The 111,360-nt window shown below is 73.0% G+C and carries 110 protein-coding genes and 1 tRNA gene (1 of these 111 only partly in view); 56 read left to right on the forward strand and 55 right to left on the reverse strand.

All coding sequences use genetic code 11. The features are described from left to right. From AB0881_RS16055 to AB0881_RS16065, 3 genes are all read right to left on the reverse strand, one after another. A partial coding sequence (locus AB0881_RS16055) for a hypothetical protein (RefSeq protein WP_366617660.1) occupies positions 1-222 on the reverse strand: 222 nt, incomplete at its 3' end. 163 nt (positions 223-385) lie between these two features. Beyond that, positions 386-1,204, reverse strand: coding sequence for a trehalose-phosphatase (gene otsB, locus AB0881_RS16060; RefSeq protein ID WP_366617661.1), 819 nt, complete (start codon positions 1,202-1,204; stop codon positions 386-388). 19 nt (positions 1,205-1,223) lie between these two features. Beyond that, positions 1,224-1,544 carry a DUF3263 domain-containing protein gene (locus AB0881_RS16065; RefSeq protein ID WP_366617662.1) on the reverse strand — a complete coding sequence of 107 codons (321 nt, stop codon included), beginning with the start codon at positions 1,542-1,544 and terminating at the stop codon, positions 1,224-1,226. 328 nt (positions 1,545-1,872) lie between these two features. On the opposite strand from AB0881_RS16065, the gene AB0881_RS16070 reads away from it, so the two are divergent. Continuing rightward, positions 1,873-2,496 carry a MarR family winged helix-turn-helix transcriptional regulator gene (locus tag AB0881_RS16070; protein WP_366617663.1) on the forward strand — a complete coding sequence of 208 codons (624 nt, stop codon included), beginning with the start codon at positions 1,873-1,875 and terminating at the stop codon, positions 2,494-2,496. Between the two features lie 7 nt (positions 2,497-2,503). Here AB0881_RS16070 and AB0881_RS16075 read toward each other — a convergent pair whose 3' ends face one another. Both AB0881_RS16075 and AB0881_RS16080 read right to left on the reverse strand, forming a co-directional pair. Beyond that, positions 2,504-2,809 (reverse strand): SHOCT domain-containing protein, encoded by a 306-nt coding sequence (locus AB0881_RS16075; protein ID WP_366617664.1) that lies wholly within the window; start codon positions 2,807-2,809, stop codon positions 2,504-2,506. 110 nt (positions 2,810-2,919) lie between these two features. Further along, on the reverse strand, positions 2,920-4,764 hold the full coding sequence (locus tag AB0881_RS16080) for a S8 family serine peptidase (RefSeq protein WP_366617665.1): 1,845 nt from the start codon (positions 4,762-4,764) through the stop codon (positions 2,920-2,922). Between the two features lie 275 nt (positions 4,765-5,039). Here AB0881_RS16080 and AB0881_RS16085 point away from each other — a divergent pair. Both AB0881_RS16085 and AB0881_RS16090 read left to right on the forward strand, forming a co-directional pair. After that, a tRNA-Thr gene (locus AB0881_RS16085) sits at positions 5,040-5,113 on the forward strand. Between the two features lie 241 nt (positions 5,114-5,354). Continuing rightward, a complete protein-coding gene (locus tag AB0881_RS16090) occupies positions 5,355-6,764 on the forward strand; it encodes an MFS transporter (RefSeq protein ID WP_366617666.1) in 1,410 nt (469 codons plus the stop codon). 22 nt (positions 6,765-6,786) lie between these two features. Here the strand turns inward: AB0881_RS16090 and AB0881_RS16095 are convergent, their stop codons facing one another. Beyond that, on the reverse strand, positions 6,787-6,993 hold the full coding sequence (locus AB0881_RS16095; protein ID WP_366617667.1) for a hypothetical protein: 207 nt from the start codon (positions 6,991-6,993) through the stop codon (positions 6,787-6,789). A gap of 71 nt (positions 6,994-7,064) precedes the next feature. Next, positions 7,065-8,687, reverse strand: a complete 1,623-nt coding sequence (locus AB0881_RS16100) for an AMP-binding protein (RefSeq protein ID WP_366617668.1) — start codon at positions 8,685-8,687, stop codon at positions 7,065-7,067. 85 nt (positions 8,688-8,772) lie between these two features. Here AB0881_RS16100 and AB0881_RS16105 point away from each other — a divergent pair, with 85 nt between their 5' ends. Next, positions 8,773-9,807, forward strand: a complete 1,035-nt coding sequence (locus AB0881_RS16105; protein ID WP_366617669.1) for an aldo/keto reductase — start codon at positions 8,773-8,775, stop codon at positions 9,805-9,807. A gap of 48 nt (positions 9,808-9,855) precedes the next feature. Further along, positions 9,856-10,998, forward strand: a complete 1,143-nt coding sequence (locus AB0881_RS16110) for an acyl-CoA dehydrogenase family protein (protein ID WP_366617670.1) — start codon at positions 9,856-9,858, stop codon at positions 10,996-10,998. A 107-nt stretch (positions 10,999-11,105) separates the two neighbouring features. Here AB0881_RS16110 and AB0881_RS16115 read toward each other — a convergent pair whose 3' ends face one another. After that, positions 11,106-11,438, reverse strand: coding sequence for a TraR/DksA C4-type zinc finger protein (locus AB0881_RS16115; RefSeq protein ID WP_366617671.1), 333 nt, complete (start codon positions 11,436-11,438; stop codon positions 11,106-11,108). Positions 11,439-11,753: 315 nt separating this feature from the next. Here AB0881_RS16115 and AB0881_RS16120 point away from each other — a divergent pair, with 315 nt between their 5' ends. Beyond that, positions 11,754-12,707, forward strand: a complete 954-nt coding sequence (locus AB0881_RS16120) for a sensor histidine kinase (protein WP_366617672.1) — start codon at positions 11,754-11,756, stop codon at positions 12,705-12,707. Beyond that, a complete protein-coding gene (locus AB0881_RS16125) occupies positions 12,704-13,354 on the forward strand; it encodes a response regulator transcription factor (protein WP_366617673.1) in 651 nt (216 codons plus the stop codon). The genes AB0881_RS16120 and AB0881_RS16125 overlap by 4 nt, the downstream gene beginning before the upstream one ends. Positions 13,355-13,418: 64 nt before the next feature. Here the strand turns inward: AB0881_RS16125 and rlmB are convergent, their stop codons facing one another. Genes rlmB through AB0881_RS16145 form a run of 4 tightly spaced genes read right to left on the reverse strand, consistent with a single transcriptional unit; the run spans position 13,419 to position 17,115 of the window. Continuing rightward, complete coding sequence (gene rlmB, locus AB0881_RS16130; protein WP_366617674.1) at positions 13,419-14,336, reverse strand: 23S rRNA (guanosine(2251)-2'-O)-methyltransferase RlmB; 918 nt, start codon at positions 14,334-14,336, stop codon at positions 13,419-13,421. A gap of 38 nt (positions 14,337-14,374) precedes the next feature. Then, positions 14,375-14,998: a Clp protease N-terminal domain-containing protein gene (locus AB0881_RS16135; RefSeq protein ID WP_366617675.1), complete on the reverse strand. Its 624-nt coding sequence runs from the start codon at positions 14,996-14,998 to the stop codon at positions 14,375-14,377. 26 nt (positions 14,999-15,024) lie between these two features. Then, entirely contained in the window at positions 15,025-16,419 is a 1,395-nt protein-coding gene (gene cysS, locus AB0881_RS16140; RefSeq protein ID WP_366617676.1) for a cysteine--tRNA ligase, read from the reverse strand. A 21-nt stretch (positions 16,420-16,440) separates the two neighbouring features. Continuing rightward, positions 16,441-17,115: a DUF6585 family protein gene (locus AB0881_RS16145; protein ID WP_366617677.1), complete on the reverse strand. Its 675-nt coding sequence runs from the start codon at positions 17,113-17,115 to the stop codon at positions 16,441-16,443. A gap of 212 nt (positions 17,116-17,327) precedes the next feature. Between AB0881_RS16145 and AB0881_RS16150 the strand changes: the two genes are divergently transcribed. Beyond that, positions 17,328-18,170, forward strand: a complete 843-nt coding sequence (locus AB0881_RS16150) for a hypothetical protein (RefSeq protein ID WP_366617678.1) — start codon at positions 17,328-17,330, stop codon at positions 18,168-18,170. A 58-nt stretch (positions 18,171-18,228) separates the two neighbouring features. On the opposite strand, the gene ispF is transcribed toward AB0881_RS16150, so the two are convergent. Both ispF and AB0881_RS16160 read right to left on the reverse strand, forming a co-directional pair. After that, positions 18,229-18,699 (reverse strand): 2-C-methyl-D-erythritol 2,4-cyclodiphosphate synthase, encoded by a 471-nt coding sequence (ispF, locus tag AB0881_RS16155; RefSeq protein ID WP_366617679.1) that lies wholly within the window; start codon positions 18,697-18,699, stop codon positions 18,229-18,231. 31 nt (positions 18,700-18,730) lie between these two features. Further along, the gene (locus AB0881_RS16160) at positions 18,731-19,213 is read right to left on the reverse strand and encodes a CarD family transcriptional regulator (RefSeq protein WP_366617680.1); all 483 of its coding nucleotides are present in this window, start codon (positions 19,211-19,213) and stop codon (positions 18,731-18,733) included. A gap of 315 nt (positions 19,214-19,528) precedes the next feature. Here AB0881_RS16160 and AB0881_RS16165 point away from each other — a divergent pair, with 315 nt between their 5' ends. Both AB0881_RS16165 and AB0881_RS16170 read left to right on the forward strand, forming a co-directional pair. Continuing rightward, positions 19,529-20,353, forward strand: a complete 825-nt coding sequence (locus AB0881_RS16165; protein WP_366617681.1) for a hypothetical protein — start codon at positions 19,529-19,531, stop codon at positions 20,351-20,353. 142 nt (positions 20,354-20,495) lie between these two features. After that, entirely contained in the window at positions 20,496-21,473 is a 978-nt protein-coding gene (locus AB0881_RS16170; RefSeq protein ID WP_366617682.1) for a hypothetical protein, read from the forward strand. 79 nt (positions 21,474-21,552) lie between these two features. Here AB0881_RS16170 and AB0881_RS16175 read toward each other — a convergent pair whose 3' ends face one another. Continuing rightward, on the reverse strand, positions 21,553-22,233 hold the full coding sequence (locus AB0881_RS16175; RefSeq protein ID WP_366617683.1) for a response regulator transcription factor: 681 nt from the start codon (positions 22,231-22,233) through the stop codon (positions 21,553-21,555). After that, complete coding sequence (locus tag AB0881_RS16180; protein ID WP_366617684.1) at positions 22,230-23,429, reverse strand: ATP-binding protein; 1,200 nt, start codon at positions 23,427-23,429, stop codon at positions 22,230-22,232. Before AB0881_RS16180 ends, AB0881_RS16175 begins: the two co-directional genes overlap by 4 nt. 192 nt (positions 23,430-23,621) lie before the next feature. Between AB0881_RS16180 and phoU the strand changes: the two genes are divergently transcribed. Continuing rightward, positions 23,622-24,284, forward strand: a complete 663-nt coding sequence (gene phoU, locus AB0881_RS16185; RefSeq protein WP_366617685.1) for a phosphate signaling complex protein PhoU — start codon at positions 23,622-23,624, stop codon at positions 24,282-24,284. A gap of 140 nt (positions 24,285-24,424) precedes the next feature. On the opposite strand, the gene AB0881_RS16190 is transcribed toward phoU, so the two are convergent. The 3 genes from AB0881_RS16190 to mshA form a co-directional block, all read right to left on the reverse strand. Next, entirely contained in the window at positions 24,425-25,237 is an 813-nt protein-coding gene (locus tag AB0881_RS16190; protein ID WP_366617686.1) for a phosphoglyceromutase, read from the reverse strand. A gap of 20 nt (positions 25,238-25,257) precedes the next feature. Continuing rightward, positions 25,258-25,755 (reverse strand): YbjN domain-containing protein, encoded by a 498-nt coding sequence (locus tag AB0881_RS16195; protein WP_366617687.1) that lies wholly within the window; start codon positions 25,753-25,755, stop codon positions 25,258-25,260. Between the two features lie 121 nt (positions 25,756-25,876). Beyond that, positions 25,877-27,169: a D-inositol-3-phosphate glycosyltransferase gene (gene mshA / locus AB0881_RS16200; RefSeq protein WP_366617688.1), complete on the reverse strand. Its 1,293-nt coding sequence runs from the start codon at positions 27,167-27,169 to the stop codon at positions 25,877-25,879. A gap of 165 nt (positions 27,170-27,334) precedes the next feature. On the opposite strand from mshA, the gene AB0881_RS16205 reads away from it, so the two are divergent. Together AB0881_RS16205 and AB0881_RS16210 are read left to right on the forward strand one after the other, a co-directional pair. Continuing rightward, positions 27,335-28,099, forward strand: coding sequence for an SDR family NAD(P)-dependent oxidoreductase (locus AB0881_RS16205; RefSeq protein ID WP_366617689.1), 765 nt, complete (start codon positions 27,335-27,337; stop codon positions 28,097-28,099). Positions 28,100-28,165: 66 nt separating this feature from the next. Next, positions 28,166-30,829 (forward strand): PEP/pyruvate-binding domain-containing protein, encoded by a 2,664-nt coding sequence (locus AB0881_RS16210; RefSeq protein ID WP_366617690.1) that lies wholly within the window; start codon positions 28,166-28,168, stop codon positions 30,827-30,829. Here AB0881_RS16210 and AB0881_RS16215 read toward each other — a convergent pair. Then, positions 30,777-31,571: a class I SAM-dependent methyltransferase gene (locus tag AB0881_RS16215; RefSeq protein WP_366617691.1), complete on the reverse strand. Its 795-nt coding sequence runs from the start codon at positions 31,569-31,571 to the stop codon at positions 30,777-30,779. The two genes, AB0881_RS16210 and AB0881_RS16215, sit on opposite strands and share 53 nt — an antisense overlap. Before the next feature lie 162 nt (positions 31,572-31,733). Between AB0881_RS16215 and AB0881_RS16220 the strand changes: the two genes are divergently transcribed. From AB0881_RS16220 to AB0881_RS16240, 5 genes are all read left to right on the forward strand, one after another. Further along, positions 31,734-33,491 carry an alkaline phosphatase D family protein gene (locus AB0881_RS16220; protein ID WP_366617692.1) on the forward strand — a complete coding sequence of 586 codons (1,758 nt, stop codon included), beginning with the start codon at positions 31,734-31,736 and terminating at the stop codon, positions 33,489-33,491. A gap of 84 nt (positions 33,492-33,575) precedes the next feature. After that, the gene (locus AB0881_RS16225) at positions 33,576-35,357 is read left to right on the forward strand and encodes a serine/threonine-protein kinase (RefSeq protein WP_366617693.1); all 1,782 of its coding nucleotides are present in this window, start codon (positions 33,576-33,578) and stop codon (positions 35,355-35,357) included. A gap of 75 nt (positions 35,358-35,432) precedes the next feature. Next, positions 35,433-37,049: an AMP-binding protein gene (locus AB0881_RS16230; RefSeq protein ID WP_366617694.1), complete on the forward strand. Its 1,617-nt coding sequence runs from the start codon at positions 35,433-35,435 to the stop codon at positions 37,047-37,049. A gap of 19 nt (positions 37,050-37,068) precedes the next feature. After that, a complete protein-coding gene (locus tag AB0881_RS16235; RefSeq protein WP_366617695.1) occupies positions 37,069-37,887 on the forward strand; it encodes a TIGR03084 family metal-binding protein in 819 nt (272 codons plus the stop codon). Between the two features lie 55 nt (positions 37,888-37,942). Continuing rightward, positions 37,943-38,434 (forward strand): universal stress protein, encoded by a 492-nt coding sequence (locus AB0881_RS16240; protein WP_366617696.1) that lies wholly within the window; start codon positions 37,943-37,945, stop codon positions 38,432-38,434. Positions 38,435-38,438: 4 nt separating this feature from the next. Here the strand turns inward: AB0881_RS16240 and AB0881_RS16245 are convergent, their stop codons facing one another. Continuing rightward, a complete protein-coding gene (locus AB0881_RS16245; protein WP_366617697.1) occupies positions 38,439-38,960 on the reverse strand; it encodes an O-acetyl-ADP-ribose deacetylase in 522 nt (173 codons plus the stop codon). A gap of 18 nt (positions 38,961-38,978) precedes the next feature. Beyond that, positions 38,979-39,608, reverse strand: a complete 630-nt coding sequence (locus tag AB0881_RS16250; protein WP_366617698.1) for a PepSY domain-containing protein — start codon at positions 39,606-39,608, stop codon at positions 38,979-38,981. Positions 39,609-39,737: 129 nt separating this feature from the next. Here AB0881_RS16250 and AB0881_RS16255 point away from each other — a divergent pair, with 129 nt between their 5' ends. The 3 genes from AB0881_RS16255 (at position 39,738) to AB0881_RS16265 (ending at position 42,854) form a co-directional block, all read left to right on the forward strand. Next, positions 39,738-40,418: a response regulator transcription factor gene (locus tag AB0881_RS16255; RefSeq protein WP_366617699.1), complete on the forward strand. Its 681-nt coding sequence runs from the start codon at positions 39,738-39,740 to the stop codon at positions 40,416-40,418. After that, the gene (locus AB0881_RS16260) at positions 40,419-41,888 is read left to right on the forward strand and encodes a HAMP domain-containing sensor histidine kinase (protein WP_366617700.1); all 1,470 of its coding nucleotides are present in this window, start codon (positions 40,419-40,421) and stop codon (positions 41,886-41,888) included. It begins immediately after the preceding gene. Between the two features lie 129 nt (positions 41,889-42,017). Then, positions 42,018-42,854, forward strand: a complete 837-nt coding sequence (locus AB0881_RS16265) for an NAD(P)-dependent oxidoreductase (RefSeq protein WP_366617701.1) — start codon at positions 42,018-42,020, stop codon at positions 42,852-42,854. A 21-nt stretch (positions 42,855-42,875) separates the two neighbouring features. On the opposite strand, the gene AB0881_RS16270 is transcribed toward AB0881_RS16265, so the two are convergent. Continuing rightward, a complete protein-coding gene (locus tag AB0881_RS16270; protein ID WP_366617702.1) occupies positions 42,876-43,631 on the reverse strand; it encodes a class III extradiol ring-cleavage dioxygenase in 756 nt (251 codons plus the stop codon). Positions 43,632-43,703: 72 nt separating this feature from the next. On the opposite strand from AB0881_RS16270, the gene AB0881_RS16275 reads away from it, so the two are divergent. From AB0881_RS16275 to AB0881_RS16300, 6 genes are all read left to right on the forward strand, one after another. After that, entirely contained in the window at positions 43,704-44,195 is a 492-nt protein-coding gene (locus AB0881_RS16275) for a MarR family transcriptional regulator (RefSeq protein WP_366617703.1), read from the forward strand. Between the two features lie 203 nt (positions 44,196-44,398). Next, on the forward strand, positions 44,399-46,432 hold the full coding sequence (locus tag AB0881_RS16280; protein WP_366617704.1) for a hypothetical protein: 2,034 nt from the start codon (positions 44,399-44,401) through the stop codon (positions 46,430-46,432). A gap of 174 nt (positions 46,433-46,606) precedes the next feature. After that, complete coding sequence (locus tag AB0881_RS16285) at positions 46,607-46,948, forward strand: hypothetical protein (RefSeq protein WP_366617705.1); 342 nt, start codon at positions 46,607-46,609, stop codon at positions 46,946-46,948. Between the two features lie 130 nt (positions 46,949-47,078). Further along, on the forward strand, positions 47,079-47,900 hold the full coding sequence (locus AB0881_RS16290; RefSeq protein ID WP_366617706.1) for a methyltransferase domain-containing protein: 822 nt from the start codon (positions 47,079-47,081) through the stop codon (positions 47,898-47,900). Continuing rightward, positions 47,876-48,841: a saccharopine dehydrogenase NADP-binding domain-containing protein gene (locus AB0881_RS16295; RefSeq protein WP_366617707.1), complete on the forward strand. Its 966-nt coding sequence runs from the start codon at positions 47,876-47,878 to the stop codon at positions 48,839-48,841. Before AB0881_RS16290 ends, AB0881_RS16295 begins: the two co-directional genes overlap by 25 nt. Next, entirely contained in the window at positions 48,841-49,443 is a 603-nt protein-coding gene (locus tag AB0881_RS16300; RefSeq protein ID WP_366617708.1) for a helix-turn-helix domain-containing protein, read from the forward strand. Before AB0881_RS16295 ends, AB0881_RS16300 begins: the two co-directional genes overlap by 1 nt. Here the strand turns inward: AB0881_RS16300 and trpS are convergent. Then, positions 49,433-50,401 carry a tryptophan--tRNA ligase gene (gene trpS / locus AB0881_RS16305; RefSeq protein ID WP_366617709.1) on the reverse strand — a complete coding sequence of 323 codons (969 nt, stop codon included), beginning with the start codon at positions 50,399-50,401 and terminating at the stop codon, positions 49,433-49,435. The two genes, AB0881_RS16300 and trpS, sit on opposite strands and share 11 nt — an antisense overlap. Positions 50,402-50,635: 234 nt before the next feature. On the opposite strand from trpS, the gene AB0881_RS16310 reads away from it, so the two are divergent. From AB0881_RS16310 to AB0881_RS16320, 3 genes are all read left to right on the forward strand, one after another. After that, the gene (locus tag AB0881_RS16310; RefSeq protein WP_366617710.1) at positions 50,636-51,124 is read left to right on the forward strand and encodes a MarR family winged helix-turn-helix transcriptional regulator; all 489 of its coding nucleotides are present in this window, start codon (positions 50,636-50,638) and stop codon (positions 51,122-51,124) included. 83 nt (positions 51,125-51,207) lie between these two features. Continuing rightward, entirely contained in the window at positions 51,208-52,710 is a 1,503-nt protein-coding gene (locus AB0881_RS16315; RefSeq protein ID WP_366617711.1) for an MFS transporter, read from the forward strand. Positions 52,711-52,739: 29 nt separating this feature from the next. Beyond that, entirely contained in the window at positions 52,740-53,210 is a 471-nt protein-coding gene (locus AB0881_RS16320) for a TIGR03618 family F420-dependent PPOX class oxidoreductase (protein WP_366617712.1), read from the forward strand. On the opposite strand, the gene AB0881_RS16325 is transcribed toward AB0881_RS16320, so the two are convergent. The 3 genes from AB0881_RS16325 to AB0881_RS16335 all read right to left on the reverse strand — a co-directional run bounded on the left by AB0881_RS16325 (position 53,143) and on the right by AB0881_RS16335 (position 55,871). Beyond that, positions 53,143-54,405: an MFS transporter gene (locus AB0881_RS16325; RefSeq protein WP_366617713.1), complete on the reverse strand. Its 1,263-nt coding sequence runs from the start codon at positions 54,403-54,405 to the stop codon at positions 53,143-53,145. The genes AB0881_RS16320 and AB0881_RS16325 overlap by 68 nt on opposite strands. Before the next feature lie 159 nt (positions 54,406-54,564). Then, complete coding sequence (locus AB0881_RS16330; protein WP_366617714.1) at positions 54,565-55,488, reverse strand: M56 family metallopeptidase; 924 nt, start codon at positions 55,486-55,488, stop codon at positions 54,565-54,567. Further along, entirely contained in the window at positions 55,485-55,871 is a 387-nt protein-coding gene (locus AB0881_RS16335; protein WP_366617715.1) for a BlaI/MecI/CopY family transcriptional regulator, read from the reverse strand. The genes AB0881_RS16330 and AB0881_RS16335 overlap by 4 nt, the downstream gene beginning before the upstream one ends. 230 nt (positions 55,872-56,101) lie before the next feature. On the opposite strand from AB0881_RS16335, the gene AB0881_RS16340 reads away from it, so the two are divergent. The 3 genes from AB0881_RS16340 to AB0881_RS16350 all read left to right on the forward strand — a co-directional run bounded on the left by AB0881_RS16340 (position 56,102) and on the right by AB0881_RS16350 (position 58,814). After that, positions 56,102-57,448: a cytochrome ubiquinol oxidase subunit I gene (locus tag AB0881_RS16340; protein ID WP_366617716.1), complete on the forward strand. Its 1,347-nt coding sequence runs from the start codon at positions 56,102-56,104 to the stop codon at positions 57,446-57,448. Then, positions 57,445-58,341 (forward strand): cytochrome d ubiquinol oxidase subunit II, encoded by an 897-nt coding sequence (locus AB0881_RS16345; RefSeq protein ID WP_366617717.1) that lies wholly within the window; start codon positions 57,445-57,447, stop codon positions 58,339-58,341. Before AB0881_RS16340 ends, AB0881_RS16345 begins: the two co-directional genes overlap by 4 nt. A 71-nt stretch (positions 58,342-58,412) precedes the next feature. After that, on the forward strand, positions 58,413-58,814 hold the full coding sequence (locus AB0881_RS16350; RefSeq protein ID WP_366617718.1) for a hypothetical protein: 402 nt from the start codon (positions 58,413-58,415) through the stop codon (positions 58,812-58,814). Between the two features lie 58 nt (positions 58,815-58,872). Here the strand turns inward: AB0881_RS16350 and AB0881_RS16355 are convergent, their stop codons facing one another. Next, complete coding sequence (locus tag AB0881_RS16355; RefSeq protein WP_366617719.1) at positions 58,873-60,015, reverse strand: GDSL-type esterase/lipase family protein; 1,143 nt, start codon at positions 60,013-60,015, stop codon at positions 58,873-58,875. Between the two features lie 110 nt (positions 60,016-60,125). On the opposite strand from AB0881_RS16355, the gene AB0881_RS16360 reads away from it, so the two are divergent. Then, on the forward strand, positions 60,126-60,596 hold the full coding sequence (locus AB0881_RS16360; protein ID WP_366617720.1) for a MarR family transcriptional regulator: 471 nt from the start codon (positions 60,126-60,128) through the stop codon (positions 60,594-60,596). A gap of 37 nt (positions 60,597-60,633) precedes the next feature. Here AB0881_RS16360 and AB0881_RS16365 read toward each other — a convergent pair whose 3' ends face one another. Next, positions 60,634-61,038: a MerR family transcriptional regulator gene (locus AB0881_RS16365; RefSeq protein WP_366617721.1), complete on the reverse strand. Its 405-nt coding sequence runs from the start codon at positions 61,036-61,038 to the stop codon at positions 60,634-60,636. A 63-nt stretch (positions 61,039-61,101) separates the two neighbouring features. Here AB0881_RS16365 and AB0881_RS16370 point away from each other — a divergent pair, with 63 nt between their 5' ends. The 3 genes from AB0881_RS16370 (at position 61,102) to AB0881_RS16380 (ending at position 63,211) form a co-directional block, all read left to right on the forward strand. Continuing rightward, complete coding sequence (locus tag AB0881_RS16370) at positions 61,102-61,425, forward strand: putative quinol monooxygenase (protein ID WP_366617722.1); 324 nt, start codon at positions 61,102-61,104, stop codon at positions 61,423-61,425. A gap of 27 nt (positions 61,426-61,452) precedes the next feature. Continuing rightward, entirely contained in the window at positions 61,453-62,013 is a 561-nt protein-coding gene (locus AB0881_RS16375; RefSeq protein ID WP_366617723.1) for a hypothetical protein, read from the forward strand. A 106-nt stretch (positions 62,014-62,119) separates the two neighbouring features. Next, the gene (locus AB0881_RS16380; protein WP_366617724.1) at positions 62,120-63,211 is read left to right on the forward strand and encodes a suppressor of fused domain protein; all 1,092 of its coding nucleotides are present in this window, start codon (positions 62,120-62,122) and stop codon (positions 63,209-63,211) included. Here the strand turns inward: AB0881_RS16380 and AB0881_RS16385 are convergent, their stop codons facing one another. Continuing rightward, positions 63,212-65,554, reverse strand: a complete 2,343-nt coding sequence (locus AB0881_RS16385) for an MMPL family transporter (protein WP_366617725.1) — start codon at positions 65,552-65,554, stop codon at positions 63,212-63,214. 71 nt (positions 65,555-65,625) lie between these two features. On the opposite strand from AB0881_RS16385, the gene AB0881_RS16390 reads away from it, so the two are divergent. Continuing rightward, a complete protein-coding gene (locus AB0881_RS16390; RefSeq protein WP_366617726.1) occupies positions 65,626-66,270 on the forward strand; it encodes a TetR family transcriptional regulator in 645 nt (214 codons plus the stop codon). Positions 66,271-66,324: 54 nt separating this feature from the next. Here AB0881_RS16390 and AB0881_RS16395 read toward each other — a convergent pair whose 3' ends face one another. Continuing rightward, entirely contained in the window at positions 66,325-67,065 is a 741-nt protein-coding gene (locus tag AB0881_RS16395; protein ID WP_366617727.1) for an alanyl-tRNA editing protein, read from the reverse strand. A 71-nt stretch (positions 67,066-67,136) separates the two neighbouring features. Between AB0881_RS16395 and AB0881_RS16400 the strand changes: the two genes are divergently transcribed. Next, positions 67,137-67,964: an SGNH/GDSL hydrolase family protein gene (locus tag AB0881_RS16400; protein ID WP_366617728.1), complete on the forward strand. Its 828-nt coding sequence runs from the start codon at positions 67,137-67,139 to the stop codon at positions 67,962-67,964. Positions 67,965-67,967: 3 nt separating this feature from the next. Here the strand turns inward: AB0881_RS16400 and AB0881_RS16405 are convergent, their stop codons facing one another. The 7 genes from AB0881_RS16405 to AB0881_RS16435 form a co-directional block, all read right to left on the reverse strand. Further along, positions 67,968-68,300: a DUF2516 family protein gene (locus AB0881_RS16405; RefSeq protein ID WP_366617729.1), complete on the reverse strand. Its 333-nt coding sequence runs from the start codon at positions 68,298-68,300 to the stop codon at positions 67,968-67,970. A gap of 125 nt (positions 68,301-68,425) precedes the next feature. Then, on the reverse strand, positions 68,426-68,881 hold the full coding sequence (locus tag AB0881_RS16410; protein WP_366617730.1) for a hypothetical protein: 456 nt from the start codon (positions 68,879-68,881) through the stop codon (positions 68,426-68,428). Then, entirely contained in the window at positions 68,878-69,306 is a 429-nt protein-coding gene (locus AB0881_RS16415) for a helix-turn-helix transcriptional regulator (RefSeq protein ID WP_366617731.1), read from the reverse strand. Before AB0881_RS16415 ends, AB0881_RS16410 begins: the two co-directional genes overlap by 4 nt. A 154-nt stretch (positions 69,307-69,460) precedes the next feature. Further along, a complete protein-coding gene (locus tag AB0881_RS16420) occupies positions 69,461-70,693 on the reverse strand; it encodes a sigma-70 family RNA polymerase sigma factor (protein ID WP_366617784.1) in 1,233 nt (410 codons plus the stop codon). Further along, entirely contained in the window at positions 70,690-71,070 is a 381-nt protein-coding gene (locus AB0881_RS16425) for a YciI family protein (RefSeq protein ID WP_366617732.1), read from the reverse strand. Before AB0881_RS16425 ends, AB0881_RS16420 begins: the two co-directional genes overlap by 4 nt. 27 nt (positions 71,071-71,097) lie before the next feature. After that, positions 71,098-71,472, reverse strand: coding sequence for a VOC family protein (locus tag AB0881_RS16430; RefSeq protein ID WP_366617733.1), 375 nt, complete (start codon positions 71,470-71,472; stop codon positions 71,098-71,100). Positions 71,473-71,559: 87 nt separating this feature from the next. Further along, positions 71,560-72,513 carry a neutral zinc metallopeptidase gene (locus AB0881_RS16435; RefSeq protein WP_366617734.1) on the reverse strand — a complete coding sequence of 318 codons (954 nt, stop codon included), beginning with the start codon at positions 72,511-72,513 and terminating at the stop codon, positions 71,560-71,562. A gap of 121 nt (positions 72,514-72,634) precedes the next feature. On the opposite strand from AB0881_RS16435, the gene AB0881_RS16440 reads away from it, so the two are divergent. The 5 genes from AB0881_RS16440 to AB0881_RS16460 all read left to right on the forward strand — a co-directional run bounded on the left by AB0881_RS16440 (position 72,635) and on the right by AB0881_RS16460 (position 77,231). Continuing rightward, positions 72,635-74,365 carry a DUF2207 domain-containing protein gene (locus tag AB0881_RS16440; RefSeq protein ID WP_366617735.1) on the forward strand — a complete coding sequence of 577 codons (1,731 nt, stop codon included), beginning with the start codon at positions 72,635-72,637 and terminating at the stop codon, positions 74,363-74,365. Positions 74,366-74,428: 63 nt separating this feature from the next. Further along, positions 74,429-74,671, forward strand: a complete 243-nt coding sequence (locus AB0881_RS16445; RefSeq protein ID WP_366617736.1) for a hypothetical protein — start codon at positions 74,429-74,431, stop codon at positions 74,669-74,671. A gap of 89 nt (positions 74,672-74,760) precedes the next feature. Continuing rightward, on the forward strand, positions 74,761-75,465 hold the full coding sequence (locus tag AB0881_RS16450; RefSeq protein WP_366617737.1) for an FCD domain-containing protein: 705 nt from the start codon (positions 74,761-74,763) through the stop codon (positions 75,463-75,465). Further along, positions 75,462-76,724 (forward strand): MFS transporter, encoded by a 1,263-nt coding sequence (locus tag AB0881_RS16455; protein ID WP_366617738.1) that lies wholly within the window; start codon positions 75,462-75,464, stop codon positions 76,722-76,724. Before AB0881_RS16450 ends, AB0881_RS16455 begins: the two co-directional genes overlap by 4 nt. Positions 76,725-76,814: 90 nt before the next feature. After that, a complete protein-coding gene (locus AB0881_RS16460) occupies positions 76,815-77,231 on the forward strand; it encodes a hypothetical protein (protein ID WP_366617739.1) in 417 nt (138 codons plus the stop codon). 14 nt (positions 77,232-77,245) lie between these two features. Here the strand turns inward: AB0881_RS16460 and AB0881_RS16465 are convergent, their stop codons facing one another. Further along, positions 77,246-78,253 (reverse strand): asparaginase, encoded by a 1,008-nt coding sequence (locus AB0881_RS16465; protein ID WP_366617740.1) that lies wholly within the window; start codon positions 78,251-78,253, stop codon positions 77,246-77,248. Between the two features lie 26 nt (positions 78,254-78,279). Next, positions 78,280-79,107: a 3-keto-5-aminohexanoate cleavage protein gene (locus AB0881_RS16470; RefSeq protein ID WP_366617741.1), complete on the reverse strand. Its 828-nt coding sequence runs from the start codon at positions 79,105-79,107 to the stop codon at positions 78,280-78,282. 20 nt (positions 79,108-79,127) lie between these two features. On the opposite strand from AB0881_RS16470, the gene dtd reads away from it, so the two are divergent. Both dtd and AB0881_RS16480 read left to right on the forward strand, forming a co-directional pair. Then, entirely contained in the window at positions 79,128-79,553 is a 426-nt protein-coding gene (dtd, locus tag AB0881_RS16475; RefSeq protein ID WP_366617742.1) for a D-aminoacyl-tRNA deacylase, read from the forward strand. Positions 79,554-79,686: 133 nt separating this feature from the next. Then, a complete protein-coding gene (locus tag AB0881_RS16480) occupies positions 79,687-81,162 on the forward strand; it encodes an FAD-dependent monooxygenase (protein WP_366617743.1) in 1,476 nt (491 codons plus the stop codon). On the opposite strand, the gene AB0881_RS16485 is transcribed toward AB0881_RS16480, so the two are convergent. The 4 genes from AB0881_RS16485 to AB0881_RS16500 all read right to left on the reverse strand — a co-directional run bounded on the left by AB0881_RS16485 (position 81,153) and on the right by AB0881_RS16500 (position 84,066). Next, the gene (locus AB0881_RS16485) at positions 81,153-81,713 is read right to left on the reverse strand and encodes a hypothetical protein (protein ID WP_366617744.1); all 561 of its coding nucleotides are present in this window, start codon (positions 81,711-81,713) and stop codon (positions 81,153-81,155) included. The two genes, AB0881_RS16480 and AB0881_RS16485, sit on opposite strands and share 10 nt — an antisense overlap. Before the next feature lie 75 nt (positions 81,714-81,788). Beyond that, positions 81,789-82,781: a folate-binding protein gene (locus AB0881_RS16490; RefSeq protein WP_366617745.1), complete on the reverse strand. Its 993-nt coding sequence runs from the start codon at positions 82,779-82,781 to the stop codon at positions 81,789-81,791. Between the two features lie 30 nt (positions 82,782-82,811). Then, on the reverse strand, positions 82,812-83,234 hold the full coding sequence (locus AB0881_RS16495; RefSeq protein ID WP_366617746.1) for a Fur family transcriptional regulator: 423 nt from the start codon (positions 83,232-83,234) through the stop codon (positions 82,812-82,814). Between the two features lie 346 nt (positions 83,235-83,580). Next, positions 83,581-84,066, reverse strand: a complete 486-nt coding sequence (locus AB0881_RS16500; RefSeq protein WP_366617785.1) for an FABP family protein — start codon at positions 84,064-84,066, stop codon at positions 83,581-83,583. A 185-nt stretch (positions 84,067-84,251) separates the two neighbouring features. On the opposite strand from AB0881_RS16500, the gene AB0881_RS16505 reads away from it, so the two are divergent. Next, positions 84,252-84,614 (forward strand): DsrE family protein, encoded by a 363-nt coding sequence (locus AB0881_RS16505; protein ID WP_366617747.1) that lies wholly within the window; start codon positions 84,252-84,254, stop codon positions 84,612-84,614. Positions 84,615-84,732: 118 nt separating this feature from the next. After that, positions 84,733-85,749, forward strand: a complete 1,017-nt coding sequence (locus AB0881_RS16510; RefSeq protein WP_366617748.1) for a TerC family protein — start codon at positions 84,733-84,735, stop codon at positions 85,747-85,749. A gap of 6 nt (positions 85,750-85,755) precedes the next feature. Here the strand turns inward: AB0881_RS16510 and AB0881_RS16515 are convergent, their stop codons facing one another. Then, positions 85,756-86,475, reverse strand: a complete 720-nt coding sequence (locus AB0881_RS16515; protein WP_366617749.1) for a glutamine amidotransferase — start codon at positions 86,473-86,475, stop codon at positions 85,756-85,758. A gap of 59 nt (positions 86,476-86,534) precedes the next feature. Then, a complete protein-coding gene (locus AB0881_RS16520; protein ID WP_366617750.1) occupies positions 86,535-87,785 on the reverse strand; it encodes a MurT ligase domain-containing protein in 1,251 nt (416 codons plus the stop codon). A gap of 318 nt (positions 87,786-88,103) precedes the next feature. Here AB0881_RS16520 and AB0881_RS16525 point away from each other — a divergent pair, with 318 nt between their 5' ends. Next, on the forward strand, positions 88,104-89,531 hold the full coding sequence (locus AB0881_RS16525; RefSeq protein ID WP_366617751.1) for a hypothetical protein: 1,428 nt from the start codon (positions 88,104-88,106) through the stop codon (positions 89,529-89,531). Positions 89,532-89,711: 180 nt separating this feature from the next. Continuing rightward, the gene (locus AB0881_RS16530; protein WP_366617752.1) at positions 89,712-90,551 is read left to right on the forward strand and encodes a hypothetical protein; all 840 of its coding nucleotides are present in this window, start codon (positions 89,712-89,714) and stop codon (positions 90,549-90,551) included. A 13-nt stretch (positions 90,552-90,564) separates the two neighbouring features. On the opposite strand, the gene AB0881_RS16535 is transcribed toward AB0881_RS16530, so the two are convergent. Continuing rightward, the gene (locus AB0881_RS16535) at positions 90,565-93,516 is read right to left on the reverse strand and encodes an ATP-binding protein (RefSeq protein WP_366617753.1); all 2,952 of its coding nucleotides are present in this window, start codon (positions 93,514-93,516) and stop codon (positions 90,565-90,567) included. 33 nt (positions 93,517-93,549) lie between these two features. Continuing rightward, positions 93,550-95,637 carry a hypothetical protein gene (locus AB0881_RS16540; protein ID WP_366617786.1) on the reverse strand — a complete coding sequence of 696 codons (2,088 nt, stop codon included), beginning with the start codon at positions 95,635-95,637 and terminating at the stop codon, positions 93,550-93,552. Positions 95,638-95,964: 327 nt separating this feature from the next. Here AB0881_RS16540 and AB0881_RS16545 point away from each other — a divergent pair, with 327 nt between their 5' ends. After that, the gene (locus AB0881_RS16545) at positions 95,965-97,164 is read left to right on the forward strand and encodes an endonuclease/exonuclease/phosphatase family protein (protein ID WP_366617754.1); all 1,200 of its coding nucleotides are present in this window, start codon (positions 95,965-95,967) and stop codon (positions 97,162-97,164) included. A 51-nt stretch (positions 97,165-97,215) separates the two neighbouring features. Here AB0881_RS16545 and AB0881_RS16550 read toward each other — a convergent pair whose 3' ends face one another. The 7 genes from AB0881_RS16550 to AB0881_RS16580 form a co-directional block, all read right to left on the reverse strand. Further along, entirely contained in the window at positions 97,216-97,575 is a 360-nt protein-coding gene (locus tag AB0881_RS16550) for a hypothetical protein (protein WP_366617755.1), read from the reverse strand. 1,454 nt (positions 97,576-99,029) lie between these two features. Continuing rightward, positions 99,030-99,500 (reverse strand): DUF4262 domain-containing protein, encoded by a 471-nt coding sequence (locus tag AB0881_RS16555; RefSeq protein ID WP_366617756.1) that lies wholly within the window; start codon positions 99,498-99,500, stop codon positions 99,030-99,032. A gap of 176 nt (positions 99,501-99,676) precedes the next feature. After that, complete coding sequence (locus tag AB0881_RS16560) at positions 99,677-100,810, reverse strand: acyltransferase (protein ID WP_366617757.1); 1,134 nt, start codon at positions 100,808-100,810, stop codon at positions 99,677-99,679. After that, entirely contained in the window at positions 100,807-101,901 is a 1,095-nt protein-coding gene (locus AB0881_RS16565) for an acyltransferase (RefSeq protein WP_366617758.1), read from the reverse strand. Before AB0881_RS16565 ends, AB0881_RS16560 begins: the two co-directional genes overlap by 4 nt. Further along, positions 101,892-102,812 carry a glycosyltransferase gene (locus AB0881_RS16570; RefSeq protein WP_366617759.1) on the reverse strand — a complete coding sequence of 307 codons (921 nt, stop codon included), beginning with the start codon at positions 102,810-102,812 and terminating at the stop codon, positions 101,892-101,894. Before AB0881_RS16570 ends, AB0881_RS16565 begins: the two co-directional genes overlap by 10 nt. After that, positions 102,805-103,950 carry a hypothetical protein gene (locus AB0881_RS16575; protein WP_366617760.1) on the reverse strand — a complete coding sequence of 382 codons (1,146 nt, stop codon included), beginning with the start codon at positions 103,948-103,950 and terminating at the stop codon, positions 102,805-102,807. The genes AB0881_RS16570 and AB0881_RS16575 overlap by 8 nt, the downstream gene beginning before the upstream one ends. Positions 103,951-103,965: 15 nt before the next feature. Further along, a complete protein-coding gene (locus AB0881_RS16580; RefSeq protein WP_366617761.1) occupies positions 103,966-105,216 on the reverse strand; it encodes a hypothetical protein in 1,251 nt (416 codons plus the stop codon). Between the two features lie 251 nt (positions 105,217-105,467). Between AB0881_RS16580 and glf the strand changes: the two genes are divergently transcribed. The 5 genes in view from glf to AB0881_RS16605 are tightly spaced (at most 1 nt apart) and all read left to right on the forward strand, a layout consistent with a single transcriptional unit that may run on beyond the window. Further along, entirely contained in the window at positions 105,468-106,619 is a 1,152-nt protein-coding gene (glf, locus tag AB0881_RS16585) for a UDP-galactopyranose mutase (RefSeq protein ID WP_366617762.1), read from the forward strand. Continuing rightward, positions 106,616-108,691 carry a glycosyltransferase gene (locus AB0881_RS16590; RefSeq protein WP_366617763.1) on the forward strand — a complete coding sequence of 692 codons (2,076 nt, stop codon included), beginning with the start codon at positions 106,616-106,618 and terminating at the stop codon, positions 108,689-108,691. Before glf ends, AB0881_RS16590 begins: the two co-directional genes overlap by 4 nt. Continuing rightward, a complete protein-coding gene (locus AB0881_RS16595; protein ID WP_366617764.1) occupies positions 108,652-109,569 on the forward strand; it encodes an ABC transporter permease in 918 nt (305 codons plus the stop codon). Before AB0881_RS16590 ends, AB0881_RS16595 begins: the two co-directional genes overlap by 40 nt. A 1-nt stretch (position 109,570) precedes the next feature. Then, positions 109,571-110,368 (forward strand): ABC transporter ATP-binding protein, encoded by a 798-nt coding sequence (locus tag AB0881_RS16600; RefSeq protein WP_366617765.1) that lies wholly within the window; start codon positions 109,571-109,573, stop codon positions 110,366-110,368. Further along, on the forward strand, positions 110,365-111,360 hold the 5' portion of the coding sequence (locus AB0881_RS16605) for a sulfatase (protein ID WP_366617766.1). 495 nt of this gene lie beyond the right edge of the window; 996 of the gene's 1,491 nt are visible here — the first part of the coding sequence; it begins with the start codon at positions 110,365-110,367; its stop codon lies beyond the right edge, outside the window. The genes AB0881_RS16600 and AB0881_RS16605 overlap by 4 nt, the downstream gene beginning before the upstream one ends.

Here is a 111,360-nt window from a genome sequence, read left to right on the forward strand (position 1 = left end):
GGAGACGAGGTTGGCGGCGGCCCACTCGTCCAGCCCGGCGGTGGTGACGCGGTCGCGGGCCCGGTCGGCCGGGAGGCCGGCGAGCTCGCGATGGACCCCGCTGGTCTCGCGGGCGCCGAGGGCCCCGGACTGGCGGGCGTTCTGCGCCGGCGGGACGATCGGGCGGCCGTCCCCCCGGCGCCCGCCCGGCCCGCCGCGCCCGCTTCCCGGATCGGTGTCCATGTCACGCTCCCCCTTCACGTCACCCACCGGATCGTGCACAGTCTCGCGCAGGAGAACTCTTCACCCGCGCGCACCCCGTCGGTAACGCACGATTCGCCAATTGGCCGGGAAGCTCTTGTCCGGATACGACAAATCCCTACACGGTGTTCATCACCCGTGGCCGTCAGGTAGACAGCAGCGTCTCCAGGAAGGCCACCACCCCGGCGGGGCCGTCGACGACGAGGTCGGCACGGCCGGCGAGTTCGGCCACCTCGGCGGAGCCGCTGCACAGCTTGACGCCCGGCACGCCGGCGGCGCGCAGCTCGTCCACGGCGTCGAACGCCGCCAGGTCGCCGAGATCGTCCCCGGCGAACAGCAGCGCCGAGGGGCGGCCGCCGTCCCGTTCCGCGACGAAGCTCCGCAGCGCCATGCCCTTGTCCATGCCGGGCGGGCGCAGTTCGAGGACGAACCGTCCCGGCTCCACCACCAGGCCGGTGCGTTCGGCGAGCGCGCCGAGGATGCCGCGCAGCCGGTCGAGCGCGACCTGCGGCTCGGCGCACCGCCGCGTGTGCACGGCGAGCGCCAGCCCCTTGTCCTCGACGTACGCCTCGGCGGGCGCGCCCGAGACCCGGAGGATCTCCGGCAGCTTCGCGCGCGCCTCGGCCACGCCCGGCGGCGGCTCGGGAACGGTCAGCTCGCCGGAGTCCCAGCGCTCGCGCCCGTACTGGCCGAGGACGACGAGCCCGTCGATGCCGGCGAAGCCGCCGTACTCGACCGCCACGGCGGCGGGCCGGCCGGTGACGATCACCAGCGCGCCCACCCGGGGCGCCAGCCGGGCCAGCACGGGCGCGGCGCCGGGATGGGCCCGGGCCGCCGCGGGGTCGTCGACGATGGGGGCGAGCGTGCCGTCGAAGTCGAAGCCGAGCACGGCGCGGGAGGGGTCGGCGCGGATCGCGTCGAGGCCGGCGGCGCCGCCGGCCGTCAGGGAGGGCAGAGGGTTCACCCCACCAATGGTGGTCCCGTCACGGCCGGATGCCGAGGCGGCGCGCGGCGCGCTGCCGCTGCCGCTGCGTGCGCATCCGGCGCAGCCGCTTGACCAGCATCGGGTCGTGCTCGAGCGCCTCGGGCCGGTCGAGCAGGATGTTGAGCAGCTGGTAGTACCGCGTCGCGGACATGTCGAACATCTCGCGGATCGCCTGCTCCTTGGCTCCGGCGTACTTCCACCACTGCCGCTCGAAGGCGAGGATCTGGCGGTCGCGCTCGGACAGGAGGCCGGCCGGGAAGGCGCCGTCGTCTTCCGGGCCGTCGTCGTTCACCGGTCGCAGGGCTGAGCCATCGTTCATGCTTCCGTCCTGTTGAGGGCCGTCACCGGGGGCGTGTGCCTCGGGCATGAGGGTCCCCTCTGTGGTTACTAGTCCCGGCTCGTCCGGGTTCGGCGTCGCCATGCTACGCGCCCCCGCGGACATCGTCCGGCGGTTCCCGAGGAACGGCTCTGGAGGGACGCCCGGGACGGATACGGCGCGCCCCACGCTCTCGCACGGGCGCCCCGCCCGTCCCCCGCCACGCCGCTGGAACCCCCGGCCGGCGCCGCGCGTTGAAACATGTAGCGTGCATGCGTTCATCCGTCTGTACGCTACCGACACCACCGGCCTCGGACGGGAGACCATCGGAATGAGCAGCGAGAACGACCCGGCGGGAGCGCGGGCGGCGGACTTCCCGGACCCGTCCGGCGGGCTGCCCGACCCGGTGCTGGCCGACGTCTCCCTCGCGCTGTTCCACCTGCGCCGGCTGTGGGCCAAGCCCGACCTGATGAAGCGGATCCGCGCGCAGACCACCGCCGGGCCCGGCGGCCGCCCGCTGCAGATCTCGAACCTCATGGTCGTGCACGCCGTCGCGGGCCTGAGCGCCGCGGCCGGCACCGAGGTCACCGTCGGCGCCGTCGCCGAGCGGCTGGAGATCGACCCGTCCACCGCCAGCCGCCTGGTGGGCCACGCCATCGAGGCCGGCCTGGTCTCGCGGCGCCCGTCCCCGGTCGACGCCCGCCGCGCCAACCTCGGGCTGACCGGCGCCGGCGTCCGGGTCAAGCAGGTCGCCGACCGCTTCCGCCGCGACTACCTGGACGAGCTCATGACCGGCTGGACCGACGCCGAGCGCGCCGACTTCGCCCGCCTCCTCACCCGCTTCGCCGACGCCGCCGCCCGCGCCCCCGTCGACCCGGACGGCGGCATCGACAAGATCTTCGAGGAGGCGGGCGCGCCCGCGCCGGAGCCCCGGCGGAGCGAGGACGCGCCCTGACGGCGGATCAGCCGTCGTAGCGGAGGGCCGCCAGGCGGGCCTGGTACTCGTCCTCGTCGATCTCACCCCGGGCGAAGCGCTCGGCCAGGATCGTCCGGGCCGGCCCCGCCGGGTCGGACGCGGCGGCCGCCGCCGTCGCCGTGTGCGCCGTCCGGCGCCGCAGCAGGTAGAACGCGCCCACCGCCACGGCCACCCAGAACAGCCCGAACGAGATCGGGAACACCGGCCACCACGCGGGGGCGCCGGCGGGACCGTCCTCGTTCCACGGCCCCGGGTGCGCCAGCGCCGTCGCCATCGTCGTCAACATGGTCATCGACCTCCTCTTTCGCGGATGAGTCGATGCTCGGCGACGGGTACGGCCCCCGTCATCGTCCAGCCGGAGACTCCCGCGCTACGCCCGCCGGAGTAGCGGGCGCGGGCCGGTCACCACCAGGGGGGACGGTAGTCGTCGGGCTCCTCCGCCCGCCGCTCGGGCTCGGGCCGCTCCCGGGGCGCAGCGTAGTCGTCGTCCAGCGAGCCCTCCAGGGCGCTGCGGCGGAACCGCTCCCACTCCTCGTCGTCGATGACGGTGTAGTTGGGGTCGCCGGCGGAGTACGCACCGCCGTTCACCTGCGGCGGCGGGGGCGGCGGGCCGCCGTTGAGGTCGCCGAACGAGTGCCCGGCGGCGGGCGCCGGCGGCACGGGCGCGGGCGGCGCCGGGGGCGCGGGCTCCGCGGCGGGCGCGGGCGGCGGGGCGGGCGCGGGGTCGGCGGCGGGCTGCGGCCACGGCGGCGCCTGCGGCCGGGACGGCGCCTGCGGCGGCGGGCCGGAGTAGACGTCGTTGCTCTGCCACAGCGGCGCGTTCACCGGCGCCACCGGCGGTACGGGCGGCAGGGGCGGCTCGGCACGGGCCGCCGCCGCGGCGGGCGCGCGCGGCGCGCCGAGGCCGTAGTCGGAGACGGCCCCGTACTCCTCCCGCTCCCGGCCTTCCCCGAACGCGCCGTACTCCTCGTGCTCGCCGTACTCGCCGTACTCGTCTTCGGGCCTGCGGCGCTGCCGCCAGCCCATGAGGACCCCGACGACGACCAGGAACCCGCCGCCGCCGAGCACGGCCGTCAGCAGGAACCCGCCGTCGTCCTCCTCGGCCGCCGCGTACGGGGCGGGCGGCTGGCTCGTCCGGGTGGCCTGCGCGGCCGGCGCGGCGGCCGACCGGTTGATCTTGGCGGCGGCGGCCAGCGCCCGTACCGCGTCCAGCGGACCCGTGCAGGTCGTCGACCCGGTCGGGCGGCGCGGCGCCGCGCCCTGGACCAGCGCCTGCCGCACCTCGTCCGGACGCAGCTTCGGGTAGCGGGACCGGATCAGCGCGGCCACCCCGGCGACGATCGCCGAGGACGGGCTGGTGCCGGTGCCGACGACGTACCCGTTGCTGGAGTCGGCGCTGACGATCTCCACGCCGGGCGCGCACACGGCCACGTACTGCCGCCGGTTGCTGTCCTTCCAGAGCTTCAGCCGCCGGTCCAGCGCGCCGACCGCGATCACGCCCCGGTACGCGGCGGGGTAGTTGTTGCGGTTGGGCCCGGCCCCGTCGTTGCCGGCCGAGGCGATCAGCACCACGCCCTTGCTCAGGGCGTACCGGATCGCGCTCTCCTCGGTGGAGTTGCCGTCGTAGAACAGCCGGCCGCCGCCCAGCGACATGTTGATGATCTGGGCGCCGTGGTCGACCGCGTACCGGATGCCCTGCGCCACCGCGTCCCGATTGCGCGTCACGCCGTTCGTGCTCTGCCGCTGCGGGTCGTCGTTCTCCCACGTCACCCGGATCGACAGGATGCGGCTCTCGGGCGCCACGCCGATCACGCCGCGCTGCCCGCCGGGCCCGTTGCCGTGCCCGGCGATGATGCTGGCCATCGACGTGCCGTGCAGCCCCCAGAACCGGCTGCCGGGCTCGCGCGTCCCGCCGGTGAGGTCGGGTCCCTCGGTCACCCGCCCGGCCAGGTCGGGATGGCGCTGGTCGACGCCGGTGTCGAGGACGGCGACCGTGACGTTCTCGCCCTTGGACCACTTCCACGCCCGGGGCACGCGCATCGCGTTCAGGTGCCACTCGCGGGCCCGGATCTGGTCGAACGGCGCCGCCGGCTCGGCCACCGGGGTCCCGGCCGCCTGGCGTCCGGCGGCGGCGGTCCCGTCCGGCAGCAGCGCGGCCGGGACGGCGAGGGCGGCGACGAGGGTCAGCGCGGTCGCCGCGGCGGCGAACCTGGTGGGCGGAAAGCGGCGGCGACCGTCATGCGACACGCCACCGCACCTCCTCCCGGACGCCCGACCACGACGCGGATCCACCCCGGCTCAGCCCCTACACACGGGAGGCAACATTGTGCCATGGGCCCCTTCCCCGGCCCGGTCACTCGGCACATTAGGGCACGCTCGGGACGGTACGCCCGGGCGCGCGCGGCGGAACGCCCCCAGCATGCCGTACCGGCCGGTAACTCGACCAGTCCCGCCACCCGGATAACGGGCCGCGCGCCCCGCCCCTCGGACGGTATTGTGACCCCGTCGGCGCACGCCGGCATGCCCCTGTAGCTCAGCTGGCCAGAGCAGCCGCCTTGTAAGCGGCAGGTCGCCGGTTCGAACCCGGCCGGGGGCTCCTCGCAGACCGGCGCGGGCGCCGCGGGACCGGTCCGGCCGCGGGCTCCGGTACGATCGCGTTCGTGTCCGGTGCCTCCTCCGCGGCCGCTGCCGCCGCCGCAACCGCTGTGACCAGGACGCTCCGCTAGCGGCGGAGCGTTCCTCTCACTCGCGCTGAACGTTCCGCCGCTCCGTGGTCCGATCCGGAGCGGCCTTCCCGTGCTGCCCGGAATCTCCCTTCCGAGCAACGGAGCTTTCTGGTGCCCTCAGGCATTCTCTCTTCGCGCGCGGACTCCCCGTCCCCCGCGCGCGCGTGGCTGGTGCTGTGCTGCATGGCCATGCTGCAGTTCCTCATCGCGGTCGACGTGACCGTGGTCAACGTCGCGCTGCCGTCGATCGGCGCCGACTTCGGTGCCGACGGCCGACGGCTGACCTGGGTGATCGTCGGCTACACCATCACCGGCGGCGGGCTGCTGATGTTCGGCGGCCGGCTCGGCGACGTGGCCGGCCGGCGCCGCGTCCTGCTGGTCGGCACGTTCCTCTTCGGGGCCGCGTCCCTGCTGGCCGGGCTCGCGCCGTCGTTCCCGCTGCTGGTCGCGGCCAGGCTCCTGCAGGGGGCCGGCGAGGCGCTGGCGCTGCCGGCGGCGATGGCCGTGATCGTGCTGATGTTCCCCGAGGGGCCGCGCCGGACCCGGGCGCTGAGCGTCTGGGCGGCGGTGGCCAGCTGCGGCCTGGTCCTGGGCTTCGTGCTGTCCGGCGTCATCACCGAGCTGCTGGGATGGCGGTGGGTCTTCCTGGTGGCGGTCCCGTTCATCCTGGTCGTGCTCGGCGCGGTGGTCTCGCTGGTCCCGGCCGATCCGCCGGCGGTGCGCACCCCGCTGGACCTGCCCGGGGCGCTGCTGCTGACCGCGGCGCCGCTGCTGTTCACCTTCGGGATCGTCCAGGCGGGCGAGGACGGCGGGTCGCCGGCGTGGCTCCCGCCCGCGGCGCTGGCGGGCGCGGTGCTCGCCGCGGCCGGGTTCGTCGCGGTGGAGCGCCGCGCGGCCGACCCGCTGGTGCCGCTGCGGCTCCTGCGCAGCCGGCCGCGGGTCCTGGCCAACCTGGCCACCGCCCTGCTGAGCGCGGCCCTGTCCACCTCGTTCCTGCTGTTCACGTACTACTTGCAGGACCGGCTGGAGCTGAGCCCGCTGCGTGCGGGCCTGACGCTGGTGCCGTTGGCCGTGGCGCTCATCGCGGCCTCGGTGTTCGTCCCGCGGCTGCTGGGCCGCTGGGGCGCCCGGGCCTGCGCCCTGACCGGTATCGGTTTCACGGCGCTGGCCATGGCGGCCATCGCCCTGACCGCGCACCTGGAGGCCGGTGCCCTCGCGATGATCCCGGCGATGCTGCTCATCGCCGCCGGCATGGGGTTCGGGATCGTCGGCCTGCAGTACGCGGCGGTGTCCGCGGTCACCGAGTCCGACGCGGGCATCGCGTCCGGCGTCCAGCGGGCCGCCGACCAGCTCGGCGGCTCGACCGGAGTCACCCTCTACGTCGGGATCGGGTTCGCCCCCGCCCTGGCCGGCACCGGACCGTTCCAGGCCAGCAGCCTCCTGGCCCTGGCGGGACTGGCCGCCGCCGCCCTGGTCGCCTGGCGCATCTCCCTTCCCATCGCGGACCCCGCCCGGGACTGAACCCCTCGGCCCCGGCGCCCCCTCAGACGAAGGCCGCGTCGCCCAGCATGGCGGCGCGTACGGTCCCGTAGAGGGCGGCGTCGGGGCCGAGCCCGGCGGCCATGAGCGGGGTACCCGCGACCGCCGGGGAGGCGAACTCCCCGAACGCGCGCTCTCGACGATCTCGTACGGCGTCATGGGCGGATCGCAGGACCGGCCGATCTCCTCCAGTGCGCGTCCGGAGGCGCATAGCTCCAGGTTCCGTGGTCGGTGTCGCGCCTCGCCATCCCGGTGGAGGGCCCTGGAGCATGGTGCCGCTCTTCAGCGGAGGGAGCGGCGGAGGATCTTGCCGGTGGCGGTCTTGGGGAGGGCGTCGAGGAACTCGACGGAGCGGGGGTACTTGTACGCCGCCATCCGGGCGCGGCAGTGCTCGATGAGGTCCCGCTCGGTGGCCGCGGCGCCGGGGCGGAGGACGGCGTACGCCTTGACGGTCTCGCCGCGGTAGTCGTCCGGTACGCCGACGACGGCGGCCTCGTGGACGGCGGGATACTGGAGGAGGACGTCCTCGACCTCGCGCGGCCAGACCTTGTACCCGGCCGCGTTGATCATGTCCTTCTTGCGGTCGACGATGTAGAACCAGCCCTCGTGGTCCATGAAGCCGACGTCGCCGGTGCGCAGCTCGCCGCCGGGGAGGGACTCGCGGTTCCAGTAGCCGGGGACGACCTGGGGCCCGGCGACGACGAGTTCGCCGATGGTGCCGGAACGGACCTCGTCGCCCGCGTCGTCGACGACGCGGGCGGTGGTGTCGAAGACGGGGACGCCGATGGAGAGGGCGCCGGTCTCCGGGTCGACGGGCGCGCGGCGGCCCAGCGGCACGGCGTGGGTCGGCGAGTTCGTCTCGGTGAGGCCGTAGATGTTGTGGACGTCGACGCCGGTGCCGTCCAGGATCCGCTCGTGGACGGCCGGGGCGATCGGCGCGCCGCCGGAGTAGACGGCCCGGAACGAGGCGAAGTCCTCCTTCGAGGCCGAGCCGGCGAGGGCGACGAGCGCGGTGATCGCGCCGACCGTGAACGTGGGCCGGTGCTCGCGGACGGCGTCCAGCATGACGGCGGGCTCGAAGCGGTGGGCGAGGATCAGCGGGCAGCCGGTGAGGAGGGCGGCGCCGACATGCCCGATCAGGCCGGTGATGTGGAAGACGGGCGCCAGGGCGAGGATGCGGTCGGTCTCGGTCAGCGCCATCCACTCGCGGTAGGTCTGGCAGTTGAACGCCATGGACGCGTGGGTGTTCATGGCGCCCTTGGGGTTCCCGGTCGTCCCCGAGGTGTACGAGAGGACCGCCACGTCGTCGCCGGAAGGCGCGGCGGGCGCGGGTTTCCTTCCCCGGTACGCGGCGATGAGATCTTCCAGATCGAGGGCGCCGGCCGGGACGGCACGTTCCAGGCCGGCGAAGAGGCGGGGGTCGTCGCGGGTCTGGCCGTCCAGGGCCGAGTAGGTGACCGTCGTGGTCACCGACGTCTCCGCGAGGACCTCGCGGGCGACCTCGTGCAGGGTGTCCAGGCAGAGCAGGGCGGTCGCGCCGGAGTCTGCGAGCAGGTACGCGAGTTCGCGCGCCTTGTTCATCGGGTTGACCATGACGGCCTTGCCGCCGGCCTTCCAGGCGGCGAGGAGGCCGACGACGAACGCGGGGTCGTTCTGGGTGTAGAGCGCGAGGGCGTCCCCGCGGGCGAAGCCGCGCTCGGCGAGGGCGGCCGCGAGGGCGTCGGAGCGCTCGTCCAGGTCGGCGTACGTCAGCGCGCCGTCGAAGTAGTGGATCGCCGTGCGCCAGGGGGCCGCGTCGGCGGTGGCGCGGAAAAGGTCCGGCATCGTCCGGTGCTCCTGGACGAGGGAGGCGGGACGGCCGGGGTTGTAGTGCCGGAGCCAGGGACGGGAGGTCGAGTCGGGCAAGGAGGTCCCCTCGTGAGCGTTCGCCTAGGGTCGTTTCAGGCTGTTTCGCCGTCCAAGCGTAGGTCCAGAGGCAAGAGGAGCACGGATGCGGTATCGCAAGCTCGCCCGTACGGGTGTCGAGGTCAGCACGCAGTGCCTGGGCTCGATGATGTTCGGCCGGCTCGGCAATCCCGACCACGACGAGTGCGCGCGGATCATCAACCGGGCGCTGGACGGCGGGATCAACTTCATCGACACGGCCGACATCTACTCGCGCGGCGAGAGCGAGGAGATCGTCGGCAAGGCGATCCGGGAGCGCCGGGACGAGGTGGTGCTGGCGACCAAGTTCTTCAACCCGATGCGCGAGGACCGCAACGCCAGGGGCGGGTCGCGGCGCTGGATCGTCCAGGCGGTCGAGGACAGCCTGCGCCGGCTGGGCACCGACCGCATCGACCTCTTCCAGATCCACCGGCACGACTGGGGCACCGACCTGGAGGAGACCCTCGGCGCGCTGACCGACCTCGTCCGGCAGGGCAAGGTGCTGTACCTGGGGTCGTCCAGCTACCCGGCCGACTGGATCGTGGAGGCGCAGTGGGCGGCGCGGCGGCGCGGGAGCGAGCGGTTCGTCTGCGAGCAGCCGCAGTACTCGATCTTCGCCCGGTCGATCGAGGAGTCGGTGCTGCCGGCCTGCGAGCGGCACGGGATGGGCGTGATCCCGTGGAGCCCGCTGGCGGGCGGCTGGCTCACCGGCAAGTACCGGCGCGACCAGGACGTTCCGGGCGGGTCGCGGTACAGCCGGGACGGCGTCTACGGCCGGCGCGGCGGGAGCCTGGCGGAGGACCCGAGCACCCCGGCCCGGTACGACGCCGTGGAGAAGCTGGTGAAGATCGCTGACGAGGCGGGGCTCTCGATGACCGAGCTGGCGCTGGGCTTCGTCGACGCGCACCCGGCGATCACCTCGACGATCATCGGGCCGAAGACGATGGAGCAGCTGGACGGCCTGCTCGCCGCCGCGGACGTCACGCTCGGCACGGCCGCGCTGGACGCGATCGACGAGGTCGTCCCGCCCGGCACCGACCTGCCCGGGATCGACCACATCAGCGGCAACCCGTTCCGCCGCCCGGAGAACCGCCGCCGCTGAGCGACCGGGTGGCGCGGCTATCCTGCGAGGCGGCGAAAGGAGTCCCGCATGCCCGCCACCCGGCACCTGCCCACGCCCGAGTCCGCGGACCTCGTGGCGCTCACCCGCGAGATCGCGGGCAAGGAGCTGGCGCCGCGCGTCGACGACGCCGAGCGCACCGGAACGTTCCCGCGCGAGGTCTTCACGACGCTCGGCCGGGCCGGCCTGCTGTCGCTGCCGTACCCGGAGGAGTACGGCGGCGGCGCCCAGCCGTACGAGGTCTACCTCCAGGCCCTGGAGGAGATCGGGACGGCGTGGGCGAGCGTCGGCGTGGGCGTCAGCGTGCACGCGCTGTCGTGCTTCCCGCTGTTCCGGTACGGCACGGACGGGCAGCGCGCCGAGTGGCTGCCGGACATGCTGTCGGGCGAGCGGCTCGGCGCGTACTGCCTGTCGGAGGCGCACGCCGGCTCCGACCCGGCGGCGATGCGCGCCAAGGCCGTGAAGGACGGCGACTCCTACGTCCTGAACGGCGCCAAGGCGTGGACGACGCACGGCGGCAAGGCCGACTTCTACACGGTGATGGCCCGCACGTCCGACGACGGCGCCCGCGGCATATCGTGCTTCCACGTGCCCGCCGGGACCCCCGGGCTGGAGTTCGACAAGCCCGAGGACAAGATGGGCCTGATGGGTTCGACGACCGCGACCGTGCGGCTGGAGGGCGTCCGGATCCCGGCCGGGAACCTGATCGGCCAGGAGGGGCAGGGCCTGTCGATCGCGCTGGCGGGGCTGGACGCGGGCCGGCTGGGCATCGCTGCGGTCGCGACCGGACTCGCGCAGCAGGCGCTCGACACGGCCGTGGCGTACGCGAAGGAGCGCGAGGCGTTCGGCAAGGCGATCATCGACCATCAGGGGCTGGCGTTCGTCCTGGCCGACATGGCCGCGGCCGTGGAGTCGGCCCGCGCGACGTACCTGGCCGCCGCGCGCCTCAAGGACGCGGGCCGCCCGTACGGCCGGGAGGCGTCGATCGCCAAGCTGGTCGCGACCGACAACGCCATGAAGGTCACCACGGACGGCGTCCAGGTGCTCGGCGGCGCCGGCTACACCCGCGACTTCCCGGCCGAGCGGTACATGCGCGAGGCCAAGGTCATGCAGATCTTCGAGGGCACCAACCAGATCCAGCGCCTGGTCATCTCCCGCCATCTCGCCCGCTGAGGCGGGAGGTGCCGCCGGGCCCGAGGGTTCGGCCGGGCCCGGCGGCTCAGGATCCCCGCACGGGCAGGAAGGGGATCCCGGTCAGGGGGGTCGGGGCGGACGGCGGCTCAGCGCGCGTTCCGCTGCTGGCACGCGACGCAGAACCGCGCGTGCGGGAGGATCTCCAGCCGGCCCGGCGGGATGTCCTTCGCGCAGCGCTCGCAGCGCCCGTAGGTGCCGTCCTGGACCCGCTGGAGCGCCCCGTCGATCTCCTTCAGGATCTCCCGCAGGTTGTCCATGCGGGTGTGGGCGGACTCCTCGACCTCGGCCGGCGGCAGGTGCTCCACCGACCGCTCCAGGTCGGCCAGCTGCTCGGCGCGGGTCCCCCGGTCCTCCCGCAGCCGCTGCCCGGCCTGCCGGATGATCTCGTTCGGAACGGCGTGCTCGGCTTCGGCGGTCATGTGACACACCCCTTTCTCGGGCATGACTAAAAGAGCCCCGGCCCCCCAGGGCGTAGGGGCCGGGGCCCGTCGCGCCGCTCCCCGTTCCCCGCGAGGCGGGAACGTCGCTTGAGGCACGGCGCGAAGGGAGAGCCGCCGGATGGACGGCTCCCAACCTCAACCATCGGCCATGGCGCCCGGCTCCACCATTGGTGGCGGCACCCATTTCCGGTGGGGGGCGCCATGTAGCACGCCTGGTCAGGGCGCCGCGTCGCCTACGGTGAAGCCGCGGGGCGCGAACGAACCCGCGAAGGGACGAGGAGCGCGGGCGGGGCGATGAGACTGTTCTGGCGGGTGTTCTGGCTGAACGCCCTGATGGGGGTGGTGGCGACCGTCCTGCTGATGATCGGCCCGTGGACGGTCTCGGCGCCGGTGCGGCTGACCGAGGCGGTGGTGCTGGTCGCCGGGACGGGCACGATGCTGGCGGCGAACGCGGCGCTGCTGCGCTGGGGGCTGGCGCCGCTCGGCCGGCTGACCCAGCTGATGGGCACGATCGACCTGCTGCGGCCCGGCCAGCGGCTGCCGGTGACCGGCAGCGGCGAGATCGCCGCGCTGATCGCCACGTTCAACCAGATGCTGGCGCGGCTGGAGGCCGAGCGCGGCCTCAGCAGCGCCCGCGCGCTGTCGGCGCAGGAGGACGAGCGCCGCCGCATCGCGCAGGAGCTGCACGACGAGATCGGGCAGAGCCTGACCGCGGTGCTGCTGGGCCTGAAGCGGGTGACCGACCGGGCGCCCGAGTCCCTGCGCGCGGACCTGCGCGAGGTCCAGGAGGTCACCAGGGACAGCCTGGACGAGGTCCGCATGATCGCGCACCGGCTCCGTCCGGGGGTGCTGGAGGACCTCGGGCTGATGAGCGCACTGGCGTCGCTGACCCACCAGTTCGACGGGCTCGCGGTCCGCCGCGAGCTGGATCCCGATCTCCCCCCGCTGAGCCCGCAGGCCGAGCTGGTGATCTACCGGATCGCCCAGGAGGGCCTGACGAACGTCGCGCGGCATGCCGGCGCCACCGAGGCCGTGCTGGAACTGGCCGCGGACCGGGACGGTGGCGGCGTGACGCTGCGCGTACGCGACAACGGGCGGGGTAAGGGCGGCGAGGACGAGGGCGCCGGGATCCGGGGCATGCGCGAGCGGGCGCTGCTGATCGGCGCCGGCCTCACGATCCGTTCCGGGCCGGGGCAGGGCACCGAGGTGACGCTGCGCGTCCGGACGACAGAGCAGGGAGACGAATGACCGAGCCGATCCGGATCCTGCTGGCCGACGACCACGCGCTGGTACGGCGCGGCGTCCGGCTGATCCTCGACAGCGAGCCCGATCTCCGGGTGGTGGCGGAGGCCGGGGACGGCGCGGAGGCGGTGGAGCTGGCCCGCGAGATCCGTCCCGACCTGGCGGTGCTGGACGTGGCCATGCCGCGGCTGACCGGCCTCCAGGCGGCCCGCGAGCTGGCCAGGACGCTGCCGGAGCTGCGCATCCTGATCCTGACGATGCACGACAACGAGCAGTACTTCTTCGAGGCGCTCAAGGCGGGCGCGGCCGGGTACGTGCTCAAGTCGCTCGCCGACCGGGACCTGATCGACGCCTGCCGGGCGGCGATGCGCGGCGAGCCGTTCCTGTACCCGGGGGCGGTGACCGCGCTGATCCGCTCGTACCTGGACCAGGCCAGGCAGGGCGGTGCGCCGGAGACCGTGCTCACGCCGCGCGAGGAGGAGGTGCTCAAGCTGGTCGCGGAGGGGAACACCTCGCGCGAGATCGGCGACACGCTCTTCATCAGCGTCAAGACGGTCGAACGGCACCGCGCGAACATCCTGACCAAGCTCGGCCTGAAGGACCGGCTCGAACTCACCCGGTACGCCATCCGCACCGGCCTGATCGAGCCCTGACCATGGCGCCGCACGGCCGCCGGCGGCGTCGCGTCGCGCGACACCGCCGGCGGGACGGGACGGGTCAGGAGCGCAGGCGGGAGATCTCGTACAGCGCGATCCCCGCGGCCACCCCGGCGTTGAGCGACTCGGCCTTGCCCGGCATCGGGATCGTGACGAGCATGTCGCAGGTGTCGGCGACCAGCCGGCCGAGCCCCTTGCCCTCCGAGCCCACGACCAGCACGAACGGCCCGGACGCGACCTCCAGATCGCCGACCGTGACACCGCCGCGCGCGTCGAGCCCGGCGACGAAGCAGCCGGCCTTCTGGTACGCCTTGAGCTGCCGGACGAGGTTGGTCGCCTGGGCCACCGGCAGCGAGGCCAGCGTCCCGGCCGACGCCTTCCAGGCCCCGGCGGTCACCCCGGCCGCGCGCCGCTCCGGCACCACGACGCCGCTCGCGCCGAACGCGGCGGCCGACCGCACGATCGCGCCGAGGTTGCGCGGGTCGGTGATCCCGTCCACCGCGACGATCAGCGGCGACGTGCCCTTGAGCAGGTCGTCCGGGTGGGCGTAGCGGTACGGCCGGACCTGGAGCGCGATGCCCTGGTGGACGGCGCCGTCGGTGAGCCGGTCGAGCTCGTTCTTGCCGGTCTCCAGCAGCGGGATGTTGCGGTCGGCGGCGAGCTGGATGGACTCGCGGACGCGCTCGTCGGTGCCGGACGTCACGTACAGCGCGGTGCCCGGCACCCCCGCCCGCAGCGCCTCGACGACCGGGTTGCGGCCGGTGACCAGCTCGGGCGTCTCGCCGGTGGCGCGGCGCGCGCCCGCCGGGCGGCTCTGCCGCGCCGGCTCGCCCCCGGGCTGCTTGGGACGGCCCCCGGGACCCAGGGTCGGGGTCCCGGTCCGCTTGGCGCTCTTGACGGCGCGGGCGCGCTGCCGCTTGCCGTGCCAGTGGCGGTCCTCGGCTTTGGGAGTGGGACCCTTCCCCTTACGCTTGGGCATCCTCCGATTTTAGGCGCCGCCCAGGAGTGGAACGCCCCTCAGGCACCGCCGGACGGCGGGTCGAGCCGATCCGCCAGCCGGGCGATCGCGCGCTCGATGCGGTCCAGCCGCTCCTCGATCGCCTCCAGCCGCCCCGCGAAGGCATCCAGGCCGGGCCCGGGGCCCCGGCCCGGCGGCGGCATGTACCGGAACTCCGGTGGGAGCGCGGACCCCTGCCCGCCGAGCGCGCGCACCACCGCCCGCGCCAGCTCGTCCAGGTCCGCGCCGAGATCCATCAGGACCCGGGCCGCCAGCCCCTTGCCCTCGCGCAGCAGGCCCAGCAGGAGGTGCCCGGCGTCGATGCCCTCGTGGCCGAAGCGCTGCGCCTCCCGCAGGCCCAGCTCCAGCACCACCTTGGCGCGCGGCGTGAACGGGACGTGCTCGCCCTCGCCGCCGCCGGCGCCCTCCCCGACGACCTCCTCGATCTTGGCGCGGACCGCGGCGAGGCCGATGCCCCGCGGCGCCAGCGCCGCGGTGACCTCCCCCGCCTCCTGGTCGGCGTCCTCGCGGATCAGGCCGAGCAGCAGGTGCTCGGTCCCGATGTAGTCGTGGCCGAGCAGCCGGGACTCCTCCTGGGCGAGGACGATGACGTGCCGGGACCGGTCGGTGAACCGTTCGAACATCGCGTGATCACCTCACGGAGGTCGGGTCAGCCGCGCTTGAGCTCCCAGCGCGGGCCGTGCGGGGTGTCCTCGACCAGGATCCCGGCCTCGGCCAGCCCGTCCCGGATCGCGTCGGCGGCGGCGTAGTCCTTGCGGCCGCGCGCGGCCTGCCGCTGCTCCAGCGCCACCGCGACGAGCGCGTCCACGACCGGGCGCAGGTCGTCCTCGCCGGCCCGCGACCACTGCTCCGACAGCGGGTCCAGGCCCAGCGCGCCCGTCATCGCCCGGACGGACGCCAGCCGCTCGCGGACCGCGTCGTGGTCGCCGGACGCCAGGGCGTTGTTGCCCTCCCGTACGGCCTCGTGCACGACCGCGAGGGCCTGCGGCACGCCGAGATCGTCGTTCATGGCCGCGGTGAACGCCTCGGGCAGCTCCGCCGCCTCCGTCCCGGCCCCGACGATCTCGGCGGCGCGGGTCGCGAAGCCCTCGATCCGCTGGTACGCCGACACCGCCTCGCCCAGGGCCGCGTCGGTGTAGTCCATCAGCGACCGGTAGTGCGCGGCGGCCAGGTAGTAGCGGACCTCGGCGGGACGGGCCTTGCCGAGCAGATCGGGCAGCAGCACGACGTTGCCGACCGACTTGCTCATCTTCTCGCCGTCGACCGTCAGCAGCCCGTTGTGCAGCCAGTAGCGGGCGAAGCCGTCGCCGGCCGCGCGGGACTGGGCGATCTCGTTCTCGTGGTGCGGGAAGATCAGGTCCACCCCGCCACCGTGGATGTCGAACGTGGCGCCGAGGTACTTGGTCGCCATCGCCGAGCACTCCAGGTGCCAGCCGGGCCGCCCGTCGCCCCACGGCGTCTCCCAGGTCGGCTCGCCGGGCTTGGCGCCCTTCCAGAGCGCGAAGTCGAGCGGGTCGCGCTTGCGGGCCTCCGGCGGCTCGCCCTGCGAGCGCATGTTCTCCAGCCGCTGGTTGGACAGCGAGCCGTACTCCTCCGCCCACGACCGGACGTCGAAGTACACGTCGCCGTCGGACGCGTACGCGTGCCCCCGCTCGATCAGCCGCCGCATCAGCACGATCATCTCCGGGACGTGCCCGGTGGCGCGCGGCTCGATCGTCGGCGGCAGGCAGCCGAGCAGGTCGTACCCGGAGGTGAAGACCCGCTGGTTGCCCTCCGCCACCGCGAACCACGGCACGCCGTCGTCCTGCGCCACCGCGAGGATCTTGTCGTCGATGTCGGTCACGTTGCGGGCGAAGGTCACCTCGTACCCGGACCGGCGCAGCCACCGCAGCAGCACGTCGTAGATGACGCCCGAGCGGAGGTGGCCGATATGGGGCGCGGCCTGCGGCGTCGCACCACACACGTACATCCCCACGCGGCCCTCTTCCAGGGGCTCGAACGTGCGGATCGTACGGGTACCGGTGTCGTAAAGGCGCAGGCTCACGGGTTCAGGTTATTGGATCCGCTACCGCGGAGGGGCGCCATTGCCGCCCGCGAGGTTCCGGCACAGCGTCACCAGCGCCACCGCGTTGGGCACCTGGGACGCGATCGCGGTGAGCGCCCGCACGCCGTCGCGGGACCGGACGGTCACCATCCCGTTGTCGATGTCGACCTCGTCCACGGCGGGCCACGGGACCATCTCGTCCTCCCTGCGGACGCCGTCCCGCCCCACCTCGAACGGCCCGATCCGCACCGGCTCCCCCGCCGCGACGCGTTCCAGGTAGCCCTGGAGGACCCGCTGGGCGACCTCCGCCGTCACGGCCTCGCCGAGCTCCCGCACGTCCGCCAGCTCGTCGCCCAGCACGATCCGGCCCCCGTCCGCGGCCGTGACCGTGAACCGGTAGACGGTGCGGTCGCGCCCGGCGTGCCGGACGCCCGAGGCGGTCACGGCCACCAGGTCGTCCCAGCGGTGGGCGGCTCCGCGCCCGCCGCCCTCGTCGACCACGAGCCCGCCCGTGAACAGGTAGGCGGCCCGGCACCCGCCGCCGCGCCGCCTGGCGAGCAGGCCCGCCAAGGCGCGCTGGACGCCGCCGCGCGACTCGAACGCCCGGACCGGCTCGCCGAGCTTGCGGTCGGACGCCCGTTCCAGGACCGGCGTGGGGAACGAGGGATGGGAGGGAAGGGAGGGGAGGAAGGACATGGAAATACGACGACCCGCCTCTTTGGTAGACGAAATTCGTATGACGCTAGCGCGTCCGGCGCCCTGATCGCGGCCGGTTCGCGTGCGGATCGCGGACCCGATCCGGCGCCACCCCGCGAAGGTAGAGGAAACCGACCTTCCGGCTGGCTAATCTCCCCCGTGGAACCCTCACCGGAACCCCCGTCCCGCTCTTGCGCGCCCCCGGAGAACGCATGCCTGCCGAGTCCCCTGCCCCGCGCGAGAAGCGCCTGTCCCGTACGTTGCCGGCGGCGGCCGCCGGGCTGGCGGTGATCGTACTGGCGGGCGCGGCGTTCGCGCTGACGTTCGACGTGCTGCGCGACTTCGCGGTGGCGGGCCGGGCGAGCGAGCGGTGGGCGCCCGCGTACCCGGTCATGGCGGACGCGCTCGTGGTCATCACGGTGCTGTCGCTGATCGTCGCCCGCCGCGCCCGCTGGTGGTCCCGCTGGCTGCGCGGCGCGCTGCTGCTCCTGCTGGTCGCCGGGGCGGCCGCGATTTCCGTCCAGCACGCGCTGTGGGGGTTCGGGGCGCTGCCCCGCGATCCGGTCCGGGCCGGGGTCGCGGTGGCGCCGCACGTCATGCTGATCATCGCGGTGTGGCTCTGGCTGCGCATGATCGCCCAGCTCCGGCGGCCCCGTACCGCCGCTCCCGCCGTCCGGCGGCCCGCCGAGGCCGGTGCCGCGGAGAGCGTCGCGGCCGCGCCCGCGGCCGGTGAGACGGTCACCGTGATCCCGGCCGGCCAGGGCCGGCCCGCGCCGCCGCCGCTCGCGCTGGGGCCGTCCGACGTCGAGGTGGCGCGCGCGGCGAGGACCACCCAGCCCGACATGATCATGCCGGCCGTGCCGGCGCCGTCCGGGGCACCGGACGACGACGCGGAGGACCAGGCCGCCGACCGCGCCGAGGACCCCGACGCGGGCGACACCCTGGACACCGATCCCGAAGGCATCGACACCTCGGACGACCTGCCGATCTGGGACTGGGACAAGGACCCGCCGTCCGGTTCGCTGCGCAGCTCGCCCACCCCGCCGGCCGACTGACCGGGACGGCGGACGGCCCGCGACGGGCGGGCGTGCCGCGATCTGCAATCAGCTGGAATCAGAAGGTGGGGACGACGAGCGCGTTGGCGATGGCGGCGAGGCCCTCGCCGCGGCCGGTGAGGCCCAGCCCGTCGGTGGTGGTGGCGGAGACGCTGACGGCGGCGCCGCCGAGGGCCTCGCTCAGCACCTTCTCGGCCTCGGCCCGGCGCTTGCCGATCTTGGGCCGGTTGCCGATCACCTGGATCGCCACGTTCCCGATCGCGTGGCCGGACCCGGCGACCAGCCGGGCCGTCTCGATGAGCAGGGCGGTGCCGGACGCGCCGGACCAGCGCGGGTCGGCCGTGCCGAAGACCGCGCCGAGATCGCCCAGGCCGCACGCCGACAGGAGGGCGTCGCAGGCCGCGTGGGCGGCGACGTCGCCGTCGGAGTGGCCGGCCAGCCCCGGGCCCTCACCGGGCCAGTGCAGGCCGGCGACCCACAGCGGACGATCCTCGCCACCGAAAGGGTGGACGTCGGTTCCGACGCCCACCCGTGGAAGCCGCTCGCTCAATTCTGCCCGGTCAGCCGGTCAGGATCTCGTCGAGGAGAGCCTCGGCCTTGTCCTCGTTGGTCTTCTCCGCCAGCGCGAGCTCGCTGACGAGGATCTGGCGCGCCTTGGCCAGCATGCGCTTCTCGCCGGCGGACAGGCCGCGCTCCTTGTCCCGCCGCCACAGGTCGCGGACGACCTCGGCGACCTTGTTCACGTCACCGGAGGCGAGCTTCTCGAGATTCGCCTTGTAGCGCCGCGACCAGTTGGTCGGCTCTTCGGTGTAGGGTGCGCGCAGCACCTCGAACACCTTCTCCAAGCCCTCCTGGCCGACGACGTCGCGAACGCCCACGTCCTCGACGTTCTCCACTGGAACCTGCACCGTCAGGTCGCCCTTGTCGACCTTCAGGACCAGGTAGGTCCGTTCCTCACCCTTGATGGTGCGAGTCTCGATGGCCTCGATCCGAGCAGCCCCATGGTGGGGGTAGACGACGGTGTCGCCGACCTGGAAAGTCATGTGACAAGTACCCCTTCCGCTACTACCAGGGTACCACGCGCCCGGCGGTGACCGCACCGGCGTTAAGGACATTTGCGCAGGTCAACCCCCTAATTGGGGTCTTGACAAAGCCAATGAAGGGTGCATTTCGGACTTGTTCGGGGCCTCGCGAGCGATCGCCGGCACCTTCCGCGGACCCCCTTCCAGAGCGGCCGAAGCGGCTCATACTGGAAGGTGAGCAAGCCGGGCCGCGCGGGTACGAAGCGCCCGGAAGGGGATGAACCGGAGCCCCTGCGCGCGGAGGGGGAACGGCACGGAGCCGGAGGGAGGTGCGGCGTGAGGCCGGACGGCGGCGACCCCGAGCCCGATGACTACGGGCTGCCCCGGGTCGACGTCGTGGTGCCCGACGACGCCCGCGAGCTCGACCGCGACGTCGTCGCCTACCACCGGGAGGAGCGGCGCCGGCGGCGCCGCGACCGCACCCGCCGGATCCTGCGCCCGTTCGGCCGGTACGGGGTGGCCGTCCCCATCATCGCGGGCGCGCTGCTGATCGCGCTGATCAGCGGCGGCCTGATGACCGTGTTCGGACCGCGCCCCGCGCCCCGTCCCACCGCCGCGCTGCTCGCCCCGCACCCCTCGGCCGGCCCCGGCCGCGTCGGCGGCTACCTCCCCGAGGGCACCGTCACCCGGCTCGGCAAGGAGGACACCCCGATGCCGCTGCGCGAGATGCGGCCCGCGGTGATCGGGATCGTGCCGGCCGGCTGCCGCTGCGAGGCCGTCGTCGACGAGCTGGCGGGCAACGCCAAGGCGAACCAGCTGAACTTCTGGCTGGCCGCCGACCGCCGCGGCACCTCCACCGCGTCCCCTTCATCCCCTTCCTCCCCTTCCTCTTCCTCCCCTTCCTCTTCCTCCCCTTCCTCTTCCTCTCCCTCCTCCCCTGCCCCCGCCGAGCAGGCGCTGCGCGACCTGCGGACCCTGGCCGGCACGGTGCACGCCGGCACGCCGCTGGTCGTCGACGACGCCAAGGGGATCCTCGCGAGCACGTACGGCACCGGCGCGCTGACCGCCGTCCTCGTCCAGCCGGACGGGGTGGTGGCGCACGTGGTGCCCTCCCCGCGGCCGGGCCGCGAGCTGACCGACAAGATCAGGTCGCTCCGCTAGACGCGGCCCGGGAAATCCGGTGCCGCGCCACACCGATCCCACCCCCGGGGCGGGGTCACCGGTCGGGCCTCGCTAGGCTTCCCCTGGCGTATCTCGCCAACCCTGACAGCCACCACAGCCCTTTCGCGAGGAGATCGACGCCGTGATCCGAAACAGCCGTCGAGTGGTCGCACTCGCCATCGCGGGTGCAGTCGCCATCGCGCCGGTGATCTCCGGCTGCGGCGCCGGCGCCAACCCTCAGACCGCCGCGCCCACCCAGCTGACCGAAGGCGTGAACGCCTCGGTCCCCAAGGGCGCCGCGACTTCGCAGGTCGACATCCGCAACATGTTCCTGCTCGGCCCGCAGCCGGACAAGATGCTGCCCGCGGGCGCCTCCGTCCCGCTGTACGCCACGGTCATCAACCAGGTCAAGGGGCGCGGGGACCGCCTCGTCGGCGTGAGCTCGGCGGACTTCGCCCAGGTCAAGATCACCGGTGGCGCCGTGACGCTGCCGGCCGCCCAGCCGTCCGGCGAGGGCACCGCCGTCACCCTGACCGGCCAGGCCGCCGCGGCCACGCCGAGCCCGACGGCAGGCGCCACCAAGACCAAGAAGCCGGACGCGACCGAGTCCGGGCAGCCCGGCGCCACCGAGTCCGGACGTCCCGAGGCCACGGAGTCGGGGCAGCCGGGCGCGGCCGAGACCGACCGGCCGGCCACCGGCGAGACCTCGCCCCCGGCGAGCGAGTCCCCGACCGCGACCCCGCCGCCCGGCGCCGCCACCACGCGGCCGACCGCGGCCACCGACACCGACCCCAAGGGCAACGCCCCCACGGTCGTGCTGACCGGCCTCAAGCGCCAGCTGCTCGGCGGCGAGACGCTCCGCCTCCGGCTCCAGTTCGAGAAGGCCGGCTCGATCGAGCTCTCGGTGCCGGTCGTCCCGCAGCAGAACGAGTACGCCGAGTACGTCGCGGTCTCGCAGGGCGTCCCGGCGCCCGGCGCGACCGTCACCCCGAGCACCCCGGCCCCGGCCGGCGGCGAGGGCGGCCACGGCTCGACGCCGGAAGGCGGCCACGGCGGCTCGCAGACCCCGTCGCCGGCGACCTCCGCGTCCGAGACGCCCGCCGAGGGCGGCGGTCACTGATCCGCTGAACGGCGCACATAGGACGCGGCCCGTACGGAATCCTCCGTACGGGCCGCGTCTTTTATGTGCGCCGTCCCGATCAGGGCTCGAACTTGTAGCCCAGCCCGCGGACGGTGACGATGTAGCGCGGCGCGGAGGGGGTCGCCTCGATCTTGGCGCGCAGCCGCTTGATGTGGACGTCCAGCGTCTTGGTGTCGCCCACGTAGTCGGCGCCCCACACGCGGTCGATCAGCTGCATCCGGGTCAGCACCCGGCCGGCGTTGCGCAGCAGCACCTCCAGCAGCTCGAACTCCTTGAGGGGCAGCTGCACGGCGTCGCCCGACACGCTCACCACGTGCCGCTCGACGTCCATCCGCACCGGCCCGGCCTCCAGGATCGCCGGGGCCAGCTCCTCCACCTCGCCCTGGCGGCGCAGCACCGCGCGCATCCGGGCGATCAGCTCGCGGGTGGAGAACGGCTTGGTGACGTAGTCGTCGGCGCCGAGCTCCAGGCCCACCACCTTGTCGACCTCGCTGTCCTTGGCGGTGAGCATGATGACCGGAACGCTGGAGCGCGAGCGCAGCTCGCGGCACACCTCGGTGCCCGGCAGGCCGGGCAGCATGAGGTCCAGGAGCACCAGGTCGGCACCGTTCCGCTCGAAGATGTCCAGCGCGTCGGGTCCGGTGGCCGCCACCGCGACCTCGAAACCCTCCTTGCGCAGGTTGTACGACAGTGCGTCGCTGAACGACTCCTCGTCTTCCACGACGAGCACTCGGGTCACGGTTTCGCCTCCCGGCCGTTATCTCTGTTTTCTCGTACGGCGGCGGGCACGGGCGGGCGCACCGGATCGAGGAGGGGGAGCCTGATCGTGAACGTGGATCCCGATCCCTCCTTGCTCCAGACGGTCACCTCGCCGCCGTGTTTGGTCGTCACGTGCTTGACGATCGCCAGCCCGAGCCCGGTGCCGCCGGTCTGGCGGGACCTGGCCGGGTCGACGCGGTAGAAGCGCTCGAAGATCCGTTCCAGTTCGCTCTCGGGGATGCCGATGCCCTGGTCGGTCACGGTGATCTCGACGTGCTGGTCCTCGCAGCGCCGGGTGGCCACGACCACCCGGGTGTTCTCGGGGCTGTAGGCGACGGCGTTGTCGATGAGGTTGCGGATGGCGTTGACGAGCAGCTCGTCGTCGGCGCGCACCTTCAGGCCGTGCTGCCCGCCGGCGGTGATCTCGATGTCCTTGGCGGACGCCTTGGTCTGGGAGCGGTCGATGGCCTCGACGATCAGTTCGTCCAGTGCCACCGGGTGCAGCTCGGGGAGCGGTTCGTCGCCCTGGATCCGGGACAGCGTCATCAGGTCCTGGACGAGGTTGGTCAGCCGGACGGCCTCGTTCTGCATCCGGCCGGAGAAGCGGCGTACGGCCTCGGGGTCGTCGGCGGCGCCCTCCACGGTCTCGGCCAGCAGCGACAGCGCGCCGACCGGGGTCTTGAGCTCGTGGCTCACGTTGGCCACGAAGTCGCGCCGGATCGCCTCGACCCGGCGCATGTCGGTGAGGTCCTCGGCGAGCACCAGCACCAGGCCGTGCGAGCCGAGCGGCGCCACCCGCACCTGGAACCAGCGGCCGTCGGCGCGGCGGCCGCGGGACGGGCCGACCTGGATCTCGGTCTCCCGGATCTCGCCGTCGCGGCGGACCAGCCGGGCCATCGCGACCAGCTCGTCCACGACCAGCCGGTCGCCGCTGACCATGCCGAACGCGCGGGCGGCGGAGCTGGAGCGCAGCACGCGGTCCTCGCCGTCCACGACGACGGCGGACGAGCGCAGCACGCTGAGCACCGACGCCACGCCCGGCGGCAGCGCGTGCTGCGGCGGCGCCGGGGCCTGTACCCGCTGGGCTCGCTCGCTCACGCGCACCGCCAATCCCGTCGCGAGCCCGATCGCGAGCCCGGCAAGGCCCGTCAGGGCCGCGACCAACTCGACCTCCACAGCTGCGATCGTAAGCGGCGACCGGCGCGTTCCTGCACCATGGGACGGGGGAACGCGGGCGCGTTCGCCCAAAGTTCACCTCTTTATCCAGGTTGGTTCATGGCCTTGCGGCAGGCTGTGGCGTGGGCGAGTGCGCCGTCATGCCCGCCTGCCACACCCGTCTGCCAAGACGACGACCCCTGGGGATCCGAATTGCGTGACGCTTACCACGAGGAGCTCGACGCCCTCTCCGACGACCTTGTGGAGATGACGCGGCTGGTCAGGTCCGCGATGGCGCGCGCGGTGACCGCACTCCTGGACGCCGACCTGCGGCTGTCGGAAGAGGTCATCAGCGCCGACGAGAACGTCAACAAGATCGACGCGCGGATCGAGCAGACCGTGTTCGACCTGATGGCGCGGCAGCAGCCGGTGGCCGGCGACCTGCGCACCCTGATCACCTCGCTGCGGATGAGCGGCGACCTGGAGCGGATGGGCGACCTGGCGGTGCACATCGCCAAGACCGCGCGGCGCCGGCACCCCGAGTCGGCCGTGCCGCCGGAGCTGCAGGCCACGGTGCTGGAGATGGGCCAGATCGCGGAACGCATGATCGCCAAGACCGGCAGCGTGATCGCGTCCCAGGACGTCGAGATGGGCCTGGAGCTGGACGCCGACGACGACGCGATGGACCGGCTGCACCGCAAGCTGTTCGACATCCTGCTGTCGCCGAAGTGGAAGCACGGCGTCGAGCCGGCGGTGGACATCACGCTGGCCGGGCGCTACTTCGAGCGCTTCGCCGACCACGCGGTGCACGTGGCCGAGGACGTGGTCTACCTGGTGACCGGGCAGCGGCCGGAGGAGATCGTCGACCTCTCCTAGTCGGCTCCAGGCCGGCTTCCGGTCGGCTTCAGGCCGGTCCCCGGCGGCGCGGAAGCGCTGCTGTACGCTCGGTCAACGCAAACACCTGCAGGCACGGAGCGGTCTTTCGCAGGAGCCGCTCCGTGCCTCAGGCAGGTGCGCTACTTCTTGCGGCGGCCCCGAGCGGGCTTGTCCCCGCCCTTGCCGTCCTTGCCCTTCGCCGGGGCCGCACCGCCGCCCTGGTTCTTGACGGCCTCGATCGCGGCCTTGGCGGCGGCCGGGTCGAGGTACTCGCCGCCGCGCTTGAGCGGGGCGAAGTCGTCGTCCAGCTCGTACACCAGCGGGATCCCGGTGGGGATGTTGAGCCCGACGATGTCCTCGTCGGAGACGTCGTCCAGGTGCTTGACCATGGCGCGCAGCGAGTTGCCGTGCGCGGCGACCAGCACGGTACGGCCGGCGGCCAGGTCGGGGACGACCGAGTCGTACCAGTACGGCAGCATCCGGTCGATCACGTCGGCCAGGCACTCGGTGCGCGGGATCAGCTCGGACGGCAGGCTCGCGTAGCGCAGGTCGTTGACCTGGGACAGCGGGTCGTCGTCCTTGATCGGCGGGGGCGGGGTGTCGTACGAGCGGCGCCACGTCATGAACTGCTCTTCGCCGTACTTCTCGCGCGTCTGGGCCTTGTTCTTGCCCTGGAGGGCGCCGTAGTGGCGCTCGTTGAGCCGCCAGGAGCGGCGCACCGGGATCCACAGCAGGTCGGCCACGTCCAGCGCGATGTTGGCGGTGCGGATGGCCCGCTTCAGCAGCGAGGTGTGCACGACGTCGGGGGTGATGTCGGCGTCCAGCAGCAGATCGCCGCCGCGCGTCGCCTCGCCCTCGCCCTTCGTCGACAGGTCGACGTCGACCCAGCCGGTGAACAGCCCTTCGGCGTTCCACACACTTTCGCCATGCCGCAGCAGTACCAAGGTCGCCATGCCGCAGAGCTTATCGGGCGTCAGCTTTCGGAACGATTCGCCGGGTCGGCGAAGGACGCGAACGCCTGGAGGTTGGCCAGGCTCTCGCCCCGCTTGACCCGCCAGTCCCACTCGCGCTGGATGGACGACTTGAAGCCGCGCTCCAGGGCCTTGTCGAAGTTCTCGTCGGAGTAGGTGAGGACGCAGCCGAGCAGCCGGTCGATCTCCGCCGGGCTGATCGACTCCAGCGGGACCCGGCCGACCAGGTAGACGTCGCCGACGTCGTCGAGCGCGAAGGACACCCCGTACATCCGGCCGTTGCGCTCCAGCAGGAAGCGGTAGAACTCGGCGTGGTTCTCGTCCGGGCGGCGGCAGAAGAACGCCTCGACGTGCAGGCTGTGGTCGCCGACGATCAGCCAGGTCATGGTGGCGAGCTTGTGCTGGCCGGGCAGCTTGACGAAGAACGCCCCGGGCCGCGGCTGCTCGTACTCCAACTCGGCACCCTTGAGCGTCTCCTCGATCACGCCTGCCGGACTCATGCTGTATCCCCCGCTCGCCTCCGGGGCGCCTTCAGGCACCGCCTTCCCTCCTCACTCGTACCTCGCTCGTCAGTCCAGGCGGCGCCGCGCCCCTGCGGCTCGCTCATGCGGTGTCCCCCGCTCATGCGGTCACCTCTGCGGGAATCGGGGCCAGGGTGGACTGGGCACCGGTATACACCTCCAGGAGGCGGTCCACGGTGGCGTCCCAGCCGAAGCCGGTGGCGTGTCGGACGGCGCGGCCGGCGAGCCGGTCGCGGAGGCCGGGCGCGGCGTCCAGCCGGCGCAGCACGGCGGCGTAGTCGGCCGGGTCGTGCCCGTCGATGAGGATGCCGGACTCGCCGTCCTTCACGGCCGTGCACAGCCCGCCGACGGCGGCCGCGACGACGGGGGTGCCGCAGGCCTGCGACTCCACGGCGACCAGCCCGAACGACTCGCTGTGCGAGGGGACGACGGTGACGTCGGCGGCGCGGTACCAGTCGGCCAGCTCGCCCTGGGGGGCGGGCGGCTCGAACCGTACGACGTCGCTGATGCCCAGCTCGGCGGCCAGCGACTGGAGCCCCTCAGGGCGGCAGCGTGCGCTGCCGCTGGGGCCGCCGACGACGGCGACGACGAGCCGGCGGCGCAGCGCGGGGTCGTCGGCCAGCATCCGGGCGGCGGCGCGCAGCAGCACGTCGGGGGCCTTGAGCGGCTGGATGCGGCCGACGAAGAGCAGCACGTACGCGTCGCGCGGCAGGCGGAGGCGGTCGCGGGCCGTACCGGTGGCGGCGGACGCCGGCCCGGGTTCGGGCCGGAAGAGGTCGAGATCGACGCCGGGGTACACGGTCGCGACACGGGACGGGTCGGCGCCGTAGAGGTCGATCAGCTCCCGGTACTCCTTGGCGGTGTTGGCCACGAGCTGGTCGGACGAGGCGACGACCTGCTCCTCGCCGACGACGCGCTCGTGCGGCTCGGGGGTGTCCCCGTCGGCGAGGGCGGCGTTCTTGACCTTGGCCATGGTGTGCATGGAGTGCACCAGCGGCACGCCCCAGCGCTGCTTGGCGGCCCAGCCGGCCTGCCCGGACAGCCAGTAGTGGGTGTGGATGACGTCGTAGTGGCCGGGGTCGTAGGACGCCTCGGCGCGCAGCACGCCCGAGGTGAAGCCGCACATGTGGCGGGGCAGCGCCGTCTTCTCCAGCTCCTCGAACGGCCCGGACACGATGTTACGGACCAGGACGCCCGGGGCGAGCTCGGTGACGGGCGGCAGCGCCCGCGAGGTGGCCCTGGTGAAGATGTCGACCTCGATGCCGCGTTCCGCCAATCGCCTGGCCACCTCGACGATGTAGACGTTCATCCCGCCCGCGTCGCCGGTTCCCGGCTGGTCCAGGGGGGACGTGTGAACGCTGATCGTCGCGACCCGGTTGATACGACGCGGCACCGGACACCACCTCCGCTGGTGCAACCTATCCATTGCTCTCGGTGTTCCCCCTTTACGGGTATGTACCGGGCATTTACCTTCCCGTGCCCCGGGAGCCGGCCGTGCACCGGCCCCCGGTGAGCGAGATCACCGCGGTCCGGCCGCGCGTCCTGGGAGACTTCTCCCATGCGTAAGACGGCCGTAGTTACAGGAGCCAGCAGCGGGATCGGGGCGGCGACGGCCCGGCGGCTGGCCGCCGAGGGGTTCAACGTCGTCCTGGCCGCCCGGCGGCGGGACCGGCTGGAGGCCCTCGCCAAGGAGATCGCCGAGGAGGTCCCGGGCGCCGGCAGGATCGCCGCGCTGACCCTGGACGTGACGGACCAGGCGTCGGTGGACGCGCTGGCGGCGGCGGTGCCCGGCTGCAACGTGCTGGTCAACAACGCCGGCGGCGCGCTCGGCCTGGAGCCGGTGGCCGCCGCGGACCCGGCCGACTGGCAGGCGATGTACGACAGCAACGTGCTGGGCCTGCTGCGGGTGACCAAGGCGCTGCTGCCCAAGATGATCGAGAGCGGCGACGGGCACATCGTCAACATCACCTCGCTGGCCGGGCACGTCCCGTACGAGGGCGGCGCCGGCTACAACGCCGCCAAGCACGCCGCGTACGCGGTGAACGAGGTCATGCGGCTGGAGCTGGTGGCCGAGCCGGTCCGGATCACCGAGATCGCGCCGGGGCTGGTGAAGACCGAGGAGTTCTCGCTGGTGCGGTTCCGCGGCGACGAGGAGAAGGCCGCCAAGCCGTACGAGGGCGTGCCGGAGCCGCTGGTGGCCGAGGACGTCGCCGACTGCGTGGCCTGGGCGGTCACCCGTCCCGCGCACGTCAACATCGACCGCATCGACGTCCAGCCGCGGGTGCAGGCCGCGCCCCACAAGCTGCACCGCACGGCGGGGTAGGCCGCACGGATCATCGCTCCGTTCCCGGGTATGCGACCTGGGAGGACACGGGGGACGGAGCACGAGATGACCCAGCGGACCTTCGTACTGCCGCTCGACGACGCGGCGGCCGAGCCGCCGGTGGTGGGCGCCAAGGGCGCGGCGCTGGCGCGCCTGGGAGCGGCGGGGCTGCCGGTCCCGGCGGGCTTCCACGTGACGGCGGAGGCGTACCGGGACTTCGTGGAGCGGGCGGGGCTGCGCGGAGCGATCCTGTCGCTGACGGCCCGGGTGGATCCCGACCTGCCGGTGACGGCGGAGGCGGCGGCGCGGCGGATCGCGGAGCTGTTCGAGCGGGAGGACCTCCCGACGGAGATCGCCGGGCCGGTGCGCTGGTCGTACGCCGGGCTGGGCGACCGCGACCATCCGGTGGCGGTGCGGCCCTCACCGGTGGCCGGGGAGCCGCCGGGGACGGCCGGCCCGCCGTTCGCGGGGCGGCACGACACCGCGCTGGGCGTGCGCGGGGAGGCGGCGCTGCTGGCGGCGATACGGCGCTGCTGGGCGTCGCTGTGGAGCGCGCGGGCGATCGAGTACCGGGTCCGCAACGGCGTCGACCAGGGCGAGGTGGCGCTGGGCGTGGTCGTGCAGACGATGGTGCCGGCCGACGCGGCCGGGACGATGTCGACCGCCGCGCCGGTCAGCGGCGGTCCGGGCCGGATCCTGCTGAACGCGACGTGGGGGCTCGGCGAGCCGGTCGCGGCGGGCCGGGTCACGCCGGACACGATGGTCGTGGAGAAGGGCACCGGCCGGGTGGTGGGGCGCCGCGTGGCCGACAAGCCGGTCATGACGGTCGCCTCCGACGATCCCCGCGACCACGGCACCCGGGAGCTGGACGTGCCGCGGCGGTGGCGCGAGGTGCCCGTGCTGGACGACGACCAGGCGGCGGAGCTGGGCCGGCTGGGCGAGCGGATCGAGGCCCTGTGCGGGCTGCCGATGGACATCGAGTGGGCGCTGCACGAGGGGAGCCCGTACATCCTCCAGGCGTGCCCGGCCGTGGAGAGCGCCGAACAGGAGGGCTCAGAGGACGCTGAGGGCACGGAGGGCGCTGCGGGCGCGGGCGCGGACGGCCGTATAGAGGTCTGGAACGACACCCTCGACGTCGATCACCTGTGGACGCGGGGCGGCCTGGGCGAGGCCGTCCCGGACGTGATGACGCCCTGCACGTGGTCGCTCGTCCAGCTGTTCGCGCGCGCGTCGCGGTCGGCGTCGGCGCTGCCGGGGCAGCGCGCGTACGGCAACATCGGCGGCCACTTCTACACCGACCTCAGCCTGATCGCGGCGCTCGGCGCGGGCGAGGAGGCGATCGAGGAGGAGTACGGCCGGCTCCCGGCGGGCGTGCGGATCCCGCGGGCCTCGCTCGGCGCGGCCGGGACCGTCCGGAAGATGCTGCCGGAGCCGGCGCGGGCGTCCCGCCTGGCGCGGGGCGGCCGCGTCCGGCCGGCGGACTTCCTGGCGGCGGCGCCGGCCCGCTGCGAGGCGCTGCGCCAGCGGATCCTGGAGGAGAACGACGCGGACGGGCTGCTGCACCTGTGGGGGCACGACCTGCTGCCGTTCTTCCTGGACGCCTGCCACGTCCTGGAGTCGGCCGGGCGGGAGGGCGAGACGTCGTTCGCCGCGCTCCGCACCGACCTGGAACGGCTCGCCGGCGGCCCCGACGCGAACGCGATGATGACCGGGCTGAGCAGGCCGGGCACGCCCGCGCTGGCGGTGCTCGGGCCGGTGGTGGGCCTGTCGAGGGTGGCGCGCGGGGAGCTGTCGCTGGACGGCTACCTGCGGCAGTGGGGGCATCGCGGGCCGCACGAGTTCGAGATCGCGGTGCCGCGCCCGGCCGAGGACCCGGCCTGGATCGAGGAGCAGCTGCCCGCGCCGGGCTCCGGCTGGGACGCGGTCGAGCTGATGGCGGCGCAGCGCGAGGTGAGCCGCGCGGCGTGGAAGCGGTTCCGCCGCTACCACCCGCACCGGGTGGCGTGGGCGCGGCGGCGGATCGGCCGGTGGGCGCAGGCGGTGCACGACCAGGAGTCGGCGCGCTCGGAGGTCATGCGGATCTTCGGGGCGCTGCGCGCGTTCGTGGTGCGGGCCGGGGAGCTGACCGGGCGCGGCGACGACCTCTTCTACCTGACGATCGACGAGGTCCTCGCGCTGCTGGACGGCGACGCCCGCCCCCTGGGCAAGGTCCTGGCGCGGCGCCGCACGTACGAGCGCTACCGGGCGCTGGCGCCGTACCCGGCGGTGATCCGCGGCCGGTTCGACCCGGTGACGTGGGCCGGGGGCCGCGGCCGCCGGATGGACTACCACGACGCCGAGGAGCCGCTGGCCGGGCTCAGCGAGGAGCCGCTGAACGGCACCGGCGCGACCGCCGGGATCGTGGAGGGGACGGTGCGGGTCGTGGAGCGGCCCGAGCAGGCCTGGACGCTGGCCGCCGGCGAGATCCTGGTGGCGCCCGCGGCCGGCGTCGGCTGGACGCCGCTGTTCCCGCGCGCCGCCGCGCTGGTGACCGATGTCGGCGCGCCGCTGTCGCCGGGCGTGATCGTGGCCCGCGAGCTGGGCCTGCCGGCGGTCGTGGGCTGCGGGAACGCCACCACGCGGCTGCGCACCGGGGACCGGATCCGGGTGGACGGCGGGCGCGGCGAGGTGGAGCTGCTCAGCCCGGCGGCGGAGGGCTCGCGGGAGCCACAGCTGACCACGGAAGGGTGACCTCGCCGAGCCGCCACCGGGCCCGTCCCCCGTACGGCGGCCGCGTGATCACCGGCTGGGTGCGGGACAGCAGCGCGACCGCCTCGATCCAGCGCGCCCGGGGCCCGAACACCGACTGCGGCGCCGCGGTCGCCCAGCAGCGGTCGAAGTCGGCGAGCAGCGCGTGCACCCGCTCGCCGGGGACGTTGCGGTGGATGAGCGTCTTCGGGAGCCGTTCGGCCAGGTCGGAGGGCTTGCCGAGGGACGCGAGCCGGGCCGCGAACGTGATCGTCCGCGGTGCGCCGTCCCGCAGCGCGACCCAGACGGCGCGGCGGCCGATCTCGTCGCAGGTGCCCTCGACCAGGACACCGCCGGGGGCGAGCCGCCCGCACAGGCCGTCCCACGCCCGCCACGCGGCGGCCTCGTCGTACTGGCGCAGCACGTTGAACGCCCGCACCAGCACCGGCGGCCGGTCCACCGGCAGCTCGAAGCCGCCGCGCCGGAACGACAGCCCCTCGTGCCCGGCCATGAGCGCCTGCCCGGCGGCGACGCGGTCCGGCTCGATCTCGATGCCGACGACCTCCAGGCGCGGCGCGACCGCGCGCAGCCGCGTGTAGAACTCGACCGTCGTCACCGGGGACGCCCCGTACCCGAGGTCGACCGCCAGCGGCCTGGCCCGCGAGCGCAGCGGGCCCGCCTGCGTGGCGGCGATCCAGCGGTCCACCCTGCGGAGCCGGTTGGGGGCGGTCGTGCCCCGGGTCACCTCTCCCTGGGGCTTCTGCGTTCGGACCACTCCCCGATTGTCCCGTGGTTGCCGCTTCCGGTCATCGTCGAGGGGCGGACACCTGTTGCTAACCGGCTGATCGTCCTTCACCGTCAGGGTTGCGCCGGACATGATCCCCCCGCCACTCCCCCGGAGGTCGCCGTGCCGCAGGTGTCCCGCCGCTCGTTCCTCGGCCTGTCGTTCGCCGCCGCCGCGACGTGGTCGGTCGGCGAGGCGGTGCCGGCCTCGGCCGGGACGCCGCGCGAGGTCGCCCGGCTGTTCGAGCTGCGCGGCGCGCGGACGGCGCCCCAGGTCTTCCCGCAGAGCGTGGCGTCCGGCGACCCGTCGCCCGACGGGGCGGTGCTGTGGACGCGGGTCGCGCCGGACGCGGCGGCCGCGTCCGGCGGGCGCGTCGCGTACGAGATCGCGGCGGACGCGTCGTTCGGGACCCCGCTGGTGCGCGGCGTGACGACCGCCGCGGCCGGGCGCGACCACACCGTGAAGGTGCGGGTCGCGGCGCGGGCGCTGAAGCCGTGGACGACGTACCACTACCGCTTCATCGTCGACGGCACGGCCAGCCGCACGGGCCGCTTCCGCACGCTGCCCGCGCCGGGCGCCGCACTGTCGGGGCTGCGGTTCGGCTACATCTCGTGCCAGGACTACACCAACGGCCACTACACGGCGCTGCGGCACCTGGCGGACGAGGACCTCGACTTCGTCGTCCACCTCGGCGACTACATCTACGAGACGACGGCCGACTCCGGCTTCCAGGGCGCGCAGGTCCGCGAGATCACGCTGCCGGGCGGCGCCACCCGCGCCGAGACGCTGGAGCACTACCGGGCGCTCTACAAGACGTACCGCACCGACCCGGACCTGCAGCGGCTGCACGAGCGGTTCGCGATGATCCAGATCTGGGACGACCACGAGTTCGCGAACGACTCGTACGGCGCGTACGACACCGACTCCGACGACGAGGCCGCCAACCACGCGCCCGACCGCAAGCTGGCCTCCGTGCGGGCCTGGTCGGAGTACTCGACGGCCGGTGCCCGGTTCGACCCGTCCGGCGGCCCGACCGGCGCGATCACCATCTACCGGACGCTGAACTTCGGCGGCCTGATGGACCTGGTGCTGACCGACGAGCGCACCTACCGCAGCAGGCCCCCGTGCGGCCTCGGCCTGCTCGACAAGTACGCCACCGGCGGCTGCCCCGAGCGGCTGAGCCCGTCCCGGACGATGCTCGGCGCGCGGCAGCGCGAGTGGTTCACCGACCAGGTCACCTCCTCCACCGCCACCTGGAAGGTCTGGGGGAACGAGGTGATGCTGATGCAGTTCAAGCTGCTGGACATCTACCTCGGCAGCCTGTTCCCGCAGATGGACGCCGCCAGGAAGCGGGCCGCCTCGGACGGGCGCTTCTCCGTCTTCATGAACCTCGACCAGTGGGACGGCTTCCCCGCCGAGCGGACCCGGCTGCTGAGCGCGTTCCGGGACGTGGACAACCTCGTCACGATCACCGGCGACCTGCACTCGTTCGGCGCCGGATACCTGCGGCCCGACTTCGACGACCCGTCCCAGGACCCGGTCGGGGTGGCGCTGCTGGGGGGCTCGGTGACCTCGTCCAACTTCGTCGAGATGGCGACGCTCGGGCAGGGCGGGCTGATCGTTCCGCCGGAGACCGAGCTGACGTGGGCGCTGCGCGGCAGCAACCCGCACCTGGCCTACTTCAACTCGGCGGCGCACGGCTACGTGGTCATGGACGTCGCGCCGTCCGGGATCACGGCGACGATGAAGGCGGTCCGCTCGATCCGCACGCCGGAGACGCCGGAACTGCTCACGCTGCGCACGTTCCGGATCGGCGAGGGCCGCCCGAGCCTGTCCACGGTCGACCGCGGGACGCGGAGGCTGCACAACGCCGGGCGTTGAATTCTTCACTGTCCTTCCGCCCCGCGCTGTGAAAAGGTTCGACCTTGATCATGGATGTGGCGCGGGCGCGGGAGGGCGTGCGGGGTGTCCACTGAGGAACTGAAGCCGCTCCGGCCGGGGGATCCCGAACGGGTCGGCGGGTACCGGCTGCTGGCGCGGCTGGGCGCGGGCGGGATGGGCCGGGTCTACCTGGGCCGTTCCAAGGGCGGGCGGCCGGTCGCGGTCAAGGTGATCCATCCGCATCTCGCCGAGGACCCGCGGTTCGCGCGGCGGTTCGAGAAGGAGGTCGCGGCGGCGCGGCGCGTCGGCGGCTTCCACACCGCCCAGGTCGTGGACGCCGACACCGCCGCCGATCCGCCGTGGCTCGTGACGGAGTACATCGCCGGGCCCTCGCTGCAGCAGGCCGTCGACGCGCACGGCGCGCTGCCCGAACGGCCGGTGGCCGCGCTCGGCGCGGGCCTGGCCGAGGGGCTCGCGGCGATCCACGAGCGCGGCGTCGTCCACCGCGACCTCAAGCCCGGCAACGTGCTGCTCGCGCAGGACGGGCCGCGCATCATCGACTTCGGTATCGCCCGCGCGCTGGACGGCACCTCGCAGACCACCCGTACCGCCGTGGCGGGCACGCCCGGGTTCATGTCGCCCGAGCAGTTCCGGGGCCGCGAGGTCGGCCCGGCCGCCGACGTGTTCTGCCTGGCCGCCGTGCTGGCCTACGCCGTCACCGGCCGCGGCCCGTTCGGCGAGGGGCCGATGGACGCGCTCGGCTACCGCGTCGTCAACGAGGAGCCGGACCTGACCGGCGTACCGGCGTCGCTGCTCCCGCTGGTCGCGGCGGGCCTGGCGAAGGACCCGGGCGAGCGGCCCGGCGTCGGCGAGTTCCTCGACCGCTGCTCCGCGCTGGCCGAGGCCGGCGGGGCCGAGGAGCCGAAGCTGCCGCCGGACGTGGACACGATGATCAAGACCCGGGTGCTGGAGACCGAGGCGTACACCGCCGCGGCGAAGACCACCCGGGAGAAGCCTCCCAAGCCGAAGCCCCCGAAACCTCCAAAGCCTCCGAAGTCCTCGAAGCCACCGGGGTCCTCGAAACCACCGGGGTCCTCGAAATCCTCGGGACCCCCGAAATCCTCGAAGCCGAAGGCGAAGAAGGCGCCCCCGCCGCCCCCGCCCAGGCCGCCCGCCGCCGCACCGGCGGACCCGTACTCGAAGGTCGGCGCGGCCGCGGTGGTCGGCGTCCTGCTGCTCCTCGCCGCGATCTGGTTCATGAACGAGCGGGACCAGGCGAACACGTCCGGCTCCGTCAGCCCCCGCACGGCCTCGTCCCGGACGTCCGGGACTAGCGACGGGGACGGCGACGGCGATTCGGGCAGCCGCCTCACGCGGCGGACGCCGACGCCGGACCCCACGCGCGAGGCGTTCGAGGACATCTCGGCGGGCGACTGCCTGAACGCCTACAAGGACCCGTACGACGCCACCGAATGGAGCAGGAGCCTGCCGAACGCGGTCGACTGCGACCGGTCGGACGCGTACCTGCGGGTCACCAGGGTCGGGGACTCGCTCAGCGACTGCGATTCCGAGCCCCTGGACGCGGAGTCGCGGTGGAGCCACATCGGCGGCGGGGAGAGGATCTACCTGTGCGTGGAGCGGCGGCTCCGCGTCGGGGAGTGCTTCCTGGCCATGAAGAGCGAGAACGAGGGCCGCATCTCCGTCAACAACCACGGCCTGATGACCTCGTGGGGGTGCGGCAAGAGCACCGTGCCGAGGAAGTTCGACTACATCATGCGGGTCACCGCGATCACGAGCGGCGACTGCCCGTCCGGCTCCCGCTCGTGGGACTTCCGCGGGGGCAACCTCTGCGCCCGGGTGGTCTGAACGACCCCACTGAACGAGATTCGGTCAGTGTTCGGTTACCTTGATCCTCAGGTGCCCCCACACCTGGAGGAGAGCATGCCCCAGCTCGACCTGGCGACCCTGCACGAGGCCGTCGCGGCGGCCGTTCCGGACCGCGAGTGCCTCATCTGGCGCGACCGCAGGCTCACCTGGCGGGACGTCACCGAGCGCACCCGCCGGCTGGCGCGCGTCCTGCACGAGCACGGCCTCGGCGTGCGGGGCGAGGCGGCCGAGCCGTGGCGGTCGCCGCACGACCACATGGCGCTCTACCTGCACAACTGCCCCGAGTACCTGGAGGGACTGCTCGGCGCGCACAAGGCGCGGGTGGCGCCGTTCAACGTCAACTACCGGTACGTGGACGACGAGCTGGCGCAGATCTTCGGCGACGCCCGGCCGCGCGCGATCCTCTTCCACGCGACGTTCGCCGAGACGATCGGGCGCGTCGCCGCCCGGCTCGACCCGGAACCGCTGCTGCTCCAGGTCGCGGACGACTCCGGCAACGGGCTGCTGCCCGGCGCGCTCGACTACGAGAAGGCGCTGGCCGCCGCCTCCCCCGAACCGCTGGACGGCGTCGTCCCCGACGCGGGCGATCTGCACATCCTCTACACCGGCGGCACGACCGGCCTGCCCAAGGGCGTGCTGTGGCGGATCGGCGACCTGATGCTCGGCCCGCTCGGCCTCCGCGACCGCGCGCACCGGCCGATCACCGATCTGGAGACGGCGGTCGCGCGGGCGGTGCGGTCGGACGCGCGGGTGCTGGTCGGCCCGCCGATGATGCACGGCGCGGGCACCTGGTCGGCGCTCGGCGGCTGGCTCGGCGGCGCCTGCGTGATCCTCCCGGCGCGCGGGGACGGGCTGGACGCCGACGATCTGCTGGCCACCGCCGCCCGCGAGCGCGCCACCCGGATGCCGCTGGTCGGGGACGCGTTCGCCCGCCCGCTCGCGGACGCCGTCGAGCGCGGCGAGTACGACCTGTCCGCGATGCGCTCGATGGTCAACTCGGCCGCGGCCATCGACCCCGGCGTCGCGGCCCGGCTGCTGGCCGGGATGCCGAACGCGCGCGGCATCGTGGACGTGCTCGGCTCCTCCGAGTCCGGGTTCTCGGTCACCCGGCGGGGGAACGGCACCGGCTCCTTCGTTCCGCAGCCCGACTCGGCCGTCCTCAGCGCGGACCGCACCCGGCGGCTGGAGCCGGGCGAGGACGAGATGGGCTGGCTGGCCAAGGGCGGCTCCATCCCGCTCGGCTACCTGAACGACCGGGAGCGGACGACCGCGACGTTCATCACCCTGGACGGCGTGCGGATGGTCGTTCCCGGCGACCGCGCCAGGCTGCTGGCGGACGGCACCGTCGAGGTGCACGGCCGCGAGTCGACCACCATCAACACCGGCGGCGAGAAGGTGTTCGCCGAGGAGGTCGAGGCCGTCCTGCGGGCGATCCCCGGGGTGACGGACGCGCTGGTCCTCGGCCGTCCCAGCGAGCGCTGGGGCACCGAGATCGTGGCGGTGCTGGGCCCGGCCGCGGCGCCGTCCGACGCCGAGCTGCGCACCGCGTGCGCCGGGCGGCTGGCCCGCTACAAGATCCCCAAGGCGTTCGTGCGCACCGACGGCTCGCTGCGGCTGCCCAACGGCAAGGCCGACTACGCCGCCGCCCGCGCGCTGGTCACCACCGCCTGATCTGGGGGATAGTGACCGGATGCCGGACTCCGCCCAGCCGCCCGCGCTGACCGCCGCCCTGCTCGCCGACCTGGCCGCCGAGGGCGACGCGCTCGACGCCCTCGTCGCCCCGCTCGCCGACTGGACCGTTCCGACGCCCGCCGCGGGCTGGACGGTCGCGCACCAGATCGCCCACCTCGCCTGGACCGACCGGCAGGCCGTCGTGGCCGCCACCGACCCGGACGCGTTCGGGCGGGTCCTCGCGCTGGCCCTGGAGAAGGGCGACCGGCTGGTGGACGAGGGCGCGGCGGAGGGCGCCCGGGAGGCGCCCGCCGACCTGCTGGAACGCTGGCGCGCGAGCCGCCGCGAGATGGTCGCGGCGCTGGCGGCGGTGCCCGCGGGCACCCGCCTTCCCTGGTTCGGCCCGCCGATGAGCGTGGCGTCGATGGCCACCGCCCGGCTGATGGAGACGTGGGCCCACGGCCAGGACGTCGCCGACGCGCTCGGCGCCGTCCGCGAGCCGACCGCCCGGCTCCGCCATGTCGCGCACATCGGCGTGCGGGCCCGCGACTTCGCGTACCGCAACCGCGGCCTGGAGCCGCCGAAGACCGAGTTCCGGGTCGTGCTCACCGGCCCGGCCGGCGAGGAGTGGGCGTGGGGACCCGAGGACGCGGAACAGTCGGTCTCCGGTCCCGCGCTGGACTTCTGCCTGCTGGCCACCCAGCGCCGCAACCGCGCCGACCTGGCCGTCGTCGCGGAGGGGCCGGACGCCGACCGCTGGCTGGACGTCGCCCAGGCGTTCGCCGGCCCCTCCGGCCCCGGCCGGGCCCCCGCCGGCCGACCGGCCGGGAGAGGTTGACCACTGTTTGCCGGGGTGGGCGTTCGGAACGGATCATCCCGGACATGCCAGGGGGATGACCTACCTCATCGCGTTCGACGGGTCCGACGACGCGCGGGCCGCCATCGCCTACACCGGCGCCCGGCTGCGGCCCGAGCCCACGGTCGTCCTCACGGTCTGGGAGCCGCTCCTCAGCCACCTGGCCTGGGCGCCGCTCTCCGCCGGCGGCCCCGTCCCGGCCCAGCAGCAGGACGAGCAGTGGGAGGAGGAGCGGCAGGCCGAGCGCGTCGCCAGGGAGGGCGCCGACCTCGCCACCGCCGCCGGGCTGCCCGAAGCGCGTCCCGTCGCGGGCCGCGGCACCGGCCCGGTCTGGGCCACGATCGTGGACCACGCCGCCGAACTCGACGCGAGCCTGATCGTGGTCGGCTCGCGCGGCCTGTCCCGGGTGAAGTCGGTCCTGCTCGGCAGCGTGTCCGACCGCGTCCTGCACCACGCCGGGCGGCCGACGCTGATCGTCCCGCCGGCGGACCGGACCTCCCGGCCCGGCCCGCCCGGCCAGGCGGATTAGGAGATCAGGCCGGTCCTGCCGAGGCCACGGCCCGCTCGAACGCCGCGTACACGTCCGCGGTGAAGAGCACGAAGCGCGCGTCGGCCACGTTCGTGGGCGTGGCCCGTACCGTCCCGACCGCGATCCGCGCCGCGTCGTCCACCGGCCACCCGTAGATCCCGGCCGACACCGCCGGGAACGCGACCGACACCGCCCCCAGCTCGTCGGCGACCCGCAGCGCCTCCCGGTAGCAGGACGCCAGCTGGCCGGACCGGTCCTCGGAGGCCGAGTAGACCGGCCCGACCGTGTGGATGACCCACCGCGCCGGCATCCGTCCCGCCGTCGTCGCGACCGCCTGCCCGGTCGGCAGCCCGCCGCCGTAGTGGGACGCGCGCAGCTTGCGGCACTCGTCCAGGATCTCGGGCCCGCCCGCCCGGTGGATCGCGCCGTCCACCCCTCCCCCGCCGAGGAGGGAGGAGTTGGCCGCGTTCACGACCGCGTCGACGCGCTGCCGCGTGATGTCACCCTGGACGAGGCTGATTCGCATGAAGCCGAGCCTAGGGCCTCAGTCGTCGTCGCCCTCGTCGTCGTCGCCGTCGCCGGCGCCGTCGTTCCGGTCGTCGCCGTCCTGGTCGTCGTTCTGGTCGTCGTCGGCGGCGTTGGCGGTGACCTTGCCGGTGGCGGTGTCGATCCTGAGCTCGCGCTCGGTGCCGTCGGCGCCGGTCAGCTCGACCTCCCAGGACTTGCCGTCGTCGTCGAGGTCGACCGAGGTGACGGTGCCCTTGGCGGTCTGGAGGGCGGTGCGGGCGGCCTGCACGGCGTCGATCTTGGCCGCGTTCAGGCGGCGGGCGTCGTCCCGGTCGTCGCCCTCGTTCCGGTCGTCGTCCTTCTCGTTGGTCGTCACGGTGCCGGTGTTGGCGTCCACGACCTCGTCGCGGAAGGTGTTGCCGGAGAGGATGTCGACGTCCCAGGCCCGCTTGCCGGCGGCGTCGTCGTCCAGCTCGATCGACTCGATCCGGCCGCCGGGGACGGCCTTGAGCGCGGCGGCGGCCGCCTGCTCGGCGGTGACCTTGACGTCGGTGACGCGGCGCTCGCCGCGCGCGCCGTCGCCGTCGTCCTCGGCGGCGAAGGCCGTGGCGGCGCCCCCGGCGGCCAGCACGCCCGCGGCCGCGACGGTGACAAGGATCTTCTTCATCGTTTCCTCCCGTGGTGCGGCGGTGTCTCGGTGTCTCCCGCCGACGGACACCACAGTGCCGGAGGATCCTGAGGCGGACCTGAAGTCACCTGAAGTCTTCTTCAGGTGCGGTTTGGCAGGCTGGGGGCCATGCGCCTGCTGATCGTCGAGGACGAGAGACGCCTGGCCGCGTCGCTGGCCGGCGGCCTGGCCGCCGAGGGGTTCGCGGTCGAGGTCGCGCACGACGGCCTCACCGGGCTGCGGCGCGCGCTGGACCACCCGTTCGACCTCGTCGTGCTGGACATCATGCTGCCCGGGATGAACGGCTACCGGGTGTGCGCCGAGCTGCGCGCGGCCGGGGTGGAGACGCCGATCCTGATGCTGACCGCCAAGGACGGCGAGTACGACGAGGCCGAGGGCCTCGACACCGGCGCGGACGACTACCTGACCAAGCCGTTCTCGTACGTGGTGCTGCTGGCCAGGATCCGGGCGCTGCTGCGGCGGCGGGAGCGGGCCGGCGGCGCGCCGGCGATCACGGTGGGCGATCTGACCGTCGACCCGGCGTCCCGGCGGGCGCTGCGCGGGGACGTGGAGGTCGAGCTGACCGCCAAGGAGTTCGCGGTGCTGGAGCATCTGGCGCTGAACGCGGGGCAGGTGGTGTCCAAGACGCAGATCATGGAGCACGTCTGGGACTTCGCGTACGACGGCGACCCCAACATCGTCGAGGTGTACGTGAGCGCGCTGCGCCGCAAGCTGGACGCCCCGTTCGGGCGGCGCTCCATTCAGACGGTGCGGGGCGCCGGCTACCGGCTGGACGCGGGAGGGGGCTGAGTGCGCTCCGTACGGGCCAGGACGACCCTCGGCGCGACGGCGGTCGTCGCGGGCGCGCTCGTCGCGATCGGGCTGGCCGTGGTGCTGCTGCTGCGCTCCAACCTGGCCGGGCAGACCGACCTCCAGGCCGAGGTGACGGCGCGCGAGATCGCGGCACAGATCGCGGGCGGCACCCCGCCCGCGCGGCTGGACCTGCCGGACGCCGACGAGCATCCGGTGCGGGTCGTGGACGCGGCGGGCCGCGTCCGGGCGGCCGACGAGGACCTGCGGTCGGTCGGCGGCTTCACCCAGCGGCCCGCCCCGCGAGGCGCGGCCCCCGGGGACGAGGAGTCCGAGGGCGACGACGATGACGACGACGGCGTGCCGCCGCCGAGCGGGCAGGTGTCCACGGACGCGGAGTTCGTGACGGGGACGGCGACGGTCGAGGAGCGGCGCGGCGACTACCGGTTCGCGATCGTGCGGGCGTCCACGCCGGACGGCGAGACGTTCGACGTGTACGCGGGCACGAGCCTGGCCACGACGCGGCAGGCCGTCGGGACCGTGGTGCGGGCGATGCTGGTCGGCCTGCCGGTGCTGCTGGTCGTCGTCGCGGGCGTGACGTGGCTGGTCACTCGGCGGGCGCTGCGGCCGGTGGAGGCGATCCGGGCGGAGCTTGAGGCGATCACCTCGTCCGGGGACCTGACGCGGCGCGTGCCGGTGCCCGGCTCGCGGGACGAGGTCGCCGGCCTCGCGGCGACGACGAACGCGACGCTGGCGGCGCTGGAGGAGTCGGTGGCGCGGCAGCGCGGGTTCGTCGCCGACGCCTCGCACGAGCTGCGCAGCCCGATCGCCTCGCTGCGCACGCAGCTGGAGGTCGCGGCCGCGCATCCCGAGCTGCTGGACCTGGACGGGGCCGTGGACGACGTCGTGCGGCTGCAGCATCTGGCCGCCGATCTGCTGCTGCTGGCCAGGCTGGACGCGGGCGACCGGCCGTCCGGGGCGGCCCCGGTCGAGCTGGCCGATCTCGTCCGGGACGAGACGGCGCGGCGCGAGGCGGCGGCGGGCGGCGACGGCGCCGGCAATGTGACGTTCCGTACAAATGTGGACGCGTCACCACTTGTCGCCGGGCCGCGCGGGCGGATCGAACGCGTGCTGGGCAACCTTCTGGACAATGCGCGGCGGCATGCAGACACTGTTGTTCTCGTCACACTCCGCGAACGCGGCGGTGAAGCGGTCCTGACCGTGGCGGACGACGGTCCGGGGGTCCCGGCCGCCGAACGGGAGCGGATCTTCGAGCGTTTCGTCCGGCTCGACGACGCCCGCGCGCGCGACGAGGGCGGTGCCGGCCTGGGCCTGGCCATCGCCCGTGACCTGGTGAAGGCGCAAGGCGGTACGCTCGCGGTGGGTGAGGCCCCTCTAGGGGGAGCGCTGTTCGAGGTACGGCTGCCCGTCCGCGGGGCCCCGAATTCCCGGCGGACCGAAAATACGTGACCGTCCGTGCTCCATTGGAATCCACGGGTGGATGGCGGAACACTGGTCCCGGTGTGACCTGGGGCGGGAGTCTGCCTAAGCTGCCACCGGGACGACCACAATGGTGCGGAAATCGTGGAGGTACCCCCCTTGAAGATTCTCGTCGCCGGCGCGACCGGTGTCGTGGGACGCCGGCTGGTCCCGATGCTCGTCCAGGCGGGCCACGAGGTCGCCGGCACCACCCGCCGCGCGGAGCGCGCCGGGTCGCTGGCCGATCTGGGCGCCGCGCCCGTCGTCGTCGACGTCCTGGACGCCGAGGCGGTGCGCGAGGCGGTGCTGGCCGAGCGCCCCGACGCGATCATCCACCAGCTCACCGACCTCGCCGACGAGGACTTCGACGCCAACTCGCACCTGCGGATCGTCGGCACCCGCAACCTGGTGAAGGCGGCCCGCGAGGCGGGCGTCGAGCGGATGATCGCGCAGAGCATCGCCTGGCTGTACGTGCCCGGCGAGAGCCCCGCGGTGGAGAACGACCCGCTCGACCCGGCGCTGCCGCCGTCCAAGGGCGTGCTCGCGCTGGAGGAGTCGGTCGCGACGATGCCGCACGGCGTCGTGCTGCGCTATGGAGCGCTCTACGGCCCGGACACCTGGTACGCCCCGGACGGCGCGATCGCGCAGCGGGTGCGCGCCGGGAACCTGCGGCCCTCGCCCGCGTGGACGTCGTTCGTGCACGCCGACGACGCGGCGGCCGCGGCGCTGGCGGCGCTGGAGTGGCCGGCCGGCGCGGTCAACATCGTCGACGACGAGCCCGCGACCACCGCCGACTGGCTGCCGGTCTACAGCGCGGCGCTGGGCGCGCCCCTGCCGGGCACGGCGCGGCACGCCGCCGCGACCGGCCGCCCGGTCTCCAACGCCAAGGCCCTCAGCCTCGGCTGGAAGCCGACCGTGCCGTCGTGGCGGACCGGCTTCGCCGACATGGAATCCTGAACGGCCTCCCGAGCGGGATGTTCAGGAGAACTGGAACGACCGCTTCGACAGGCCGTACCAGTAGCCGTCGATGACCGAGCGGCGCTCGCCCTCCCCGGCGGCGCCCAGCGCCACGAACAGCGGCGCGAAGTGCTCGGTGCGCGGGTGCGCGATGCGCGCGGCGGGCGCCTTGGCGCGGAAGTCCAGCAGCGCGTCGGTGTCCCTGGAGCGGACGGCGCGGTCGGTCCAGTCGTCGAACTCCGCGGACCAGGCCGGCGGCGGCGCGTCCGGTCCCGGCCGCATCTCGCGCAGGTTGTGGGTGGTGAAGCCGCTGCCGACGACGAGCACGCCCTGGTCGCGCAGCGGGGCCAGCCGGCGTCCCAGCTCGTACAGCCGGGCGGGGTCCAGGGTGGGCATCGACATCTGCAGGACCGGGACGTCGGCGTCCGGGTACATCTCCACGAGCGGCACGTACGCGCCGTGGTCGAGGCCGCGCTCCGCGTCCTGGTGCAGTCCCGGGACGAGCCCGCGCAGGTCGGCGGCCAGTTCGGGCGCGCCGGGCGCCTCGTACCGGATCTCGTAGTAGCGCCGGTCGAAGCCCCAGAAGTCGTAGACGAGCGGCACGGTGCGGGTCGCGCCGATGCTGACCGGCGCCTCCTCCCAGTGCGCCGACACCATCAGGACGGCCTCCGGCCTGGGAAGTTCCGCCGACCAGCGGGCCAGCTCCGCGGTCCACTCGGCGTCGTCGGCCAGCGGCGGGGCGCCGTGGCTGAGGTAGAGCACGGGCATCCGGCTCATCGGGGCCTCCAATAGTTGAACTCTCAACTGACAATCATACTTGAGCATTCAAATATTGACTAGACTGGCTCCATGAGCGAGCCCCGCTGGCTGGACGAGGACGAGCAGCAGACCTGGCGCGCGTTCCTGTGGACCTCCAGGCTGCTGAACGAGGCCCTGGACCGGCAGCTCCAGCGCGACTCGGGCATGCCACACACGTACTACGTGATCCTGGCGATGCTGTCGGAGGCCCCCGGCCGCGCGATGACGATGACCGCGCTGGCCGCCGAGGTCCGCTCGTCCCCCAGCCGCCTCTCGCACGCGGTCGCCCGGCTGGAGGAGTTCGGCTGGGTCCGCCGGATCAAGCCGCCCGAGGACCGCCGCACCACGATCGCGGAGCTGACCGACAAGGGCTTCGACGTGCTGGCCGAGGCCGCCCCCGGGCACGTCGAGGAGGTCCGCCGCCACCTGTTCGACCCGCTCACCCGCGAGCAGGCGCTCCAGCTCCGCGAGACCCTCCGCACCCTGCTCGGCAACCTCGACCCCGACGGCCGCACGCCCGACATCTTCGGGCCGTCCTCCTGACCGGACGGCGGCCTCGCGCGGCGCCTCCGGACAGGCGGCCGCCGGCTTCCCGGCCGCTCTAGGATTGCCTTCCCCCGAAGCCAGGAGAACCGGAAGGTCCCGCACCCTGTCCCGCTTCCGGCTCCTGGCCGTCATCGCCGCCGTCACGCTCATCGACCTGGTCATGATCGCTCCGGCGCGCCGCCTGAACACGAAGGGACGACATGAGCGCCGTGGACTTCGGCCTGTTCGCAGAACGGCTCGCCGCCGCCCGGGACACCGCGTCCAGGTGGCGGCTGCTGCGCGAGTTCCAGCGCGAGTGGGGGTACCGGGAGCCGTCCGGCGCGCCCGTCCGGCGGCGCGATCAGGAGGACCCCCACCGGGCCGCCATGCGTGAGCTGTTCGAGGAGGACGAACGGCGGGACGCGCCGCCGCCCGTCCCGCGCGCGCTCGCCGAATGGTGGGAGCTGCCGTTCAACTCGTTCACGCACACGCCGACGCTCTACTACACCCACCCGGTCTGGCCGCCCGAGGCGTGGCCCGATCCGTCCGGCGGGAACGACGGGCTCCCCGAGGGCCATCCGCTCGTGCCGCCCGGCGGCGACCGGCGGGTGTGCGTGTTCAAGGGCGAGTACCAGTGGTGCAACGCCTGGGGCTACCTCGCCGCCGAGGCCGGGCTGGACGATCCGCGCGTCCTGGGCCACACGGAGGACGGCTGGATCGAGCAGAGCCGCTCGATCTCGGAGTTCTTCCTGCACCTGGCCGTCGAGCGGCTGCCCCTCGTCCTCGGCTGGACGCTCTACTGCACCGTGGACGACCCCGGGCTCGGGGAGCGGGTCGCCGCCGCGTACCCGGAGATGGGCCTGCTCCCCTGGCACGAGCTGGAGACCGAGCGGGTCGCGTACGGGGCGCCCGACGCGATCGTCTACCGCGACCGGGTGGAGATGCCGGAGTTCGACGTGATCGTCGCGGGCCGTACCCGGGAGGCGGTCGCGGCCGTCGCCCGCACGCTGGGCCTGGACGGATCCGGGATCCGGCCGCCGTCCGCCGACTACGAGCAGTGGGGCGAGCCGCCGGCCGCGTCGTTCCGCGCGGGCGACGGCGATCCCGGGGGCCGCTGGCGGGTCCGCGAGGTACGGCCCCCGGCGGCCGCGGAGCCGTCGCCCTACGAACCGGCCGAGCACAGCGCCCCCGTGACCGCCGTCGCCCACGTCGAACGCGAGGACGGCGGCGCGGTCGTGGTGAGCGGCGACGCGGACGGCGGCGTCCTCCTGTACGCGCCGGGGCATCCCGCGCCGCCGCCGGACGAGCCGTTCCGCATCGGCCGCGGCGGCGTCACCGCCCTCGCCATCGCCGTCCTGGACGGCGGCCCGGCGGTGGCGATCGCCGGCTCGGGCGGCCAGACGATCCTCTGGGACCTGCGCTCGCAGATCACCACCGATCTCAAGCTGGGCGCGGGCATCACCGGGCTGGCGCTGGAGGGCACCGACCTGCTGGTGACCACCGCCGACGCCGTCGCCGTCCTCGAACTCGACCCGTCCCGCGTGTGGCCGCGCCGCGAACTCATGGGGCGCATCCTGGACGCCGACTGGAGCGACGCGCCGTCCCTCGGATCCGCCCTGGAGGGGGCCGCGAGCGCCGAGGACGGCGTCGCCCGGAACGAGACCAACGGCCTGTTCAACACGCTCACCCTCAGCGGCGCGCCGGGCGAGGGCCCCACGGCCGCCGCCGTCCCGTTCGTCGTCGAGCTGGCCCGCGACACCACCCATCCGCACCGGGCGCGCCTGGTCGAGCTGCTGGGCCGCGTCGCCCGCGGGCCGCACGCCGCGGCCCGTACCGCCGTGGCCGCCGACGTCCCCGCCGAGCTGCTGGACGACGCGGACGCCGCCGTGCGGGCCATGACCGCGTACCTGCTGGCCGCGTTCCCCGACCGCGAGGACCTGGGCCGCACCCTCGCGGCCAGGGCCGCCGCCGAGACCGACCCCCGCGCGGCCGCCTCGGCGGCCCTGGCCCTCGCCGAGTTCGCCGCCACCGAACCGCTCGCCCGGCTGGCCCGCGCCGAGGCCCGCGAGGTCCGGGTCGCCGCGATGATCGGCCTCCTCCGCACCGGCGGCCCGCGGCCCGCCGGCGACGCCCTCCGCGAGATCGAGGACGAGATCGAGGCGGACGAGTCCGCCCTCGACGGCCTGCCCTGGTGGTCGCACCTCGGACGCGCGAGGGCCCTAGCCCGCGAGCTGGACGAGCCAGGGAGCCGCTGACCGTCCTCGGCCCTGGACCCGCCACGTCAACGTCCTAGCGCACGAGTAATCCGTCCTCCGCCAGGAGTACGGAACCTCCACCCCCAGGCGGTTACGCAACGCATGCACACAACCTCAGAATGTGACTTACCCCTGGCGGCACGGGCCGCCGGGAACACCACGAAGGGGACCACCATGCGACGCTCATCCACCATCCGCCGCCTCGCCGCAGTCGCGGCGGCGACCGCCCTCACGGCCGGCGCCGCCACCACGGCCGCGCAGGCCACGACGGACCCGCCGCCCGGCCAGGGCGGCCACGACTTCGCCTACGCGGGCGTCATCATCTGGGCCGAGCCGCGCGCCGGCTCCACCCAGACCGGCCGCGGCTACCCCGGCCAGGGCTGGCGGACCGACCGCGTCGAGCAGCACGCCGAGTACCAGTGCCAGACCCACTCCACCGACTGGTGGCACTACGGCCGCAACCTCAGGACCGGCGTCGTCGGCTGGGTCCCCGGCTGCAACCTCATCCAACTCTGACCCCTCACGGACCGGGGCCCGCAACCCGGTCCACCCCGCGCCTCCGGGTACTTGACGGACGGCCCTCGCAACCCCCACCATGAACATACGTTCATGAACACGTGTTCATGGTGAATGGAAGGGGTCGGGTGTGGGAGTCGATCAGGGGCAGGCGGAGGCGTGGAACGGGTATGAGGGGCGGCACTGGGCCGAGCACTACGAGCGGTACGACGCCGTCAACGGCGGGTTCAACGGGTACGTGCTCGATGGGGCGGGCATCGGGGAACGGGACCGGGTGCTCGACATCGGGTGCGGGAACGGGCAGCTGACGCGGCTCGCGGCGGGGCGCGGGCAGGAGGCGGTGGGGGTCGACCTCTCGGGGCCGATGCTGGCGCGGGCGCGGGAGCGGGCCGGGGCGGAGAACGTCTCCAACGTGGCCTTCGAGCAGGGGGACGTGCAGGTCCACCCGTTCCGGGAGGGCGAGTTCGATGTGGCGATCAGCCGGTTCGGGGTGATGTTCTTCGCGGATCCGGTGGAGGCGTTCGGCAACGTCCACAGGGCGCTCGGGCCGGGCGGGCGGCTGAGCTTCGTCTGCATGACCCGGCTCGACGGCACGGATCTGGGTTCGGTCTTCGAGGCGATGGCGGAGTTCCTGCCGATGCCCACCGGGCCCGACGGGACCGGGCCCACCTCGCTCGCCGATCCGGACCGCACCGCGCGGATACTCGGCGAGGCGGGATTCCGCGACGTCGAGTGCGCTCACGTCGAGGCCGACCAGGTGTGGGGACGGGATCTCGACGACGCGGCGGCGTTCCTCGCCGACTGGGGGCCGGTCCACTACCACCTCGGGCTCGTCGGCCCGGAGCAGGCGGCCAAGGCGCGGGCGGCGCTGGTGGACGGGCTGCGGCCGTTCGCCGGGGAGCGCGGCGTGCGGGCGAGGGGGACGGCGTGGCTGGTCACCGCACGGCGCTGAAGCGGGTCGTGATCTTCGGGGGGTACGGGGCGGTCGGCCGGGAGGCCGCCGGGGTGCTCCGGCGACGCGTTCCGGAGGTGGTCGTGGCCGGGCGGGATCTCGCGAAGGCGCGGGGCGTGCCGGGGGCCGTCCCGATGCGGGTCGATCTGCGCGGCGATCTGGACGAGGCCCTCGCGGGCGCGGACGCCGTGGTGATGTGCGTCGACCAGGGGAACGCGCGGGTGGCGCGGGCGTGCTTCGAGCGCGGCGTCCACTACGTCGACGTCACGGCGTCGTACGGGATCGTCCGCGAGATCGAGGCGCTGGACGCCGGGGACGCGACCGGCGTGCTGAGCGTGGGGCTGGCGCCCGGCGTGACGAACCTGCTGGCGCGGCTGTGCGGCGGGAGCGGGGTCGACATCGGGGTGCTGCTCGGTTCCGGGGAGCGGCACGGGGCCGCGGCGGTCGAGTGGACGCTGGACGCGCTGGCCGAGGTCGGGCCGGCGTGGACGATGCTTTTCCCGGAGCCGTGCGGGCGGCGGGTCGTGCGCGGGTTCCCGTTCCCCGACCAGCACACGCTGCCGCGCACGGCGGGCTTCGAGCGGGTGCGGACGGGGCTGTGCCTCGATTCGCGGGCGCTGACCGGGCTGCTCGCCGGGCCCGTGTCGCGGCTGGTACGGCGGCCCCGCGGGCGCGCGCTCGTGCTGGGTGCGCTGACCAGGGTGCATGTCGGGGGCGAGGGGTTCGCGGTGGCGGCCGCGTCGGAGCGGGGGTGGGCCTCGTTCTCGGGGCGGCGGCAGAGCCGGGCGTCGGGGCTGGCGGCGGCGCTGGCCGTGCGGGAGCTGGAGGGGATGCCGCCGGGCGTCCACCATCTCGACCAGGTGGTGGAGCCGGAGCGGTTCCTGCGCGAGATGGCCTCGTACGGGTTCGGGTTCGCGTCCGGCGAATACGATGCGGGGTGATGTCACCGAGACGAGCCGCGGTGCTGCGGGACGGCGGGGAACGCAGCCTGCGCGAGCACCTGATCGCCACCGCCGAACGCATGATCTCCGAGCGCGGGACGGCGGGCCTGACCGTACGCGCGATCGCGCGGGAGGCCGGGGTCGCCGACGGGGTGCTGTACAACCACTTCGCCGACAAGGAGGAGCTGCTGGGCCACGCGCTGCGGGCGCACGTGCGCACGGTGGAACGGGGCCTGAGCACGCTGCCCGACCCGGGCGCCGGCAGCCTGGCGGGCAATCTGGCGGCGTACATCCGGTACGGGCTGGCGATGCACCGGGCGATCCTGCCGGCGATGGCGGGGCTCATCGGCAGCCCGGAAGTCCTCGCCCGGTTCGCGGAGGCGCACGAGCCGGGCGAGAACTGGCGGGACCGGCTCCTGCGCTACCTGGAGGCGGAGCGGGAGCTGGGCCGGATCGCGGCGGGGGCGAGGGTGGAGGCCGCCGCCTCGATGATCGTCGGGGTGTGCCACGAGGCCGTCCTCGCGCTGCTGTTCGGCGAGCCGGTTCCCGAGCCCGACGTGGACGGCCTCGTCGCCACCCTGCTGGACGGCCTCAACCCATAGCCATCGCGGCGCGGACCTCCGCGAGCGTACGGTCGGCGACCTCGTTGGCGCGCTCGTTGCCGCGTTCCAGGACGCGGCGCAGCTCGCCCCGGTCGAGTTCGGCGCGGCGGGCGCGGATGGGGCGCAGGAACTCGTTCACCGACTCGGTGACGACCTTCTTGAGCGCGGCGGCGCCGCCGGAGCCGACGTCGGCGGCCACCGCGTGCGGGTCGCGGCCCTGGCAGAGCGCCGCGATCCGCACCAGGTTGGACACCTCGGGACGGGTCTCGGGCTCGTAGGTGATGTGCCGGTCGGCGTCCGTCCTGGCGCGCTTGATCAGCCGGGCGACCTCGTCCGGGCCGGCGGAGAGGGGGATGGCGTTGCCGCGGCTCTTGCTCATCTTCCGGCCGTCGGTGCCGAGGACGAGCGGCGCGTCCGAGAGCAGGGCGTCCGGTACGGGGAAGACGGGCCCGTACCGCTCGTTGAAGCGGCGCGCGATCAGCCGGGTGATCTCCTGGTGCGGCAGCTGGTCGCGGCCGACGGGGACGAGGTCGGCCTTGCAGAAGAGGATGTCGGCCGCCTGGTGGACGGGGTAGGTGAACATCAGCCCGCTGACCGTCGCCTGCCCGGAGGCGCTGATCTCGTCCTTCACGGTGGGGTTGCGGCGCAGCTCGCCGACCGAGACGAGCGACAGGAACGGCAGCATGAGCTGGTTGAGGGCGGGCACCGCGGAGTGCCGGAAGATCGTCGCGCCGGCGGGGTCGATGCCAACCGACAGGTGGTCGGCGACGAGGCCCTCGACGTGCTCGGGGAGGCGGTCGGCGACGTCCCGGTCGGTGAGGACCTGGTAGTCGGCGACCAGGACGAACAGGTCGGCGCCCTCTTCCTGGAGTCGGACGCGGTTGGCGAGCGTGCCGAAGTAGTGCCCCAGGTGCAGGGGTCCGGTGGGCCGGTCGCCGGTGAGGATCGTGCTGGGCATGGTGCTCTCCTGGTCGGTGCGGAGGGCGCCCGTCCAGGCGATGCCGTGCAACGAGAAAGGCCGCCCGGATGGACGGCCCTGGTGGTCCGCGGGATGGATGGCCGTCCTAGGACGGCCACCAGCCGAGGCACGCGTGTCGCTGCATGCCGTTCAGGATACCGAACGGCGCGGGGCGGCCGAGAAAGGGAAAGCGATAGATAATCCGCTAACTGACGAAAGTTGTAGGCTGGCGGCATGGCCACCGAGACCCCCACCCGCACCGAGCCGGACCTGTCCTTCCTGCTCGACCACACCAGCCGCGTCCTGCGCACCCGGATGAGCGCGGCGCTCGCCGAGATCGGGCTGACCGCGCGCATGCACTGCGTGCTGGAGCACGCACTGGAAGAGGAGCGCACCCAGATCCAGCTCGCCGAGATCGGCGACATGGACAAGACGACCATGGTGGTGACCGTGGACGCGCTGGAGGAGGCCGGGTACGCCGAGCGCCGCCCGTCCAGCAGGGACCGCCGCGCGCGGATCATCGCGGTGACCGAGTCCGGTGCCGAGATCGCGGCACGGAGCACGCGGATCGTCGACCGGGTGCACGAGGAGGTGCTCGGGGCGCTGCCGGAGGACGAGCGCGCGGTGTTCGTGCGGGCGCTGAACCGGCTGGCCGGCGGGCTGCTGGCGGAGCCGGTGGAGTCCCCGACGCCCGTCCGGCGGGCCCGCCAGCGCAGCCGCTGAATAACTGAATCCGCGATAGATAGTCTGCAACAAAACTATCTGCTACTGTCTCTCCCGTTGCCACTGAACGCACGGGAGCGACCATGTCTTCGCCTGCACCCACCCCTTCCACCCCTTCCACCTCACCCACCCCGTCCGCCCCACCCGCACGCTCGCGCTGGCTCGCGCTGGGCGTCCTCGCCACCGGGACCCTGATGGTCATCCTGGACGGCAGCATCGTCACCGTGGCGATGCCCGCCATCCAGCAGGACCTGGGGTTCTCCCCCGCCGGCCTCACCTGGGTCGTCAACGCCTACCTGATCGCGTTCGGCAGCCTGCTGCTGCTCGCCGGCCGGCTCGGCGACCTGCTCGGCCGCAAGCGGATGTTCGTCGCCGGGACGGCGGTCTTCACGCTGGCCTCGCTGCTGGCGGGGGCCGCCGCGAACCCCGCCATGCTGATCGCCGCCCGGTTCCTCCAGGGGATCGGCAGCGCGATGTCGTCCGCGGTCGCCCTCGGCATCCTGGTCACCCTGTTCACCGACCCGCGCGAGCGGGCCCGGGCCATCGCGATCTTCGCGTTCACCGGATCCGCCGGGGCCTCGATCGGCCAGGTGCTCGGCGGCGTCCTCACCGACCTGCTGAGCTGGAACTGGATCTTCATCATCAACCTGCCGATCGGGCTGGTGTCGGTGGCGGTCGCGCTGCCCGTGCTGCCGTCCGCGAAGGGGCTCGGCCTCCGGGCCGGGGCGGACGTCGCCGGCGCGCTGCTGGTCACCGCCGGCCTGATGCTCGGCATCTACACGGTCGTCAAGGTCGAGGAGCACGGCTGGACGTCCGCGCACACGCTCGGCCTGGGCGCGGTCGCGATCGCGCTGCTCGCCGGGTTCTTCGCCCGCCAGGCCACCGCCCGCACCCCGCTGATGCCGCTGCGGGTGCTGCGGTCGCGCAGCGTCGCGGGCGCCAACCTGGTGCAGATGCTCATGGTCGCCGCGCTGTTCTCGTTCCAGATCATCGTGGCCCTCTACATGCAGAAGGTGCTCGGGTACGGCGCGCTCCAGACCGGCCTGGCGATGCTCCCGGCCGCGGTCGTCATCGGGACGGTGTCGCTCGGCGTCTCCGCCCGGCTCATCGGACGCTTCGGCGAGCGCGCCGTGCTGCTGACCGGGCTGACGCTGCTCACCGCCCTGCTCCTGCTCCTCACCCGCGTCCCGGAGAACGCGGGCTACGCCACCGACGTGCTGCCGCTGATGTTCCTGGCCGCCGGCTTCGGCCTCGCGCTGCCCGCCCTGACCGCGCTGGGCATGTCGGGCGCCCGCGAGGACGACGCCGGGCTCGCCTCCGGGCTCTTCAACACCACCCAGCAGGTCGGGATGGCGCTGGGCGTCGCGCTGCTGTCCACGCTGGCGGCGTCCCGTACGCAGGGCCTGCTGGGCGACGGCCGTACCGAGGCCGCGGCACTGACCGGCGGCTACCACCTGGCGTTCGCAGTCGGCGCCGGGCTGCTGGCGGCGGCGTTCGCCATCGCGCTCCTCGTCCTGCGCCGCCCGGCCCGGCCCGCAACCGCCGCTCCCGCCGAGCGGACCCCCGCCCCGACCGTTTCCGCCTGAATCCGACCTGAACCCGTAGGAGAACGACGATGCCGAACGACCGGCCCGGCCCCGAGATCCTGACCGACGAGGAGGTGTCCGCCTTCCTGGACGAGAACCTCTTCGCGGCGCTCGCCACGGTCAAGCGCAGCGGCCACCCGCACCTGTCCACGGTCATCTACAAGTGGGACCCCGCCGAGCGGATCGTGCGCGTCTCGTCCACCAAGGACCGGCTCAAGGTGCGCCAGCTGCGCAACGACCCGCACGCCGCGCTCTACGTGACCTCCCGCGACCACACGAGGTACGCGGTGGTCGAGGGCACCGTCGAGCTGCTGGAGACCACCGAGCCCGGGGACGCGGCCGGGCGCGAGCTGCTGGCCATGGGCCTGGGGCTACCCGAGGCCGAGCAGGAGGAGGCGTTCCGCAAGCAGGTCGAGGAGGGCCGCGTCGTGATCAGGCTCCGGGCGGAACGCCTGTACGGGATGGGCCTGGATCTGCCTCCGGAGATGAGGGAGCTGTAGCGGGCCCCGCCCCGCCTCGCGCCGCGGCACCGGTGTCCACCGGCCGCGGCGCGAAGCCGTTCGCGAGCGCGATGACGACCACGACCAGCACCGCCGGGACGAGGAAGACCGGCCGCATACCGGCCGGCGCGAGCACCCCGGCGATCGCCGCGCCCAGCACGAAGCCCACGTAGTTGAAGACGTTCAGCCGCGCCACCGCGACGCCCAGCCCGGTCGGGTCGACCCGGCCGGCCGCCGAGAACGCCACCGGCGCGACGACGCTGAGGCCGAGCCCGGCGACCGCGAACGCGGCGATCGCGGCGGCGGCGTTCGGCGCGGCCACCACGCCGATCATGCCGGCCAGGCCGACGATCCCGCCGAGCCGGACGACGAGCGCGCCGCCGTACCGGCGGACGCCCAGGTCGGCCGCGGCCCGGCTGACGACCATGGCGATCTGGTACGCCACGTACCCGAGCGGCGCCGCGAAGTCGCTCGCGTGCAGCTCGTCCTCCAGGAGCTTGGCGCTGTAGCTGGAGACGACGGAGTCGGCGAGGTAGAAGACGCCCATCGCGGTGCCGACGATCAGCACCGGCCGCCAGGGGACGCGCTTGGCGGCGGCCTTGAGCTCCTCGGCGCTGGGGCCCGTTCCCTCCTCGTCCTTGCGGAAGAGCCGCGGGCCGGTGGCCAGCGAGACGATCACGCCGAGCGCGGCGGGCGCCGCGAAGCCGGGGAGCAGGCCGAGGTCGAGCCTGTTCGCGAGGGCCACCCACAGGCCGCCGAGGATCCCGGCGACGCTCCACACCGCGTAGAAGCCGGTCAGCAGGCTCATCCCGTAGCGGCGCTCGGCGGCGACGGCCTGCGCGTTCATCCCGGCGTCCACGGCCCCGACGGACACCCCGAAGAGCGCGACCGCGACGTACAGGGGGACGAGGTTCCCGCCGGTCAGGCCGACGAGCGTCATCGCGGCGCACACGCCGGGCTGCGCGACCCGCAGGACGGGCCCGCTGCCGAAGCGGGCGAACAGCGACCCGGCCACCACGCTGCCGACCCCGGCGATCACCGGGACGATCAGCAGCACCAGCGCGAGCGCGCCGTCGCTGAGGCGGTGGGCGTCCTGCACCTGCGGTACGCGCGTCACGAGCGAGGCGAAGCACAGCCCCTGGACCGCGAACGCGGCGTACACCGAGAACCGTGCCCTGCGGTTCCGTACGGTCATCGGCACAGCGCCCTCCTCAGGTGGCCGGCGTGGAGGGCACTCTACGGCAGAACGCAAAACTTATTCACGTTCGGCCGGGACAAATTCCCCCGGAAACACGAAACGCCTGGGCCCGTCAGGCGGCCCAGGCGTCGACTCCGTACAAGAGCGGCGGTACGGCTAGTGCGGCAGCGCGTACAGCAGCAGCGGCACCCCGGCGATGACGGGGACCGCGACCATGGCGGCGAACCGGGCGGACCGCCCGACCGGCTCCGGCTCCAGCAGCCGGTTGACCCGGGCCATGATCGGGATGTGGCCGGCGTTCGGGCCCGCGTTGGCGACGCCGAGCGTGCCGGACGGCGCGGCGGCCGGGCGGGCGGCGGCGAACCGCAGCAGCGCGGTGGCCAGCTCGCGCGGCGGCCGGTGCCGGCGGGCGCGGTCGTCGGCGGCCATCTCGATCAGCAGCTCGACCGCGTCCAGGCAGCGCCCCACCAGCCGGATCTGCGGGAACACCTGGCGCAGCGAGGCGAACGGCAGCAGCACCAGGTCGTGCCGCTCGCGCGCGTGCGCCCGCTCGTGCGCCAGCACCGCGGCCAGCTCGGCGGGGTCGAGCAGCGCGAGCGTCCCGGCGCTCACGACCACCTTGGACGAGCGGACCCCGGGGACGCAGTAGGCGGCGGCCCCGGGGTGATCGAGTACGAGCGTGCCTCTGGGCACGGCCGAGTCGCTGCGCGACACCAGCGCGAGCAGCGCGCGGTGGCGGCGCCGCGCCCGTACGACGCGGACGACCGCGTACCCGAGCATGGTCAGCAGCACGGCGGCCAGGCTGATCGCGGCCAGCAGCGCGGCGACGTGCGCGGTGCCGAGCCGGCCCGCCTGGTCGCCGAACAGGCCGGGCATGCCGCCCACGATGCCCTTCTGGTACGGCAGCAGCGCCAGCCCCAGCAGCGCCCCGATGGTGGCCACGCCCCAGCTGAGCCCGAGCGCCTGCCACAGGGCGATGCCGATCCGCGGCGCCCGCCACGTCCAGCGCGCCTTGGACAGCAGGTGGGCCCCGCCGATGGTCCCGATCGAGAGCAGCGCGAGCAGGGCGGTGCCGGTCATGCGGGTCGCTCCTTCACGGAGGTCAACTCACCGAGGGCTCTTGCGATGACGGCCGCCTCGTCTTCGGAGACCGACCGGACGAAGTGCACCAGGGCGGCGCCGCGGTCGCCGGTCTCGTCGAGCGCGCCCAGCATCAGCTCGGTGACGTACCGCTCGCGGCTGGCCACCGGGCGGTAGCGCCAGGCGCGGCCGTCGCGCTCGCGCTGGAGGAAGTCCTTCTTGGCGAGGCGGTCGAGGACGGTCATCACGGTGGTGTGCGCGAGGTCGCGGTCACCGGCCAGGGCGCGGCTGACGTCGCGCGCGGTCGCGGCGCCGCCACCGGCGTCCTCCCTTGCCCAGAGGACCTCCATGACCGTGCGTTCAAGCTCTCCCAGACCCTTCACGACGACCAGGATATGCGACTGAGAGGGACATCACCACGCCGGGTAGTACTACAACATCAAGTACTACAAGCCGTAGTACTACAGTCGGTCGTATGAGCACCGTCGCGCTCCTCGCCGACGCGGCCAATGGCGCCGCGTCTCCAGCCGACATCGTGAGCGCAGCGAACGATGTTCGGCTTGCACTTGCCGGGGGGTCTGGGGGGTCGTCCCCCCAGACCCCACAAGACTTCATGGCCGCACGCCAGCAGATGGCGTTCACCCTCGGTTTCCACATCATCCTGGCCTCGATCGGGATCGGGCTCCCGGCGATCACGCTGCTCGCCGAGTGGCGCTCGCTGCGCACCGGCGACGCCGTGTACGCCGAGCTGGCCCGCCGCTGGATGAAGGCCGCCGGCGTGCTGTTCGCCGTCGGCGCGGTGTCCGGCACCGTGCTCTCGTTCGAGATGGGCACGCTGTGGCCCGGCTTCATGGACAAGTACGGGCAGGTCTTCGGCGCCGCGTTCGCCCTGGAGGGCATCGCCTTCTTCATCGAGGCGATCTTCATGGGCGTCTACCTGTACGGCTGGGACCGGCTGTCGCCCCGCGCCCACTTCATCACCGGCATCCCGGTCGTGATCGCGGGCCTGCTGTCCGCCTCGTTCGTCGTCACCGTCAACTCCTGGATGAACCAGCCGCGCGGCTTCCGGCTGGAGAACGGCCAGGTCGTGGACGTCGACCCGCTGGCGGCGATGTTCAACCCGGCGACGCCCGTCCAGGCCGTCCACCTGATCCTGGCCTCGCTGATGGTCTGCGGCTTCACCGTCGCGTCCGTGTACGCCGTCGCCCTCCTGCGCGACCGCAAGGCGGGCCGCGTCGACCGCTACAACCGGCTCGGCTTCGCGATCCCGTTCTCCCTCGGCGCCGTCTGCGCCCCGCTCCAGGTCCTCGTCGGCGACTGGGCCGTCCGGTTCGTGCACGGCAACCAGCCGATCAAGTTCGCCGCGATGGAGGGGATCGAGCACACCGAGGCGGGCGTCCCGTTCCGCTTCGCGATCTTCGAGATCCCGAACGCGCTGTCGCTCATGACGAAGTACGACGCGCACGCCACGTTGCGCGGCCTGGACTCGTTCCCCGAGGACCTGCACCCGCCGGCCGAGGTCGTGAAGTTCTCGTTCGAGATCATGATCGCGCTCGGCATGGCGCTGCTGGCCCTGGCCGCCTGGTGGGCGCTCGCCTGGTGGCTGCGGCGCCGCGCCGCCGCCCGCACCGGCGAACTCGCGGGCCGCCGGCTCGACCTGCCGTGGAAGCCGTGGTTCCTGCGGCTGGCCGCGCTCGCCGGGATCGCCGCCGGGATCGCGATGGAGGCCGGCTGGACCACCACCGAGGTCGGCCGCCAGCCCTGGATCGTGTACGGCGTCATGCGCACCGAGGAGGCCGTCAACCCCAACCCCGGGCTGCGTTTCGGCCTCTACATCGTCCTGGTCGTGTACGCCGTCCTCGCCGTCGCCACCATCAGCGTCCTGCGCCGCATGCGCCGCCGCCCCGCCCCCGAGACGACCCCCGAATCCGCCCCCGAGCCCGCTGGAGCCCCCCGATGACCTACGGCGACGTCGCCCTCGGCCTCATCCTCCTCGGCCTGTCGGCCTACCTGCTGTTCGGCGGCGCCGACTTCGGCGCCGGCCTCTGGCACCTGATCTCCCGCAAGCGCTCCGAGAAGGAGATCATCGAGCACGCCATGGGGCCGCTCTGGGAGGCCAACCACGTCTGGCTGATCTTCGTGATGGTGATGACGTGGACCGCGTTCCCGCCGGTCTTCGCCGGCATCATGAGCGCCCACTGGGTCCCGCTCTCGCTCGCCGCGCTGGGCATCGTGGCGCGCGGCAGCACGTTCGTGTTCAGCAAGGCCGTCCCCGATCAGGGCTGGTACGCCTGGACGTTCGGCGTCTCCTCGGTCGTCACCCCGTACTGCCTCGGCGCCGTCGCCACCACGATCGCCACAGGCGAGGCGTCCTGGCTGAGCGCGCCCGGCGTGTACGGCGGCGTCCTGACCACCGTCCTCTGCGCGTACCTCGCCGCCGTCTACCTGATCTGGGACGCCCGGCGCCTCGGCGACGAGCTCCACTCGCTGCGCTTCCGCGGCTACGCCCTCGTCTCCGGCACCGCCGCCGGGCTGCTCGCCCTCCCCGGCGCCGCCACGCTGGGCGTCCACTCCCCGCTCATGCTGCTGTCGGCGGTCGCCGGGCTGGCGTCGCTCGCCCTCCTCGTCCGCCGCTCGTACCTGGCCGTACGCGCCACGGCGGCGCTCGCCGTGGTCGCCGTCCTCTGGGGCGCCGCGGGCCTGGCCGGGCTCGACCTGGACTCCACGGTCGCCCACGACGCCGTACTGGAGCTGGTCTTCATCGCCCTCGGCGCCGGAGCCCTGATCCTGGTGCCCTCGATGACCTGGCTCTACGTCCTCTTCCAGCGCGGCACCGCCCCGGAACCCGAATGAGGAGGCCGCGCGGGGCTTTGTCCCCTGGTCAGCGGGGTAGCAGCAGAAAATAGGACAAACGGGGGGCCGGCATGAACGACCGACACAGCACCACGGACGCCGAGACCGACGCCCGGCAGCGCATCGCCCGCGTCGGCACCGGCGCGAGCAGCAGCCGCGGGACGCTCGACGCCACCGAGGGGCCCGGCGTCCGGGAGGCTCAGCACGACACCGACCGGCGCGTACGGCACCTGGGGACGGGCGGGCACGACGACACCGGGGACGTCCCGCCGGACGCCCGTTCCGGCACCGAGGACGCCCGATCCGACTCCCGGCACCGCGTCCGGTACGTCGGGACGGGCTCGGAGCACGACGCCGGGCATCTCGAAACGCGCGAGGGCCCCGGCACGCGCGACGCCGAGAAGGACGTCGAGCAGCGGATCCGCCGGGTCGGCACGGGCGCGGCCGCCGGCGCCGGGGACCCGTCGCGATGACCGGAGCCGCGCGGGGCCGCGGACCATCGCCCGCCGCGGCCCCGCGCGGATCCTCTCCTCAGAGGACGAGATCCCGGAGGTCCACCGACTCCGCCATGGCGCGGGCGCCGGCGTCGTTCAGATGCATGCCGTCGCCGCCGTCGAACTCCGGCCGGATGCGATCGGGATCCGCCGGGTCCCCGACCGCCCGCGCCACGTCGAAGACCGCGTCGAAGGCCCCGCCCGCGCGGATCCACTCGTTCACCCGCCGCCTGGCGGCCAGCCCCTCCGGGGTGCTGATCCCCGGGTAGATCGCCCCGGCGAACGGGCCGATCGTGGCGGCGAGGACCGCCAGCCCCGCCGCCCGCGCGCGCCGGGCCAGCTCCTCGAAGCCCTCGATGAGCCGTTCCGCCGTCGCCGGAGGCCGTCCCACCATCCCGGGCAGCCCCAGATCGTTGATGCCGAAGTGCAGCAGCACGTGCGTGACGCCCGGCACCGCCACCACGTCCCGGTCGAAACGCGCCAGCGCGTGCTCGCCGACCTCGTCGTCCAGGAGCCGGTTCCCGGCGATCCCCTGGTTGACGGCCCAGCCCTTGCCGAGCCGCTCGTTGAGGACGTCCACCGACCGGCGGTCGGCGTCCATCGTCGTCCCCACGCCCTCGAACCAGGAGTCCCCGAACGCGACGGCGACCGCGGTCCCCTCGGGCGCGAGCACGTCCACCCCGGTCACGTAGAACCGGGCGGGCACCCGCTCCGCCCGGGGCAGCGCCACCGCCGAGGCGAGGTTCCCGTCCGCGACGAAGGACGTCGCCATCGGCTGGTGCGAGTACGTCGCCAGGCCGGTCTCGCCCGGCAGGTAGAGGCTCAGCGCCAACTCGGTCCCGGCGGCGACGGCCATGTCCACGGGGTCGCTGACCACCTCCTCGCCCACCGGGACGACCACCTCGTCCGCTCCTGAGAACCGCAGCCCGGCGTCGGTCTCGGCGACGACCTCGTCTCCGGCCTTGCGCATCGCGACCCGCGCGGCCCCGATCCGGAGCGCCTCCCGCCCGTACCGGTTGCTCAGCCGCACCCGCAGCCGTTCCCCGCCGCCCGCCAGCCGCAGCACCTGCCGCACGGTCTGACCCGCGAAGCCGCGCGACTCGCTCAGCTTGATCTCCTCGTACGGGCTGATCACCGCGGTCCGGAACCCGGCCACCCACGAGCCGTTCGAAACGTCCACGACATGCCTCCAGAAAGTTGCTGTGAGGAATATTGATGACGCAAGCATGAGCCCAAGTATTCCTCGTGTCAACTATCCCGGCGGCAATTACTGCCGGTAGGCTTCCCACCATGGACGATCTCTTCGCCGACCACCGCCTCACCGTGGCCGGCCTGCTCTGGGAGGCCGGCAACGGGCTGTCGATCAAGGTGGCGCCGGTCCTGAAGGAGCACGGGATCTCGGCGCTCGACCTCAATGCCCTGATGCGGCTGAGCCGCTCGCCCGGCCGCCGGCTCCGGATGACGGACCTCGCCGCCCAGACCGGCCTCTCCACCAGCGGCGTCACCCGCCTGATGGACCGGCTCGCCCGGTCCGGCCTGGCCGACCGCGAAGCCTCACCCGACGACCGGCGCACCACCTTCGCCGTCCTCACGCCGAGCGGCGCCGAATGCCTGGAGCAGGTGCTGCCCGACTACCTCGCCGTGGTCGAACGCTGGATCACCGGCCTCCTGACCCCCGACCAGCTCGACTCGCTGGTCACCGGCCTGCGCGTCATCCGCGACGCCGCCAACCCCGAGGCCGTCGCCCGGACCCCCGACTGACCGCCCGCGCCGCGAAGGCCCTCGCGCTGTTCCCCTTCTACGTGGAAGGCCGATCTCCACGGTCGCCCGGCGCCGTCCCGGCGCCGGCGGCGGCCAGGGTCCGGGTCGAGGCCCGGTGGATCTCGCCCAGGGCGGTGCGGGCCCGGGTGAGGTCGGCGATGCGGGAGTCCAGGTCCGCCATCTGGGTCTCGATGTGGTCGAGGACGCACGCCTGGAGTTCGGTGCCGTCGCCGGCGAAGCAGGGCATGAGCTCGCGGATGACCCTGGTGGGCAGTCCGGCGGCGAGCAGGGCGCGGATGCGCGCGACGGCCGCCGGCGCCTCGGGGCCGTAGTGGCGGTGGCCGCCCGGGCTGCGCCGGGAGGCGAGCAGGCCCTGCTCCTCGTAGTAGCGGAGCAGGCGAACGGGCACGTCCGTCTCGCGGGACAGCTCCCCGATCTTCACGTGACCCACCCCACAGGAAAGCGCCTTGAACCTCACACCAATGTCACATCCTACGTTGATCGCATGACGACGACATCGGCGGTACCGACGCCCGTTTCCCTCTACGGATTCCTGACCCCCAAGCCCGGCCACGAGGACCGGCTCCGGAAGCTCCTGCTCGACCTGGTGGAGCCGTCCCGGAAGGACAAGGGGAACCTCCAGTACCACCTGCACGAGCAGGAGGACGGGCGGTTCTTCCTCTACGAGGTCTGGCGCACGCGGGACGACCTGGACGAGCACAACGCGACGCCGCTGCTGCGCGCGTTCATGGCGGAGCTGCCCGAGCACGCGGACGGCCCGCCCGAGGGCTACTTCGGCGCGATGGTGAGCCCGTATCCCGCGGGCTGACGGCGGCGCACCGCGTATGTTGCCGGTATGGCCACGGACGGAGTGATCCGCCGGGCGGCGCGGGACCGCCTGGCGGCGGCCGTCGAGGATCTGCGGGCGGCCGGGGACCGGGTCGGCGAGCCCCGCCTCGCCGACCGGCTGGCGCGCGCCTTGGCCGGCGGGGCGGCCGAGCTGGACGCCCTCCCGCGCGAGGACCCGTTCTGGCAGGGCTGGGCGAACGACCTCGCCACCCTGGCCAAGCTCGGCGCGTACGCCCGCCGGCGCCTCGACCGCGACCGGCGCGACCACGCGGCACGGTGGACGCTGATCGCGCTCGACCTCGCGCGGGGCGCCGACGACGCGGGCCTCCCGCTGATCGCTCCGGAACTGGCCGCGGACGTGCGCCGGGTGGCGGACGCCGTGGCCCTGGCCCGCTGGGTGTGGGAGGAGATCGGCATCGACACCTGCCCCGCCCTCCGCCGGGCGCTCGGCCGCGCCGACCGTCCGGCGCTGGAACGGCTGGCGCGGCGGCCGCCCGGGGACCGGGCCGGGGACGCGGCCCGTACCGCGCTGCTGGTGCTGGCCGGCGAGGGCCCTGACGTCCTGTAGGCGTCAAGGGCGGTCCTCCTGGTCGAACGAGGCGCGTTTTCGGAACGCCGGGCGCGGGCCTCCGCTACCATCGCCGGTTTCGTCTACTCGAACGGGGATGTCGCGAATGGCCACCAATGCCGAGCTGGTCCGGGTGTTCGGGGAGCGCGAGGTCGTCAGGCTCGACCGCGAGGACGCCGAGTCCGGCGGGCTGAGCCCCGCCGACGTCGAGGCGCTGTGCGAGGTGGGGCTTCCGGCGGCGGTGGGGTTCTACTTCTCGATGCGCGTGGACGGGCCGGAGACGTTCACCGTCCTCCCGGTCCAGGCGGAGGGCGAGGAGGTGCCGCTGCTGGTGCTGGGCGGGGCGCCCGACGGGGAGCCGATCCGGTTCTGCCTGGACATGCAGCGGGGGTACGTGCTGCTGCTCGCCCTGGCGGAGGGCGAGCAGTCGACCGCCGAGGTCGTCAACCGCACGCTCGAAGACTTCGTGGAGTTCCTCTACCGGATCGAGCTCCGGGAGCAGGAGCTCGCGGGGGCCTCGGACGAGGAGGCGCGCGCGTACACCGCGAGGCTCGCCGCCATGCTGGAGGCGCGCGATCCGGAGGCGTTCGGGGAGGATCGCCTGTGGGGCGGCGTGCTCGGCGCGCTGGCCGAGGCGGGCGCGCCGGTCGTGGGGACGCGCAGGTCGATCCGGCGGGCGCTGGAGGAGCTGCTGCCCGGGGTCGTTCCGCTGGCCTGGGGCACCGGCGCCGAGTTCCTCACCGGGGTGAGGGAGCTGAGCGCGCATCCCGCCGACGGGCACTGGCTCCTGACCACGCACGGCTTCAGCGACCTGGACGGCGAGGCCGACGGCGTCGGGCTGGGCTTCGAGCTGACGCTGCGGGTGCCGCGCGGGGCCGAGGAGCAGCCGCCGGGGTGGTCGCTGAAGCTGCTGATGGAGCTGGGCGAGTACGTCTTCTCCGACAAGCGCTCGTTCGCCGACGGGCACCGGATGGACATCATCAACCCGATCGGCGGCGAGGGGCGGCTCACCGCGCTGGCGTTCGTCGAGGACCCGCGCCTCGGCGCGGTCGAGACCCCGCACGGCCGGCTCACCTTCCTGGCCGCGGTCGGCATCAGCGCCGAGGAGCTGGCGGAGGCGAAGGCGTCCGGTACGCACGGCGTCGTCGCCTCGGTCAGCGACCCGGACGGCCTCCCCGTCACCGACATCTCCCGCTGATCAGCGGGCGGGTTCGAGCTCGCGCTTCGCGGCGTCCTCGGGCGTCCGGACCGCCGGGCGCCCGCGGCCCGGGAACCACCAGTTCGCGTGGCCGAGCAGGCTCATCAGGGCCGGGACGAGCACGAGCCGGACGATCGTCGCGTCCACCGCGACGGCGACCGCCAGGCCCAGCGCCATCATCTTGATCGTCGGGTCCGGCTGCGGGACGAAGCTGGCGAAGACGAAGATCATGATGAGCGCGGCCGAGGTGATGAGGCGGGCGGTGGCGGCGATGCCGGTGACGACGCTCTCGTGCGGGTCGCCGGTGCGCTCGTACTCCTCGCGGATCCGGGAGAGCAGGAAGACCTCGTAGTCCATCGACAGCCCGAAGATCAGGGCGAACATGAACAGCGGCACGAACGACATGATCGGGATGGCCTGGTCCACGCCCAGCAGCTGGATGCCCCAGCCCCACTGGAAGACGGCCGTGACCACGCCGAACGACGCGCCGATCGACAGCAGGTTCATGAGCGCGGCCTTGACCGGGACGAGGATCGACCGGAACGCGATGACGAGCAGGAGCAGCGCGACGCCGACCACGGCGACCACCACGGTGAGCATCCGGTCGCCGACCGTGTCGGCCAGGTCGATGATCGCCGGGTTCTCGCCGCCGAGGTAGATCGTCGTACCGGGATGGGCCGCCTTGACGGCCGGCAGCTCGGCGCCGCGCAGCCGGTGCACCAGGTCGGTCGTCGCCTCGTCGTGCGGGGCGCCCGCCGGGATGACCTGCAGGGTCACGGTCGTCCCGGTGACGACCGGCTCGGCGGCGAACGCGACGCCCGGCACCTCGGCGAGGCGGCGCCTCAGCTCCTGCGCCAGCAGGACGGCGTCCTTGTCCGGCTTCTTGGTGAGGTCGGGGGCGCCCTTGACGGGCGTCGCGCCGTCCCGTTCCGGTTCCGGGGACGGGGACGGGTTCCCGCCGGACGGGCCGGTGAGGCCGGTCAGCCCCGACAGCCCCGACGACGCGTCCTCCTTCTCGTCCTTCTCCTTGGTCTCCCACTTGGGCGCCTTGCGGCGCTCCGCCTCGCCCGGCACCTTCCCGACGACGACGAACGGGCTGTAGTGCCCGGCGCCGAACTCCTTCGCGACGACGTCGTACGCCTGCCGCGACGACATCTGCGGCGAGGCGATGCTGTCGGCCATCACGCCGAAGCGCAGGCTGAGGGTCGGGATCGACAGCGCCAGCAGGACCAGCGTCGCGACGATCGCGTACGGCCAGGCGCGCCGGTCCACGTGCCGGCCCCAGCGCGTCCACCGCTCGGAGGCGCGGTCGGGACGGACCCGCGGCAGCTTGTAGCGGTCGATGTTCGTGCCGAGGGCGCCGAGGACGGCGGGCAGCAGCGTCAGCGCGGCGACCACCATCAGCCCCACGGCGAGCGCGGTCGCGAGCCCGATCCGGCCGATGAACTCGATCCCGGACAGGAACAGCCCGCAGATCGCGAACACGACCGTCCCGCCGGCGAACACGACCGCGTGCCCGGAGTGCGCCATCGCGCGTCCCACGGCGGTCTCCACGTCGTCGCCCGCGGCGAGCTGCTGGCGGTGCCGGGTGACGATGAACAGGGCGTAGTCGATTCCCGCGCCGAGGCCGAGCATCGCGGCGCACATCGGGGCGGTCGGGTGCACCTCGAAGGACGCGGCGGCGAGGTGGATCAGGGAGTACGCGACCGCGAGCCCGCACAGCGACACCAGGATCGGGATGCCGGCGGCCAGGAACGAGCCGAACGCCAGCAGCAGCACGAGCATCGCCAGCATGATCCCGGCGCCCTCCTGCGGGCCGCCCTTGGGCTGGTTGAGGAGCATCGCGGTGATGCCGCCGAACTTCACGTCCAGGCCGGCCATCCGGGCGGGCTCCACCGCCTCGTCGAGCGCGTCCAGGTCGGCCTGGCCGACATCGCTCATGTCGCCGGTGAAGTTGAGCCTGATCGCGACCGCGTCGTGCGACTTCATCCCGCCCATGCCCTGGGCGTACGGGTTCTCGGTGAACGCGACGCGGTCGAGCTCGGAGATGTTGCGGATCGACTCGCCGACCGTGAGCGCGATGCGCCAGTCGCCCGGACTCGCCCGCGGGGTGGAGTGGAACACCACGGTCGCGGTGGGCCCGGACATGGCGGGGAAGTCCTCGCGCAGCGTGTCGATGGCGCGCTGGGTCTCGGTGCCCGGCAGCGTGCTCTGCTGGACGAAGATGCCGCCGCGGGCGAGCCCGAGAACGCCCGTGGCCAGGATCAGGACGGCCCACGCCGCGAAGACCGCGCGGCGCCGCCGCACGCAGAGCCGGCCCAGCCGGTCCAGAAATCGCGCCATGCTTCCAGCGCAGCACGTTCCGTAGATTTCTGCAATAGATGCAAAAATGCAGTCGTGGTAAAATGCGTGACATGCATCACGCCGAGGAGCCCGGGCTGCGCGAACGCAAGAAGCGCCGCACCCGCTCGGCGCTGGCGACGGCCGCCCTCCGGCTGTTCGCCGAGCGCGGCTACGAGGAGACGACGATCGCCGACATCGCGGCGGCGGCCGACGTGTCGCCCCGCACGTTCTTCAGCTACTTCCCCAGCAAGGAGGACGTCGTCTTCGCCGAGGTCGACGACCGGCTCGACGAGGTCGCCGAGCGGCTCGCCCGCCGCGTGCCCGGCGAGACCCCGCTGGAGACCGTCCGGCAGAGCGTCGTCGACGTCCTGGAGACGCTGGTCGCCGAGCACGGCGCGTACGGCACCGTCCAGGTCCGGCTGATCCTGGAGCGCCCCGGGCTCCGGGCGCGGGCCATGCAGCGGCTCACCGAGATCCAGGACGAGATCAGGGCGCGGCTGCACGAGCTGTGCCCCGACATCGGGGAGATCGAGGCGGTCGCGGCCGCCGGCATCGCGGTCGGCGGCATGCAGGCGGTCATCGTCCACTGCCGCGAGCAGGGCTACGACCCGCTGTCCACCCGCACGGCCCTCGACCGCGCGCTGGCGATCGTCGAGAACGGCCTCGGCTCGATCGCCGCCCTGACCGCCCCCGCGCCGCCCGCCGGGGGCCGCTGACCCCGGGTGCCGGTCCGCGGAGGCGCCCGCGGCCCGGCACCCGGCCCGCCCGCCTCAGTCGGAGATCTTGATGCGCAGCCGCCGGAACCCGCGGCCCTTGTTCTCCACCTTCGCCACCGTGATCCGCCCGACCTGCCGGGTCGAGGCGACATGCGTACCGCCGTCGGCCTGCGTGTCCAGCCCGACGATGTCCACGATCCGCACGTCCTCGACCTCGGGCGGGACCAGGTTCGTCGCCGTGCGGATGATGTCGGGGATCTCGAACGCCTCCGCGCGCGGCAGCGTCCGCACGTCGATCCGCCGGTCCGCCTCGATCTCCGCGTTGCAGGCGTCCTCGACGGCCTGCTTGAACCCGGGCGGCACCTCGCGCAGATCGAAGTCCATCCGCGCCGTGAACTCGTCCATGTTCCCGCCCGTGACCAGGCATCCGTAGTCGCGGAACACGACGCCGCACAGCAGGTGCAGGCCCGAATGGGTCCGCATCAGCGCCGTGCGGCGGCCGTCCTCCACAGCGCCGCGCACGCTCGTCCCCACCGGGGGCACCGGGTCGCCCTCCGCCGGGATCAGCTCAAGATCGTCCGTTTTGCGTACTCCGACGACACGCGTCTGCACTCCCTGCCACAGAAGAACGCCGTGATCCGGCGGCTGGCCGCCGCCGCCGGGATAAAATGCGGACCTGTCGAGGACGATGCCCTCGGGCCCCGCGTCCAGGACGACCGCGTCCCATTCGCGGAGCGACTGGTCATCGAGCTCCAGCCGGCCGGTCCGCCCGTGTTGGTGGGTGCCGCTGCTCATCCTCGACACGATATGGGTCGCGCGGGGGGCGCGCCGCCCGTTCCGGACTCGCTTCTTGGAGGGCGTACGGCGTGCCCCGACTGCTCTGGGCCGCGTTGGCGGTGGTGCTGGTGGTGTGCGTCGGCGTGGGCGCCGCCCTCCAGCTCGACAGGATCGGCAAAGGGACGCCCGGGGCCGCGGCCCCCACCGTCGAGCCGGAGAAGCGGGCGCCGGTCGTCTTCGCGCTCGGCGACAGCTACACGGTCGGCATCCGCGGGATCAAGCCGGAGGGCGCGTACGCCGCCGAGACCGCCCGCACCCTCGGCTGGCAGATCGTCGTCGCCGGGCAGGCCCGGACCGGGTTCGCCAACGACGGCGGCACCGGCGAGACGTTCTCCTCGCTGTTCGGGCAGCAGCTCGCCTGGCGGCCCGCGCCCGACATGATGCTGGTCTCCGGCGGCCACAACGACGTCCGGATGCGGCCCGAGGCGATCACGCAGCGGGCCCGCGCGCTGCTGGAGGGCGTCCGGAAACGCTGGCCGCGCACCCAGCTCGTCCTGATGGGCCCGATGTGGGGCGGCGACCCCGGCCCGAAGGCCCTCATGGTCCGGGACGCGCTGCGCGACGTGGCCGCGATCCTGCGGATCCCGTTCATCGACCCGCTCTCCGGAAAGTGGATCACCGGTGACGTCCGGCGCGGCACCGGCAACGCCGCCCGGCTGATCCGCCGTGACGGCACCCACCCCAACCAGGCCGGGAACCGGCACATCGCCCGCCGGCTGGCCGACGACCTGCGGGCCCTCAAGCTCGCCGAGCCCGTGCTCGGCAAGACCAACGTCGGCTACAACCAGCCCGACCCGTCGGTGGAGGCGCTGCCGACCGACTCGTCCACGCGGCGCGCCGCCCGCGAGCGCCCCTGAGCCTTACCAGGGACCGTACGGCCCGGAGCCGCCCTGCCCGCCCTGGCCGCCCTTCTTCTTGTACGGACGCACCGCCGGCTTCACGTCGGCGAGGTAGATCGCGGCCACGATGAACGCGGCGATCGGCAGGAACGACAGCAGCGGCAGGAACCCGACCGCGCCACCGAGGCCCACCACGTTGGCGACCACCAGCAGGATCAGCCACAGCTTCTTGGTCTGCTTGTCGGTCGCCGGGAAGGCGCCCTCCGGGACGCCGAGGATGTCGATGAGGGCGATGACCTCGAAGACGAACGCGACGATCGCCAGGAACCAGAAGAAGTAGGAGAGGGCCTCCATCGGTAGTGCTCACCACTCTCGTCGCCGTGACAGTGCTTCCCCACCCTAATCAACGAAGGAGCCCGGCCGGTCTATCCCGGCCGGGCTCCTTTTCCGCGATCGGCGCTCCGCCGCGGCGGGGCGGCTCAGCTGCCGCTCTTCTTCGCGGCGGGCTTCGCCTGGCCCTGGGCGGGCCTGCTCCGCGGCGCGGCCTTCTTCGGCGCCGGGCCCTCGGTGATCTCGGCGATCTCCTCGGCCTCGCGGTGCACGACCTTCTTGCCGCGCTCGGCCAGCTCGTCGATGAACTCGACGGTCCGGGTGCCGAAGTGCGTCATGTACGCCACCGCGGCGCCGGGCAGGTCCTTGACCTCGATCCGGCCGACGTTCTCGCGGACCTCGCCGCGGTACCGGTCGACGGTCTCGCGGACCTGCTCGCGGTACTTGTCCAGGTTCCCGCGGAAGTCCTCCTGGTACTTGCCCGCGTTCTCGCGCGCCTTGCCGACCTGCTCGGGGACCTCGCGGAGCTTCTCCACCGCGAGGTCGCCGGCGCCGGCGACCGTGTAGACGGCCTTGTTCTCGCGGAGGGTGTTCGCCAACGTCATCCGACCTCTTCCCTTCGTTCTCCCGGCTCCGGGGCTCGGTCCTCCGGAACCTCCTCCGTGGCGCTCTCGGCGTTCACGCCGTTGGCCTCGTTCTCCTTCAGGAACGACGTGTAGATGTCGAGCAGCACCTGCTTCTGCCGTTCCGTGAGGATCAGGTCGGCCCGGATCGCGGCCTGCGCGTCGGTGTCGGCCTCGCGCTCCTCCAGGATCCCGGCCTGCACGTACAGCGCCTCGGCGGAGATCCGCAGCCCCTTGGCGATCTGCTGCAGGATCTCGGCGCTCGGCTTGCGCAGCCCGCGCTCGATCTGGCTCAGGTACGGGTTGGAGATCCCCGAGACATCGGCGAGCTGGCGCAGCGAGATCTTCGCCCGCGTGCGCTGCTCCCGGATGTACTCCCCGATCGAGCCGACCTTCGAACTTGCCATATCCCCACCCTGCGTCATGGTGCTTGCAATTGCAAGCACCCCAGCTAGCACCCGTCCGTGAGTGTCCTCACACCCATTTTCACAATGGAACGCACTAACCCGGCATCCACCCCCACTCCCGCCCCGCCAGGTCAGGGACGGGGCGGTCGCCGTGTCACGGGAGGTGCTCGGGAACGTCCGGTTCGAGTAGGCGGGCGGCACGGTCGCGGAGGTACGCCTGTTCGGGGAGGCTCGTGGTGAGGCGGGCGGCCTCGCGGTACTCGGACCGGGCCCGGCGGAGGTCGCCGGACATCTCCAGGAGGTGGGCGCGTACGGCGTGCGGGCGGTGGTGGCCGGAGAGGCGGGCGGCCAGGGGTTCCAGGAGGGCGAGGCCGGCCTGGGGGCCGGTGGCCATGGCGACCGCGACGGCGTGGTTGAGGGTGACCATCGGGTTCGGGGCCAGGTCCGCCAGGAGTTCGTAGAGGGCGACGATCTGGGGCCAGTCGGTGTCCTCGTGGCGTGGGGCCTCGGCATGGACGGCGGCGATGGCGGCCTGGAGCTGGTACGGGCCGAGCCGGGCGCGGGTGAGCGCTCCGGTGATCAGGGCGGTGCCCTCGGCGATGGCGGCGCGGTTCCAGCGGGTGCGGTCCTGCTCGGCCAGGGGGACGAGGGCGCCGTTCGGGGTCGTGCGCGCGGGGCGGCGGGCGTCGGTGAGGAGCATGAGGGCCAGGAGGCCGGCCACCTCGCCGTCGCCGGGGCGCAGCGCGTGCACGGCCCGGGTGAGGCGGATCGCCTCGGCGGTGAGGTCGGGGCGGTGCAGGGCCGGGCCCGAGGTGGCGGTGTAGCCCTCGTTGAAGATCAGGTAGAGGACCTGGAGGACGGAGTCCAGGCGGTCCGGGCCGGGCGGGGCGTCGAAGCGGCCGCCCGCCGCCTTGATCCGCGCCTTGGCCCGGGAGACGCGCTGCGCCATGGTGGGCTCGGGGACGAGGAACGCCTGCGCGATCTCCGCCGTGGTGAGGCCGCCGACGGCGCGCAGGGTGAGGGCGACCTGGGACGGCGGGGTGAGGCTCGGGTGGCAGCAGAGCAGCAGGAGGGTCAGGGTGTCGTCGCGCGCGGGCTCGGCGTCGGCGGCGGGGGCGAGGAGCTCGTCCGGCGGGGTCCGCGCCGCGAGGTCGCGCTCGCGGGCGCGGCTCGCGCTCTCGCTGCGCAGCCGGTCGATCATCTTGCGGGACGCGACCCTGATCAGCCAGGCGCGGGGGTCGGCGGGCACGCCGTCGTCCGGCCACCGGGTCGCGGCGGCCAGCAGGGCCTCCTGGACGGCGTCCTCGGCGGTCTCGAAGTCGCCGTGGTGGCGGACGACGGCGGCCAGCACCCGCGGTGCGAGCCCGCGCAGCAGGGTCTCGATCAGTCCTCCATGATCGGGCGGATCTCCACGGCGCCGAACCGGGCGTCGGGGAAGCGCGCGGCGATCTCGGCGGCCCGCTCGGGGCCGGCGACGTCGATCACGAAGTAGTCGGCCAGCTGCTCCTTGGCCTCCAGGAACGGCCCGTCCGTGGGCACCGGGACGCCGTCGCGGCCCCGTACGGTGCGGGTCGCCGAGGGCGGGCCGAGGGGCGTGCCGCTGATCAGCTCCCCGGACTCGGTGATCTCCCTGTGCAGTTCCCCGGCCCGGGCGGCCAGCGCCTCCCGTTCCGCCTCGGGGAGGGCCAGGAACCTCGGGTCGCGCAGGTAGATCGGGTGTTCCCAGTTCTCGGCGTTGCTGTAGATCATGAGCAGGTACTTCATCGGGACTCCCTCCCGCTCAGGGTACGGTCACGCCGGGCCCGCGACGCCGATCAGGTGCCCTTCGGGGTCGGTGAACCAGCCGACCGCGAAGTCGCCGTCCGGCGCCAGGGCGGGGCCCATGCGGCGCGTGCCGCCCAGCTTCTCGGCCTGCCGGAGTGCCTCCTCCACGCTGGGCACGTCGACGTAGAACAGGACGCGGTGCTCGTGCCCCGCGCCGCCGCCGACACCGCCGTTGATGCCCGCCTCGTCCGCGCCGACGAAGCCGTACTCGCCCGGCGCCGAGACCTCCTCGGTGACCGCGTCCCCCACGCCGAAGCCCCAGCCGAACAGCTCGCCGTAGAAGCCGCGGAGCCGCGCGGTGTCGGTGCCGATGATCTCGAAGTGCACCACTGGACGTCCCATGCCGTTCCTCCTCGTCCTCGTCAGGGTCCTTCCGAACACAGAGGACGGAGCGGGGCGCCGGGATTCGACATCGGCCGGCCTCTTCGTTCAGTCGACCTCGGAGGCGGGGACGGTCCAGGTGTCGCAGGTGGCGAGGTCGCCGCTCTCGTAGCCCTTGACGACCCAGCCCGCGTAGTTCTCCGAGGAGCCGTGGTCGCGCTGGTCGGCGGGCTGGTGGTCGTCGCCGCGGCCGCGGACGTCGGCGAGCAGGGCCGCGTACTGGCGGCGGGTCATCGGGAGGGTGCCGCGCTCGGCGCCGAGGAACGCGCCCGCGAGGCACTGGGCCTGGAGTTCGATGCGGCGGCTGGCCTCGCTGCGGGCGAGGGCGTCGGCGCGTTCCATCTGCTGCTGGCCGTACATCAGGATGCCCGCGCGGTCCTGGACGTGGTGGCCGTACTCGTGCGCGATGACGCGGGCGAAGACGGCGAAGTTGGACAGCGGTTCGCCGCCGGAGGTCTCCACGATGTGCTGGAGGCCGACGTACATCGTGTTGTTGGCCGGGCAGTAGAAGGCGGAGGAGCCCGGACTCGGGTACGTGCCGCACGGGCTGCGGCCCGCGCCCTCCCAGAAGACGCGGCTCGGCGGGGTGAACGGCATCCGCGCCTTGCCGAACTGGCCCTGCCATGACCGGTCCAGGCAGTCGCTCAGGACGTTCATGAAGCGGTTCATGGACTCGGCGCCCGGCTGGATGGCGGGCAGGCCGCAGCCGACGGAGGTGAGGGCGCCGGTCGCGTACAGGCGGTTCTGGGTGGCGGTCTCGCGGTCCACCGGCGCGCCGGGGCGGAGGCCGGAACCGGTCCCGCCGGGGTCGCCGAACGCGGCGAAGCCGAGGATCACGACGACGACCAGCCCGGCGAGGCCGCCGAGGATCGCGGCGGCCACACCGCCGAGGGCGGGGCGGCGCGGTGGCGGGCGGCGGCGCGGTTCGTACCGGTAGACGTGTTCGTGCAGGTCGCGGTGGCGTGGCCGTGCGGGCGCCGGTGGGGGGAGGTGACCTGCCATAGCGAAAAATCATTGCACAGGTGGCAAACGACACGAACCGACCGCGCAGGTCAGCGGGGCGTCTCCGGACCGACACCCGCAGCCGCTACGATTTGCGGCCATGTTGGGTCGCTTGCGGCCAATGGTCGCTTCCCTGGCCATCGCCGCCCTCATTCTCCCCCTCCCGTTCGTTCCCGCGTCCGCCGCGGCCGCCGCGGCACCCGGGACCGCCGCCGCGCCGGAACGGGTGATCAAGGACGAGGTCACGCTGAAGGTCGGGCCGGGCGGCGTCGCGCGCGCCCGCGAGACGATCACGTACCAGTTCGGCGGCGGCAAGGGGCTGGAGCGCTCCTTCGTCACCCGGCGGCACGACAGCATCACCCACGACCGGGTCACGCCCGTCTCGAACGTGCGCGCGTCCAGCCCCGACGGCGGCCCGACCAGGGTGGCGGTCAGCGAGCGGGACACCCTGACGGTCGTCGAGGTCACCGGGCCGGCGGCGCTGAACGGGCGCCGCACGGTCGTGCTGGAGTACGACGTGCGCGGCGCGGTGGCGCCGATGGGCCCGGCCGAGGAGCTGCGCTGGACGGCGGTCGGCGGCTGGGACGTCCCGGTCGACGAGGCCCGGGTGACGGTGGACGGAGGCGCGATCATCCGCCACGTCAACTGCTTCACCGGGCCGCTGGACAGCGCCATCGGGTGCACGCAGTTCTACACCAACCACACCCGCACGCAGGGGGTCTTCTCCCAGCAGCGGATGCTGTCGGGCGAGCACCTGACCGTGGTGGCGGGGGTGCCGGCCGGCACGACCGGCGGGAAGCCGATCTTCGAGCGGCGGCACACGGTGGCGACCGCGTTCTCGGTGAACGGGGTCACCGGCGCCGCGCTGCTCGGCCTGCTGGTGCTGCTGGTCGGCGGGATCGGGGCGCTGTACATGCTGCGCGGCCGGGACGCGCGGGTGGTCGGCAAGAAGGCCGCCGAGGGCGACCACGCGCCGGTGGCGGGGTCGGAGTTCGAGCCCCCGGACGGCGTGCGGCCCGGCCAGATCGGCACGCTGATCGACGAGCGGGCCGACGTCATCGACGTCACGGCGACGATCGTGGACCTGGCGGTGCGCGGCTACCTGATGATCGAGGAGGAGGACCGGGCGGTCACCGGCCGGCTCGACTGGGCGCTGCGGCGGCTCCGGCGGGACGCGGGCGAGGACCTGCTGAAGTACGAGCGGCTGCTGCTGGACGCCCTGTTCACCGCCCCGGACGGGACGGCGCGCGGCACGGTGAAGCTGTCGGAGCTGGGCGGGACGTTCGCGACGCGGCTCGACCAGGTCCGCTCGGCGATGTACGACGACGTGGTCGAGCAGGGCTGGTTCGCGCGGCGGCCGGACACGGTGCGGTCCCGCTGGACGGTGGCCGGGATGGTGCTGACCGGGCTGGGCGTGGCCGGGACGGTGGCGCTGGCGCTGTTCACCGATCTGGCGCTGGTCGGCCTCGCGGTGATCATCGCGGGCGCGGCGCTGGCGTACGGCGGCCAGTTCATGCCGGCCAAGACGGCGCGCGGCGCGACCGTGCTGGCGCACACGATCGGCTTCCGGGCGTTCCTGGAGCGGGGCGAGGTGCCGGCGGAGGCGGCGCAGGGCGGCGCGGCGCCGCAGCGGATCGCGCTGTTCTCGCGCTTCCTGCCGTACGCGGTGGTCTTCGACGCCGTGCCGAAGTGGGCGCAGACGGTGGAGGACGCGGGCGAGCGGGCCGAGGGCGCCGACAACCTCTACTGGTACGAGGGCCCGGCCGAGTGGGACCTGTCGAAGTTCGCGGAGTCGATGCGGACGTTCACGCTGGCCACGTCGGGTTCGATCTCCCAGTCGCGGGGGCTGTGAGCACCGTCCCGGGTTGAACGGGGCAGGGCGGGTAGGGGCACGAACAAGGAGGTTCGACCCAAAATGCTCGCTGATGCCTCCCCCCTCGGGGACAACATCCTGCTCATCATCGGACCGCTCGTCGTCGCGGTGGCGCTGGCCGTGTGGCTGACCCTGACCGTGCTCGCGGCCCGCCGGAAGGTGCGCCCGGAGAAGATCCGCGGCGGCTCGGCCCATCGCGGTCCCGTCCAGGGCGGCGTGATCGAGGGCGATCCGGGCCAGCGGACGCGGCGCGACGAGGCGCCCCGCGAGACCCGCGAGAACTGACCGGGGCCCGGCCGCCGGGCCGCGGCGGGGAAGATCGTAAGATGTCTGACATCTGACCGATTCCGCCTCCGCCCGACAGGAGTTCCCCCGTGGCCCTGAGTCCCGTTCCCGGCGGCTCGACCGTCGACGCCGTCCTCGACCAGTTGCAGGCCGAGGTGAGCGGCGGCGGCTGGCGGGTCGGCGACCGGATCCCCGGCGAGCTCGACCTCGCGGCGCGGCTGGGCGTCAGCCGCCCGGCCGTGCGCGAGGCGATCCGCGCGCTGGCGCACGTCGGCGTGCTGGAGGTCCGCCGCGGGGACGGGACGTACGTGCGCAGCAGCGCCGACCCCCGCCCGCTGCTGCGCCGCGTCGCCCGCGCCACCCTCCGGGACGTCTTCGAGGTGCAGCTCGCCTACGACGTCCAGGCCGCCCGGCTGGCCGCTCGGCGCCGTACGGACGAGGACGTCGAGCGGCTGGCGGGCCTGCTCGCCGCCCGGAACGAGGCGACCGGCGCCGAGGCGTTCGGCGAGACGGACGCCCGCTTCCACCACGGCGTCGCCGAGGCTGCGCGCAACCCCGTGCTGATCGAGGCGCACCGCTACTTCCAGGGGCGGCTGCGCGACTCGATGGCGACCGTACGGCTCGACCGGGAGGTCCCGGAGGCGGGGCCGGCGGCGCACGCGGCCGTGCTGGACGCGATCGTCGCCCGGGACGCCACCGCGGCGGCACGCGCCGCCGCGGCCGTCGTCGAGCCGACGCTGGCCGTGCTGGAGACCCTGGTGGCGGCGGACGAGGCGAGCGGGGAGTCCCGGTGAGGGCGCGCCGGGCGTCCCTCGTCCTGGGGCTGGCGCTGCTGGTCCTGGTCGCGATCAACCTGCGGCCGGCGATCGTGGCGGTCGGCCCGCTGCTGACCGAGATCCGCGCGGACTTCGCGCTGTCGGGGACGGCGGCGGGCGCGCTGACGACGCTGCCGCTGCTGTTCTTCGGCTCGTACGGGCTGATCGCCCCGTTCCTGCGGCGCGCCCCGCGCGGCGAGGCGCTGCTGGTGGCGAGCATGGCGCTGCTGGTGGTGGCGCTGCTGGCGCGGCTGCTGGACGCGCCCGCCGCGCTGTTCGCCGGGTCGCTGGCCGCCGGGATCGCGATCAGCATGGGCAACATCGCGATCCCGGGGATCATCAAGCGCGACCATCCGGACTCGGTCCCGCTGGTCACCTCGATCTACACGGTGGCGATCACCTGCGGCGCGGCCGTCTCGGCCGCCGCCGTGATCCCGGCCCAGCACGCGCTCGGCAGCGGCTGGCGGCTGCCGCTGGGGCTGCTGGCGATCCCGGCGGCCGTCGCCGCGCTCGCCTGGCTGCCGCGCCTGCTGCGCGCCCCGGCGACTCCGGCGCCGGCCGCCGGCGCTCCCGCGCGGGGCGCCGCGGCGGCGGCGGTGTGGCGGTCCCGGCTGGCCTGGCAGGTGACGCTGTTCATGGGGATCCAGTCGCTGCTGGCGTACGTGACCGTCAGCTGGGTGCCGACGATCTGCCAGGACCGCGGCATGGGCGAGGAGGCGGCCGGGTACCTCGTGGGGCTCAACAGCCTCATGCAGGCGGCCGGGTCGCTGGCGGTGCCGTTCCTGGTGCGGCGGATGCGCGACCAGCGGCCGCTGGTGCTCGTCACGGTGGCGGTGACGTTCGTCGGGTTCGCCGGGATCGCCTGGGCGCCGACCGCGACGCTGTGGGTGCTGGCGGCGGTGCTCGGCGTCGGCCAGGGGCTCGGGTTCGCGGGTGCGCTGTCGTTCATCGGGCTGCGGGCGCACGACGCGCGGGTGGCCGGGCAGCTGTCCGGGATGGCGCAGGGCTGCGGGTACCTGATCGCGGCGGCGGGCCCGCTGCTCATCGGCTTCCTGCACGACGCCACGGGCGGTTGGAACGTGCCGATCGCGGCGGTCCTGGCCGTCACGGCCGCGCTGGCCCTGCCCGGGCTGGCCGCCGGACGGAACCGGACGATCCGGATCCCGGACGCGGCGCCCGCCGGCACCGCCCTGAGCGGGCAGGCCGAGGCCCAGATTTCCCAACAATCCGGGAGATAGCCGGTCAACTCCGGGTCAGCCGCCGATTTCCGGGGATGGGTTCAAGAGATCGTCCCCGGTGGTGGATGAGATGGGGTGGATGAGATGGACATGGCGCTCTTGGCCCGGGCCGCGATCCCGAACGATCCGGACACCCTCGGCCTCGGGCTTCCGCTGATCTTCGGCCCGATCGTCGTCGCGATCGCCCTGGTGACCTGGCTGACGCTGGTCGGCAAGGCCGCGGGCCAGACCAAGCGGGTCAATCCCAACCACCCCGACCAGTCCTCGCACCGCGGGCCGATGCAGGGCGGCCTCTACAGCTACTCGCCCGGCATGTACTCGCACAGCTACGCGCCCACCGAGGCCGAGTACCTCGACCCGCCGTCCGAGACCGGCTACCCGCCGCTCGCCCAGGACCGGCCCCAGGTGCGGCAGGGCACGGACGTCGGCATCCTGGAACGCGAGGTCAAGCGCGGCACGCGCCCGCGCCGCCGGTGGCGGCACCGCGGCGAGCGAGGCGAGGGCTAGCAGGGCTGGTAAGGCTAGGCCCCAGCAGGCGGGGACACCGCGAAGACGCCGGGGGCGGGACGGATCGCGCCCACCTGCCGGTCGCCGCCGTGCACCGGCACGGTCGCCAGCTCGTCCAGCACCGCCGCGTCCGTACCGCCGCCGGTGTGGCCGCCCAGCGCGCGCAGCAGCGCGACCGTCACGGGCGTGCGGGCGCGCATGGCACCGTCGTCGATCTTGACGGCGCCGGCCCGGCCGTCGGCGAGCGCGAACGCGTCCACGCCCTCGGCACCGCACTTGACCAGCAGGCCCGGCACCGCGTCCATCAGCCGGCGCTCCTCACGGCCCGTGCCGGACGTCCAGTGCGGATGGGCGCGCATCGCGTCGGCCACGCGCCGCTCGGCGGTCCCCGGCGCGGCCAGCACGAGGGCCCGGAACGCGCGCGCCACCCCGGTCACCGACACCGCGAACAGCGGCGCGCCGCAGCCGTCCACCCCGGTCGCGGCCGGGCGCTCGCCGGTCAGGTCCTCCACGGCCGCGCGCACGGCCGCCTGGAGCGGATGGGCGGCGTCCAGGTAGCCCTCGGTGGGCCAGCCCGCGGCGACGCAGGTGGCGAGCATGGCGGCGTGCTTGCCGGAGCAGTTCATCCGCAGCCGGGACCGCCCGCCCCCGCCGCGCGCCGCGTCGATCGCGACCGACCGGTCCAGCGGCCACGCCTCCGGGCAGCGCAGCGCCTCGGCCGACAGCCCGGCCCCGGCGAGGATCTTCTCCGCGCCCTCGACATGGAAGTCCTCGCCCGAGTGGCTGCCGGCGGCCAGCGCCAGCTCCTGCCCGTCCAGCTCCAGGCCGGACCGCAGCATCGCCACCGCCTGCATCGGCTTGTTCGCCGAACGCGGGAAGATCGGCTCGTCCGGCGCGCCGAGCCGTACCGCGAGCGCGCCGGAGGCGTCCAGCCCGGCCGCCGAGCCGCGGTGCCGCGACTCGACGAAGCCGGACCGCTCCACCTCGACCAGGACCGGGTTGATCTCCACCATGCCCCTCATTCTCTTCGGCGGCCGGGAACCGCCGGTCAGCGGGGCCGTACTCCCAGGAAGGCGCGGGCCTCGGCCGGCGCCATCGGCGGCCGCTGGGCGAGGCCGGCCAGCGCGGCGGCGCGCTCGACCAGCTCGGCGTTCCCGGTGACGGGGCGGCCCTTGGCGTACGTGAGCGTGTCCTCCATGCCGACCCGCAGGTGCCCGCCCGCCGACAGCGCCGCGAGCATCACCGGCACGGACGTCCGGCCGACGCCCGTCGCCGACCAGGAGGCGCCCGCCGGCAGCGCCTCGACCGCCGCGACGAGCGTCCGCGCGTCCCCCGGCATGCCGCCCGGGACGCCCATCACCAGGTCGCAGTGGACGTGCCCGCCGTACGGGGCGCCGTGCTTGTCCAGCAGCCGGTTCAGCGCCGCGACCTGGCCGAGGTCGAACAGCTCGAACTCCGGAACGATCTCCAGCTCCTGCGTCCGCCGGTAGAGCTCCACCATGAACGGCCACGGGTTCATGAACACGTCGTCGCCGAAGTTGACCGTCCCGCAGGTGAGCGAGCAGCCGTCCGGGTCGGCGTCCAGCACCCGCAGCCGGTCCTCGTACGGGTCGGTGACCGCGCCGCCGGTGGACAGCTGGACGACGAGGCCGGTCGCCTCCCGCAGCGCGGCGACGGTGTCGCGCAGCCGGGCGAGGTCGAGCGTCGGCCGCGCGTCCCCGTCCCGGATGTGCACGTGGATCACCGCTGCCCCGGCGGCCTCGCATTCCTTCGCCGTACGGACCAGCTCGTCCAGGGTGACGGGCAGCGCCGGCACGTCGGCCTTGGCGGACTCGGCGCCGGTGGGCGCCACCGTGATGAGCGTCGTTGCTCCCATGCGAGGCAGAATGCATGGTCATGAGGGCCGTAGTCCAGAGGGTGAGCGAGGCGAGCGTGTCCGTCGATGGGCGCGTCGCGGGGGCGATCGAGGGTCCGGGGCTGCTGGTCCTGGTCGGGGTGACGCATGACGACACGCCCGCGCAGGCGCGGAGGCTCGCCGCCAAGCTGTGGGGCCTGCGGATCCTCCAGGACGAGAGGTCGTGCTCGGACCTCGGCGCCCCGCTCCTGGTGATCAGCCAGTTCACGCTGTACGGGGACGCCCGCAAGGGCCGCCGCCCGACCTGGATCGCGGCGGCGCCGGGCCCGGTCGCCGAGCCACTGGTGGACGCCGTGGTCGCGGAGCTGCGCGCGCTCGGCGCCAAGGTGGAGACCGGCGTGTTCGGGGCGGACATGAAGGTCGCCCTGGTCAACGACGGCCCGATCACCCTGACCCTGGAGATCTAGGGGGCGGCGCGGAAACGTCGCGATCCGTTTTGCCAACAGCTGTTGGCATCGGGCTCCCTGTCGTCTACCGTGGAAGTCAACAGGCGTTGGCCAACAGTTGTTGACCAAGCTCCGGTTCGCTTCTGGAGGAGACATGACCGCGATGACCGGCAACGGCGCCCGCATCGACGTCCTGGTCGTGGGCGCGGGACCCACCGGGCTCCTGCTGGCGGGCGACCTCGCCGCGGCGGGCCTGGCCGTCACCCTCGTCGAGCGCCGCCCGCACGAGATCAGCAACCTCTCCCGCGCCCTCGTCACCCACGCCCGGACGCTGGAGCAGTTCGACGCCCGCGGGCTCGCCGACGAGGTCGTCAAGGGCGGGCACCCGATCGAGGCGCTCCAGCTGTTCCAGTCCGTGCGGCTGGACCCGTCCCGGCTCCCCACCCGCTTCCCCTACGTGCTGTTCATCCCGCAGTACGAGATCGAGCGCGTCCTGGAGCGGCGCGCGCTGGAGGCGGGCGTCACCTTCGTGTACGACGCCGAGGTCGTGGGCGTGGAGCAGGACGGCACCGGCGTGACCGTCCGTACCATCCCGGGAAAGCACGCCGGGCAGGACGCCGCGGCCGCCGCGTACCGGGCGTCCTACGCCGTCGGCGCCGACGGCGTGCACAGCGGCGTCCGGAAGGCGCTCGGGCTGCCGTTCCCCGGCAGGACGCTGCTCAGCTCGGTGATCCTCGCGGACGTCCGGCTGGCGCGGCGGCCGGAGCGGGCGTTCACCGTCAACGCGGTCGAGGACGGCTTCTGCCTCCTGACCGAGATGGGCGACGGCTGGTACCGGATCACCGGCTGGAACCGCCGCAACCAGGCCCTCCGCGATAACGAGCCGCTGGAGCTGGACGAGGTCGAGGAGCTGCTCCGGATCAACTTCGGCACCGACCACGGCATCACCGAGTGCCGCTGGAAGTCCCGCTTCCACAGCGACGAGCGGCAGTCGCCCTCGTACCGCGAGGGCCGGGTCTTCCTGGCCGGCGACGCCGCCCACGTCCACTCCCCGGCCGGCGGCATGGGCATGAACACCGGCCTCCAGGACGCCGCCAACCTGAGCTGGAAGCTGGTCGCCGTGCTGCGGGACGGCGCCGACGCCCGGCTCCTGGACACCTACCAGGCCGAACGGCACGCGGTCGGCAGGATCGTGCTGCGGATGAGCGGCACCCTCGTCCGCGTCGGCATCCTGCACTCGGGGCCGGCCAGGCTCGCCCGCACGCTGCTCGGCGCGCTGCTCACCCGGGTCCGCCCCGCCGCCGACCGTGCCGCCGCCATGATCACCGGCATCGGGCTCGCGTACCGCGCCGGCCGGGGCTCCCACCGCCTCACCGGGCGGCGCGCGCCCGACGCCGAACTCCGCGAGGGCCGCCTGTACGAGCTGCTGCGCGGTGGCCGGTTCGTCCTGATCTCACCCGGCGAGCCGCCCGCCGGCGTCCCGGAACGGGTCGCGACCGCACGCTGGACCGGCGACCGGCGCACGACCGTCCTCGTCCGCCCGGACGGGTACGTCGCCTGGGCCTCCGGCGCGCCGGACCCCGCCGGGCTGCGCGCCGCGCTGGCGCGCTGGGCCGGGCCTCACACGTAGCCGTAGACCATCCCCACGATCGTCACCAGGGTCCCGGCGGCGGCGAGCAGGATCAGCATCCGGTCGATCTGCGACAGCCGTCCCCGGACCTCCGGCGACACCACGACCTGGCCGCTCTCCCGCTCCGCCGGCGGCTGGTCCGGGCCGCGGAGCGGGTTGCGCATGCCGACCAGCCGCCACAGCCCGTCGATCTTGAGCCGCTGGTGCTCGTCCTCGCAGGCGAACAGGCGTCCCCGGACGGGCTCGCGGCACGAGGAGCCCTTCCGCGTCATCGTCCGGCAGAAGGTCGGGACCAGCATGAACTCGTACAGGCACCACACCAGCAGCCCGAGCAGCGCCACCGGCCACGACCGGAGGTACCAGGCCGCCGCGGCCCAGAACGCGAACAGCGCCCACCACAGCAGTGCCGACTCCCGCCGGGGCCGCCGCCTGCGCCGCGCCGTCCCGCCCCGCCGCCGGGCCGGCCCGTCCTCATGCGGCCCGTGCGGCTCATGCGGCTCGTGCGGCGCGTCCGGCCGCGGCTGCGGCTCGTTCCCCGGGCTGGCGACCATCGGGCCGGACCACCTCTCTCACCCGAGCGGGAATCATCGTCTATGGGAGTCGATTTTGCCCGGGTGCCCGGTGGCTTACGCCCGCTTTGCCGGTTGTCGCCGCAAATCGATCTTGGCGTTGGCGCCGGTGTCCGGGGACACCACCACCTCCTGCGCCGCCGCCACCCCGCCGGCCAGCAGCTCCGCGTCCACCGGGACGTTCCGCTTCACCAGCGCGAGCGCGACCGGCCCCAGCTCGTGGTGCCGCGCCGCCGACCCCACGAACCCCACGGCGCGCCCGCCGGGGATCTCCACCGGGTCGCCGTGCGCGGGCAGCCGGTCGACGCTGCCGTCCAGGTGCAGGAACACCAGCCGGCGCGGCGGGCGCCCCAGGTTGTGCACCCGCGCCACCGTCTCCTGCCCCCGGTAGCAGCCCTTCTCCAGGTGCACCGCGGCCTCGATCCAGCCCATCTCGTGCGGGATCGAGCGGTGGTCGGTGTCCAGCCCGAACCGCGGCACGTGCGCCGCGATCCGCAGCGCCTCGTACGCCCACAGCCCCGCCGGACGCAGCTCCTCCGCCAGCCCCGGCAGCACCGTACGCTCGATGATCTGCGCCGTCCCGACCACGTCGGGGAACACCGGCACCCCGGGAGCCGCCTCGCGCGGCGTCGTCACCACGGCGTACGCGTCGCTCAGGTCCTCGACCTCGACCCGCAGCATGAAGCGCATCTTGTCGAGGAACGCGGCCAGCTCCGGAGCCGTCCCCGGCTCCACGTGCACCCAGACCGCCTCGCCGTCGTCCACCAGATGCAGGTGGTGCTCCACATGCCCGTGCGGGCTCAGCAGCAGCGCCTGCGTCGCCTCGCCCGGCGCGAGCCGTTCCAGATGCTGGCTCAGCAGGCTGTGCAGCCAGCTCAGCCGATCCGGCCCCGACACCCTCAGCACGCCGCGATCGCTCCGGTCGACGAACGCCGTACCGGCTTCCAGCGCGCGCTGTTCCTGCGACGGCTCACCGTAGTGGGCGGCGACTTCCTGATCGGGCGCGTCCGCCGGGACGGCCCCGGGCAACTGCAGCAGCGGGCTCTCCATGAACCCCACACTATGCGCCGCGAACGCGATCTACGCCCCGCCGGCCCGGCACTCCTTGCACCGCCCGTACACGGTCAGATGGTGGACGTCCGTCTCGAACCCGAACGTCGCGTCCAGCCGCTCGGCGAGCCCCGCCGCCAGCTCCGGATCCACGTCGTGCACCGTGCCGCAGCCGCGGCACACCAGATGGATGTGGTCGGCGTCGGTCGCCAGGTGGTAGTTCGGCGGCCCGTGCCCCAGATGGGCGTGCTTCACCAGCCCGAGCTCCTCCAGGAGCTCCAGCGTGCGGTAGATCGTGGAGATGTTCACGCCCTTGGCGGTGCGCTGCACCTCGGCGCAGATCTCGTCGGGAGTGCCGTGCATGAGGTTGGTCACCGCCTCCAGCACGAGCTGGCGCTGCGGCGTGACGCGGTACCCCTTGGCCCGCAGTTCCTCCTGCCACGTCTCGGACATGCCCCGAGTCTATGTGCCCCGGGCCGTCCCCCGGAGATCGCCCAGGGGCGCCGAGGGGCCGCGGAAAATCCGCTTGCCCGAGCCGCGGGGCCTCGCATAGCGTGCGAGGTACGCGTGAAAGGAGGTGGTCCTAGCCAATGGTTGATATTAGGACTCGCGAGGTGGCTGTCCGCTAGTCGCCGTTCCGCCTCGGAACCGCTCCCAGGAGCGGTGCGGCCGGTCGGTGACCGGCACTACCAGGCAGTTACCCGATCCCCGGACCGATGGGCCAGTCCTGCCCATCCCCCGCCACCCGGCGGGAAGGTCCGGGGATCGTTCAATTCCGGGGGGTCTTCTCCCACTCCCGTCAGGCGACCCGCTTGAGCTGAGCGGACAGGTGCGACTGGAGCGGCTGCCCGACGGCCGCCATGTCGTACGCCCAGCCCAGGTCCTCGCCGATCAGCCCGTACAGCCGCTTGCCGGCGGTGACCTCCTTGGCGCTGTCGGTCCGCGCGATCACATCGGTGACCAGCTCGACCCGGCTGAACGCCACGTTCCCCAGGTAGATCTCCACGATCCCGGTCGGGTGCGCCAGCGTCACCTCGACCTGGTGGTCGGGCCGGGGCCGCCAGTACCCGGTCTCGGTCGCCAGCGGGCGCCCCAGCGAACCGTCCTCCTCGATCAGCCACGTCCGGCTGGCGTAGCTCAGGAACGGCTTGCCGATATGGGTGAAAGAGATCTCCTGCCCGAAGTTGAACGACTCGATCGTGGGGTAACCGCCGACACCGGCGCCCTCCCACGTACCGAGCAGGAACGCCAGCGGTTCGAGATCGGGATGCAGCTCAGGCTCCATGGACATAACCACTGAGCGTAGCGGCGTTCGCGCTCATTCGAGCCGCGAGAGCTTCACCACGAGCAGGACCGCGGCCACCGCGATCAGTGCGAGGAACAGGACCAGGACTCCCGCGTTCACCATGCCGCCCACGGCGCCCGATCCTACGGCCAGCTTCCCGGAGGCGCACGGGTTACGCTGCCGGTATGGCGAGAGCACTGGTGATCAAGGCGACGGCGGGGGCGGACGTGCCCGAACGGTGCAACCAGGCGTTCACGGTCGCCGCGGCCGCCGTGGCGAGCGGGCTGCCGGTCTCGCTCTGGCTGACCGGCGAGTCGGCCTGGTACGCGCTGCCCGGCCGGGCCAAGGAGTTCGACCTCGCGCACGCCACCCCGCTGGACGACCTGCTCGGGGCGGTGCTGGCCGCCGGGCAGGTGACGGTCTGCACCCAGTGCGCGGCCCGCCGCGAGATCGGCCCGGACGACGTGATCCCGGGCGTCCGCATCGCCGGCGCGCCGACTTTCGTCGAGGAGATCGCCGCCGAGGGCGTCCAAGCCCTGGTCTACTGACCCTTTCCTTGGGCGGCCCTGGGGGTCCGCCCCATAGGCGGCACTGAATCCGGCCCGCCCCCGAATGATCCTCTGCCGAGCGGACATAAAGCAGCACCAAGGGGAGGGAGTGAGCGGCGTGGTCGATATCCCCGCGTGGTTCTGGGCGGCGACGATCGCCCTGGTCATCGGGTTGTTCGTGTTCGACCTGGTAGTGGCGGTACGGCGGCCGCACGCGGTGCACCTGGGCGAGGCGACGTTCTGGTCGGTCTTCTACATCGCCGTCGCGATCCTCTTCGGGATCGCGACCTGGTGGCAGCTCGGGACCACGGCCGGGACCGAGTACTTCGCCGGGTGGATCGTCGAGAAGAGCCTGTCGGTCGACAACCTCTTCGTCTTCGTCATCATCATGGCCCGCTTCAGCGTGCCCGCCGAGTTCCAGCAGAAGGCCCTGCTGTTCGGCATCGCGGCCGCGCTGGTGCTGCGCACGATCTTCATCGCGGTCGGCGCGGCGGCGATCTCGCTGTTCTCGTTCACCTTCCTGCTCTTCGGCCTGATCCTGATCTGGACCGCGGTGCAGCTGGTCCGGCACCGCAACGAGGAGCCGGACGTCGAGGACAACTTCCTGGTCCGCCGGGCCCGCAAGATCATGCCGGTGTCGAACGACTTCCACGGCGGGAAGATGCTCGCGCACGAGAACGGCCAGCGCGTGATGACCCCGCTGCTGCTGGTCTTCATCGCGATCGGCAGCACCGACCTGCTCTTCGCGCTCGACTCGATCCCGGCCGTGTACGGCGTGACGCACGAGCCGTTCCTGGTGTTCGCCGCCAACGCGTTCGCGCTGCTGGGGCTGCGCGCGCTCTACTTCCTCATCGAGGGGCTGCTGGAGCGGCTGGTCTACCTGTCGATCGGGCTGTCGGTGATCCTGGCGTTCATCGGGGTCAAGCTGATCCTGCTCTTCCTGCACGAGGACGTGAACAAGGCGATCCCCGAGATCCCGACGCCGCTGTCGCTGGCGGTGATCCTGCTGATCCTGGTGGTGACGACCGTCGCCAGCATCGTCCGGGTGCGGGCGCACCCGGAGGAGAAGGCCAAGGCCCACTCCGTCCGGATGCGCAAGCCGAAGAAGGAAGAGGAGGAGCAGCGCTCCTCCTAGCGTCCCCTAAGAGAGCACCGCGTTCAGGCGCTCCTCGCGGAGGCGGCCCGCCCAGGAGTCGTCGATCGGCTGGAGCTGCTGCCCGACGGCCCAGGTCAGGAGCAGGTCGGCCAGGCCCGGGTTGCGGACGAGGGCGGGACCGTGCATGTACGTGCCGAGCATGTGGCCGCTGTACGCGCCCTCGAAGCCCTGCCCGTCACCGTTGCCGACGCCCGCGACCACCTTGGCCAGCGGCTTGGCGCCGGGCCCGATCCGGGTGACGCCCTGGTGGTTCTCGAAGCCGGTGATCCGCGGGACGTTCAGCTCGGCCGACACGTCGCCGACGACCTCGCCGACCGCGCGCTGCTCGCCGCGGCCGCTGCTGATGTCGAGCAGGCCGAGCCCCTGGACGGGCTGGCCCTCCTCGCCGCCGAACTGGTGGCCGAGCAGCTGGAAGCCGGCGCAGACCGCGAACACCACGGCGCCGCGCCGGGCGGCCTCGGCCAGCCCGCCGTCCCGGCGCAGCCGCTGGGCGGCCAGGATCTGCGGCCGGTCCTCGCCGCCGCCGAGCAGGAAGATGTCGCCGTCCGGCGGCACCGGCTGGTCGGACCGCACGTTGACGGTCTCGTACGGGATACCGCGCAGCGCGGCCCGGCGCTCCAGGACGATGGTGTTGCCCTGGTCGCCGTACGTGCTCAGCAGGTCCGGGTAGATCCAGACGATCTTGAGTGGACGGTTAGACGACACGGCCGTACCTCGTTTGGCTGACTCGGCTGGAAGGCGGTGTGGCGAAGCCATGTCGGCGATCAGACGACACGGCCGTACCTCGTTCGGATGTCCTGGAAGGCGGTGTAATTCGCGATCACGTCGAGCTTGCCGGGGGGCACCGCCATGACGGCCTGGTCGATGTCGTCGACCAGCGTGAACTGGACGTCGGCGGCCTCCAGGCGGGCGGCGAGGTCGACCCGGCGCTCGCCGGCCACCCAGACGGGGCGGCCGCGCAGGATGCGGTAGTCGACGTCCCACAGCCAGGAGGTGTCGCGGCCGTCGGGGCCCTGCGCGTTGATCGACAGGGCGACCGGTCCGGGCGCGGGCTCCAGGACGTCGAACGCCTCCAGCCAGCCCGCCGGGTTCTTCGACAGCAGCAGCCGGATCTGCCGGCCCTGGTGCTCGACCGTGGTGTAGCGGCCGGCGACCGAGCGGACCTCGCTGAGCAGCGGCAGCGCCGTCTCCGGCGGGACGCCGAACTGGGCCACCACGGCGAGCGCGATCAGGGCGTTGGACCGGTTGGCGCGGCCGGGCAGCGACAGCGCGGAGAGCTGGAACGTCCGGCCGTCCGGCACCGTGACCTGGTCGCCCTTGAGGATGTAGTCGGGACGCGGCCGGGAGAAGTGGCACTCGCGGCAGCGCCAGTCGCTGTCCTCGTCGGTGTCCTGGCGGTCGAGGGGGCCGCCGCATTCGGGGCAGCACCAGGAGTCCTCGCGCCAGTGCTGGCCCGCGGCCACCCACGTCACGCTCTTCGCGGACGACGCGCCCCAGGTGACCAGGGGGTCGTCGCAGTTGGCGATGACGTGGCTCTGCGGCGAGGCCTCCAGGGCCTTGCGCCACTTGCCGGCCAGCAGCCAGATCTCGGCGGCGCGGTCCATCTGGTCGCGGCTGAGGTTCATCAGCGCGACGACGTTGGCGCCGGTCTCCGCGAGGACCATCGGGACGTACTTCTCGTCGCACTCCAGCACGCCGTAGCGGGCCGCCGGCGCGGAGGCGAGCGCGGACACGTGCCCGGTGGGCATGTTGGCGCCGAACGCGTTGGTGGCGACCTCCCCCAGCGGTGTCATCGCCGAGGTGATCAGCCGGGTCGTCGTCGTCTTGCCGTTGGTGGCGCTGACGAGGACGAGCTTGCGATCCCGGGCGAGCCGGGTCAGCAGCTCGGGATCCAGCCGGAGGCCGATCCTGCCCCCGATCACCGAGCCGTCGCCCTTGCCCGCGAGCCGGGACATCTTCGCCGCCGTGCGACCGAGCGCGACGGCCAGCTGCGAACGCAGCGGAAGATCGCTCATGGACTCCGTCTTCTCCGGTTGCGCCTGTGGAAACCGCTCCGAGCCTAGCCGGTACGAGGACGTACCGTTGCGGCACTCTCCGAAGCGACTGCGAGGAGGATCACACCATTTGGTGTAAACCGTCCCACCGAATCTTGACCTATGTGAACATGTCATGATTCGGTGCGTCCCCGGCAGCCCGAACAATGGGGTCTCAGATACCCCCGAGCGCGCCTGTGTGAGGCGTTGAGCCAGTACTTTGTCGGGAGCCCTGCGGTTTTGGCGGGGGATTTCCCCGCACTCTGGCGGACGAAGCGGCGACAAGGCGAGGTCTGAGCGATGCAGTGTCCGACGTGCGGTACGAACACGCCCGGGACGCTCGGCACGTGTCCGAACTGCAACGCCCCCATGGGGAACGGCTCGTCCCCGGGGGCACCGCTCGGGGCACCGCCCGCGATCGGCGACCAGACGATCGTCGTGCCGCCCGCCACCCCGGCGTGGACGATCGACATCCCGGCCGGCGCGCCCGGCGGCGTACCGGACGGCATGCCCGCCGACCCGCCGAAGGAGCCCGCGGCCCAGGCCGCGGCCCCGCCCGCGCCGGCCGGGCCGGGTGACGGGCCGTCCGAGTCGACGGCGCCGTGGGCGTTCGACCCGAACGACGACAGCGGCGCCTACCCGGAGGCGCCGCCCCCGCCCGCCTGGGCGTCCGGCCAGCCCGCGGTGCCGCCGTCGCCTTCCGCGAGCCCGCAGCCCCAACCCCCGCAGCCTGCGCAGGCACTCTCCCCGGAGCCTCATCCCATGGGGAGCCCGCCGCCGCCCTCGGAGACGTCGGGGCCGTACGAGTCGATCGTTCCCGAATCGTGGTACGCCCGCCCCCGCAAGCCGGACGCGCAGGCCGAGCGGGATCCGGGCGTCCAGCAGTGGGCGCCCCAGCCGACCTCGCCCGGTGTGGGCGCGGGCGACATCTACGGCCAGACGGCCGTCATGGACTCCGGCGGCTACCCGGCGGGCGGCGCCACCCGCCTCGACCAGCCCGGCATGGGCATGGGCGCCCCGATGGGGCCGATGGACGCGTCCCTCGGACCGCCCATGGGACCGGCCGGCCCCGACCAGGGCATGGGCCACTACCCGCCCCCGGAGGGCTCCAACAAGGCGAGCAAGCCGCTGCTCATCGCGGTGTCCGCGCTCGTCGCGATCGCGGTCGTCTCGGTGGGGCTCGTGCTGTGGCCGGGCGGGGACGACAAGCCCCCGGCCGCGCAGGCCAGTCCCACGCCGAGCCAGAACACCCCGGTCGCGAAGAAGGAGCCCATCGGCCCGGCGCGCCAGCAGGCCGTCCAGCTGAACGCGCTGCTGAACGCCAGCGCCGACACCCGCCGTGAGCTGGCGGCCGCGCTGAACGGCACCGCGAAGTGCGAGACGCTGCCGGCCGCGATCCGCGGGTTCCAGGGCGTGGCGCAGCGGCGCACGAACCAGATGCGCCGCGCCAAGGCCCTCAAGGTCGACAAGCTGGCCAACGGCGCGCGGATGCGAGTGACGCTGTACCAGGCGTTCAAGGCGTCGCTGGAGGCCGACCAGCGGCTGCTCGCGTGGGCGAACAAGGCCAAGCGCAAGTGCCGCGGCAAGCCCCGGCCGGCCGTCTCCAAGGCGCCCGGCCGCATCCCGGCGGAGCGCCGCGCGACGATTGCCAAGAAACAGTTCGTCACGATGTGGAATCCTGTCGCTCGCGCGACCGGTCAGCCGCAGCGGCTCTGGAACGGGCTGTAAAAGGCCGATCACAACAGGATTGCAACCCATGTCGGGAAGCTCCTGATCCGCCGGTAGCGCAGTATGTTGGCTGCGTCGAGGCTTCGCGGGGGAGGTTCAGGCATGCGGTGCCCGAGCTGCGGTAGTGACACGACCCCGTCGCTGCCCAATTGCACGCGCTGCAACGCCCCGCTGGGGGGCTTGGGCGACGAGGCGTCCACGACCCCGGATCCGTTCGCGGGATCCGGCCCAGGTTCGGTACCGGTCCCCGACGCCGGGCCCGTACCGCCGCCCTGGACGACTCCGCCCGCTACGCCGCCCGGCTGGGACGCGCCGCCGTCCCCTCCCGGCGGTGACGGCGAGCGCACCATCTCCCTCTCGGACGAGCCGTGGGAGCACGAGCAGTGGGCGGAGGAGGTCTGGTCACCGGGCCCGACGCCCAAGAAGCAGGCGCTCCCGTACGTCCTGATCGGCGGCGGCCTGGTGGTGCTCATGCTGGTCGCGGCGGCCATCATCTTCTGGCCGTCCGGGTCCGACCCGGCCGCCGGACCGGCCGCCGGCGGCTCGTCCGCCGAGGCCGGCGGCTCCTCGGACCCCTCGGACCCCTCGCCCGGACCGGACGAGGAGCCCACGACGGCCTCGGGCGGCGACCTCAACAAGCAGGCGGGCCAGGTGGACGCGCTGCTGACCGAGATGGCCAGCACCCGCTCCGAGCTGGGCACGGCCGTGACCGCCGGCTGCCGGACCGCCGACCTCCAGCGGATCTACGACCAGCGGCAGGAGCAGCTGCGCAAGGCCCGCGCGCTGGACGTCAGCGCGCTGGAGAGCGGCACCGAGCTGCGCGACGCGCTCGTCCGGGCGCTGACCGCGTCGTCCTCGTCCAACAAGACCTACCTCGACATGAGCCCCGGCTGCCCCTCCGACAACACCGTCGCGAGCGTCAACGGGGAGGCCAGTGCCGCCAAGCGCGACTTCATCGGCTACTGGCGCCCCAACGCCGAGAAGGCCGGCCTGGACGTGCGCAGCGCCGACACGATCTGAGCCGCCAGGCCGGTCAGCCGCGGAGGAAGGGCAGCGCTCCGGACGGATCGCCGAACGGGGCGACGAGGCGTTCCGGCCAGCTCAGCACGGGTTCGAGCCAGGCGACGACGCGCATCGTCTCGGCGGCGTCGGCGATCTCGTCCTCCTCCGCGACGCCGACCGTGACGTCCGCGAGGTCCCGGTAGAAGCCCGCGAGGTCGTCGGCGCCGCCGATCGCGGTGGTCGCGAGGGGCCGGTTGCGTTCCAGCTCCATCGACAGCGGATGGCGGCGCAGCGCGCGCAGCCGGTGGCCGAGCTTCGGCTCGGGGGGCTGCTTGAGGCCGGGCAGCTGGTACTCCAGGGCCGGCGCGGGGGCGTGCTTGTCGGGGGCGCCGCCGCCGTACGGGAAGAGGCGGTCCATCTCGTGCAGCCACCGCACCTGCGGGATCACCCAGTCGGGCCCGGGGCGGGTGCCCACCGGCGCGGGATCGCCGCCGAGGAGGCGCTGGGCGACCGCCGCGGCGGCGGCCGTCAGGTCGGCCGGCGGGTACGCGGTGCGCAGCGCCCACGCGCGCCGGGTCACGGCCCGTTCGAGCACGGTCGCCAGCGTGCACTCGCGGAGCCGGGGCGTGAGGCGGGACCAGGCGCGGCCCAGCTCCGGCGGCACGGCGGGCAGCGGCCGGTTGACGACGTGCGCCAGCACGAGCGTGTCGCCCCACACGCGCAGCCAGGCCCAGTCGGGATGCCCGGCGAGCAGGTCGGCCTCGCGCAGCTCGTACAGGGTGCAGGCCCGCCCGGAACGGCACTCGCAGCCGCACGCGGCCGACCGGCGCCCGTCGACCGGCGGCGGCGGGCCCGGCAGCACGCCCTCGCGGCCCTCCCCCAGCGGGATCCGCACGCGCAGCGGCCGGTCCATCCCGTCGGCGAACACCGCCGCGACGCCCGGACGCAGCGACACCACCTCGCGCGACTGGTCCTCGTCGAGGTTCATGGCCGCGCCGACCTGGTGCCGGTCGTCGAACGCCGGCAGCCGGTGCACGACCTTCAGCGCGGTGTTCTTGATGACGTCCGGGACCAGCTTCGTCGGGATCTGCTCCGCGACGATGATCCCCTCGCCGTACGCACGGATCTCGGCGAGCATCCCGGCGAACAGCTCCACCGCGTGCGAGCTGGTCCGCTCGGGCCCGCGGTTGCGCAGCAGCCGGTGCGCCTCCTCGATGACGATCACGTGCCGCAGGCCGGGGGCGCCGGTACCGCCGCGCCGCTCGCGCATCCGCAGGTGCTCGACGACGCGGATGATGAGCGTGCCCATCAGGAACGCCTTGTCCTCGTCGTTGGCGACGTCCTCGATGGCGAGGACGATGTTGTCGCGCAGCATCCCGCCGATGTCGGCCGGGTGCCCGCCCTCGAAGAACCGCCCGGCCGACCCGATCCGCAGCGACCGCAGCCGCACGTCCACGAAGCCCTGCACGTCGGCCATCAGCTCGCGGCCGTACCCCACGTCCTTGATCACCTGGAGCGCGGCGCCCTGGAGCTGCTCCAGCGTCGGCACGGCCGGCTCGATCAGCGAGCCGGGGACGCCGCCGCCGGTCACCACGTCCCAGCCGGTCGCCTCGTACACCCGCTGGAGCGCCTGCGCCATGATCTGCGGGAACGGCTCCTCGGCGTCGAACGCGGCCTGGAACAGCGCCCGGACCATGTCGATGTGCGCCTGGACGGGATAGCCGGGCTCGGGCGCCAGCGGGTTCACCGACAGCGGCACCGACGCCGGGTCGGACGGGTTCACCACGGTGACCGGCCCGCCGAGGTCCCGGATGCGGCCGGCCATCGCCGCGTACTCCGACTTGGCCGGCTCGATCGCCAGCCACGGGATGCCCGCCCTGGTCAGCTGCTCCAGCAGGTGCCGCACGGTCTGCGACTTCCCGGCGCCCGTGGACCCGGTCACGAACACGTGCCGGTTGATCGTCGAGCGGGGGACGGTGAACCGGCCGACCTCGCGGTCCTGCCCGTCCAGGATCGCGCCCAGCTCGACCGGCGCCCCGGGGGTGACGTCCTCGGTCTCGGAGGTGACATCGAAGTATCCGGCGTCCAGCACCCGCAGCCCCGGCACCTCCCGGCGCGGCAGCCCGGCCAGCGCCGCCAGCGCGCCCGCCGTCGCGACGAACGGATGCCGCTCCGCCGTCTCCACCACCCCGCGCTGCCCCGCCGGCAGCGCGTCCGGTCGCAGGACCTCGCCGAACGTCCCGCTCCCGTGCCCCGACCTCAGCCGGTACGGGTGGTGCCCCAGCTCCATCGAGCCGACCAGCACGGGCGCGATCTGCCCCAGCTCGCCCTGGTCGGCCGCGCCCGCGACGACCCGCACCTCCCACAGCCCGGCCTCGCGGAACGCGTCCAGCTCCGCCAGCCGCTGGTCGGCGCGCGCCACCGCCAGCCCGGCCCGCTCGTCCTCGCCGCGCCGCAGCATCCGCAGCTCGTGCTGGAGCTCGCGCATCTCCACGTCCAGCCGCCGCTCGTCGCACGGCTCCGCGACCACGAACCAGCCGAACGGCCGCTCCATCAGCGTCACCAGCGTCGACTCGAACAGGCTGGCCCCCGCCTCCGACCTGCCGACCTGCGGCGCGAGGCGTCCCGGGCAGCGCGTCCACACCATCCGCTCGGCCTGCCGCATCCACTGCTCGCCGACCGGCACGCCCCGCGCCCCGCTCGGGAACAGCAGGCCCTGCCGCCCGCCCGGCCCCGGATTGACCGGCCCGGCATTGGTGATCAGCTCCAGCGGCGCGCCACCGCCGGCCGACAGCCAGCCGACCACGAACGGCCGCCGCCGCCGCGCCGCCGACAGCGCGGCCGGGAGGACGCTCACGAAGTCCCACTCCGCCGAGGCGGCGCGTTCGGGGGCGGGGATCGCCTGGATCCGGTACCACGGGCCGGGCAGTACGGGCATGGGCGACAGACCGTGCGGGGAGCCGTGCGGGGTGTGCGGGGTCACCCGAGCATCCTTCCCCCCGTACGGCGCGGCGCGCTACGGCTGCGCCGGAGGATCGGCCGCGTGCCGCCCGTTCGGCCTCATCCGGACGCTCGGGCCGCGCGTCCCCTTGGGCATGGCGTGCCGCGCCCGGGACGTCCACGGGAACCCCTGCTGCGGCCGCGCCTCCCCGGTCGGCGCGGGAAGCGGCACGTCGTCCGCCGCCTCCTCGGGCTCCTCCGCCGCCGTCCCGTTGGCGTGACCGTTCTGCTCCTGCTGGCGCAGGTACTCCTCGAACGGGATGGAATGCGCGGTCGGCAGCGTGATGATGCCGGGATTGGCGTCCACCATGAGGATCCGGCGGCCCTTCGCACCCGAATGCGTGAAGACCATCGCGGTCGGCGGCAGCTCCTGGAGCTGCGGCGGCTCCACCAGCAGCTCGCGGAACCCCTGCTTCAGCTCGCCGGTGTCGCCCCGCCGCCGGTCCTCGGTCGCGGCCAGCCCGCGCCCCCACGCCGTCGCCGAGCTGATGCCCTCGACCAGCGCGCTGTCATCGTCCACCGGCGCCGGCAGCGGCGACCACACCGGATCGGTCAGCTCGTCCCCGCGCGCCCGCGCGTACGCGACCGTGCTGGCGTAGCTCCCGGCGGGCACATCGGCCAGGCTCTCCCCGGCCGAGTCCGTGATCTCGGCGACCAGCAGCGGCTGGTCGGTCCCGATGTGCTCGGCCGCCACCCGGGCGTCCTCGGGGTTCCCCAGCCGCATGAACCCGACCGCCGCGTGGCCGCGCCGCCCGAGGCGCTCCCGTACGTGCTGCGGAATCGACCGGTACATCAACACAAGTCCCGTCCCGGTGGCCTCGCACGCGTCGATCAAACGGTCCAAGACATCGCCGCGGAGCTTCTCGGCCCCGCACAGGAACAGCGTGTGATCCCACCGTCCACCCGGCGGCGCCTCCCGGATCCGATGGGTCAGCGCCGTCGTCACGTACGTCCCGAGCACCCGATTCGTCAGGACCCCGGCCCGCCGGTCCATGGAAACGACATGGAGCCGCGACGGCGGCAGCCGCACCGGCTCCGCCGCGAGCTTCTCCAGCTTGCGCAGCTGCGCCTCCAGCGCCCACGCCCGCCGCACCACGATCCGGTCGGTCGCGTCGCGCCCGAACAGCGTCGCGACCCGTTCCAGCTCCTCCTCGCTCAGCAGGCCCTTGCGCAGGTCGTCCCGCGGGTCGCCGACCTGGGCCAGCACCCGCAGCGCCGCAGTGATCCGCGGGATCGTGGCGCCGCCCCCGAGCACCTCGATGATCCGCTCGAGAATGGAGTTGTCGAACGACAGGTCCCGGGTGCTGCTCTCCTCCTCGCCCGCGCTCACGACCAGCGACAGCACATCGGCGAGCGCCTCGGGCCCCAGCCCCCGGGTCGCGTCCAGGCGCGGCAGGTCGGCCGGCAGCACCCACACGAGCGGATCGTCCCCCCGCGCCGCCGCCACCCGCAGCAGATCGTGCGCGACCGCCCCCTCGGACAGATCGATCACGGAGACCCGCGCGCCCACCGCCAGCCGCGCCGCCCCCATCGTGGTCACCGCCGCGGCCCACCCGGCCAGCGTCCCGCCCACGACATCGACCCGATCGACATCAGGCGGCACCGCCACGGGATACCACTCGCGCTGCCCGGCGTACTCCCGCTGCCGCCGCTCCCACTCCTCGTAGGCGCCGACGTACTCCGACTCGGCCGCGTCCCGCCGCCGCTGCCACGCGGCCCGCTCCCGCTCGCCCTGGAGCCGTTCCCGGACGATCCGCGCCCGCACGGCCCGCTCGTCCTGCCACAACAAGTAGCCGGTGATCCCCACGATCGCCACGCACGCGCACATCGCCGCCGCCGCGAACGCCCACGGCAGCACGCCCAGCACCCAGCACAGCAGGAACAGGACGATCCCGACCCCCGCCCCGTACGCCGCGATCCGCAGCGGCCGCACGGCCAGGTACTCGCCCGGCCGCCGCTCCGCCGCCGGCGCGGCCGGCGCCGGCTCCGGGGGTTCGGGCCGTCCCGGGGGCGGCCCGGGATCGGGATGCACTTGTGCGTAGCGCCAGCCGACATAGACGCGGTCGGCCTGCACAAACCGCGCCATCGCGGAACCGCTCGCCATGTCCGTCACGTCGAGAGACCTCTGGGTGTAACGGGATGGTGTGGGACGCCTGTGGTTCTGGGTGGACTCCTCCTCAGCACAGACTAAAGAGGATCCGCCCTCCGCGCGCCCCGTTCAACCGAACAGCCCCGACAATGCCCGACTCCACCCACCATTTCGGTCATCCTGCCCACCAAGGTCAAAGATCGGACACCGAGATACGGCCCCCTGTCCGCATCCGGCCACATCCCGGACCGTTCACCCAACGTTCAGCGAGCTCCCGGCCAACGTCGTCGACCGGCGGACCCGCCCGTGCGACGATCTCCCGGACGCTCTGTTGGAGGGATCATGAAGCGCACCTGCGCCATCACCACGGCGGCACTCACCACGCTCACGGCCACCGCCGTCCCCGCCCACGCCGGCGGAGGACGCGAGGTCCGCTTCGCGACGTTCAACGCGTCCCTCAACCGCTCCACCGAGGGCGCCCTGGTCAAGGACCTCTCCACGCCCTCGAACACCCAGGCCGCGGCCGTCGCCGAGATCATCCAGCGCTCCCGCCCGGACGTCCTGCTCATCAACGAGTTCGACTACGACGCCGCCGGGAAGGCCGCGCGCCTCTTCCAGGACAACTACCTCTCCGTCGGCCGCAACGGCGCGTCCCCCATCAACTACCGCTACCGCTACACCGCGCCCAGCAACACGGGCATCCCGTCAGGCCACGACCTGAACAACGACGGCACGGTAGCGACCACCCCGGGCACCGACGCGTACGGCCAGGACTCGTACGGCTACGGCCTCTTCCCCGGCCAGTACGGCATGGTCGTCTACTCCCGCCACCCCATCGACTTCCGGAACATCCGCACGTTCCAGAACTTCCGCTGGGCCGACATGCCGGGCGCAGTCCTCCCCGAGAACTACTACTCGGCCGCCGAACTCAAGTCCCTGCGCCTCTCCTCCAAGAGCCACTGGGACGTACCGGTGAAGGTGAACGGCAAGCGCGTCCACTTCCTGGTCAGCCATCCCACACCGCCATCCTTCGACGGCACCGAGGACCGAAACGGGCGCCGCAACCACGATGAGATCCGCCTCTGGGCGGACTACGTGCAGCCGTCCAAGAGCCGCTACATCTACGACGACAACCACCGCCGAGGCGGCCTGACCCCCAACGCGCGCTTCGTCATCGCCGGCGACCAGAACGCCGACCCGCACGACGGCGACAGCTACGCCGGCGCCATCCACCAGCTCCTCCGCAACCCCCGCATCAACGCGAAGCACGCCCCCTCAAGCGAAGGCGCCCCAGAAGCAAGCGCCCTCCAGGGCGGCGCGAACACCACCCACAAGGGCAACCCGAAGCACGACACCGCCGACTTCGCCGACACCACCCCAGGCAACCTCCGCGTCGACTACGTCCTTCCGTCGAAGAACCTCAGGCCCACCGCCGGCGGCGTCTTCTGGCCAACGAAGACCGACCCCCTCTACCGCCTCACCGGGTCCTATCCGTTCCCGACCTCGGACCACCGCCTGGTCTGGCTCACCACCCGCCCCTGAAATCAGGCGGATTGCCGCGCCCTCAAGGCCGATTGAATGACCTGCGGCCCTTTACCCATGAGGGCGCATTCTCTTGAACTTGCGGGACATTACAGGCCCCAGGTACTCGACTATCCCGTGTCCCGCCTCTCCCGGGAAGGGCAGGTACCAGAGAAATGAAGTCCAGATCACCTGATCTATTTCCGGATCCTCCTTCTCCGCCTGCTCCTCCAGGAATGCGAGTACAGATCGCCAGTCCACAGAATCTTCTGTTTGCGGCGAAACAAAAGACCGGACTACATCTTGCACCAAGTCCCAAAAGAAGACATGTGGCAGCACTCCGTTCTGGTTGAAGACGTGAGCTTTGTACGCCCCTTCGAGAATCGGGAACCTGGCAACCAGTTCCTCCACCAACCGGACATCGCCGCTCATCAACAAGGCCCCAGTCCACTATAGTCGGCCAGGCTCGAGTACTTTCCGGCCTACGTATCCTCGATAGCCGCGAGGTCCGCTTCGCGACGTTCAACGCGGGAACATCATCAGAGATCCGTCACCCAAGCTGGGAATCTTTCTTCCACAGCGGATCTCACATCGCTGATACGGCGTTTCCAGCAGCCTGTTCTCCCTCGCACCTGAGCCCGTGGGACAAGATGCTATAACGACAGATCCTTGCACTCATCACTCAACAAGAGGATCTGGATTCCAGGCATTTCCTCATCACCGACCGCACGCAACTCACCAGCGAACTCGGACGAGAAAAGGTGACATACCCGGTGGACTGCGTCGGATCCATGATGACCGGCGACGATGAGATGCGCGCAGTCACCGAACTACCGGGGAATTGTACGTTGAGCATGTGGAGCGCATTCCAGGCGAAGGCAGTACCCCTTCGCATCAGCAGCCGGATCCGTTCATTCCTCACCAGGTCTATATCGAGGTCCGGGATTCCACGCCCGTTCACGGCGCATTCATAATCGCCGATGGTCGGGAAGTTCGAGCGCTCACCAAAATAAGATTCACGAAAGTCAACCAAGAGCAGGGCTCCGCCCTCCAGAGTCCACCCCGCGTCGACCACTTCACCGAGTGGTGCACACATGTCGGACGGCCCCACAGTCTCCAGGAACGCCGCACCGAGGACCTTCCGAGCCTCGTGACTAACCCTCGCCATACACCCCTCACAGGTGACTCTTGTACTCGGACGCCGGCCGAGTCCCCGATCGATCCCATGCACGGTGACAGACCAGAGGGACAGGACGCGCTCAACGCCCTCCCTCATCACCGTCCTTACCGCCGATCTTCGCGATGATCTGACCTATGTCTAACCCAGTCCGTTCCTCCGGAGATCCTCCCATTAAGGCGGGGCGTAAAGTGGAACAATTTGCTCCCAATCCGTCGGCGTACCAGGGCCTTTATAGCGATCAACATACGCACATAGATTGCTATCCGGCGGGTCCGAAATTTCCTCGAGAACTAGACTTGGACTCCCCAGCGGAACACCTTCTCCAAGTCGACTATCATTTAGCCACAAAGAATCACATTCTTCGCATACCCAAACAAGCAAACCGGTCTTGACGACACGATACCGCGCAACCCATCCAGCCCGACAATGTCCACACAAATACTTCTTTTGCTCGAATACAGTCACGCGCCTCACCACTTCTAGAACGGCACTGGATGAGCGGTCAGCAGGGCACTAGTAACCCTTCCGACTATGATTTACATATTTCGCTCGCCGCGACTTCCCAGGCGCTGGGACGTACCGGTGATGGTGAGCGGCAAGCACGTCCACTCCCCGGTCGACCACCCGACGCCCCGCCACGTGTTTTCTGGTGAGGCTTTTGCGTTGCTGTCGAACGTTCTGAGTCCAGGACAAGACCCTACCCTTGCTACAGCGATAGCATTTGCCGATCACTTAGCCACGCGGGCGCATATTCTCCACCGGGAAAATTTCCACCCCTGTCGGGCCAAACTAGCTGGAGTGCAGCAAATTCCCTCTCTCTATAAAATACGGAAGCCTGCACCAGACTAGAGGTCATGAGGTCTTTGGGAATCGCCCGGAACTGCACATTGAATCCCTCTAGAACATCGCCTGAGGTGTCACCGTCTCCATATGTGATCCCTTCAGCAAGCATGGCCTGAACCGAACTCAAAACACCTTTCGAGGTTTCCTCCGGAAGTCCGGCGACAACCACCTCTGGGTGATCGAAGCTGGGACCAAACCCGATGCTGTACGCATAAGGAGGGCGCTCTGCGGCAGGATCAAAGACCCAGATCCAACTCCACCCTTGATCTGCCACGTCGCTATGAATCTTTCGCTGAATCGAGCTGAGTCCAGCTCCCCCGGTTTCATCACCCACAGGAACATTTCCTTCAATTATTCGACTGTGCCCTGTCGCAGTATCAGCCCAAGACCCGCCCGACCCGCACGCAGCACCTGCCTCAGGAGAAGGGCACATGCGCAAGCACCAGCCTCCTGCTCACACCCGAATCCGACAAGCAGCGCAAGAGCGTCGGAACGCCTGTCCGTGGTTGGTCACCGGTCGTCGCTGGATCTGATCCGTTCGAGGGACGTTGTGAGACGGCGTTTCAGGAGCTTCTGGGACGGGGTCTCCACAAGCTTGTGGATCAGGTACGCGGCGGAGAGTGTCGTCGCGATCGCCACGGCCAGGACCAGCCAGCGGGAGTAGTACGGGAAGAGGGAGCTGATCAGGGGGCGGGAGACCGTCTCGTGGATCAGGTAGAGCGGGTACGTCAGGGCGCCGAGGACGGTCAGGAAGCGGCTGCCGGGGCGGCGCAGGCGGCCGGTCGCGACCAGGGCCATGAGGACGAAGAACGCGGCGATGATCAGCGGGATGGCCTTCTCGTCGACCTCTGGCCAGTTCAAGGGCGGTTTGACGCGCTTCAGGGTGAAGTGGACGCCCAGGGCGTAGCTGAAGAGGACGATCAGCCAGGGGACGGGGTTGGAGCCGTACCGGTAGATCAGGTAGAAGGCCATCCCGGCGATGAAGTACGGGGACCAGGCGGCGATCAGTGCCATGTCGAGGAAGCGGACGTCGCCTTCCAGGGCGAACACGCTGAGGAGCAGCCAGCCGCTCATGAAGATCACGCAGCGGGCGTAGGTGAGGCCGCCCGACCAGATCAGCAGGGCGATCAGGGCGTAGAAGTGTAGCTCGACCCAGAGGGTCCAGTAGATGACCTCGATGTGCGGGACGCCGGCGCCGGCCTGCAGCATCGTCATGTTGGGCAGGTACGCGCGGACGACGCCGAGGTCGCCGGTCGCCAGGGACTCGAAGCCGGTCGCGAGGTAGATGACGAGGGCGAGGGTGACCGCGAACCAGTACGCCGGGTAGAGCCGGGAGACGCGGGAGATCGCGAACTCGCCGACACCGCGGCCCTGGACGCTCATCAGGATCACGAAGCCGCTGATCATGAAGAAGAGTTCGACGCCGTACTGGCCGTAGTGGGTCACCGGCGCCAGCTCGGGGAAGACCTCCTTGGCCTCGCGGCCCCAGGAGACGGTAGTGGGGACGCCGGTGAAGTGGTGCAGCATCACCGCGGCGGCCGCGATGAAGCGCAGGAGGTCGAGGACGCGCAGCCGGGCGGGCGCGGCGGGCGGCAGGGAGGCGGGGAGCTCGCGCGCGGTACGGGACGGGGCGTTCAGGGTCATCTCGGGCTCACCGCCGGACGGTCGGCATCGCGGATGCGGTCGGCGGCGTCGCGCAGCATGGTCCGCATCCGGCGCTGGGCCGGCTTCTCGATGAAGCGGTGCACCAGGTACGCGGCCGCCAGCGCAGCCGCGATCGCGATCGCCAGGACGAGGCGGCCGTCGAGGGCCGGGTAGAGGCGGTCGATCAGCGGCCGGGCGACCGTCTGATGGACCAGGTACAGGGGGTACGTGAGGGCGCCCGCGATCGTGAAGCCCTTCCAGTCGACGCGGTCCAGCCGGTGCGTGGCGACCACGACGAAGAGCAGGTAGATGGCCGTGATCACGGCCGGGATCACCCAGTCCTGCACGCCCGGCCACGCCTGCCAGGGGTGCACGGCCTGCCGCGCGTGGTGGACGGACAGGCCCCAGCAGATCAGGATCATGAGCCAGGGCCCGAGGTTGGAGCCGAACCGGTAGATCAGGTAGAAGGCCATCCCGGCGATGAAGAACGGCGCGTACGACGGGATCAGCACGGCCGTGAGGGTGCCGAGCTTGCTCTCCATAGCGAAGGCTCCCAGGATGAGCCAGCCGGCCATGAACGCCATGCAGCGCGCGTACGTGATGCCGCGCCACACCAGGAGCATGACCAGCGCGTAGAAGTGCAGCTCGACCCAGAGCGTCCAGTAGACGTTCTCCATCGAGCCGGCACGCAGCCCTTCCTGGAGCATCGTCAGGTTGGGGAGGAAGCGCTGGAGGACGTCGGTCTTGCCGTCGCTCAGGCCGGTGACGGTGAACATGACGAGGGCCAGCGCGACGCCGAACCAGTACGCCGGGAACAGCCGCGACACCCGCGAGATCGCGAAGTCGCCGGGCCGCCGTCCCCACGCGCTCATGAGGATGACGAAGCCGCTGATGACGAAGAACAGGTCGACGCCGAGGTAGCCGAACCGGGTCAGTGGCGACAGCGACGGGAAGATGATCCGCGAGTCGCCGCCCCACGGCTGCCAGTAGACGCCGCTGAAGTGGTGGAGGACCACCGCCAGGGCCGCGACGAAGCGCAGCAGGTCCAGGACGCGCAGCCGGCCGTGCGCCGGTTCGGCCTCTACTTCCACTCCACGTCCAGGTCTGCGAGGGTCTCGTCGTTGGGGCGGGGGCCGGCGCGCAGGCCGGCGGCCAGGCCGCGGAACAGGCCGCGGCGCAGGACGGCCCGGTCCTGGGAACGGGCGAAGGTGATCGTCCACCGGCGCGCGGTCGAGCCACCGTAGAGCACCCGTTCGGCGGGCGCCAGGCCGGGGCTGCGGGTGAACAGCCAGACCTTGTTGCGGACCTCGTAGAAGAACCGCTCGCCCGGGTCCACGTCGGTCGATCCGAACGTCCTCGTCTTGTGGACGGCGACGCTCGCCGGGCACAGCACCCCGGGCCGGTCGCGCAGCAGGCGGGTGGTGAACTCGAAGTCGTCGTTCCACAGGAAGTAGTCGGCGATCGGCAGGCCCCGCTCCCGGACGGCGGCGGCCTCGACCAGCACCGAGACGAACGACGCGGACCGGATCGGGACGCAGCCGGCGGCCTCGGCGGCCGCCCGCTCCTCCCGGCTCGCCCGGGGTTTGGCGCGCGGCGTGTTCATCGGGTGGTCGCGGCCGTCGGTCCACACGACCCGGCTGGCGACGAGGGCGGGCGGGCCGGGGATCCTGTCGCGGGCGTCGAGCAGCGCGGCCAGCGCCCCGGGCTCGGGAACGGTGTCGTCGTCCATCAGCCAGACGAGGTCGGCGCCGCGCTCCAGGGCCAGCCGGGTGCCCGCCGCGAACCCGCCCGCGCCGCCGGTGTTGCGGGCCGACTCGTACAGCTCGACGTCGCGGAACCGTTCCCGCACGAGATCGGCCGTGCCGTCGGTGGAGGCGTTGTCCACGACGAGGACCGCGTCGGGGGCGCGGGTCTGCGCCCGGATCGCCGCGAGCGCCTCGGCCAGCAGGTCCCGCCGGTTGTACGTGACGACGACGGCGACCACTCGCGCGAGCTCAGCCACGGCCGCTCCCGCGCCGGCCGCCGCGCCGCGCCGCCGGGACGGAGCTCAGCCGGGCGAGCTCCTCCCGCACCTTGCCGAGCTCGTGGTTGATCTCCGAGAGCTGGACGCGCTCGCGGGCGCGGGCCAGGTCGCGCAGCAGCGCCTCGATCACCTCGACGGCCGCGCCGGTCAGGTCCGCCGGGTCCACCGGCTCGGCCGGGACGCCGCCGGTGAAGTCCGGCATCAGGTCGGCGAGGTCGCCCACGATGTCGTAGCCGGCCGCGCGCAGCCCGTCCACCAGCTCCTCGGAACGGGACCGCATCCACGGATGGTGCCGGACGGGCAGGACGATCTCGGCCCGGCCGGCGCGGTCGGCCAGGACCTCGTGGCCGAGGTGGCGGCGGACCAGCGGCTCGTACTCGCCGCCCAGCGCGCCGCCGAGCCGCTCGTTCACCCGGCGCAGCAGCTCGGCCTCGGCCAGCCCCAGCGGCTCCTGCTCGCGGACCCCGGAGAGGTCGCACCACTCCGGCGCGATGCCGGTGACCTCGCCGAAGCGCCGCCACAGGGCGGCCCCGGCGCGTTCCCCCGGCGGCGCGGTGATCACGTGGACCCGTTCCGGCGGCACCGCGGCGCCCCACGCGGCCAGCGCCCGCACCGGGTCGTGCAGGCCCCAGAACATCTCGCCGAACGGGGCGGGCGCCTCGATGCCCTTCAGCACCAGATCGTCCGCGAACCGGTCGAACGTCACCGTGTGCTGGTGCTTGACGTGCTCCTGCCAGTCGGCCGCCATCTGCCGCGCCAGGTCGCGGGCGGTGAAGACGATGTGCACCTCGCCCGGCCCGAGCGACTCGACCGCCCGCCGTGCCTGGGCCTCGGTCGCCCCGGCCAGCAGCTCGTGGGACAGCACGACGCGGTCGCCGCCCCAGTCGCGGGCGCGGCCCGCCACCCGGTCCCACACGCCGTTCCAGGCGGGGTCGCGGTGCCCGCCCCACGCCATCTCGCGCAGGTCCATCGTCATCGCGAAGTGCTGGTGCGGATCCTGGAGCGGGTAGCAGACTCCGTGCGCGGCGAGGGTGGGGCCGTGGTGCCACAGCGCGGCCTGCAGCGCGTCGGCCCCGACGAGGGGAGCGCCGACGTGCAGGTAGATCTGCTTTTCCATAGGGCCGGGAAATCCTCACTTTCCTGCTTCGTGCGTGCGGCGCGCCTCGGCGAGCCGCCAGTAGGTCTCGCGGGCCCGCATGACCAGCCGGTGCCGCTCGCTGAGATCGCGGACGACGTCCTTGACCGGGGACGGCGGCGTGCACAGCTCGACCAGCCGGGCGGTGTCCGCGCGCAGCAGCGCCACCTGGTCCAGCAGATCGTCGGTGGACGGGCCGCCGGTGTCCCCGCGCCGCTCCTCCGCGCAGTGGCCGAGCAGCGCGACGACCGCGTCGAGGGCGGCGTCCAGGACGTCCGTCTCGGGGATCTCGCCGGGGTCGGCGGTCGCGGCGGTGCCGGGGAAGGCGGGGACCAGGTCGTCCAGGTCTCCGACGACGCCGTACCCGGCCGCCGCGAGGGCGCCGGCGAGTTCCCGCGAACGTTCCAGCACCCACGGCCGGTACGCCTCCGGCAGCCGGATCCGGGTCGCTCCCGCACGGGCCGTCAGCCGTTCCTGGGCCAGGTCGTGCTTGACGTAGACGTCGTGCACCGGCCAGTCGACGGTGTCGCGGGTGGCGAGGTTGATCCGGCGGACGAGTTCGGTCTCGGCGACGCCGAGGGACGGGTTGCCGAACACCTGGGAGGTGTCGAGACCGTCCGGGTCGGCGCCGATCAGCGCGCAGAAGCGCTCCAGCAGCAGCCTGTTCGGCGCGCCGGGCGGCGGCAGCGTCACCACGTGCACGCGCTCGGGCGGGATGCCGGGGCTCCACCGCTCCAGCACGGCCGCCGCGTCCTGCATCCGCCAGAACTCCCGGACCCACGGCGAGCGCGCCGCGTCCGGGTCGCGCAGGCCGGTGACGAACTCGCCGAACGTCAGCGCGGCGCGGTTCTTGACGTCCTCCTGCCAGTGGGCCGGGATCTGCCGGGCCAGGTCGCGGGCGGTGTAGACGAGGTGGACCTCGGCGAAGTCCAGATCGGCGAGCGCGCGCTCGACATGGTCGGGGAACGCGGAGGCGAGGAGTTCCTGCGAGATGACGGCGGCGCGGCCGTCCCAGCGCCGGACCTCGTCGACCAGCCGCGGCCAGGCGTCGATCGTCGCCGGCTCCCGCTGCCCGTCGAAGAACGTCCGCCGCAGGTCGAACGCGGCCCACACGTGCGCGGAGGGGTCGTCGCCCGGGTAGAGCACGCCCTGTCCGGCGAGCACGGAACGGTTGTGCCACATCACGTTCTGCAGGTAGGTGGTGCCGCTCTTGGGCGCGCCCACGTGCAGATACACGAGGGGGGTCACCACATCACCGCCCACGGAGTCGGGGGAACAGGGGCTTGCTCGGAACGGGATAAGGATCACCCTGAAAGGTGAACGGCCCGCGCGAGGATGGACCAGCGGGTATCTTAGCTGCGCACTTGCCCTATTAGTCCCGTTCTCCCGCAACAGCCCCCGGCTCCAGGCGGCTCCGGCTGGCAGGACCGGCGTTTCCCGGGGCGGGAGCGGGTCCGTGCCGTCGGTTTTCGGGGTTGCCAGTGAACTTTGATCTTGTAGTGGCCGGATCCGGCTTCTTCGGCCTCACCGTGGCCGAGCGCTGCGCGTCCGAACTGGGCCTGCGGGTCCTGGTCCTGGACCGCCGCGACCACATCGGGGGGAACGCCTACAGCGAGCCCGAGCCGGAGACCGGGATCGAGATCCACCGCTATGGGGCGCACCTCTTCCACACCTCCAACGAGCGGGTGTGGGAGTACGCCAACCGCTTCACCCGGTTCACCGGCTACCAGCACCGGGTGTTCTCCACGTTCAAGGGCCGGGTCTACCCGCTGCCGATCAACCTCGGCACGATCTGCTCCTACTTCGGCCGCGCCTTCACCCCGGACGAGGCCCGCGCGCTGGTCGCCGTGCAGGCCGCCGAGGTGACCTCCCCGGCGAACCTGGAGGAGAAGGCGATCTCCCTGATCGGGCGCCCGCTGTACGAGGCGTTCATCCGCGGCTACACCGCGAAGCAGTGGCAGACCGACCCCCGCGACCTCCCCGCGGAGATCATCACGAGGCTGCCGGTGCGCTACACCTTCGACAACCGGTACTTCAACGACACCTACGAGGGCCTGCCCGTCGACGGCTACACCCCGTGGCTGGAGCGGATGGCCGACCACCCCGGCATCGAGGTCAGGCTGAACACCGACTTCTTCGACGTCCGCGACGACGTGGCCGGCGACGTGCCCGTCGTCTACACCGGGCCGCTCGACCGCTACTTCGGGTACGCGGAGGGCGAGCTGGGCTGGCGGACGCTGGACTTCGAGCTGGAGGTCAGGCCGACCGGCGACTTCCAGGGCACCCCGGTGATGAACTACGCCGACGAGGACGTCCCGTACACCCGGATCCACGAGTTCCGGCACTTCCATCCGGAACGCGGCTCCTACCCGTCGGACAAGACGGTCATCATGCGGGAGTACTCGCGTTCCGCCGGGCGCGGGGACGAGCCGTACTATCCCGTCAACACCGCCGAGGACCGCGAGCGGCTGCTCCGTTACCGGGAGATGGCGCGGCGGGAGGACGGCGTCCTGTTCGGCGGGCGGCTCGGCACGTACAAGTACCTCGACATGCACATGGCGATCGCGAGCGCGCTGAACATGGTCGACAACCGGCTGCGCCCCCACTTCACCGAGGGCGCGCCGCTCACCAGCGGAGGGACGGACGAATGAGCACCGACATGCCGCCGCACGGCGACGGGCTGCGGGTGCTGCACCGCGTCGTGATGCCGGTCGACCGCGACCAGGACATCCTCAAGCTCTACATCGAGGGCAACATCGTCCGCACCCGGCAGGCCGACCAGGACGGGCCCGGCGCGGACCGGCCCGCCGGCCGCGGCGAGGGCCCGGCCGGCGGGATCGCGGTGCTGTCGGCCGAGCAGCTGGCCGAGCCGGCCGGGGCGACGGCCGAGTTCCAGCCCGCCGAGCACTGGGACGGCTCCGGCCGCGAGGACGAGGACGGCGAGACCGGCCGCGACCGGCGCCGGGTGGCCGTCCCGGCCGGGCGGCGGGTGTCGTTCCTGACCTACTTCAACGCGTTCCCGGCCAGCTACTGGCGGCGCTGGACGCGGCTGGAGGAGGTCGTGCTCCGGGTCCGGGTCCGCGGCGACGCCAAGATCCTGGTCTACCGCTCCAACGCGAAGGGCCACTCCCAGCGGCTCGAGTCGCACGAGGTGCACTCGGCCACCACCGAGGAGCGCCTGTTCACGCTGCCGCTCAAGCCGTTCGTGGACGGCGGCTGGTACTGGTTCGAGCTGGTCGCCGGGGAGAGCCCGGCCGTGCTGGAACGCGCCGAGTGGTGCGCCGAGACCGACGCCCCGCGCGGCCGCACCAGCATCGGGATCACCACGTTCAACCGGCCCGACTTCTGCGTCAAGCAGCTGGAGGCGCTGGCGAAGGCCACCGACGTGCTGGAGGTCATCGACGAGATCTACGTCGTCGACCAGGGCACCCGGCGGGTCGAGGAGCACCCCGGGTTCGCCGACGCGGCCAAGGAGCTCGGCGGCCGGCTGCGCGTGATCGACCAGGGCAACCTGGGCGGCTCCGGCGGGTTCGCGCGGGCCATGGACGAGACCGTGCGCGCCGGGTCGAGCGACTACGTGCTGCTGCTCGACGACGACGTGGTCACCGAGCCCGAGGGCATCCTGCGGGCGGTCACGTTCGGCGACCTCACCCGCAAGCCGACCATCGTCGGCGGGCACATGTTCAGCCTGTACGACCGGTCGGTGCTGCACGCCTACGGCGAGACGCTCGCCCCGTACCGCTGGTTCTGGGGCCCGGCCCAGCACACCTTCCACGGCCACGACTTCGGCTACCACCGGATGCGCGAGACCGCGTGGCTGCACCGCCGGATCGACGTCGACTACAACGGCTGGTGGATGTGCCTCATCCCGACCGCCGTGATCAAGGACGTCGGGCTGTCGATGCCGATGTTCATCAAGTGGGACGACGCCGAGTACGGGGTGCGGGCCCGCGCCGCCGGCTACCCGACCGTGTCGCTGCCCGGCAGCGCGGTCTGGCACGTGCCGTGGCACGACAAGGACGACACGATCGACTGGCAGGCCTACTTCCACGAGCGGAACCGGCTGGTGTCGGCGCTGGTGCACTCCCCGTACGAGCGCGGCGGCAACCTCCTCAAGGAGAGCCTGTTCGTCTCGGTCAAGCACGCGCTGGCCATGCAGTACTCGGCCGCCGAGCTGATGCTGATGGCGATCGAGGACGTGCTGCTCGGCCCGGACCACATGCACACCTCGATCGTGACGAAGATGGCCGAGATCCGGGAGTTCCGGAAGCGGTTCACCGACGCCAAGTACGAGGAGGACCTGGAGGACTTCCCGGCGATCCGGCGTACCAAGCCGCCGCGCAAGGGCCGCGAGGCGGCGCCGCCGAAGGACCGCAAGGGCATGATCAAGGCCGCGGTGGTCGGCGGGATCAAGCAGCTGCGGCCGGTGGACACGGCCGCGGTCCGCAACCCGCAGGCCATCGTCCCGCACATCGACCTGCGCTGGTGGAAGCTGTCGCAGTTCGACAGCGCGCTCGTCTCGGCGGCCGACGGCACCGGCGCGGCCTGGTACCAGCGCGACCCCCGGCGGTTCCGCTCACTCATGCAGCGCACCAGCGCCCTGCACGGTCGGCTCTACAAGGAGTGGCCGCGGCTCGCCGAGGAGTACCGGTCGGCGATGGGCGAGCTGACGTCCCCGGAGCGATGGCGCGAGACGTTCGAGGCCTCGCGCCCGTCGTCGTGACGTCCACGGCGCCCGCGACGGTGGCCGGGTCCGCGGCGGAGCTGCGCGACCCGGCGGCCGGCGGCGGCTTCGGGGAGGTCCTGCAACGCCGCTACCTGCTGCGGCTGCTGGTACGGCGGGAGCTGAAGGCGCGCTACAAGGGCTCGCTGCTCGGGCTCGGCTGGTCGTACGTCCGGCCGGCGGTCTACTTCGGCGTCTACTTCTTCGTCGTCGGCGTGTTCATGGGCATGGACCGGGTGATCAAGGACTTCCCGGTCTACCTGTTCTCCGGCATGGTGCTGGTCAACCTGTTCACCGAGACGCTCCAGTCGGCGACCAAGTCCGTCCTGCACAACGCGCCGCTGGTACGGAAGGTCTTCCTCCCGCGCGAGCTGTTCCCGACCGCGTCGCTGCTGGTGTCGCTGGTGCACTTCCTGCCGGGGATGGCGATCCTGCTGGTGGGGGCGCTGTCGTTCGGCTGGCGGCCGACGCCCGGCGGCCTGGCCGGGGCGGTCGTCGGGCTGGCGATCGTGGTGCTGTTCGGGATCGGGCTCGGGCTGCTGTGCGCGGCGGTGAACGTGTTCTTCCACGACATGGAGCAGGTCGTGGACATCACCATGATCGTCGTCACCTGGTCGGTGCCGATGATCTACCCCTGGACCCATGTCCGCGACCACGCGCCCGAGTGGCTCCTCCAGGTCTACCTGGCCAACCCGCTGGTCAGCGCGGTCGCGCTGTTCCAGAAGGCGTTCTGGGAACCGGCCGCGCCGGGCGCGCTGCCGCCCGTGCCCGCGCTCGGCGCGCACACCGTCGCGTCGCTGGGGTTCGCGGTGGCGGTCTTCCTCATCGGCCACTGGACGTTCGGCTCGCTCCAGAAGCGCTTCGCCCAGGAGCTGTGACGTGACCGAGCAGCTTCCCAGGATCGTCGTGGACTCCGTGCGCAAGCAGTTCACGATCAGGCACGCGCGCTCCATCAAGGACATGACCGTGCGCGCCGTCCGCCGCCAGAGCCTGTCGGAGAGGTTCAATGCGCTCGACGACGTCAGCCTGACGATCGGGCAGGGCGAGACGGTCGCGCTGATGGGGCTGAACGGCTCCGGCAAGAGCACGCTGCTCAAGCTGATCTCCGGGGTGCTCGTGCCCGACCAGGGGACGGTACGGGTGCGCGGCCGGATCGCCGGGCTGATCGACGTGGGCGCGGGCCTGCACCCCGAGCTGACCGGGCGCGAGAACGTCTTCCTGAACGGCGCCATCCTCGGCATGGACGAGGCCGAGATCCGGCGCAAGTTCGACGCGATCGTGGAGTTCTCCGGCGTGGAGCGCTTCCTGGACAGCCAGGTCAAGTTCTACTCGTCCGGGATGTTCATGCGGCTGGCGTTCGCGATCGCCGCGCACACCGAGCCGGACATCTTCCTGATCGACGAGGTGCTGGCCGTGGGCGACCCGCCGTTCCGGGAGAAGTGCCTGGCCCGGATCCGGGAGCTGCGCGACGAGGGCCGGACAATGGTGATCGTGGCCCACGACATCCAGATGCTGATCAAGCTGTGCGACCGAGGAGTCATGATGCGGGGCGGCCGCAAGATCTTCGACGGGGACGTGGCCGAGGCCGGCGCGATGTGGCGGGAGGACCGCCAGGCCCGGCAGGCCGCCGCCCGGGCCGGGGCGGAGGCGCAGGCCGGCCCCGGGGGCGGCCGGTGAGGGCGCGGCGCTGGTACGCGGCGGTCGCGGCGGCCGTTCTCGTCGCCGCCGCCGGATGCGGTTTCGGCGCGAGCCCGCGCCAGGGCGCCGGCGGCGCGCCCGCCGCCAAGGGCGCCAAGCCCAACATCGTGTTCCTGCTGACCGACGACCTCAGCTGGGACCTGGTCGACCACATGCCGCGGGTCAGGAAGATGCGCGAGCAGGGCGTCACGTTCAACAACTTCATCGCCACGGACACGCTGTGCTGCCCGTCCCGCGCCACGATCCTGACCGGGAAGTACCCGCACAACACGCAGGTGCGGACCAACGAGCCGCCCAACGGCGGCTGGCAGCGCTTCAACTCCGGCGGAGCCGAACGCGACACGTTCGCCACCACGATGGAGGCGGCCGGCTACCGGACCGCCCTGATGGGCAAGTACCTCAACGGCTACGACCCCGCCAAGGTGCAGGCCGGATCGCCCGCGTACGTGCCGCCCGGGTGGACCGAGTGGTACGCGACCAGCTTCGGCTACAAGAACTACGACTACACGCTCAGCGAGAACGGCAAGGCCGTGCGGTACGGCAACAGGCCGTCCGACTACCTCACCGACGTCCTGGCGGGCAAGGCCGTCGACTTCGTCAACCGGTCCACCACCGCCCGCCCGTTCCTGCTGAAGGTCTCCACGTTCGCGCCGCACGCGCCGTTCACCCCGGCGCCCCGGCACGCGAACCTGTTCGGGAACGTGAAGGCGCCGCGCGGCCCGGCGTTCAACGAGGCCGACATCTCCGACAAGCCGCGCTGGATGCACGAGTGGCCGAAGATCGGCCCGGCGGGCGTGCGGACGATCGACGCGAAGTACCGCGGCCGGGTGCGCATGGTGCAGGCCGTGGACGAGCTGCTCGGCCGGGTCCAGAAGGCGCTGGCCGACCGCGGGCTCGACCGGAACACCTACATCGTGTTCGGCTCCGACAACGGCTTCCACATGGGCCAGCACCGGCTGGTGGAGGGCAAG

Origin of the sequence: Spirillospora sp. NPDC029432, from assembly GCF_040703975.1 — a bacterium.
GTDB lineage: Bacteria > Actinomycetota > Actinomycetes > Streptosporangiales > Streptosporangiaceae > Spirillospora.

Bases quoted from the DNA above. Each gene is read 5' to 3' on its own strand.
- AB0881_RS16065 (WP_366617662.1), bottom strand. From the start codon at position 1,544: ATGAACGATGGCTCAGCCCTGCGACCGGTGAACGACGACGGCCCGGAA.
- AB0881_RS16070 (WP_366617663.1), top strand. From the start codon at position 1,873: ATGAGCAGCGAGAACGACCCGGCGGGAGCGCGGGCGGCGGACTTCCCG.
- AB0881_RS16075 (WP_366617664.1), bottom strand. From the start codon at position 2,809: ATGACCATGTTGACGACGATGGCGACGGCGCTGGCGCACCCGGGGCCG.
- AB0881_RS16095 (WP_366617667.1), bottom strand. From the start codon at position 6,993: ATGCGCCTCCGGACGCGCACTGGAGGAGATCGGCCGGTCCTGCGATCC.
- AB0881_RS16105 (WP_366617669.1), top strand. From the start codon at position 8,773: ATGCGGTATCGCAAGCTCGCCCGTACGGGTGTCGAGGTCAGCACGCAG.
- AB0881_RS16110 (WP_366617670.1), top strand. From the start codon at position 9,856: ATGCCCGCCACCCGGCACCTGCCCACGCCCGAGTCCGCGGACCTCGTG.
- AB0881_RS16115 (WP_366617671.1), bottom strand. From the start codon at position 11,438: ATGACCGCCGAAGCCGAGCACGCCGTTCCGAACGAGATCATCCGGCAG.
- AB0881_RS16120 (WP_366617672.1), top strand. From the start codon at position 11,754: ATGAGACTGTTCTGGCGGGTGTTCTGGCTGAACGCCCTGATGGGGGTG.
- AB0881_RS16125 (WP_366617673.1), top strand. From the start codon at position 12,704: ATGACCGAGCCGATCCGGATCCTGCTGGCCGACGACCACGCGCTGGTA.
- rlmB (WP_366617674.1), bottom strand. From the start codon at position 14,336: ATGCCCAAGCGTAAGGGGAAGGGTCCCACTCCCAAAGCCGAGGACCGC.
- AB0881_RS16135 (WP_366617675.1), bottom strand. From the start codon at position 14,998: ATGTTCGAACGGTTCACCGACCGGTCCCGGCACGTCATCGTCCTCGCC.
- AB0881_RS16145 (WP_366617677.1), bottom strand. From the start codon at position 17,115: ATGTCCTTCCTCCCCTCCCTTCCCTCCCATCCCTCGTTCCCCACGCCG.
- AB0881_RS16150 (WP_366617678.1), top strand. From the start codon at position 17,328: ATGCCTGCCGAGTCCCCTGCCCCGCGCGAGAAGCGCCTGTCCCGTACG.
- AB0881_RS16160 (WP_366617680.1), bottom strand. From the start codon at position 19,213: ATGACTTTCCAGGTCGGCGACACCGTCGTCTACCCCCACCATGGGGCT.
- AB0881_RS16190 (WP_366617686.1), bottom strand. From the start codon at position 25,237: ATGGCGACCTTGGTACTGCTGCGGCATGGCGAAAGTGTGTGGAACGCC.
- AB0881_RS16195 (WP_366617687.1), bottom strand. From the start codon at position 25,755: ATGAGTCCGGCAGGCGTGATCGAGGAGACGCTCAAGGGTGCCGAGTTG.
- AB0881_RS16205 (WP_366617689.1), top strand. From the start codon at position 27,335: ATGCGTAAGACGGCCGTAGTTACAGGAGCCAGCAGCGGGATCGGGGCG.
- AB0881_RS16210 (WP_366617690.1), top strand. From the start codon at position 28,166: ATGACCCAGCGGACCTTCGTACTGCCGCTCGACGACGCGGCGGCCGAG.
- AB0881_RS16230 (WP_366617694.1), top strand. From the start codon at position 35,433: ATGCCCCAGCTCGACCTGGCGACCCTGCACGAGGCCGTCGCGGCGGCC.
- AB0881_RS16235 (WP_366617695.1), top strand. From the start codon at position 37,069: ATGCCGGACTCCGCCCAGCCGCCCGCGCTGACCGCCGCCCTGCTCGCC.
- AB0881_RS16240 (WP_366617696.1), top strand. From the start codon at position 37,943: ATGACCTACCTCATCGCGTTCGACGGGTCCGACGACGCGCGGGCCGCC.
- AB0881_RS16245 (WP_366617697.1), bottom strand. From the start codon at position 38,960: ATGCGAATCAGCCTCGTCCAGGGTGACATCACGCGGCAGCGCGTCGAC.
- AB0881_RS16250 (WP_366617698.1), bottom strand. From the start codon at position 39,608: ATGAAGAAGATCCTTGTCACCGTCGCGGCCGCGGGCGTGCTGGCCGCC.
- AB0881_RS16255 (WP_366617699.1), top strand. From the start codon at position 39,738: ATGCGCCTGCTGATCGTCGAGGACGAGAGACGCCTGGCCGCGTCGCTG.
- AB0881_RS16270 (WP_366617702.1), bottom strand. From the start codon at position 43,631: ATGAGCCGGATGCCCGTGCTCTACCTCAGCCACGGCGCCCCGCCGCTG.
- AB0881_RS16275 (WP_366617703.1), top strand. From the start codon at position 43,704: ATGAGCGAGCCCCGCTGGCTGGACGAGGACGAGCAGCAGACCTGGCGC.
- AB0881_RS16280 (WP_366617704.1), top strand. From the start codon at position 44,399: ATGAGCGCCGTGGACTTCGGCCTGTTCGCAGAACGGCTCGCCGCCGCC.
- AB0881_RS16285 (WP_366617705.1), top strand. From the start codon at position 46,607: ATGCGACGCTCATCCACCATCCGCCGCCTCGCCGCAGTCGCGGCGGCG.
- AB0881_RS16300 (WP_366617708.1), top strand. From the start codon at position 48,841: ATGTCACCGAGACGAGCCGCGGTGCTGCGGGACGGCGGGGAACGCAGC.
- trpS (WP_366617709.1), bottom strand. From the start codon at position 50,401: ATGCCCAGCACGATCCTCACCGGCGACCGGCCCACCGGACCCCTGCAC.
- AB0881_RS16310 (WP_366617710.1), top strand. From the start codon at position 50,636: ATGGCCACCGAGACCCCCACCCGCACCGAGCCGGACCTGTCCTTCCTG.
- AB0881_RS16315 (WP_366617711.1), top strand. From the start codon at position 51,208: ATGTCTTCGCCTGCACCCACCCCTTCCACCCCTTCCACCTCACCCACC.
- AB0881_RS16320 (WP_366617712.1), top strand. From the start codon at position 52,740: ATGCCGAACGACCGGCCCGGCCCCGAGATCCTGACCGACGAGGAGGTG.
- AB0881_RS16325 (WP_366617713.1), bottom strand. From the start codon at position 54,405: ATGACCGTACGGAACCGCAGGGCACGGTTCTCGGTGTACGCCGCGTTC.
- AB0881_RS16330 (WP_366617714.1), bottom strand. From the start codon at position 55,488: ATGACCGGCACCGCCCTGCTCGCGCTGCTCTCGATCGGGACCATCGGC.
- AB0881_RS16340 (WP_366617716.1), top strand. From the start codon at position 56,102: ATGGCCGCACGCCAGCAGATGGCGTTCACCCTCGGTTTCCACATCATC.
- AB0881_RS16345 (WP_366617717.1), top strand. From the start codon at position 57,445: ATGACCTACGGCGACGTCGCCCTCGGCCTCATCCTCCTCGGCCTGTCG.
- AB0881_RS16350 (WP_366617718.1), top strand. From the start codon at position 58,413: ATGAACGACCGACACAGCACCACGGACGCCGAGACCGACGCCCGGCAG.
- AB0881_RS16360 (WP_366617720.1), top strand. From the start codon at position 60,126: ATGGACGATCTCTTCGCCGACCACCGCCTCACCGTGGCCGGCCTGCTC.
- AB0881_RS16370 (WP_366617722.1), top strand. From the start codon at position 61,102: ATGACGACGACATCGGCGGTACCGACGCCCGTTTCCCTCTACGGATTC.
- AB0881_RS16375 (WP_366617723.1), top strand. From the start codon at position 61,453: ATGGCCACGGACGGAGTGATCCGCCGGGCGGCGCGGGACCGCCTGGCG.
- AB0881_RS16380 (WP_366617724.1), top strand. From the start codon at position 62,120: ATGGCCACCAATGCCGAGCTGGTCCGGGTGTTCGGGGAGCGCGAGGTC.
- AB0881_RS16385 (WP_366617725.1), bottom strand. From the start codon at position 65,554: ATGGCGCGATTTCTGGACCGGCTGGGCCGGCTCTGCGTGCGGCGGCGC.
- AB0881_RS16390 (WP_366617726.1), top strand. From the start codon at position 65,626: ATGCATCACGCCGAGGAGCCCGGGCTGCGCGAACGCAAGAAGCGCCGC.
- AB0881_RS16395 (WP_366617727.1), bottom strand. From the start codon at position 67,065: ATGAGCAGCGGCACCCACCAACACGGGCGGACCGGCCGGCTGGAGCTC.
- AB0881_RS16405 (WP_366617729.1), bottom strand. From the start codon at position 68,300: ATGGAGGCCCTCTCCTACTTCTTCTGGTTCCTGGCGATCGTCGCGTTC.
- AB0881_RS16410 (WP_366617730.1), bottom strand. From the start codon at position 68,881: ATGACGTTGGCGAACACCCTCCGCGAGAACAAGGCCGTCTACACGGTC.
- AB0881_RS16415 (WP_366617731.1), bottom strand. From the start codon at position 69,306: ATGGCAAGTTCGAAGGTCGGCTCGATCGGGGAGTACATCCGGGAGCAG.
- AB0881_RS16425 (WP_366617732.1), bottom strand. From the start codon at position 71,070: ATGAAGTACCTGCTCATGATCTACAGCAACGCCGAGAACTGGGAACAC.
- AB0881_RS16430 (WP_366617733.1), bottom strand. From the start codon at position 71,472: ATGGGACGTCCAGTGGTGCACTTCGAGATCATCGGCACCGACACCGCG.
- AB0881_RS16435 (WP_366617734.1), bottom strand. From the start codon at position 72,513: ATGGCAGGTCACCTCCCCCCACCGGCGCCCGCACGGCCACGCCACCGC.
- AB0881_RS16440 (WP_366617735.1), top strand. From the start codon at position 72,635: ATGGTCGCTTCCCTGGCCATCGCCGCCCTCATTCTCCCCCTCCCGTTC.
- AB0881_RS16445 (WP_366617736.1), top strand. From the start codon at position 74,429: ATGCTCGCTGATGCCTCCCCCCTCGGGGACAACATCCTGCTCATCATC.
- AB0881_RS16460 (WP_366617739.1), top strand. From the start codon at position 76,815: ATGGCGCTCTTGGCCCGGGCCGCGATCCCGAACGATCCGGACACCCTC.
- AB0881_RS16465 (WP_366617740.1), bottom strand. From the start codon at position 78,253: ATGAGGGGCATGGTGGAGATCAACCCGGTCCTGGTCGAGGTGGAGCGG.
- AB0881_RS16470 (WP_366617741.1), bottom strand. From the start codon at position 79,107: ATGGGAGCAACGACGCTCATCACGGTGGCGCCCACCGGCGCCGAGTCC.
- dtd (WP_366617742.1), top strand. From the start codon at position 79,128: ATGAGGGCCGTAGTCCAGAGGGTGAGCGAGGCGAGCGTGTCCGTCGAT.
- AB0881_RS16480 (WP_366617743.1), top strand. From the start codon at position 79,687: ATGACCGCGATGACCGGCAACGGCGCCCGCATCGACGTCCTGGTCGTG.
- AB0881_RS16485 (WP_366617744.1), bottom strand. From the start codon at position 81,713: ATGGTCGCCAGCCCGGGGAACGAGCCGCAGCCGCGGCCGGACGCGCCG.
- AB0881_RS16490 (WP_366617745.1), bottom strand. From the start codon at position 82,781: ATGGAGAGCCCGCTGCTGCAGTTGCCCGGGGCCGTCCCGGCGGACGCG.
- AB0881_RS16495 (WP_366617746.1), bottom strand. From the start codon at position 83,234: ATGTCCGAGACGTGGCAGGAGGAACTGCGGGCCAAGGGGTACCGCGTC.
- AB0881_RS16500 (WP_366617785.1), bottom strand. From the start codon at position 84,066: ATGGAGCCTGAGCTGCATCCCGATCTCGAACCGCTGGCGTTCCTGCTC.
- AB0881_RS16505 (WP_366617747.1), top strand. From the start codon at position 84,252: ATGGCGAGAGCACTGGTGATCAAGGCGACGGCGGGGGCGGACGTGCCC.
- AB0881_RS16520 (WP_366617750.1), bottom strand. From the start codon at position 87,785: ATGAGCGATCTTCCGCTGCGTTCGCAGCTGGCCGTCGCGCTCGGTCGC.
- AB0881_RS16525 (WP_366617751.1), top strand. From the start codon at position 88,104: ATGCAGTGTCCGACGTGCGGTACGAACACGCCCGGGACGCTCGGCACG.
- AB0881_RS16540 (WP_366617786.1), bottom strand. From the start codon at position 95,637: ATGGCGAGCGGTTCCGCGATGGCGCGGTTTGTGCAGGCCGACCGCGTC.
- AB0881_RS16545 (WP_366617754.1), top strand. From the start codon at position 95,965: ATGAAGCGCACCTGCGCCATCACCACGGCGGCACTCACCACGCTCACG.
- AB0881_RS16550 (WP_366617755.1), bottom strand. From the start codon at position 97,575: ATGAGCGGCGATGTCCGGTTGGTGGAGGAACTGGTTGCCAGGTTCCCG.
- AB0881_RS16560 (WP_366617757.1), bottom strand. From the start codon at position 100,810: ATGACCCTGAACGCCCCGTCCCGTACCGCGCGCGAGCTCCCCGCCTCC.
- AB0881_RS16575 (WP_366617760.1), bottom strand. From the start codon at position 103,950: ATGGAAAAGCAGATCTACCTGCACGTCGGCGCTCCCCTCGTCGGGGCC.
- AB0881_RS16590 (WP_366617763.1), top strand. From the start codon at position 106,616: ATGAGCACCGACATGCCGCCGCACGGCGACGGGCTGCGGGTGCTGCAC.
- AB0881_RS16595 (WP_366617764.1), top strand. From the start codon at position 108,652: ATGGCGCGAGACGTTCGAGGCCTCGCGCCCGTCGTCGTGACGTCCACG.